Genomic DNA, 112144 nt, shown 5'->3' on the forward strand with positions numbered 1-112144 from the left:
ACTCAGCGATTCTGTTCAGCTAGCTGCCGCACGACATATTGCAAGAAAAAACGGGAAGGCACCTTAGGCAAGCGCACAAAACTTCAAAGGCCCGGCAATGAACTCCGTAAGAGTTCGAACTCTTTTACCGAGATGGCATTGGCTTCTGCGACTGGTGCGCTGGCCGCTAATGCAGTCAGCCAGACTACAGAATATTTCGTTGTGACCCAGGGACTGGTTAAGCAAGTAGAACACCTGACCAAGTTGGTACAGCAATTGGTAGTTGACCAAGCAAATAATACCAGGAGATTAGGTCGAGGTACGCTTACAATGCTCACCAAACTTGGTGTCACCAATGAGGAAGCTTGGAAAGCACTCAACACTCCATTCCCGATAGCAGGTGACCCTAAGCCTGTTCAGCATGCTCTGCCTGCTTCTAAACTAGAAGAGATTCAATTGCCCCCATTGGCGTCAATAGAAATACCTATGCCTATTGACCCACTCTCGGGCCAAGGCAATATTGATTCATAAAGTAGCTTTTGTGCGAAGCCTATTCAGTTGACTAGGAATTATTAAAGGTTAACCTCTCTCACCCCTCCAAAAAACGGTCGTATTCTGGAGGGTTTGGGGATGGCCCTTGCTAGTTTAGAAACGCAGATTTTTAAGACCCTTTTGGCGCACCCTTTATTGGAGGGTAAATTCTAACATGAGAGTAGCCATCTACGCCAGAGTGTCAACCCGTGACAAAGGTCAGGACCCGGAAAACCAACTGCACCAGCTCCGCGATTTCGCTGAACGGCATGGCACTATATATAAGGTGTTCACCGAAGAGATATCGGGCGGCAAGCCCGATCGCTCGGAGTTCAAGCAGCTTTTGCTTGAGGCCTACCAAATGAAATTTGACTTGGTCGTATTCTGGCGCTTAGACCGCTTCAGTCGGGAGGGAGCGCTTCCAACACTTAAGTACCTTAAGGAACTGCGCGATCATGGGGTCAACTACAAATCCTTTACTGAGCCTTATCTTGACAGTTTGGGTCCGTTTGGAGATGTGATTGTCTCGATGCTGGCTACTATTGCCGCTCAGGACTTGATTAAGATTTCGGAAAACACGAAGGCATCTTTAGCAAAGAAGAAGGCGGCAGGCGTCCAACTTGGTGCCCCAACGAAAAGTCCGGCGGTCATTGCGCTAGCGCAAGCATTGAAAGCTGAAGGAAAATCGAAAGGTGCTATTGCGCGCGCCCTTGGTATCTCGCCTAGCACAGTGGCCAAGTATGTCGCTTCAACCTTTTAAAGGTGTAAGGAACAATAGGATTCGAGATGTAGAGCGGAAGCGACAGGTCAAATGATCTGCCTAACTCGATTGCACCACCTAAACTCATACATTTTTACTGTTCAAGCCAATAGGGCAACTCTGCACCTATTGAGCAATGCAAGTAGCCAGAACTGTCAACGTCGGATGTGCCTAATCCGGAGGACATCCCTCCGACCCGGATGTATGATATCCCACACTGAATGGGATCTCCACTTGAATGAAGCGGGATTTCGAACTCTCCTCTCAACGGAACGTCGTTCGCGGCTTGTGGATATAGAAGGCGTGTATGGTTGGCGCGATATTGCTGGGCATAAGCAAATAGCTGGCGGAGGTCGTTGGGATTAGGCTGGCCAGGAGGGGGGCGCTTCCACTTTGCATCGAGCACGATTGGGGTGCGCGTTGGATGGGTAAGGAGGAGGTCAGGCTGCATCTGGCTTTGGTAGGAGCTGGCTTGCCAGAATGTGGCCAGTGGCGGCTTGGTGGCGGTCCAGTCAGGAGGCAAAAGACGCTGCAGGGTGCGTAATAGGTAGCTCTCCCATACCCGGTTCATGTTGAAGAACAAGGAAATGAGTTCGTCGGAGCCATGCAGTACATTGGGGCTGAGGCGTAGCAATAACAGGCGGGCAATACCTAGTGCGGAGCGATAGGGAGCAGTCTGGCGGCTGTTCCTAGTGCGTAGCCGGGCAAAGTGCGCAGCCGTAGGGCGTACTGGGGTAACATCGGGCCAGGATACCAGGGCACGGGTGGCGCGGCCACGCAGGGAGGCGGTGGTAGTGACGGAGGGTATTAGCAGAAGGGCCTGTTGCAGTAGACTGTGGGCAAGATGGTTGCGGTCGTAGGTCTGGTGACGGGTATAAAACCGCTCTTGGTGCACCACGTTGCGGGCGATGTGCTGGCCGAAAAGCAAGGTTCCGCGCAACGCTTTTACCTGCCCTTCGTGCTGCCGGTAGCGCTTGATGAGGCCCCGGCGTAGTAGTGCCTCCACTTCCGTTAAGAATAAATCCAGGTACAGGTCGAGCAGGGTGTTTTCCCGCTCCCGCAATAAGGCCGTATTGAATGAGTCGACGGGCAGTAAACCGGCTTCCGCCAGCAGATGGAGTAGCAGGCGGCGCCAACGGTCGAAGGGCTCATCGCGGGGGTTACTGGCACCGGGTACCGCATCGACTTTAGGCAGCACTTCGATGGTGAGGCTGCCGGCCTGCAACACTCCAACATAGTGCTTGAAGCGGACGGCACGATGACGAATGTCGTAATACCGTCGGCCGCTGCCGGTGTCGTGGTAGCGTAACAGCTTCTCCCAGTGTTCGATGAGAAATTCAGCTTGCTCCTCCCCTTCTCCCTGCGTATCGCCCACAGTGAGGGTGCTATGTTCGAGTACGCGCAGAATGTGAGCCATGGCACCTAGGCGTAAATGCTTTGGAAAGTGGCAGCAGTCCAAGCATCAGGCGAGATGAGCTTGTAGATAGGCCGTTCGCCCATGCCATGAGCGTCATAGCCAGGGAAAGTAGCCAGCTTGCGGCGTCCGGGGGAATTGGGTTTGATTACCTCAACGAATTTAGGACCGAGCACCAAACCTATTTTACCCCAGTCGGCGAAGAAGTATTCCTGTAGCAGCGGGATGATGCCATGCTCGAAGGAAGTTTGCAGGGATTCAAGCGACTGTGCATCGAGTAGTAGCGCGTGACCGAGGCAGTGGTCGTGGTCGAGCAACTGCTCCAACCGGCTATTGAGCACCTCCAGTATCTCGGCTACGTTGATGGCTTCAATACCGGTACCGAGAATTCCGTTAGTGCCCACCTGCTTGCGAATTACGTCAGCGTCGGGCCGCATTTCGGTGAAGCTAAAGCGGCGGCGGAGGGCAGTATCTAGGGCTTCGACGGACCGGTCAGCCGTATTCATTGTACCAAGGAGGTACACGTTATCCGGCACTACGAAAGAGGATTTGGAGTAAGGAAGCTGCACGCTAAGCATCTCGGGCTGGCCAGCTCGCTTGTCCTTTTCAAGCAACGTTATCAACTCTCCAAAGATGTTAGCGACGTTGCCCCGGTTGATTTCATCAATAATGAGGACGAAACGCGGCGCAAGCTTCAAGTCATCAGGTGTAAGGGATTTGTAATCGAATCCCTGAATATTTTCAGCGGCAATCTCTGGGTCGGCTACTGCCCGCAGGAGCATTTCAGAAATAGCGGGACCAGTGGGCGCCTGGTGGGGAGCGTTGGCTCTCATCTGCGCTTCCAGCTTGCGGAACTCCCGGAAAACAGCACGATATACACTCCGGTCGCGACCATACGTCACGCTATATACAGGCTCAGCATCGGAGGAAACAGACTGATAAGGATTATCGTCGTTGATTTTACGCAATCCCTTGCGCGTTACCTGGGGGAGGTTATCGGAAGTACTGGTGCGGTACTTGAAATACGTAGTTCCGTGGGCGCTGATATTTTGCAGGACCAGCTCTACTCCCTGCTGCGTTTTGACTACTACTTCTTCGCTACCAGCAAGCTGCTGCTGCCACTGCTTTTCCAGGCTATCAAAAACAGCGTCGAAATCCGGGGGCGCGGCTGCGGAAACGGGTGTAGCAGCAATCAGCCGCTGTCGCAGCTGCAAGTATAGAGCATAAGCACCACGCTCAGCTAACGTCTTGAATATGCCACGCTCAATTACATACTTCAGATTCCGGGTGTTTTCGTCCTCCTCATCCTCTTCGTTGATGACGGGTTTGATACCTTCGACAAAGTCTTCATAGCTGAAGGCTTGGTGAAAGGTGACGAACTCGAGTTGGCCAGTTGCGCAGTATTTGTCGAGCTCTTCCCGAATCTGCTCACGGCTGTAGTCGGCCGTAATCTGCTGATCGGTTTTGCCGGCGAGGATGCCCAGGGCGCGCACAGCGGTGTGGTAGGTTTTGCCCGTGCCGGGGGGACCGTAGAGTAGCTGATTTCGGGGGGTAGTCATTGAAGAATAATCGGGTTGAGAAAGAGGGGTTTGGTTCAGGGTTTTTGCTGCATCAGGCGTAATAAAGGAATCAGCACGGAGCTTTTCAGCAATGATGAATGCCTGTAGCAACTGCTGTAGAATGAGGGTTTTCAGCGCTGATTTCTGCTTAGCACTAGTACTAGCGCGAAGCTGAGCCAGGGGGAGCTTGGCCAAGGATTGCCAATCGCCGGAAAGGGAGGGATTGGCTAACAGAGGGCCGGGGAAAGCTTGCTTTAATGCTTGACGCAGATCGGCAGCTAATTGATTGGTGCGGTCAGGGCTACGAGGCTCATCGGCAGCGCGGGCGCGGCCAAACCAGCGGTTTTTACCGCCTTCATTGGTGCCCAACTTGAAGCTCAGGTACACAAATTCGTCATCCTGCGGCAGCCAGTAGAGCGGAAACCCCACAATGCGGGGTATTTTATCGGTACCCAGGGTCAGGTAGGTGTCCGGGAATTTCTGACTTTCCTGCGTAGCCCAAGTAGTAAGGTCAAACAGCAGCAGCTCGGTCTGATTGTCGTGCCACCAACGAAATCGAAGAGGCGATTCGGGGGCAGTGGTTTTGTTCCGGACGGTATAGTTTTCGTATTGAACTACTATTGGAGCTACATCAATCTGGTCGTCAGCTAACAGCGTTTTCAGCTGTTGCAACGTGGTAGCATCAATACGGCGCAACATGGCAGAGGCAGAAATTGGCGAAAGGAATTACTTGACGGTTCTAGGTATTGCTACCAAGCTTCAGCGCGGGTGCGGTGTAAGTGTTTGAGAAAGGGCTGCCCCTTATAATAATGTAGATTGTCAATGACCGTCAATACCATTTGGGCCCGGGCAGCATCAGGACCATGCTGTCGCTGGACGCTGAGGATGGTTTTCTCGGCTTGCGGAGACAGCCGGAAGGCGTAATAAAGCCTGGGGAAGTTATTCAGAAGTAGATACTGTTCGGCAGGCAAAGGCGGCGAAAGGTCGGGGGCCAGTTGCGGAGGAGCTTGTGGGAGCTCAAAAAGAGACTCATCACTTACACGGCGGAGGGATATAAAGCTGAGCATGCCGTCGAGCCATTCGTCGATGATGGGTTGGGGCAAAAAGTCGCTTTCGAAGTAGAAAAGCTCCTCGTTGCAGAGCTCCAAATATTGTTGCACTGTTTTGGTCTTGAGCGGAAGCTGGCCAAGCTTGGGACTTAGCTTCTGAAACCGAGTGGTGCAACTCGTAATAACGGCGTGATGAAAGCTATTGCGGGAGCCCTGCCAGGTCAGCAGCGCAAGCAAAAGCCCAACGGCACCCAGAATAGTAGCGATGTGCGCCAGAGACTCAAGCATTGGGGAAAAGGTCAGTGTAATATGAATGGGTAAAGTAAGGGCATTAGCTTAAGGCTTTCTCCAGCTTCTCCTTGCGGCGTTCCCAGTCGGGCAGGATTTTAGTGAGGAGGCGGTAGAAGCGGCGGGAATGGTTGGGCTCGATGAGGTGGCAGAGCTCATGCAGGATGACGTAAGCAATGGAGCTTTTGTCGGCTCGGATGAGGTCCGTATTGAGGGTGATGCGGCCGGCGGGGCTGCAGCTGCCCCAGCGCTTTTGAAGGTAGCGCTGGTGGAGAGTGGGCATAGGGAACTGGTACTCGCTGAGCAGCGGCAGGCACTGCTGCAGCACGGCCTGGAACTGCTCGGCGGCGTGCTGCTGGTACCACTGGCGTAGCAGCTGGGCAGTGTGGTCGGCTTCTTCCGGGCGGGGCGTGTTCACCACTAAGCGGCCGCGGATGAGCTTGACCTGGGACTTGGGGGCTTCTTCGAGGCGGAGGCGGTACTGGCGGCCAAGGTAGAGGTGGGTTTCGCCGCTGACGTAGCGTCGGGCCGGCGTGGAGGGGCGGAACTGCTGGAAGTAGGCCTGCTGGCGCAGAATCCAGGCAGCGCGGCGGGTGACGCGGGTCTGAATCTGGGCCAGGGGAATATCGGGCGGCGAGAGGACGTGCACGCGCTGGTCGGGGTGCACGGAGATGCTCAGGGTGCGGCGTGGGCGTACCTCTACCGTGAAGGCCAGTTCATGGCTGCCATAAGTGATGGAAGAAGCGGTAACACTCATGCGTACTGGCGGCGGGCGACAGCGAATACCTGGTCGAGGAGGCGGTCGATGGCTTCGAGGGACAGGCCGAGCTTTTCGCGTTCGTTCAGGTCGAAGAGGTAGTCGTCGAGGGCGAGGCGGGCAGCGTTGACGAGTGAGTCTTTGTTGGGCCAGTCGACGATGGGGCGGTCCTGGTCGAGCAGGTGGCTGCGGAGCAGGTCGTCGAGATGAAGGCCGGCGTGAATGGCTACTTGGCGTAGCGGGGCCGCCTCCAGGCCGGTGGTCGGGCGCAGGGCTTCTTCGGTTAGACCGTAGAAGGCCTGGGCAGCGGGGCGGCCCTGAAGGGCGGCGGGGGTATCGGGGGCGGTGCGGTGGCGCAGCACCTGTTGCTGCAGGTCGCTGGCCCGCTGCAGGTACTCAGCCTCAGAGATGCGTCGGGCGCGGTAGTCGGCAATGGTTTCCTCGATAAGCTCGGACAGGCGGCGGAAAAGGGTCGGGTCTTCGTCCATCTTTTCGGTGATGGTGCGGGCGGTCCGGTGCGCAATGGTATCGGCTTTGGCGGCGGGCGTGCCAGCTTCGGCCACTACTTCGGCAAAGTGCTGTTCATCGAAGATATTGACCAGCTGGGTGAGGCGAATAATTTCCTCGGTGCTGATGTGCGTGTCGATGAGCTTCTGCACCTGCGCTTCGTACTGTTTGTAATCAACGGTGTCGGCGTAGCGCTGCTTGGCTTGTTCGCGCAGCTTGAGGAAAAAAGCGCCATCGTGGCGGTACTGCTCGACTTTGGCCGGCGGGTTGCGCTGCGTGAATTCCAGAGTGGAGAGAGCCAGGCGCAGCAGGCGCGCATAGACGGAAACCTTCTCGTAGAAATCATGGCGGACGGCTGCATCAGCCAATAACTGTTGGTAAGCTTCGGCATCGTAGCGGTTGGGGACGGCGCGAAATAGGTCCCACAGTGCTGCGTGGCGCTGGGGCAGGTCATCAACCTGACCGCGCACATGGGCAAGCGTGTCGGCTAGGTCGGCTTCGTCGAAGCCGTCGAGACTGGAATAGGTGTTCAGGGCCGAATCGAGCTGCTGGAGGTTGCCGTAGTAGTCGATGATGTAGCCGAAGTCCTTGCCAGGGTGCACGCGGTTTACGCGGGCAATGGCTTGGAGCAAGGTGTGTTCGCGCAAACCGCGGGTGAGGTAGAGGACAGTGTTGCGGGGGGCATCGAAGCCAGTAAGCAGCTTATCGACGACGATGATTATTTCAGGCTTGTCCTGGTACTTGAAGGCATTGATGACATTTTTCTGGTATTGCTCGGGCGAGCCGTGCAGGTCCATCATGCGCTTCCAGAACCGCACAATCGGGTCGGTGGACTCGGTGGCGTAGGCATCATCGGTCCCCTCACGCTCGTCAGGGCCGGAGATGAGGACTTCGGATGATACCTGGCCCAGCATGTCGAGGGCTGCTTTGTAATTGAGAGCCGCTTTTTTGGAACCGGTGACGAGCTGGCCTTTGAGGCCGGTACCGGCCCAAGTGGCGCTAAAGTGCTGGCTGATGTCGAGAGCTATTTCCTGAATTTTCTGCTCAGCTTCGTTCAAGGGTTGGGCACGACTGACCTTGTGCTTAAGGTCAGCACGCTGGTAGTCGGTGAGGGGCTCGGTGACGACATCAAAAAATCGGTCGAGGGGACGGGCATTGACGGTTTGGGCGGCGTGGCGGCCTTCGTAGAGCAGCGGTACCACGGCTTTGTCTTCGACGGCCTGGCGGATGGTATAGTACGGGTCGATGAGGCCGCCGAAGCGGGCGGCGGTGCTTTTCTCACGCTTGAGCAGAGGCGTGCCGGTGAAGGCTAGGAAGCATGCTTTGGGTAGCACCTGACGCATGCGTGTGTGCAGGGAACCGTACTGAGAGCGGTGGCCTTCGTCGACAAGCACGAAGATGTTATCGTCGTCGAGGGGTACGTCGAGATGCTTGACAGCTTTGTCGAACTTGTTGATGAGCGTAGTGATGACTTCAGCACGCGGGTCGTGCAGGAGTTGGCGTAGATGCTTGCCCGAACGCGCGCGCTTGGGCAGCTTGCCGCATTTGATGAAAGTGCCTTCAATCTGTTCGTCGAGGTCGGTGCGGTCGGTTACTAGCAGGATGCGGGACCCGGGAAGACGTGAGTCGGTGGCAAGCAGCTGGGCCAGCATGACCATGGTGAGCGACTTGCCGGAGCCCTGGGTGTGCCAGAGCACGCCGCCGAGGCGGCGGCCGTCTGAGTCGCGCTGCTGCACCCGTTCTAGAGTAGCGCGCACGCCGAAGAACTGCTGGTAGCGGGCTATTTTCTTGAGGCCGTCCTCGTAAAGCACAAAATGGAAAGCCAGGTCGAGCAAGCGTTGTGGCTGGCATAGGCTCCAGAGGGCGCGGTCTTGGCCGGTGGGCAGTTGAGGAGCAGCCTGGAGTTGGCGGAAGTAGCCCTGGGCGTAGGTAAAGTCACCGCTGAAGAGGGCAGCTTCCTGCTCAGGGCGCAGGGGCTGGTTTTTGAGGGTCAGAAGCTGCTGCTCCCAAGCAGCTTGGGCCTCGGGGTTGGAGTGCTGCTCGCGCCAGACAGCCCAGAACTCGGTGGGGGTGGCGGTGGTGGCGTAGCGGGCCTGGTCACCGTCGGCCACGAGTAGCAACTGCGACCAGATGTAGAGCGGGCGAATGCCGTCTTCGGTTTGCTGGCGCAAGTGCTGGGAAATGGCCTGGTCGAGCAGGCCAGTAGCGGCACGCTTGCACTCGAGCACGGCCAGGGGGATGCCGTTGACGAAAAGCACCACGTCGGGGCGGTAGGTATCGGGTAGGCCGGAGCGCTGCACCGAAAACTCGCTGGTGACATGGAAGACATTGTTTGCGGGCTGCTGCCAATCGATGTAGCGCAGGGAGAAGCTTTTTCGGTCACCGTCGACCACCTGCTCGAAGCTCTTGCCAAGGGTGAGTAGGTCGTAGGCAGCGTGGGTGGCGGAGCCAAAGCCCAGGGGCCCGGGCAGGTCGCGTAGGGCCTGGATGGCGGCTGAAAGGTTATCGTCGGAAAAGGGCTGCTGCTGGCCGCGGTGGCGCACGGCGTTGAGGCGGGCAAGCTGGGCGCGCAGCACCGTTTCGAGGAGGACATTATCGGTCCGTCCGCCGCGGGCGACCAGGGCATGTGCGGGGGGGAGGTATGTATAGCCAAGCTTCTGCAGCCATAGCAGGGCGGGGAGCTGGGAGGCGTGGTCTTCGCGCAGGTTGGGGGTAGCGGAGGCTGGCATACTCTTGGATCCTATTAGTTATTCCTGCTTGCTAGCAGCTGCCAAGTCTTCCTGATGTTCTAACAAGCGAGCATGCAGATGCCCCATGTTGATGGTCAAGTCTTCTATAAGCACCTTTTCCGCTCCAATTCTGCTGCTGGTTAGTTGTACAGCTCTGAAACATCCATAAAGGGCTTTATACCATTGCAAGCACTCAAACCATTGCGGTAAGTTAATGATCACACTACCAGCGTGAGAGTAGTGCTCATGCTGGGAAAAGTGCTTGTATAACCAATAAAGATGAGACAAAGAGCTGAATTCCGGCAGTTTATTCAGATAAGTATACTGTGATTCAGTAGTAAGTGTGCTTGAAAAAGTCCTTCCTCCTTTTTTCAATAATTCTTCGTCACTACCATGTCGAAGAACTTCACTCTTCTTGAATTTTAAGGCAGGAGAGGTTTCTTCAATTAAGTAAGCTGCATCTGCATACAGCTTACTTAATGCTTGTTGCTTCGCATCTTCAGTCGTTGTGAGTTGGTCTGCATCTAGCAAGCCTTTCACGAACTTGATGTATGGAGTATCAAGCACATGTAATTCATTCTCGAAAGTGGGTTCGTGCTGTTCTAGACTCTTCAAGAATAAGAGTAGCAGAACATCTGTAACGCAAGAGCGAAATAGCAACGAGATAGGTACTTTCATTTCGCCATACTCTGGCCAATAACCGAGTTGGGCAAGAATGCCCATGAGACTAGCCTTTAACCGACGAAAGAGGTCCAAGTATGTTTTCTCGATTATTGGAATAGGCAGTTGTCGGCCAGCATGGGGTGCACCTATTGCATTGATGGCACCAATAAGTGATTCAATGTAACGTTTTAGAAAGTCGCGGTCTTTTTGGTCTCCGTAAATCATAGCTGTGAGAAATTAGGGTTTATCCCAGTAGCGGCGGAACATTTCTGCTTCGGCTTCCAGAAGGTGTTGGTAATCGTGGTTGGCAACGGCAGTCAAATATTAGAAGCGGCGAATATCAAATATGCCCAACTGCACTTCGGGCGTGCTCTTAGCCCAAAATTGCTGCTCAAGCAGATAATTGATAGCGCAAACTAGCTCCTTCGTAATGCATTCCTGACGGAAATGCAGCTTCAGGACGTGCACTTTTAGATGTTGGAAGGATGAGTAAAATAGGTTTAGCAGGTATTAGATGGAATCGCGCTGACTGGGCTCCCTTTGCATATTCTCTGAGTTCCACGATGGACCCAGTGCAACAAGCACACCATCGGCACCGAAAAATAGATCACGGCCAGTATCGCTTGTATCATTTAGAAGACCTTTTAATCTCCGGTTACGGGTGAAAGTTATATACCAGGCTGAATCGGCGGAATGGGGCGAATCGTCCAGGTAAAACTCCAAGGGTTTATTCAGCAAGCCGACGGTTACATCTACTTCAGGAAAAAAGCGTGTAGTAAACGTATAGCCCTCATATTCTTTCTCTTCCGTTCCAGGGGCTTCAAAGTCAATAAGCGTGCGGATGGGCTCGTAGTATTGGTGCAGAAATTCTAATGGCTCAATCACCGAGCTACGGGCATTGAGGTCTGCTTCTTCGGGGTCTTCCCACCGAGCAGCTAAAACACCTGCTTTGTTGGCGTAGGAAGCACTGGCTACCCGAGCTATAATCGGATGCATACCACCACCGGGGCTATGTATAAAAGGCGGCACGGCGGTTTGATCCTTTGCCTTTTTCATAAGGGCTTTGGTGGCCGCGCCGGTACGGCCTTTGGCCTCCATGATTACAAAACCCCGCTTACTATTCATACCTAGCAGGTCAGGCCGCGTTCCCTTTAATGGTGTTGCGTAACCATCGAAATGCTGCAACCATGGTATGTTTAGAAAATGGCTAGCCAGTAGCTTGGCCATTGTTAGGCCCATAAAATAAGATAAGGCCGTCTTCTCACTAGGGTCAAGGCTTTTGTAAACTTCGCTATGCTGAAACTGGGCAGGAGTCGATTTCGTCGCCACCGTCTCTATGAGATTGACCTTGACCATGTACATGCGCATCTTGCGCTCATATCGAGATAAGACACCATGTTTATTTAAGTAGGTAGCGTCTGCCTTACCTACTGTAATGGCTGCGTGCATGAGCTTACCCCAGGATACAGGTAGGGTGTTACGACCAACGAAGTTTCTGCCCGTATAGGGAGACTTAAAGTTTTTAGATAAATAGGTCAGATTAGGCATTTGCGGAGAGTAGTACTGAATTAGGGAAAGCTTCGTCGAAGCAGATTACGCCTTAGCGGCTGATACCAAATCGTTGGCGGTTGTTTTAAGGGCCGTAGCGGTGTCTACCACGTTTTTGGTGGCATCAGCTAGGTGCTTGGTGCTGAAAATCATCGGTGTGGATTCTTTACCGAGCGAGGGGGGAGTGTAGAGGCCTTGGATGGCGCTGACAAGCATGGCCGTCTTCTCTGCTTCAGAATCAATCATGTCAGAATAACCGGTTACCGTCATGGATACAGCCGCTTTGAAGGCGTACTCTTCTTGCAGGTTGCGTTCCTTGTTGTATTGCGCAATAGCAAAGAACAGCAGTGCGAAAGCGGGAGAAGTGCGTACCACGTTTAGTAGAGTAACAGACCAACTGAACCCACCGTCGCCGTGGCTGGGGAACTGTGTGAAGATGTGTAACACCCACCACAGAGCAAATACTGCCGCCGCAATCGCAACTACAGCCCAGATGCGTACTGGCCACACTAATTCTTTTTGGCGACGACTGAATGTACCTCCCAGAGCACTATCAGCTGCAAAACCCAGAAGCTCGTCTATGCGCTGCTGTCTGCTTAGAATAAGCGCTTCTTTCTCTGTAGCGTTTTGAAGGATTTCAGCGAAGCGTTCATCCTTTTCGCCTAACTCGTAGAGCTGGTCCTTAGCAGAGCCACGTATGCCCTCAAGCGATTTGACAATTGCATTGTACTCTTCATGGTCCTCTGCTAACTTCTCTTTCGAGTCAGCCATCAACAGCTTCTGTTGCTCCACAATACCAGAAATTGTAGCATTGGCGGTGCTGGCCTCGGTCTGGAAGTCACGAATTTCCTTGAGCAGCTCGCTGGACTGCTGCTGGTTGCTAGTGATGGTTTTGAACTCCTGCTGCTTCAAGGTGTGGTATTCGCTTAGCTCCTGCTGGCTTTGCTGCAGTGCTTCCTTGAGCACGTCTACTTCGGTGACTCGTCGCTCTACCTCAGCCTGTAGTAAAGCAATGGCATCCTGGTTTTTTTGTAACTGTAGCTCCTCTACTGAGTGGATGCGCAGCTTCGATTTTTCCCAGAAGCCGCCCTGCATCTGATAATGAACCAACCAAAGCAGCTGGGGGAGAACGTTATCAAACGTATAGTTGCCCGTTAGATAGCTGAGCATCTGCTGCAGTTGCTGGTTTATAGCGGCTTGCCCTAACTCCGGATCATTATAGGTGTGAAACATTAGCTGCCAACTGCCCCGGTCCAGTTCAGCCCGCAACTGCTTTATGGCACGGTTGAACATGGCAATGAACTCGAGCAACTTAAAGTCACTGATTACCACATTGCGGAGGTCCTTGCCACTGTAGGCTTTTTTGGCAAGCTCATTAAGATTAAGCGCTTCTAGCTGTGCAAGCGACTTTTCTACTGTGATTTTTTGCTGGGAGGTCATAGGGTATATTTAAAGCGTTTATAAAGAATTAGGCACCCGTAGCTGGCCTGTGAGCAGCTGCTGCATCAGGCCCTTTTTCTGCTGCTGCCACTGCCGGAGCTGGGCCTGGAGCAACTCTATTTCCTGGTCGCAGGCGTTGAGCACGGCGGCAATGCGTTGCTGCTCGGGAAGGGAAGGAAGGAGGATTTTCTTTTTCAATAGTTCCTCCGGACCAATGCGAACTGCTTTTCTACCACCGGCTGCAATGTCGGCGAAGCGAGCGTAGAATTCCTCTCGTGAGAAGTAGGCGAGCAGTAAGCTGGCGTCAACTTCTGGGCTTATGTCAAAGGTTGGTAAGTCGAGGGTACTTTCGTACCCATCAAGCTCTTCGGGAATCAGACCGAAAGCACCATTCAGGAAATCGAGTTTGCTGTAGATGAACTGCCCAGCTTTGCGCGCGTAGTATTTCGTGTTTACGCTACCTATCTGGCGCTCATTTTTCGCAAGTACTCCTTTCCCGTACAGCTTTACAGTCAGCTTTTTGGCAGCCTTACCATTCGAGCCGGGGATACGGCTCTCCGTAATGAGCGAGCTTATGCGCTGTTCATGCCACGGCTGCCCCTGAAACTCGGGAAACCGCAACTGTCCTGTCAGCAACTGCTGCATCAGGCCGCTTTTGTAGGTGCTTTTGGCTTTAACCAATGCAAGAATGACCTTTTCCTGAATTTTTAGACCATTGAGGATATTAATAATTGCTCGCTGTTCCGCCACTGGAGGCACGACTAGCAGTAACCGTTTGAGCGCATCTTTAGTCAGCTTGTAGCGTCCTGCACCTTGACGGGTAATATCGTTAGTAAGGTCGCGCGAATTGAAGAACCAATACACCCATTCTGTCTCGCAGCTTTCGGTGCCTTTGATAAGGTGAGCGTGGTTATTCACGTTGTATTGGCCATCGACCAGCAACGTCATCGGGTGCGTCTGAAACTTCAGAAAATGGTCGCCATCTTCTCCAATCAGCACATACTTCCCCTCCACTCTAAAATGGTCCAGGTAGTCCTGGGCCTTTGTAGGGCCATAGTATGGATATGGTCCCTGCATCCCTTTTCGGACAGTCTCACTTAGTGGAAAGCGTAGGTGATTGTGAATCTCCGCGACATCATCGAGCTTCCGAACGTCCCATTCTTCTGGTATCCAACCCAGCTTCGTCAGCTTATATCCCTGCTTCTCGACAGCCGCTGCAGTAGTCATTTCCATCGTCTCCATGCTTACGCCTCCACGTTAATGCCCAACTCGCGCAGGTAGGTGTGTACCTGGCCGCGCACGGCGGCCAGTTCGCCCTCCAGCCTAGTAATTTCCCGCTGGGTATCTACTAGGCTGATGACCGTTTCGGCCTCTTGGGTATCCACGTAGCGCGGGATGTTGAGGCTATAGTCGTTTTCGAGCAGTTGGGTCGGAGTTACGCGCTGGGCGTAGCGCTCCTCGGTTTCGTAGCGGCGGTAGGCGGTCACCACGCGGGCCATGTGGGCCTCGCCGAGGCGGTTCTGGTTTTTGCCGGCATCGAAGTCGCGGCTGGCGTCGATGAAGAGCACGTCGTCGGTGGTGCGGCCCCGGCGGAACAATAGGATGGCGGCTGGAATGCCGGTGCCGAAGAAGAGGTTGGCGGGCAGGCCGATGACGGCATCGAGCAGGTTTTCCTCGATGAGGCGTTGGCGAATCTTACCCTCGGTGCCACCCCGGAACAGTACGCCGTGGGGCACGATGACGCCGGCTTGGCCGTGGCCGTCGAGGGTGGTTTCAATCATGTGCAGGATGAAGGCGTAGTCGCCCTTACTCTTGGGCGGCAGGCCGCGGTAGAAGCGGCCGTGGCGGTCGAGGCCGGCTTCGTCGTGGCCCCACTTGTCGAGGGAGAAGGGCGGGTTGGCGGCCACCACGTCGTAGCGGCGCAGGTTTTCGCCGTCGAGCAAGCGGGGGTTACGCAGGGTGTCGCCCCACTCAATCTGGGCATCGTCGAGGCCGTGCAGGAACATATTCATTCGGCACAGGGCGTAGGTGGAGCCGTTGATTTCCTGGCCATAGAGGGCTACGTTGCGTGAGCCCACCTGACGGGCCATCTTGATGAGCAGGGAACCGGAGCCGCAGGTAGGGTCACAGATGCGGGCGCCGGGTTGGGGGTTGAGCAGGCGGGCCAGAAGCTCGGCTACCTCGCCGGGGGTATAGAACTCGCCGCCCTTCTTGCCGGCATCGGCGGCGAAGCGGGAAATGAGGTATTCGTAGGCGTTGCCGATGACATCTTCGCCGCCTACTACAGAGGGGCGCAGGTCCAGACGCGGATCGGCGAAGTCCTGGAGCAACAACTTGAGGCGGGTATTCCGCTCGCGGGTCTGCCCTAGATTGGGCTCGGAGTTGAAGTCGATATTACGGAACACATCGGTGAGCTTGCCGCGGTTGGCAGTTTCGAGGTCGTCGAGGGCGATGTTGATGAGCTCCCCAATGTTGTCGGCGTTGCGCTGCTGGTAGAGGTAGTCGAAGGCGCAGTGCTCGGGCACTTGGAAGCGTTCGAGCTGCATGGCGCGGGCGGCACGGGCCTCGTCGCCCTGGTACTTGGTGAGGTAGGCGGCATGGTGGTCTTTCCACACGTCGCTCAGGTACTTCACGAAGAGCAGCGTGAGGATGTAGTCCTTGTACTGAGTGGGGTCGACGGTGCCGCGCAGGGTGTCGCAGGCGCGCCAGAGGATGTTGTTGATTTCAGCCTGGGAGACGCGAGGCGTGGTGATGGGTTGTTCTGGGGTCATGTGCTGGAGGGGTAACCTCACCCCCGGCCCCCTCTCCGATGGGGAGGGAGAGCCGAGGCGCGCGGTTGGTTTTGGATGATGGTTATGATTTGCGATGAGCGTCGCCGGGAATTGCTGCCCAAGGGTAGGCTGGAACGGCCACGCAACGCTCCAATCGAATCTGATTGTTGAGAGGCTGGTTATAGTTTAGTGTTTGAATGACCTGCTGCATGTCGGCCAGCGCAGTATCCTGGGAGGTGTCCTTCTTCCAGAGAGAGGTATTGGGTAAATGGTAGTTCTGATTATTAGCAATCCAATAATCAAAATATCCCTTGTTTTTCATCGCCGACTTTACTTCAGTATGGCGAATGGTGATGTCGTAAGTAATTAGTGTGTTCATGGTTAGCAAGTGGATTAAGCGGTGAGGAATGAGCCGGTGGCATTTTGAATGGCGCCTTGGAAGACATGCTGGTAAAGTATTGCTTTCTGTTGCAGGAGGCGTTCTGTGAGGTGTTGTTCGCGGAGCCAGAGCTGGTGGAGGTCGCCAAGGCGCTGTTGTACTGGGATGGATGGCAGGTCTATGGGGGTCATCAACAGTGCTGCTTTGTTGAGTACAGGGACAGTGGTGCTGGCGTTGGTGATGCCTTGGAGGCGGCGCTGGGTGTGGGGGTGGTTTAGATAGGCAGTTAAATAGGCTGGCACAACCTTAGGACCTAGGCGTAGGATGAAAAAGCCAGAAGAAGCCGCGTAACCTACTAACTCCTCTGTCACTAGTGTGGCGGCGTAACGCCCCCCTTTTGCTGGCAGCAGCACGTCGCCAATCCGAAGTAAGGCGCGGTCGGTAGTAGAACTGCTGGGGACAAAGCGAGCTACTCCTTTAAGGAGTTGGCCTGAGCTATCAATGTCACTGGGCAGAAGAAACTTGTGAGAGCCTTCTTTTAGAGGCTTCTCATAGCTGCCTAGGCTGACTGTAATAAGATCTGCGAGTGGTATCACTTGTTTATTTTTCTGTAGTACACTACAAAGGTAAGGAAGTTCTCCTATAACCGGAATATATTTTCTGTATCTCGCTACAATCGATTTGTCTTGGGTGCAAAGCAGTGACTATTTGACACCCTTATGAATCAACCGGTGGCTACTATGGAACGGCTAATAAGGCTATCAGAGAGGTAGTAACAAGGATGTCAAAAGGCTATCCTTGATAAGCTAAAAGCTATCATCATTTGTATCGTCACGTATCGTCACGTATCGTCACGTATCGTCATTTATTGCCACAAAAAAACCTCTTCCCAGCGCTGGGAAGAGGTTTTTTGCTGTTGTTCTTTCGTCAGTGTTTCGTCAGTCTTTCGTCATTGTAGCACCATACAATTTATCCCTTGTCTAATGGTACTTGTTGCTCAGAAGTCTCTAGGCGCCCCTCTTTTTTGGGGTAGGAGTTAGAGGAGGCTTCTGACTGGCCACTTATCCAGCAAGACTGTACGCGACTACCAATGTTGCGTATGCGCTTGTTTCGGCGCAGCTTATTAATGAATTGGTCAATTTTCTTGGTTTTTGCCTCTTCTGATAGGTGTAGAGGTAGCTGGTCCCAAAGCAGTTCATTAATGTCGTCTCGAGATACGCCCTGGCAGGAGTCGACTAAGGTTACAATCATCCCTTCATAGTGCGCATTACCTAGGCCTTTATTCTTTAAGTAGGTTACATTTTGGCTGGTCTTGGCAGCAACACCGCTAGATATATAGAGGCTGTCTTTGCGACCTTCTACCAAACGACGTTTGCGGAGGTAGTCCACTTCATCGTTGGTTAGCGCCTTGTGTTTCTGGACCTTGTCAAGCAGCATTATCTCAGACAGCGTGAGGTCGGGGTGGCGAGCCAGTACACGGGCGTAAGCCAAATCCAGCACGCGGCCAATGATGGTCACTTTGACAAGATTGTTGACCAGTTCGTAGTCGGGGAGCGGAAAATACTTCTCCCGCTGCAAGCGAAACATGCGCTTGATGCCGCTGCCGATAGTGTCAATCATGTTCAGGTTGACCATGGCTTCGGCCAAGAAGGGATTTTGGCCGTCGGGCTCCGGGGCATCGCGCTGGATAACGTTTTCCACGGTGCCTGGCAGAAAAGGGCCGGCATTAAGAAACACCAGCTGGTCGGGCATTTCCACAATAGAGATACGCCCAGTGTTGCCTTGGTACTGCTGATGAGCAATGCAGTTATGCAAGGCCTCGCGCACGACGAAACGGTCGTACATCTCAGCCTCCTCCGGAAAAAGCGTTTCGTCTTTGATGTAGCGATAGCGCAGGTTACGTATCAACGTGTATACCTCATCGACGGCTGTCAGGAACGGGGGCATAAAGTGCCGGTAGTCCAACTCTTCACCGCGTTCGTTCTTCAGAATCCAAGTTATGCGGGGGGACAGGTTCAGGTAGTGAACGGCTTCCTCTCGGCCGAGTAGTAGCAAGGTGGCACGGGTAATCTGACCGTTGATGCAGACTTTAGCTTTATTGAGGAAAGTGGCGTCGTCCCATTCGTCTACTTCGGTTGCAAGCTTGGGGTGCTTAGTTTTGTAATTGACACGAGCGAGTTGCAGCGAAACGGGGTCGAGGTCGGCCAGAGTGGCATCGGTGCAAACAATGCGGCTCCAGTCTTCGGGCTGCTGCAGCGGCTCGCGAAGAATTGCCTCTTCACGCTCAGGGGTAAGGGGAATGAGGCTATCGCCTAGGCGCTGCCACTTACTGGCGTGGGCAAAAACGGGCCGACGGGGCCGGTGCTTAGGAATATGCAACACCCACACATGCTTACCCGTGTCGCTGGTGACGTACTCCTCTACTTGCAGGCCTTCGGTCGGAAGGTTAGTGCATTTGGTAGTTAAGCGCTGGGGCAAGTTTTCGGGCGTGTGGCCAGCGGGGTCCTGCAAGCCGGTGATGACGTGGCCTTGGTCGCGCAGGCCCATGATGAGGACACCCCCTTCCAAGTTGGCGAAAGCCGCAACGTAGGAAATGAGGTCTTCGCCGGCGTGGCCGCCAAAATTATGTTTCAGGCTAGCGTACTCTTTCCACTCGTGCCGTTCGTTTTCCCGAGGGTAGGTAGCCGTTAGATAGGCCTGTAACTCTGTTTCCGTCATAAAGCATTTTGCGGTGAGAGTAAAGTTAGCATACCTTCTTGATCAATGGCTTTTGCTTTGTCGATATGTCAAATTTCAGCAAATAATGCCATCGTTCGTAGCCTTATACAAAATCTTATAGCTGCCTAAAGCATCCCTAAATTAACCGAAAAGGCCTTCTGCACAATGCAAAAGGCCTTTGTTATGGCAATAGTCAAAACACCTCAATGTCCACACCGGGGGCAAAACCGGGGGCAATAAATAAAAAACCCCTTCTACGCGGTGTAGAAGGGGTTAAAGCGCTCCCTCCTGGGTGCGTAATAACCGCTTAAAAACGCAATAAAGGTGCTTTATTAAAATTTCGTCCCGGTTTTCGTCCCGGTTAACGACAGGAATTTCATGGCCAAATTCCTGAGGCTCCCTGCAGGGAGCCTCAATCTATTGTGAGGCTCCCTGGCTATTCCACCCTTCCCCGGATAATATCCACCACCTTCCACAGGCCGCGAATATCCTCCCCCGCTACAGTCAGCATCCCGGCCTTGGGGTTATCCGAGTGCAGCACCAACTGATGCTTGGTCAGCAGGTCATTGTCCTTGATGCGTTTTATCGTCAACTGGTTGCCAAACGCCGCCACATAGACCCCGCTCACGATATACTTGATGTCGGCCATCGGCACCGGCGTTACCGCCACCAGCATCCCGGCCCGTAGCTGCGGCTCCATCGAGTCGCCGTCAATCTCAAACACCACCGTACCGGCCTTGCGCAGTTCGGGGCTGGGGTTGTAAATCCGCATGGTCTGGTACTGGCCGTAGTCGCCTTCGGCCGCAATCAGTTCCACGAAGCCCGCCCGCACCGGTACCGGAATAAAAGGGCATTCGATGTGGTCAGCGTCCGCAAACTTGCCAAACACGACAACCTCGCCACCTCCCGTGCCGGAGTCGTCCATCGGGCCGCCGCCGAACCAAAGCCAGTTGCGGCTAACCTCCAGCTCCGAGACAATGGTTTCCAGCACCTCAGTGCTCGGCTGGTGCCGCCCGCCTTCCAGCTGTGCTACCGTAGGCCGTGAAATACCCAGCAGGTCAGCCATCTGCTGCTGCGTCAGCCCACGGGCCTGGCGAACAACCTTCAGCCGCTCCGCCATGCTCAGTTCCGGCAACGGACTAACTGAGCTTATTTTTTTGCGTTCCACTGTAGTCATTTTGCAACATTTGGTAACTATTACCTACATTTGGGCGTCATGTCTCCAACAAAGGTAACATATCAAAACTAAAATGCAACCAATTGAAACCACAGCTACGCCGGCCGACCTGCGTTTGTTGCTTCCCCACGGAGCAATTGCCGACATCGCCCGCAACCTGAAAATGTCCCACACGGCCGTTTCCAAGGCCCTGCAGAAGGCCCGGCCGGCACACCCCGCGGTGGCCGAGGCCATCCGCCTCATCAAGGAAGCCGGCAGCCAGGCCGTGCTGCACGACCTCAACCTGCTCAATCAATAGCCCACTCGCCTTACCGTCCCTTTCGTTATGATGCTCCTTATAAAAGCCGACCAGCATTACCCCCGCCGCCCGCTGCCCCCGGCGCCCTACCTGCTCGAAGAGCCCCGTGCGGCCACGGCCGCCCTGGAGGCCGCCATCCGGGCCTGCCCCAAAAACAAATTCACCGCCAAGTACCCCCGCCCGACCTATGCCCAGCGCTACGATTTGGGCGAGGCCCTGGATAGTCCCTACCTGACCTACCGCGAAGCTGTGTGGGTAGAGCTGTGGCGCTATGAGTTCGACGCCGACACCGCCACCCAGGTGCTCACGCAGCTGCAGCACATCATTGCCCACCGCAAGGCTTCCGGTGTAGCCCTAGTGTACCATCAGGGACGCTGCTTTTTCCCCGAGTTCCCCACGTCCCCGCAGCCATGACGGAGCTAACCACTACCACTCCCGACGGTCTGCATATCACCGTGCGGATGCCCGACAACCACGCCTGGGTGCGCGAGTCGCTGGAAAAGGCCTGCGCCGCCGAGGCCCGCCGCCAGCTGGCCGACACGCCCACCCCGGACCCTGCCTACGCCGTACCCCGCGCCGCCGACATCCTCGACCTGCACCCCGAAACGCTGCGCGACTACATGCGCCTGCCCGACCATCACCCGCGCCGCCTGCACTACATGCCCGGCGAGTCCAGCCGCGGCGACCGGATTCTCCTCTCGCAGATTCACGACTGGCAGCGCCGCAACCGCACTGATGCCACCCTGGCCACCGCGCCGGCCGCCCGCGTCCGGGGCCGCCGTCCCGCCGGCCAGTAGCCCCAGCCTCTTTCATTCCAACATCAACCGCCGACAGCCGCTGCCGGCACAATACCCCGTTCCCGCTCATGTCCCAGCTACTTCCCGTCGTCGGCCCCGACAGCCCCGAAACCCGCTCCATCATCACCATTCAGAAGGTCAAAGTCAAAGACCAGCACCTCACCTGCGAATTCATCGAGCAGCGCAGTGAGGAAGCGCCACCCCGTGCTTTTGCGCTTACCTGCACCGAGCAGGTACACCCCGACCTGACCCACGCGCTGAGCCGCCTGGTGCCGCACCTCTGCCTGCTGGCCGAGCAGCTGACCGAGACAACCGACTACTGGCCCGACGAGTCCGAAGAGCTGCCCACGCTATTCGAGCCATTCACCGTCACCGGCTTCTCGATGGGCCGCAACCAGGGCGGCGTTACCCTCATCGGTCAGCGCGAGCTGGCCGCCGGCCGCGTGCTCAACCTGACTACACCCTACCAATCGTTCGACGACGAGCAGGCCAGCTACCCCTACACCGGCCTGCTGGAAACCACGCTGGCCACGGCCCTGGTCGAAGTCGAAGCCGCCCTACGCGGCAAATGCACCGAGTACCGCCAGCTTGACTTATTCGAGCAGCCAGCTACCACTAACGTCCTCCTGGTGCCCACGCCACCGCGCGCATGAAACTTCCGGCTATCCAATTCTACCCCGGCGACTGGCACAAGGACCAAGGCGTCCAGGCCCTCGACCTCGCGCAGCGCGGGGCTTGGTTTGAGCTGCTGTTGATGATGCACGACAGCGACGAGCGCGGCGTACTCCTCGTCAACGGCCAGCCTATGCCGGATACTGTCATTGCCCGCCGCCTCGGTTTGGATAACCAAACGGCCAACCAAATTCTAACCACCCTGCTGGCCTACGGCGTGGCCAGCCGCCGCGACACCGACGGCGCACTGTTCTGCCGCCGCATGGTGAAGGACGAAAACCTGCGTCAGGTACGCACCGCCGCCGGCAAAAAGGGCGGAAACCCGCTTTTGCTTAACCAAGCTGCCAACCAAACCCCAACCACCGGGGATAAGCAAATTCCAACCCCTTCATTTTCATCTTCAGTTACAGCTTCAATAAAAGAGAGGGAGACGGCTGACGCCGCCCCGCCCGCTCCCAATGTTGAAAATTCAGGTGAGCAAGCAGAGAGCAAACCTGCTGACAGCCGCAGGAAGGCCACCGTCGTCCCAACCCTGGCCGAAGTGCAGGCCTACGCCGCCGGGCAGCACCCCGCCAGCGCCGATGCCCAAACCGAGGCCGCGGCCTTCCACGACCACTACGAAAGCAATGGCTGGCGCGTGAGCGGTAAAACCCCCATGGTCGACTGGCGCGCCTCGTTTCGCGGCTGGATGCGTCGCCGCCCCCAATTCCAGACCGCCGGCCCCCACGGCAACGGCCAGGCCGCGCCACCGGCCCGCGCCCGCACCGCCCCCAAATCCACTGACCCCACCCGCTGGAGCTAACCCACCATGAGCCCAACCAAACCCACCCGCTTCACCGACCCGGCCCGCCGCGCCGCCGTTTCGGCCCCGACCGGCGGACACCTGCCACCCCAAGCCCTGGACCTCGAGGCCGCCGTACTCGGTGCTGCCCTGCTCGAAGCCCACGCCCAGCGCACCCTGCTGGCTTTGCTGCCCACCAAGGAAGTGTTTTACTCGTCGGCCCACCAGCAGGTATATCTGGCCATCCGCGACCTAGTGCAGCAAGGCGACCACGCCGACCTGCTCACCGTCGTAGCCCAGCTGCGCCACCGCGGCACCCTGGAGCGCACCGGCGGCCCCGCCTTCGTCGCCGGCCTCACCAGCAAAATCAACTCGGCCGCTCATTTCGAAACTCATTGCCGCATCCTGCAGGAGCAGCACGCCCGCCGTGTCGTCATCCGCGCCGGCACCGAGCTGGCCGCCCACGGCTACGATGATACCCGCGACCCGCTGACCCTGCTGGCCGATGCCCAGGCCCATCTAACCGGTCTACACCGTACCCTCGAAACCCGCCCCGGCCAAACGGCCGCCGCCGCTTTCGACGCCACTTTTGACCGCCTCGCCCAGGCCGTGCAGCAGCAGGGCCTGACCGGTATTCCCACCGGCCTCATCCAACTCGACGGCCTTACCGGCGGCTGGCAGCCCGGCGACCTAGTTATCTTGGCTGCCCGGCCAGCAATGGGCAAAACCGCCGCCCTGCTGCATTTCGCCCGCACCGCCTCCCTCGACCACGGCCACAACACTGCCGTTTTTAGTCTCGAAATGCCCACGCTCCAGCTCATGCAGCGCATGGTGGCCAGCGAGGTACCCGGCTACAGCAACTCCGACCTGCGCCGCGGCAACCTCCCCGGCGGCTTGGAGCAAGTAGCCCACATTCGCCAGCAGGCCCAGCGCCTTCAAACCCATGGCCACCAGCTGCACATTGACGACACGCCCGGCTTGAGCATCCAGCAGCTGCGCGCCAAGTGCGCCCGCCTCCACGCCCAGCACCCGCTAAGTCTGGTTCTTGTCGACTACATCCAACTCATGCGCGGCGACACCAAAGGCAACCGGGAGCAGGAGGTAGGCAGTATCAGCCGCAGCCTGAAAGAGCTGGCCAAGGAGCTAAATGCCCCCGTCATTGCCCTCTCCCAGTTAAGCCGCGACGTAGAGAAGCGCGGCGGCGAGAAACGCCCGCTACTCTCAGACCTGCGCGAGTCCGGCAGCCTCGAGCAGGACGCCGATTGCATCATCTTCCTCTGGCGTGGCGAATACTACAAAATCGCCGAATACGAGGACGGCACCACCACCGCCGACACTATTCTATTCGACATTGCCAAGCACCGCAATGGGGCCACTGATGAAGTAATTGCAGCTTGTTCAATGCGCCGAGGTGTTTTTTCAGACCTAGTAACCACCAGCCCGAAGGGGTAATGTATTTGAGAGGTATGCCGTACTACAGCTAACAGCTAGTGTGTTTGCTCAATGGACTGATTCTTCTCGAGCTCATACTTACACAGTCCTTAGCCTAACTGCTCAGTCAAGGGTTCTAAAATTCATGGGTACTTGGCTGAAAAAATAGGTTTACGACCCGTTAAAGTTCTTTCTTTGTAGTGTATATACACGCCAACCCTGTAAGCCTTTGTGTGCTTTTCAGGGTCCGTACTGCCATAGTTGCAGCACCTTGCAAGCTCCACATAAGCGCTGGTATTGGCCTGCTCATTACATTCTCCCTGAACAAGTTATAAGACAAAAATGATAGGCGTTGACCTCTTCTCCGGCGCCGGCGGCATGAGTGTCGGAGCTAGGCAGGCAGGCATTCGAGTGCATGCAGCAGTCGAGAATGACCCCCATGCTGCTCACACCTACCGCGCCAACCATCCTGATGTGCTACTGTTTGCTGATGATATTCGGCACCTCGTGCATCTGGATGTGCCACGCAATGAACCGCTGGTCATCTTCGGCGGACCGCCCTGCCAAGGCTTCTCAACCTCCAATCAGCGCACTCGCTCGGCCGAGAATACTAATAACTGGCTTTACGCTGAGTTTCTACGAGTCGTGCAGATGTTCACGCCGCTTCCCGAATGGATTGTATTCGAGAATGTGAAGGGCTTCACTGAAACTGCCGATGGCCTTTTTCTACAGACCGTCCTCGACCAGTTACGGGGATTGGGCTATACAGTCACCAGCCAGGTGCTCAACGCTGCCCACTTTGGCGTACCCCAACGGCGCAACCGTTTTTTCGCCATTGCTTCCCTGCATGGCCATGAGGTGCATGTACCACAGCTTTGCACCCCACCTGTTACCGTTGATGAGGCTTTCGCAGACCTGCCGCCCTTGGAAATCGGCGCTAATTCTGACCGTTTACCTTACCGCAGTACGGAGCCGTCAGCATATGCCCGTGCCCTGCGTGGTGACCTTCAGGAGTGCGTCGGCCACTTAGTATCACGTAATGCTGCCGGCGTAGTTAAACGTTACGCCCATATTCCGCAGGGTGGAAATTGGGAGAATATACCTGCCGAGCTGATGGACAACTACAAAGACCATTCGCGTTGCCACACCGGCATCTACCATCGTTTGCACGCAGAGCGGCCCTCTATAGTCATCGGGAACTACCGCAAGAACATGCTTATCCACCCCACACAGCACCGCGGGCTGTCTGTGCGTGAGGCTGCCCGGCTCCAGAGCTTCCCCGACAATTTCGAATTCAAAGGCAGCATTGGCTTTCAGCAGCAACAGGTGGGCAATGCTGTGCCCCCTTTACTGGCGCGGGCAGTGTTTGATGCTATTCTAAATTGTAATCAATAAGCGTCTATGCCCCGTGTACCTAAAACATTAGTTGCTCGATTCAAGAAAGCAGCGGAGCAAGCTGAGTTATTCCCCTCGTTCACAACGAATAATTACTACCACGCCTACAGCACATTTGAATCATGGCTAGTAAGGAATGTGCACCCGCACGTCAACCAGAGGGCCATGATGATTGATGGGGGGTACTTGACAGACCACGGTCCAGAGCACATTAAAAGAGTTATTCAACGAGCGTCAGACCTGTTAGGCGCTGGTGATAAGATAGCACTGACCCCTTACGAAATTTTTCTATTGCTATCGGCTATTCAGGTCCACGACGCTGGCCACATCGAAGCTGGCCGAATTAATCATGAACAGAATGCTCAGCCTTTGCTTACACATCTGCCTGTAGACAGAGCAGAACAAAGCTATATTTTACAAATAGCTAGGGCGCATGGCGGGAAATTAGCAGATGGCGATAAAGACACCATTGAGAGGGGCCTGCCTATAAAGGATGACTTTGACGGTATAGAGTTTCATCCGCGTTTTCTTGCCGCGTTGCTTCGTTTCGCTGATGAATTGGCAGATGACCGTAGTCGAGGTGCTCGATACCTATTCGACCAAGGGAGAATTCCTGTTTCGAGCGAAGTATACCATGCTTATGCTTTGGCCCTTTACTCTGTAGCTGTCAACTCAGTCGACCACGAGGTAAAGCTAAGTTTTGAGGTGGAGGCTAACCAAGTTGACAAATTATATGGCAAAGGCATAGGTGTAGACGCACAAGGGAGCCCTATAATCGAAGAAGTTTATCTCCTCGATGAAATATTTAAGCGCACCTTTAAAATGTATCAGGAGTGTGTGTACTGCATGCGCTTTTTCCCGTCCCATTTACAGATTAAGAAGATAACAGTAAAAATTAGTGTAGTTGATGATGGTGACCGTTCGCCTGTGCACGAAACAATAGGCTATCAATTAACTGAGCGTGGTTACCCAAGGTTTGCAGATAATTCTGTAGCAGATATGTGTGGGGTTGATATAACATTTGAAGGTCGAGTCATTGATGGAGCGACTCTCAAGGAGCGCTTGGATGGTCTTAAAAATTCCACAACACCAGCAGTATGAATATTACATCCGACCCCTTTGCAGTCCAGACCCCAGAGGATATTTCAGCTGCAGATACTGTTGAGCTGTTCGTAGATGTATTCGCTGACTTTAAGCGCGTTCCAAAGCCGGGCCACACTTTTCTGAATGGTCCACGCGGCTCAGGAAAGAGCATGATGTTTCGTTTCATGCTTCCTGATTGTCAGGAGCTTAAACAAGAAAAACCCCTGCGCGAACATGAGTATTTTTCCATCTATGTACCCATTAAGCAAACCAGCCTTAATATAGTTGACCTTGAGCGCGTACAGCGGCACGCCAACCTGCTGCTTAACGAGCACCTACTTGTAACCTACATTGCCACCAGAGCTTTCAACAGCATAGCGCAGGTTGTTACCTCGGGTGAATACGATAGTCCTGAAGTACGCCAAGAGGCCAGGGACTTCTACAAGCTATTCACACGGAAAGCGCAGGAAAGCGGCTATAATAAAAAGATAGAGCCGCTGCCGGTTGAGATTTCGACGGCTGCCATCTTTGAGGAGATTGAAACCCTCTGTTTTTCGCTCAAAAATGATGTTGACCAGTATGTGAGAAGCATCTCATTTAGCGAGGAGCCCATACGCTACAATGACTCTATCTGCGTCTACCTGGATTTCCTTTTTCCTCTGCTGGACCGGCTGAGACAGCTTTCCTTTATGCCTGGAGGCCCCGTCTTCCTGCTAATTGATGATGCTGATAATCTGAGCGACATTCAGACAGTCATATTAAACACTTGGGTGTCATATCGCACCAGCGCACGGGTTAGTCTCAAAATTTCTACGCAGCTGAACTATTCAACTTTCCGCACTTCGAGTGGGATTACTATAGATTCACCACACGACTTTAACGAGGTGAACATTGCTACTCTGTACACCTCGCAGAAGGACCATTACAAGGACCGCATGTGTGCGATTGTGGAGAAGCGCCTTAGAAACGCTGGTTTTCCTGTTTCAGCCTACGATTTCTTCCCTGATGATAAGACTCAGACTAATAAAATTGACGCCATTTACGATAAAATAAAATCCGGGGAAATTGTCACCCCTGATGGCTACCGCGCCACGGACAAAGGTTATCGGTACGCCTCTTCAGAATATTTGAAAACCTTGGGCGGGGCCAGTAAGTCGCGGATGACTTTTCTCTATGCGGGCTTCCGGGATATGGTTGACATCTCTTCCGGCATTATCCGTCATTTTCTGGAGCTGGCCTCTCGCATGTACAGTGCAGAAAAAGCTAATATTGAAAAAGTAGCCAAGTTGAAGGGGCAAGAGCCCCGTCAGGTATTGAGCATCGACCCTGCTACCCAGAGTAAGGTAATTAGAAACTATTCGGAAGAATACCTTCACGAGGACTTGGACAAGCTCGTAAATGATGACTCGTCTGATGCTGGTAATGCCGTCAAGTTGCGCAATTTGATTAACTCAATGGGCGGCATGTTCGAAGTAATTCTCTTCTCTGATGCTTCTACCCGACGAATTATTTCAATTGCTCTGACTAATACTCCTGAGCCGGACATTCTGGAAGTACTCAAGCTAGGGGTCCGTTACGGCTACCTTCAGGAGAGCACTGTTGGCAACCGCGAAGGCACTGGACGCACTAGGCGCTATACACTGAGCCGTCGTCTTGCCCCTTCTTTCAACCTAATTGCTGAAAGTTTCGCAGGCGACAAGTTCATCACCAATACTGACTTGAGGGCGGCCATGAAAGACCACAAGAGCTTTGTGACTAAATTTAAGACGAAGGGCTGGCTAGGCGAAGCCACCACACGTAAGGCAAGTGGTCAACACTCACTCTTCGACGGCGAAGGCAATGAATAACGTAGACAAGGTCCAGCTCTCCGACCTGGCCTCACTTTATCCAGACAACATCGACCTGTTTATTTGCTGCGCAAGCTTCGAGACTCGTTGCTTGTCGATTGCAAAGGCATTAACGCCTGGCAGAATCAGTAAATCCCTGATTTGCTTTAGCGAGGACCCCGCTGGCCTTGGCCCCAAATTCAAAGCAAACAAGTCGATACTGCTGCAGCGGTTTGCTGCATCTGCTACCGAAGCTCCATTACGGCATAACGACCCCATTGCTACTGCTAACACTCTTGTTAGCAGGCTTAGTGTTCTGGCTAAGGAAGAAGTGCGCATATGCGTAGTGGATATAACCACCTTCACCCACGAAGCATTGCTAATTCTGCTTCGGGTGCTCACAATAGTATTCCACAAATCAAGCTGCAATATCACATTTGTCTATGCAGCAGCGCAGGAATATTCTGTCGGTGACCCCCAGTCTAAAAAATGGCTTACGCGAGGAGTAGGTACTGTGCGCTCCGTGCTAGGCTATGGTGGGGAAATGAACCCTGCGAAGGGCATTCATTTAGTAATTCTGATGGGATTTGAGCAGGAGCGGGCGAGAAAGCTTGTCGAGCTTTTTGAACCAGCCAAAGTTTCACTAGGTATTGGCAGAAAAGCTACATCCGTTAATGAGAGTCATTATAGGATTAATATGTTCAGCTTTAAAAACTTGGCTATTAGAAAGGAGGAAGTCGATAAATTTAACTTTTCCTGCACGAGTCCTGACCAGACGCGCAAGGATTTGCGGCGCCATATAAGCAAATACACTGACTATAATACTGTCATTGTAACACTCAATACTAAGCTGTCTACAATTGGAGCAGGCTTATACTGCGTAGAGTCGCCACAAACCCAAATTTGCTACGTACCGGCTAACCTTTACAATGTAAAAGGTTACTCATCACCTGATGATTCCTGCTACGTCTACACCCTAGAAAATTTTTGGAATCTGTAGATGGATTCGAAGCATTAGGTAATAGCATGTTTGATGCTTTCAAAAGGAGCGAGCCTATTTTTTGTTTTCACGTACTCTCTGCCGAACAGCAGTCGAAATTTCGTCCGCTTTCTTCATGAGGTCATAGATTTTAGACTTTATAGCGCTTAACTCCGTGACTTCGCGGCTACAGTGTTCATCGATGATTTCCCTCGTATTAACCACGCCTTGGCTGATATAGCGCGCAATCATTATCAGTTTTTGTTGCTTGGTCGCCTGGTCTAAGTTACAGGACTGAATATATGCAGTCCATGTTTTACTGCCTTTGCTGGAGTTGCAGGCTTTACAACACGGGACCAGATTACCAATTTGATGCCCGATACCTGAGAATTCTCCTTTGCTAACTGTCGAGGATACATGGTCCCAGGTTTCAGCTGGTTTATCGCAGTATACGCACGTAAGGTCACCGCTCGGGTCCTGACCAAGTATTTTGAGGGCTTCCTCGATAGATTGTTCGTTGTACTCATCAGCAGCTGATAGCGCAGCTGCAAAAGCATGGTTGATAGTAGTCCACCTTTTCTGGTAGATAGAGTAGTCTTTTAAGTGGCTCTTGATAGACTGCTTTTTCATTGCTTTTTCATTGCTTTTTTACATGCGTTAGGCAGAGTTGCCCATTACGTGAGCCGCAATAGCAATATCAACATTGCACAACCAGCACTGCCCCACACAATATCGCATCCTCATCCTCCGCATCAAACGCTACCCCCGACACGGCGGCCACCGCAGCCATAGCCGCCGGGTTTGCCTCCTCCTCACTATCGAACACCGAGTAGGCTACGTATTCCGGCCCGCTGGCCAGTACATCCACCAGCCCCGGCGCGCAGCCTAGTAGCGCCGGCACCTGGTCAGGCACCCGCGCAAATCCGGTTGCCGGGTCCGGCATACAAAGGCCCTCAAAGGATACCAGTTGCGGCGGCTGGTGGGGCAGGTAAAGCATGGCGTTCATCTTAACAGGTTTATTGCTCGTTTGCAAAGGTCATTGTTTGACGGGCTACTGCTGCCATCAAATCTGCTGCCCCGCACATTTTTTAGTACGCTCCAGGCGCTAAAACGACCCGCTGTTCACTGCGCAGCCAGCCCCAGCCAGCTACAAATACTAGTTACTAACTATATTGGTTAAACATCTACTAACTTTGTTAGTATTATTGCCGTTGCATACGCCCGTTCACTCCTACCGATAGTCTTATGTCCACCGTCGAAATTCTGCAGGTCATTCAGGAGCCCCTGTGGCTCATCCAGTGCGAAACGCCCGTTCCGGCCGGCTTCCCCGGCCTCGCCGACGGGGCGCCTCTCAGCAAAATCGACCTGAATAACCTGTTGGTGCCCCGTCCCGACTGCACCTATCTGGCACGCGTCCAGGGTACCAGCATGGACGGAGCCCCCTCGCACATTGCCGACGGAGCCCTGATGGCCGTTGACTGCTCCCTCACCCCTGAGCCAGGCGACATCGTGGTGGCAGCTGTTGATGGAGAGTTTACCGTCAAGCGGCTTGAAAAGCGCGCCAACGATTACTGGCTCATCCCCGACAACCCCACCCATAGCCCCATCGACACCAGCCGGCTGGGCGACCGGTTCGAGGTTTGGGGCGTCGTTACCTACGTCTTCAACAAGATGCAGCGGGGCCGGCACCGCTAGCCTATCCATGCTGGCTCATGTGCGTCTGACAAAGCGCGCGTGTTAGTGCATATGCTGAGCAAGTGGTTTGAAACTGATGAAACCTGTCGTTTATTGCTCCCTACTCCATCATAAGCTACTTCCAGATGAAAACCGTTGCTACCCTCGAACACCTCACTGCAAACTTGAAAAAGCTGGAGCATTACATCCAAGCGGGTTCTACTGATGAGCAACAGGAAGCCCGGCGGTTTATCGAACAGGGCACGTGCTTTCTGGCTTACCACGACGGGGGGCAGATGCGCTTTGCTCCAAGCCGGTTTATTGGCTACCAGAACAATACATTCGACAAGCACAGCAGCAATGCGGAGCGCGACGGCCGGGTAACCAACCCCGCAATATCCAGACTGCTTAAAACGTCACTGCCGCTGCCTGATGGGGAATTGGAGGAGCAATACCAGCAGTATTGTCACAGCTTGGGTATTACCCCTCGCCCTAAAGGCAGCTTTGGAGTGAGCCGTAAATACTGGAAGCTGTAATCAGGTCCATGCTTAGCGTCAGCCGCTCCTATATCTTCCATGACAGGTAGGACGACGCAACGCGAGGTAAGCGGCCGGCCTGCACTAGGCGCAAAGTTCAGAACCGCTCATCCAGGTGCAGGGTCCCATCGATGTAGTACTGTGTAAGGTGACCGGCCAGCCGCAACGAGTGCGCAAATTCTGCCCGCTCGTGCGCATCCTGCGCTGAGACAGCCACAACGCTGAATGACTCCTCCAGATAGGGTAGAGGTCGTAGCTCCTTCGGCAGATGCGGCCCGTCTTCACCAGTGATGCGCACCTGATATACCTGGTAGCCTTGTGGCAGCTGTTCCATCTGATAGACAGAGTCTGCTCCGCAGCTCCGGCACTTCACCTGCAGGCTGATGCCTGATTCGCCTTTTGCTATAACACGGCCCGATGAGTGCGGCGTGGCCTGCTGCTCACTAGTGCAGTGTAATGACAGAAATCCTTTCGGTGTATGACCGACGCCGGTAGAGAGAATACGGGTATGCGCCATGGTCAGTTAGGTAAAAGAAGGAGGGCTGAGAGTCGGCATCTGATGTAAAGTTCGCAACTTCGGCCCGTTCAATACAGCCATTAATTTCATATATGAATAATCTGACTGCGTGCCTGAATGCCGTAGCCTCAACCGTAAGCCGGGTGGACCAAGAAAACCGCTTGGTAAACCAATATACCGCTCGCGACTTCACCCCGTTCCGCTTTCTGTCCGGTTGGGGTGAAGTGCCATCTACCCACATGCTGGCTTTTTTTCTCGACCCCAACGAGGACCATGGCCAAGGCACCCTATTCCAGGAATTGTTCATTAAACGGCTGCAGCTACAGCCTGCTGTTGGTGCCCGACTCCCCAAAACCCGCTGGAAAGTAGAAGCCGAGCGTCGCCATGCCGAATACGGCCAACTGGATATGCTGCTGACAGCGGCTGACCATTCCTTTGGCATCTGCTTGGAGAACAAGCCCCGCAACCAGACTATCGACCAGCCCCAGCAGTTGGCTTCCTACCGAAAGCTCCTGCAGCACCGGCACAACGAAAGCTACCTGCTTGTTTATCTCAGCCGCGAAGAAAGGGCCCCGAATTCCGATAGCCTGCATCCTGATGACCGTAAAGCACTCACCAGTTCGGGGCATTACATCAACATCACATACCGCAGCTTTATTCTGGACCTTCTCCATGACTGGCATCAAGCCGTTCACCCCGAAAGCCTGCGCATCTTCCTGCGCCAGTTTCGCCAGCACATCGAGCAGTGGCTACAATTTGAAAGCACAAAGCCAGCACAACTTATGCAGGAACAAGAAGTAGCCGCCACACTGGCAACATCTGCCGCCAACGTGCGGACAGCATTCGAAATTCATGCTTCCATCGGCGCATTGCGTCAACAGCTTCTTAGCCGTCTCACCCAGGGCTTGGTCGCTGCAGTGCCCGGCACTGTGGGCGCAGAACACTGGAAGTATAAGGGGTTCTTCGGAGCGGAAACTTATCGGGGATTTCTTATTCGACGTCCATCGCCTACTGGCATCTTCGATGACCTGCCTTGGGGGCGTTATGCTATTGTACTCGAGTTTCTTGATGGGAAGCTGATGTACGGCGTGAGATTTGACCGGATTGACTGGCATCAGGGTGATACAGGGGCCTCTGCTCCTTGGCCAAATGAGATTTCTGCGGCTATGAGTCCGGGCCCAATTCCCGTACCATTCAACAGCAATGAGTGGTGGCCATGGAAGGTTTATGCCAGTCAGGAAAACGGCAACGACCTCTATCCCGCCATAGCTGATACTGACAGCGACTTGTGGAAAAAGCTCAAGCCCGAAGTAATCCGTTTGGCCGAAGCACTTGATACTTGGTGTGCCATTCCAGCCAACAATTAGCTATAACCAAAACGAGCGGACCATCTGGTCCGCTCGCTTCATTTCCACTCTACACCTCAAAATGCGGCCGGTCCTTGAACCCCGGCCAGTCGCCGCCCCAACGCACCCGCGCATCGGCCGCTTTCATCAGCCGCGCAAACTTGCTCAGCAGTAGCCCCGACCACGACACCTCCCCATCAGGCAGGATAAACGCCACATCCAGCGCCGGCGTGGGCAGCTTATTATGCTTCGATTCACCCCCGCGCTTATAGGTCACAATCGGCCCGGGCTTGCTGCGTCCCTGCTTATAGAGCTCCTCCTGCCGCTCCGGCGACCGGTAGCACTCCGTAATAATCGGCCGCCCCGCCAGCCGAAGCACCGGGTCACCCAACCACCGGGCTAAAGCCTGAGCATACGCCGCCCCCAGGCTCGGCACCGCCTGCGCCAACCGCGCAGTCTGGACACGTTGCTGAACCCCGCTCAGCTGCGGCAATGACCGCTTCCCCGTCCGCTCCGCGAAACGGCCAGCCGGTACCTTACTCAGCGTCGACACGGCCGGAAGCAGGCGCGACGGGCGCCTTTTCCGCCGACCCCGGGGCCGGAATCTTAACCACTACCTCCGACTTTTGTAGCGCCTTACGCACCGTTGCCCAGATGGTGACGATGGCCACCAGTGCCTGAATGACGAGGTGCCCGTACTGCTCAATCTTGTCGGGGTCGGGCGGCACCAGCTCATTGCCGGCCACTTGTCCGAGGAGGGAAGTGGCAAGGATGTGTGCGAGGTGCCCGGCTTTGGTGCTGCTAAACATGGCGTTTGTTTATGTTACTGTGTTATAATTTGTAACAAACATACGTAGTAAAAAGCAACAAGATTCACAACAGAGTCGTTAGTTGTTTTGTATTATTTTGGGCAGCCCCTTCGGGCCGGGCTGTCCGCCACTCCGCTTCGCTTCGGCCCTGCGGGCAGCCTTCCGATGGTCGGCTTGGCTACCATCCCTGCTGCTCCTGACGCTCCGCCAACAGCACGGCAAGCCGTTGCCAATTCGCAAGGTCACCGCCTCCCGCTGGTCGGCACCTCCCATGCGAGGCCCCGGCAGCCTCCCCACACGACCCTGACGCTCCGCCAGCCCGCCGCCTGCCGTGCCACCAGCCCTACGGGACAGGCCGCCCGTCATGCCCCTCTTGCCAGCCGCCCCGGTCCCGGCCGCCGTTCGGCCTCGTCGCTACCTTGCTCCGCAGAGTTTTGGGCTCCGTACCTCCGCCCAAAACCCCGCTACGCCGCGTCCGCTCCTCTGCTGCACGTCGCCCCGGCCCTCTCCCCACCGCACCGACACAACAGCAACCATCGACTCTACAGCTGCAGCCCTGACGCCAGCCCACCGCACCGCTGCCAGGCCGCGCAAGGCCAGAAAAAAGCCCCGCGCCGCCTGTCAGCTCCTCCTGATTTCGTTGCAGGCCGCAGGCTGAAAAGCCCGCCGCCTGCGGGTAAAGCTTGCGTTCAGGCCACGCAGGCAGAAGCAAGGCCCGCTTCGCGGAGAGTCTTATTGGGGAGTGCCCCAAGCCCCCGCCATCATGCCCAGGCTGACGCCCGGTCATCTGCCTCGGGTTCCGCAGCCTGAAAAAGGCCGCTACACCCTCATAAGGCCGGCTCCGCCGAGCGTCCATTGGTGGCTGACCGCCCCCAAACCCCGGCAATAAGGCATTTAGGTGTCGTTCAGTCGGCCACGTTCCGGCTAGGCTCGGCAGTCCTTGCTAAAATTGCACTTTTCCGACCTGTTTTCTGGTTAAAAATATTCTAACAAGCCCTGTTATTTGGTTGCATTATGTTTGATTAACAAACATTTTGTTTGTATCTTTGGGTAGCAAGTCGGGAAAGGCCCGGCTGCCCGCCCTACCCGGAGGCCTACGGCGCGGGGCATCCCACGGCTAACATCTACAGCCATGCAACCCAACCAACTTCTGCAGCTCGCCGCTGCCGCCTGGAAAGGCCCCGCCCTCTGCTCGTTCTCGGGCATCTACGTTTCGCAGTCTGCCGCCACCTATGGCAAGGGCAGCACCTCCTGGCACGTCATGCTCAGTCTGGCCCAGCGCCCGGAGTGCCAGCCCGCCGGTGGGTTTGCCGGCTCCTCCCCATGCCCGTTTGAGGCCTTGCGCCTGGCTTTTCGCGCCCTGCGCGCCGCCTACCCCGGCTATGCCTTTGGGGCCGTGTGGGAGGTCATGAAAGCCGAGGATGATTTTGCCGGCGTCCCCGCTCATGCCTAGCGTCGCCATTGCCCCAGCCGCGCCCGTCGTGGGCGCGGCTGCCGGCAAGCTGGCTGCCCTGCACGCCAACCTTGCCCGGCTGGAGGCCATGTTTCCGCCCCGGCCCCAGCCCGCTCCCCAGCCCACGCCGGCCCCCATCGACCCGGCCACCGTTGCCGCCCGCCTAGCTCTGGCCCGCACTCAGTCAGCGCTGTTTGATGCCCGTGCTGCCAGGTATGCGCTGCGCGACGAATACCGCCCCCAGCCGGGCCGCTTCACTCAGCTTCGCGCTGCCATCATGCGCTACCGTGAGGCCCGCACTGCTTACGCCGCCGCTGCCGCCGCTTTCCACGCCAGCCCGGCCGGCGCTGCCTTGCAGGCTGCCCGCGCCCGCTACCCGCTTTTCTAGCCATCAGGCCCGCGTCGGCATCGGTGCGGGCCACTAAGCCCCTTTTTCATGGACTACGAACCAACCGAGGCCGAGCTAAACGGCCTCAGCGGCGATGCGATAGCCGCTGATGAAGCCCAGGCCGCTTATTACGAGCAGCAGGAGGAGTGGGAGCGCCAGGCATGGTACCACCACGAGCAGGAGCAGCAAGGGTGGGAAGATGGCGAGTACGAGCAGATGATGTTCGAGGTCGAAGGCTATTAATCCAATCCATTCACCAAGGGCCGCCCGCCGGGGGCGGCCCCTTAAAGTGCCCCGTCATGCCAAAAACCGCTACCACCTACCAGCCCCATTTGCTCGACCCGCACAGCGCCCAGCCGCAGCCGGTGAGCCCCGCCAACGGCCGCAGCTTCAAGCTGGCCGAGTTGTACCAGCTGCTCGATTGCCGTCTGGTCGATGTCGTCCGCCTCACGCCCGAGCTGATTCTCATCATCGACGACGAGGGCAAGTTCCGCAACCCGGCTTACCTCAATCTGGTGGCCACCTACCTCTGGTATCACCACCAGCCCGCAGCGCGAGGCCATGATTCCATCGTGGGCCGCGCCATTCTCTGCCACGACAAGCAATTCAAATAAGCAAACGGCGACGGGGCCGGCCGCCAACAGGCCCCACCTTTTTTCATTCCCAACCCCAACCATTTCCCATCATGTCCACCAAAGTAAAAGCCCAGCGCACAGCCACTACCGAAGCCGGTGCCGCATCCACCACAGCGGCCCCCGCATTCACGCTCAGCGGCCCCATTACGGCCATGCCTGCCTACCTCACCGAGAAGGCCGACGAGGCCACCGGCGAAGTTCTGCAGGTTTCCCGCTTCCGCTATCTGCCCGGCCACCCGCGCCAGATTCGCTTTGATGCCAAAGCCGGTCAGTTCAACATTGGCGGCACCACGCCGCTCGGTAACTCGCTCCGCTTTATTCCGCTGGCCTGGCGCATCTTCCAGGACGACATATTGAACATGGGCCGCAAGTTGTGGGCCGAGCTGTTTTTTGCCGACGACAAGGGCGCAGTTTGCGCCGTGCTCTTCCACGGCTACAGCGTCGAAAACCTGTACCGCCTGATTGAGCCCCTGTTTTACGACGACCTGACCCTGGCCGACGTGGCCGTAAAGGTGACGGCCGAGAAGAAGCAGACCACCAAGGAAGGCAAAACGGCCACCTACTACATAGCGCAGTTCAGCTACGAGGCCGCCGACCCGGCCGAGGTAGCTGCCCGCCGTGACTTCGCCCGCGACTTTCCCATCTGGCGCGCCGAAACCTACACCGGCGCGGCCGATATGCGCATCCAGCACGGTTATACCGTGCCCGCTGAGGAAGAGCACCACGAGCCGGAGCCTGCCGCCGCCGAGCCCGGCGCACTGCCCGAGGCTGCCTAGCATCACGGCCCTCACGGTACCCGCCGTGGGGGCTATCCGGCTACCTGCTTACTCCTTAAATCTTCAGTTCATGGATACCACTACCGAACAGCCCCAGCTACTCATCGAGCAGCAGCCCCACGATGAAGCTGAGGCCGCTTCACTGGCGCAGCTCGCCGAGTTACTAGCTGCCACCGACCCGCTACCCGACCTACGCGACCTGGCCCCGGCCGTGCGCCAGCTTTTCCCCGCGCCCGCTTACTTGGTCGGCTGTGGTAGCGCCCACATCTGGCTGCATCGTGTAGGCGACCCAGCCCGCCTGGCTCTCATTCGCTAACTCCCATTTTCCCCACTGCCATGTTTCACGACCTCACCTCATACCCCGGCCTGACCCAGGAGCAGCACCGCGCCCTGCCTCACGTCTCCAATACCGACCTCTCCGAATTGAAGGCCCGGATATTAGGCCAGCTGCGCCGGCCCAACCCGCAGGCCCTGGCTTTCGGCTCCCATTTCCACAGCGCCACCTTGGAGCCCGCCACCTACGCCCGCACCCAGGAGAAATGCCCCTGGCAGCAGTTGGAGCAGCTGGCCCGTCAGGTACGCCGCCACCGCTACTGCCGCGACGTGCTGTACCGCGGCACCGCCGAACTGACCCACACGGCCACTCACACCGCAACCGGCGTGCAGGTCAAGATTCGCCCTGACCTGGTAGTGGTAAGCCCCGCCGGCCGCCGCACCACGCTCATCGACTTCAAAACCACCAGCTGCCCCGACCTCCCGCACTTCCTGGCCAGCGCCGAGCAGTACGACTACGACCGCCAAGCTGCCCTATACCTCGACGCGCTGAATGCCACCCGCTTCCTGATTATCGGCGTGCAGAAGAAGGCCCCGCACGCCGTATGGCTCTTCGACGCCACCGCTACGCCCGGCTTCATCGAGCAGGGCCGCAAGAAGTACACGGCGCTGCTGCGGCACCAAGCAGCCCAAATGTGTAGCTAGAAACTGCACCTTCTGAGCCCTTTGGTCGTTTTAATAATATGTCAGATGTACACTCCCCAGCTACCCGCAGCTACAACATGTCGCAGATTAAGGGCAAGAACACCAAGCCTGAAATGCTTGTCCGTCAGTACCTACACGCTCATGGTCTGCGCTATCGTCTCCACACCAAAGACCTACCCGGCAAGCCCGACCTTGTACTGCCAAAGTACCAAACGGTTGTTTTCGTGCACGGCTGCTTTTGGCATAAGCATCCTGGCTGTCCGAAAGCAGCAGCTCCTAAAACCCGCACTGAGTGGTGGCAAGAGAAAATCGGCCGTAACGTCATCAATGATGAGCGTCAGCAATCTGACTTAACTGTTAAAGGCTGGAAAGTGCTTACCGTTTGGGAATGCGAGCTGAAGCCGGCTCTCCGCGAGAGCACTCTCCGACAACTATTTGAAGAAATCACCAGGGCAAATTCTGCATAAGCAATAAGTTGTAATAATCCTAGATTTAACTCTCAGGTCTTAGCCGATTGATACTTATTCGCTTTCTTTGGAGTGCTTAGCACATAAGTTCAGTATTTTCGCAAGTTTGCCGTTACCGGCCTTGTGTAGGAAACTGCCCTGAACACAGCAATAGAATTTCTACCTAACACATGCCTCCTACTTTACAAGCTGTCGACTTTTTCTGTGGCGCTGGCGGTATGACAAACGGCTTATTACAAGCTGGTATAGATGTAGTTGCAGGGGTTGACAATCACCTTCCCTGTTCTCAAACTTACCAACATAAAACCAATAACGTCAGGCCGAACGGCACACCTTCGCAGTTCCTGCATAAGGACATCAACTCACTTACAGCAGATAAGCTGCTCGAACTTACCCAGCTCAAACGCCGCGACGACAACCTGGTACTTGTCGGGTGCAGCCCTTGCCAGTTTTGGTCTAAGGTTAATACAGACAAGAATAAATCAGCTCAGGGTAAACGCCTTCTAGACCATTTTAGAGACTTAGTGCTGGATATTTTGCCGGCCTACGTCGTAGTCGAGAATGTGCCAGGCTTATCGACCCGTGCCGAAGATTCCGGCCTCGATGAGTTTCGGAATAGCTTACGCACAGCAGCATTACCCTATCGGATTTCCGAGGGAGTTGTTTCGGTAGCTTTTCACGGTGTGCCGCAGAAACGCAGACGCTACACCTTGATTGCAACACGTCTCCCTGGCGAAGTTTCTCTTCCGGAGGCAACCGTGGCAACAGGTGCTTGGCCTGAAGATATGGCTGTGAAAAACTTTCTAGGTTGCAGCAATGGGTTCGCACCTATCCCCGCAGGGCACAAAGACCCGACAGGCTTCCACCATAGTAGTGCCATACTACATCCGCAGAATCTAGAGCGCATTAAACTCACGGAAAAGAACGGAGGGAAACGCTCCGCTTGGCGCAACAACGCTGAGTTGATGATTCCCGCCTACGTGGGGAAAGACGAAGATTTTCCGGACGTATACGGCCGAATGTCATGGGATGAACCGGCCCCGACAATTACTACCAAATTCAACTCCCTCTCCAACGGTCGCTTCGGTCATCCGGAGGAAGACCGAGCTATATCCTTGCGGGAAGGAGCTACCCTGCAGACTTTTCCCAAGGACTATTCATTTGTGGGAGGCCAGTTAGAAATAGCTCGCCAGATTGGTAATGCTGTACCACCGGAGCTAGCCCGGCGTATCGGTCACCAGTTGCTCACGCACTGGACCGCTAATCAGCACTAAAAATGGCTCGTTTCAAAACCCGCGCCCGCGCAGTCGATATGCTCGGTCGGCAGCAGATAGCTGGCATTCCGTCGGCGATAAGTGAGCTGTTCAAAAATGCGCATGACGCGTACGCCGACCATGTGGAGATAGACTTCTACAGGCAGAATAAGCTCTTTGTATTGCGCGACGACGGCTTAGGTATGACGCGCACCGACTTTGAATCTCGTTGGCTGACTATTGGCACAGAAAGCAAACTGAATGCTAAAACGGGCCTTAAAATGCCCCCAAGTGCCCCAGGAAAACCTAAAAGGCCCATTCTGGGAGAAAAAGGCATTGGTCGACTAGCCGTTGCATCTATTGGTCCGCAGGTTCTTATTCTAACCCGGGCTGAGCGAGCCGATGGCCTGCACGACTTGGTTGCTTGCTACATCCACTGGAGCATCTTTGAACAGCCTGGGCTTGACTTGGAGGATATAGAAATCCCAGTAAGAACGTTCCCTGCTGGCTCCCTTCCAACGAAGCAGGATGTGGATAGTATGACGGAAGCATTTGGTCACAACCTAATCGGCTTAGAGAAGGAGGTGCGTGGGCAATTTGAGGCTGACTTCCGAAAGATGAGTATCGACCCTAGTGCAGTTGATGGGTATGTTAAAAATCTTAGTCTGGCAGGCAAGGGACACGGCACGCACTTCATCATCAGTCCGACCTATGATGTATTGTTCGCTGATATCGACAATAGGTCTGAATACGAGGCTTCAAACCTAGAAAAAGTTTTACTAGGCTTCACCAATGAGATGACACCGGGGCACCCCACGCCGGTGATTAAAACTGCTTTCCGAGACCATCAAGGCGCTGGTCGCATAGAAGACTGGGCTACCCGCAACCGGTTTTTTACTCCCGAAGAGTTTGAGATTGCTGACCATAGTTTTCAAGGTACTATTGACGAGTATGGCCAGTTCCGGGGCAAGGTAAGAGTCTATGACCATGAGCCTGTTGCCTATACTCTACCCTGGAATCAAGGGCAGGGTAAGCCCACCGAATGCGGCCCTTTCAAGATAGATATAGCTTATATTCAAGGCCGACATAAAGAGTCTCTATTAGCCACTAGCAAGTCTAGTGCTGAGTTTGGCGAAATAACAAAAAAGCTGAACCGGTTCGGAGGCCTTTATATCTACAAAGATGGTATTCGCGTCCAGCCTTACGGCCAAATTGATTTTGACTGGTTAGGCATCGAACAGCGGCGTACACTTAGTGCTTCCTTCTATTTCTTCTCTTACCGGCGAATGTTCGGGGTCGTAGATATAAACCAGCAACATAATGCTGCCCTACTTGAGAAAGCTGGCCGTGAAGGGTACCGCGAGAACGTCGCCTACAAGCAATTCAAGGATATCCTGAAAAATCTGATAATTCAGCTTGCTATAGACTTTTTTCGAGATGGGGGCATATACGAGCCACAATTTGTTGCCAGAAAGCAGGCATTGGTACGCTTGGAAGAGGTTCGCCGTAAACGCGAAAAAGGAGTTACCGCCAAAAAGAAGAAGTTAGACCAAGAATTGGAGGTGTTTTTCCGCGCCTATGAATCAGGAGCACCAACTGAGCAAGCCCAGGAATTTGCCGAGGGGTTGAGACAACGTTTGGTCGAAACTAAATCTTTCAAGGATACTAAAATGGCAGCGCAGATGGTGCTGGATATTGAGGAATCGGCCCGTCGTAATCTGCGCAATTTGGAAGAATCGTATTATGTAGCTAAACCGAAAGGTATAGGTTTGAGTCGAGCATTGGAGCAGAAATACGATGACTACTCAGTCATGTATCAAGAATTACAGTCCACTGTTTTTAACAAGGTCCGGCAAACTGTTGAGGAAGAGATAACCACTGCGGCCAACGAAGCCCGCTTAGAGTTAGACCGCCGCGTCCGGATAGAACGTGCCCTGAAGCAGCTCGCTGACCAAGCCCAAAAAACAACCCGCGTAGAACGAGCCGAAACCAATGAAGCTGTTGGCAAAGTCCAGGAAGAAATACGTCTGGCTGTGCAAGCAAGTATCACTGCGGTAAACGAAGAGGTACGGGAAGTTTTGGCTGACTTTGCAGCAGCCGACTTTAGCGAAATGGAGGAGGCTGATATTGTCACCGTACGCGACGACCTCGAACGACGTCTGATTGACGTTAAAGAGAGCAAGCAAGAACTGCTACGTGGAATTCGAGCACAGCTGGAGGAAATCGACGTGGAGAATCCAGGTGCTCGCCTTGATGAAATGGAGGCAGTGGAGCGCCGTATGCTTGCACTAGAAGAACGTGCCGAGTTAGACTTACAGTTGACTCAAATGGGAATGGCTATTGAAGTTATCAACCATGAGTTTGATTCTAGCATTCGAAGCATTCGTGACCAACTTCGGCTGCTTCGTAATTGGGCTGATGTTAACAAAGGTCTTGATAAAGTATATCAAGGCCTACGTACCAGCTTTGACCATTTGGATGGTTATCTAACTTTATTTACGCCACTTCATCGGCGTTTGTATCGTGAGGAGGTGACGATTAGAGGCACGGAAATAGTCGAATACTTAACGGGACTCTTCGAACAGCGCTTAGACCGGCATGCCATCGTGCTAAAGCATACTAAAGCTTTTGCAAATCTCAAGCTGACCGGCTATCCGTCAGTCTATTACCCTGTATTTGTCAACTTAATAGACAATGCCATCTATTGGCTAAAGGACCATCGAGTTGAGCAGCGAGTGATAGAACTGCATGCAAGTGGCAAGACCATGTTTGTATCAAATAATGGTCCCGCAATCTTGGAGAGTCGCCGCGAATCAATTTTTGAAAGTGGTGTTTCTTTCAAACCGGCTGGTCGTGGCCTTGGCTTGGCAATTTCAGCTCAAGTTCTGGCTAATGCCAACTACAGCTTGACTTTAGCTGAAGAGCCACGTCCTGAAATGACAGTTACCTTTTGCCTAGTTCCGACTAAATAAATCAGCTTCCATTCCTTTTATATGCCCGCAATTCTACCTACGCCAGCTCCTATTTTCAAACAACGCTCCAGGGCAGCCGCGAGGCGTTTCCTACAAACAGCTATGCTGTTTGATGATAATGCTACGTTCGAAGAGTTGAAAATATCTATCAAGGCTGAAGATGTTAATACTCCCAACCTAACGGGACCAGAGGAAATAGAAACTCCGTCCGAAGAAGGTACTGCTGGTACAGCGCAGAAGGAAAAAGAAAAAGAAACAGAACGTAAAATGGGCGAAAATCTCTATGCAAAAGCCATCAATGATGCTTTTGCTGAAGAGGGTATAGTCTGCGGAGTAATTAAGCCTAAAAAAGACGATATAACTGCGTTAAACGCAATTAAAAAAGCAGCCAGACGAGCTGATATAGTAGTCGTTGACTGGTTTATTAACGATGATAAAGGTGAGACAGCGCTAAACGTGATAGAAGGTATCCTAAGCGAAGACAAAGCAGAGGATGGAGAAGCTCACCAGGGACGCCTGCGCCTACTTGCAATCTATACCTCTGAACCAGATTTAGCCACTATTTCTCTTAAAGTCAAAACCAAGTTTGGATTTAAGAATACCGCAAATAATACCAAGGGCAGGTATACGCTGGCATTAAATGAAAATGTCCGGCTTTGTATATACCAGAAAGACAGAGGCAGCAAAAAGAACATTGGACCAAATAAAGAAAGAGTAGTAAGCGACAGTAATTTGCCTGGGAAACTTATCGAAGATTTCTCAGACATGACTAGTGGGTTGCTATTTAATTTGGTTCTCAATGCACTAGGGGCATTACGTGAGAATACTCACCGGCTAATTCAGAAGTTCAACAAGTCGGTTGATGCTCCGTATTTTTCCCATAGAGTATTATCGGACCCCATGGAGGACACATTAGGCCATCCATTATCCCTTTTCACGGCGGAGATTGAAGACATACTTCTTGACCAGGAAGTAAACCGTTACATTAATGAACAAGCCGTCGCCGAGTGGCTTGAGTATTTGAGCTCTGCTGATGCTTTAAAATTTCCTACTGACACCTCTACTAAAGTTTTAGACGCGCTAAAGGGCTTGAATCAAACAGGAATTGTTGGATATGTCAAAAAGAATAACCCTAGCGGGATTGACCAACTATTGGGGTGGCTAAAAAGTTCGGACCAGAAAGGGGAAGTAACTAAACTCACATCTGCGTTTACTAAAAACGTAGCAGAAGCAAATTCAAAAGACAGGGAATTTGCTGCACTCACAACCTTCCGCTCTCACTATCGCCTACCACCTCCACAGTTGAAGTTAGGGTCTGTAGTTTGTGTAAAAGAAAGAGGTAAACAGAAGTATCTGATATGTGTGCAGCCCGTTTGTGATTCCGTACGTCTTAAGAAACCAGATACCTTATACCCATTTCCATTTATTGAGATGGTAGAGGTTACCGGTGCGTCGGATGGGTTTGACCTTACGCTTAAACATAATAAAAAACAAAAGCAGTTTGTTATCCAGAAAAAGCCGTCAAAAATGCGGCTTTTAGAATTCAAGGCAGATGCTGTCCAACAGGCCGTTGTTGCCACGCAAGACCAAACTACTACAAACTGGTTCTTTCAAACTGCTACTCCAAAGAAGCTGGAGTGGATTGGAGAGCTAAGATTTCCACACGCTCAGCGCGTAGCAGCTAACCTTGCTACAGAGCTTTCTCGTGTCGGGTTAACTGAATCTGAATGGACAAGAAGAGCAGCAAAGAAAATCAAATAAAATCTTCATAAGATGGCTAATGTCACTCATCTGGAACAGGAGGAATACATACCTAATCCAGACAAAACCAAGCCCGTTACCGGCTACTTCAATTTCGATACAGGGAAGTTTCGACTCTTTAGCCGAGCTTCAGGAGCTTCTCCCGCTACGGGCAAAAAACAGGTTCTAGAGTTTGACAAAGAACAGGCCCGTGAGCTCTATCAAAAGTTGGGAGAATTTTTAACTCAATAGTTGAGAATGAACTAAAAAGCAGGATGCCCAAAACTCTTGGGTATCCTGCTTTTTAGTTTACGCAGAGCCATTTTGTCCGGTGCCAAGCTAACAACTCCGGGTCGGGCAAAAAACGCTTCCGCGCTGGCAGTCTCAGCATTTGCCCGTGAAAGCGCCCAAGCAATGCATCTGCCGCCGCAGCGTCAGAGCGACTTCCTGCCCGCACAGAAGGCACTACCTCTATCACATAGTCGTCGGGCCGAACAGTGAACAGACCTAATTCAAATGCGCGGTCATGTAGGGCATTTAGTGCAAGCCCGTTGCGCGGGTTCATTCGATTGGCTTCATCTTCGCTCCATGGCTTGATATGCCCTGCCACCAGTAGCGCTGGCTGATGCAGCCCCGTAATGCAACAAGTATTGTCGTAGGCAGCCATAATGGTTTTGCGGAAAAACTGCTGATTGACCCGCACCTTTACCAACTGCTCTTTAACTCTACCAGCCGGCACAGGCGGGAGTGGTTCATAATTAGCAGCCACCTCTTCTAGTGTAATATTCTGCTTGTATGCGAGCAGTTGTTCACTCTCGTACGCTCTGTCCGACCAGTCGGCATAAAACTCATTCCAGACCTGCTGGTCAAGTTCACTGGCATTGCTCATTCCGGCCCGGTTCAGACTAGGGTCGAGGCTAGCAAAGTTTATCAGCTTCAGCGCTACCGAATCAGGAGTACGATTGATAAGGCCGGCCAAAGCAATTATTTCCGGATTTCGGCTATGCATTCGGCCAAAAGGCAGTTTGCAATACAAGTTGATTGCCAGCAACAACTCGTCGCGAGTCCAAAGGCGTTGGCCAGGTTTCATTCAGAGCGGTATAAGGGCAGGCATGAGGAAGTAAGCGCAAAGTAGCACTCTTAAGCCTACCTGCCTCGCCAATAGCTACGCCTCTGGCGGCTCTGACACCCCCAGCGCAGCATCCAACTCTTCCGAAGTGGGCAAACTGCGGCGCAGCTCGGCGGGCAGGGTAGTGGTAAGCTGCCATTCGGCCACCCCGATGGGCTGGCTCAGCCCGCGCAGCGCGTACTCGGCCACCACCCGGTTTTGGCTCTTGCATAGCACCAACCCGATGGTAGGCTGGTCGGTCGGGTGGCGCAGCAGGTCGTCGGCCGCTGCCAGGTAGAAATTCATCTTGCCGCTGTCCTCGGGCTTGAACTCGCCCATCTTCAGGTCGATGATGACAAAGCACCGCAGTCGTAGGTGATAGAATACCAGGTCCAGGTAGTAGTCCTGCCCGCCGACCTCCAGACGGTATTGGCTGCCCACCAGCGCAAAGCCCTTGCCCAGTTCCAGCAGGAACGAGCGCACATGCTCGAGTAGCCCGCGCTCCAAATCCCGCTCCTTCGCCTCAGCGCCCAGGGAGAGAAAATCAAACGTGTACGGGTCCTTCAGAATCTGCTGCGCCAGCTCCGACTGTGGCGCGGGCAGCGTGCGACTAAAGTTGCTCACCGCCCGTCCCTGTCGGTGGTAGAGGCCGCTTTCCACCTGCACGGCCAGCACGTTGCGGCTCCAGCCGTTTTCACTGGTCTGCTGCACGTACCACGCCCGCTCGGCCGGGTCTTTCACCTTGTCCAGTAGCAGGCAGTTGTGGAACCACGGAATTTGTGCAGCAGCCTGCTGCACAATTGCCAGCTCCGGCCAGGCTACGGCAAAAGCCCTCATATACTTGAGGTTGCGGGGCGAGAAGCCCGACGCTTCCGGAAACTCCTGGCGCAGGTCCTGCGCCAGCTGCTCAACCACCTTAGCACCCCAGCCTTGCTGCTGCTGTCGTTGCAGAATCTGGTAGCCAATGCGCCAGTACAGCTGCACCAGCTCCGAATTCACCGCCAGCGCCGCCCGTACCTGCGTTTCGCGGATGTGGCCCTTCAACTCAGCCAGGAACTGCGGATAGTCAGACGGTAGCGGGAGAGTAGGCATAGGGCGAAGATAGAAAGCGGCTAAGGGAAGCAAAAGCGCACCCCGAAATTACCCCTGCTTGTCACGCCACGCTGCAAAAGATTCTGCAGACGGTGTCTGCGGAATCACCTTCCATGCTGGCAGCACGCATTTGCTCGCTTACCTGCTCATGCAAAAGGCCGGCCCCCCACAAGGAGGAGCCGGCCTTACCGGTTATTGATACCCAGGAAAGCTGCTAATCCAGCGTTTCTGTTTCCCGCGCAGCTACCAGCACGGTATCCTTTTCCGGAGCAACAGCCATAGAAACCGGTGTCGGCGCGATAATCGGCGTACCCGCCACTAATTCACCAAACAGCGGGTTGGCCGGCAGCTCCTGGCCGCCGTTACCGTCCGGTATCTGGTTGTAAATGACGGCCTCCTCACCCGGTGTACTCTGCGCCAGATGGTCTTCCAGCACCTCCTGCCCGCTGTTGGCGTGCAGCGCCTGCGTGAGCAGGGTATAGGTGCTCACGTCGACGTTGTAGAGTTGGTTTAGCGCGTTCATCTGCATGGCCGCATCCTCGGCCGCGCCGATGGCGTCCGACAGCAGCTTGGTGTAGCGCCGGGCCTTCTGGTCGGCTTTGGCCCGCAAGCGGATGGCGCGCTTCATGCGACGCTTGAATTGGGTCTGATAGGCAGTAAGTGCCATGATGTGAAAAGGTAAAAGATGAAAGGGAAAGAAAAACGGCCAGCCATATTCGGCCGGCCGCTTCGTGCCGCTCACGGCTTGGCTTAAGCCACGTACTCAATGGCCAGCGGGTTCGTGCTGTTGTTGTTCAGGGCGTAGAACTTACCGTTAATCTGCTGGTAGAAGTTGATGCCTACCACGCCCACCACTAGGTTAGCAGCCGTTGGAGCCGCCGGGAAGCTGGCCACTACTGACTGATTCACCAGAGCCGCGCTGTTGATGGGCAGAATGCCCAGCGGAGCGGCCACCACGGCGTTGGTGAAGGTCAGCGTCTCCATGTCCAGGTCCGAAGCGGCAAAAATCACCTCGAAGTGCGTAGCGCCCTGCGGAGCCGCAATATCCGAGGCCGGGTTCAGCGCCGGAATGCTCATGGTTACATCAGCACCCGCACCCGTCACCTCGTAAGGGAAGTACATGGTCTGGCCGATACCAGCCCCCGCGTTGAAGTTGAAGCCCAGCAGCGGAGCCGAGTTGCCCGAGTCGAACACGCGCTGGCCCCGGTCGTTCGTATCGTCGAGGCCGATGACTTCGCGCATCACTTTCGTGAGGCGGGCCGCCAGCTGACTGTCGCTGGCCGAGGCAATGGCCACGCGCAGCGAGTCGCGGAGCAGCTTGCTGTACTTGGCGGCCAGACCAAATTCGGCCGCGTTTTCGCGGGTTCGCGCCCGGCTCGGGGCGTTGGCGAAGGCCGCCTTGTCGCTGGCCGGCTTTTGGGAGATGTTCCCGTTTTTGCTGAACACCAAGCCCCCTACGGTGCCCTGGATGCCAATAATGCCCGTTTGACGTGCCATAGTAGTAAGTTGTTAGAAGTTGAAAATCTGTTTGTGTCGTGGCTGCTTGCGCTTATGCGACGTTGCTACCAGGTGCAGCCCACCCCGTAGCGTCGCTTGTTTTTGTAGTTGAGTTTGCGCCACTGGCGCGGCATGAGCACACCCACGGCCCCGCATTTCCAGAGCCCGCGCCGTCCGGCCACTGCCGCTGCCTGCTGCGCGGCGCGGCCCGCTACCCGACGCTTCGGGTCGAAGGCCCACGCCCAGCCCCGCACCACCAGCAGCGAGTCCAGCGCCAGAGCAGGCGTGCCGGCTACTGGCAGCCGCACCGTGGCTAGGGTCCGCCCATAGAGGTCCACGCCGCGCCGCGAAATCAGCACTTGCCGCTTCGGCCGCAGCAGCTGCGCCACCGAGTCGCCTGCCTGCTGTCCGTAGGGCTGGTCTGGCTCCGGCGCATCCACGCCCATTAGCCGCACCCGGTATGTCACGCCACCGGCCAGCACGTCGTAAGTATCGGCGTCCACCACCCGCACCATGCGCCCCACTTCCTGCGTCGGCGCAGTCCCCCCTGGCTGGTCGGCAGACAGGCTATTTACGGCTGCTTCCCCCAACCCGAAACCAGCGGCAACCATTAGCAACCACCCGCTGATATACAGTGCTTTATCTTTCATGGCACGAACCTACAACCGGCTTTTTACCGTTGTATATTCGTCTGTCCAACCAGCCCCAATCCGCCCCCAGATGCCCCAGGTTTGCCTCTACCCCAAAGACGTTGCCCGGCTTACCGGTACCGGCTACGACGCCGGCAAGCGCCTCCTGCAGCGCATCCGTACCAAGCTGCGCAAACCCGCCCGGGCCTACGTTTCCATAGCCGAATTCTGCGCGTACACGAGCCTGCCGGAGGCCGAAGTAGCCGCCGCACTTAACGGAACGTCGGCGCCAGCCAACCGAGGCTGAAGGCAGGACGGAGGCAGTCTGCAGGCACCTTGCGCCCGCGTCGTACATTCGCCGGAGGCTTGTCGGGTTTATGAACGATTCACGGCTCAGTCAACCGCTGACCAGCAGGCTAAGCTCAAACCAAACAGACCCGGTAATACTTCAGCTACACCCTGTGTGCAATGGCCTCTACTCCGGAATTTGTCGAATTTGTCGTTGAGCAGATGAACAACTCCGGCCACGTTACCGCCAGGAAGATGTTTGGGGAGTATACCCTGTACTGGGACGGTAAGCCCTTTGCCCTTGTTTGTGACAACAAGCTGTACATCAAGCCTACTGTAGCGGGACGAGCTTTTTTATCAGAAGTGACCGAGGCCGCGCCTTACCCAGGCGCAAAGCCTTGCTTCCTGATTGAAGAGCAGTTGGAGGACCAGGAGTGGCTGACAAATCTGGCCCGCCTGACGGTGGAAGAATTGCCGGAGCCCAACCCCAAAACTAAAAAGCAGCGCGGCGGCTAGTAGCTACGCAAACAATACCGTCTACCGCGCCGGCTCCCCGTCGTACCACTCGCCCAGAATCTTCTCCCAGGCCTTCAACACGTCCGGGGCCAGCAACCGGGCTTTGTCCTTGGCGTAACGGTCCGTCACATCTTCCTCGGCGTGCCCGAGCACGAGCCTGGCCAGCCCCTTGTTTCCGTTGCTGACCTGTTTAAGCAGCGTGCCGGCGGTGTGTCGCGCCGTATGGGTGCCAATCACCTGATAAACCGGCCGCCAGTTGTGTACCACCTTGCCGCCCGTAATCAGCCGGTCGTCCCATTCCCGCGTGAGCCCGGCGGCTTGCGCCACCTCCTTAATCATGTCGCCGCGGTGTTGCCAGGTACGCGCCGGGAAATGCCACTTCCAATGCTCACCAATCCTGACCGCAATGGGCGGCAGCGGAACGGCCGCATCATTGCCCGTTTTTCCCTGCGCATGGAGCAGCGCCGGCACTTGGCTGCCATCTTCCAGCGTGAGCGTGATACGCTCGCGCACGTCGAATTTTTCCAGGTCCTCGTAGCGCCGCCCGCTGAATAGCTGGAACAGCCACCGGTCCCGCTCTTCGGCCAAGACCTCGGAAGTCGGCCGCCACCGAATCAGCTTGCGCACTTCCTCAATTTCCAGGTCCAGCTGCGGCGCGTTCTTGGCCGAGTATTGCAGCCAAGCCATATCATGGGGCAGCCCCAGCTGTTCCAGGCACTTGCGCAGGCCGCCAAAATGCACCTTGATGGTCGCGTCGGACTTCTGCAGGTCCAGCAGGTGCTGCTGGTACTCCTTGGCCACTTTCTGCGTCACCTGGTCCGGCCGCAGGTCGGGCTGCCAGCTTTCCATCATCGTAGCCAGCTGGTCGTACTTGCGGAGCGAGTCCTTGGCCAGGTTGCGGTTTTCGGCCTTCCACTCTTCCAGTACCTGCCGGAAGGTGCGGCTTGCCACTGCCGGCGCTGCTACCGGCACCGGTGCAGGCATAACCGCCGCAGGGTACAGCGCCGCCACGAGCGCCGCTTTGCTCACCTGCGCGTAAGGGGCCGCATCAAAAAGCCGGTTGAATGTGTCGATAACATTCTTCTCCAGGGCTCCCAGCCGGGCGTTGATGTTCGTAACCGTATCCGGGTGCGTGGGAATGCCGGCTTCCTCCTCCTTCGGTGTCAGGCGTCGCCCGCCCAGCGCGCGCTGGCCTTTGGCATCCCACATCACTTCCATCTCCTCGCCCTTGCCCGGTCGCGCCAGTAAAACCCGCTCCCCGGTGTCTGTCTGAAGCTCCTGACCGTGCCAGCGGGTCGTTAGCCGCACAGGGCACCGCCCCAGTTTATCGGCTTCTGCGACCCGTGGATAGAACCGAACACTGATTTTTCGCTTGAACAGCTTGGGCGTCTCCATATTGCTTCGTCCCGGTTTTCGTCCTGCTTTCCGTCCCGGTTTATATCCAAAGATAACCGAAGACGGCCGGAGTACCAAATCAAAAACCGCCCGCAGTGGCTGGAAACGAAGAATGCCCGCCGGTTAGGGCGGGCATTCATAGGTATTGGCGCTCCCTCCTGGGCTCGAACCAGGGACCCTCTGATTAACAGTCAGATGCTCTAACCGGCTGAGCTAAGGAAGCGGTTATGGCGACGTTTATGTGTCGTTGCGGGTGCAATATTAGAGCAAAACCAAACCCTGTGCAAGCAATAGCCTAAAAAAATATTGCGACAATAGCCTAGTTCGTGATTGTCAGGATGCTACCGGAGAGAGCCGTGCTGTACTGACGCAGCGGGCGGGCCGCTGGGCCGGACTGGGGCTGACCTTGCAGATCGAACTGGGAGCCGCAGCAGGCATCTTTCAGAAACAGCCGGGAAGGGTCAATGCTCACGCGGGCGCAGGTGTCGGTGGCCCGGTAGGGGCAGTTGCGCTCGAAGGCGAGGTAGGTGCTGGCGTTCTGCCGGACCACAATCAGGCCGCGCACGCCGCCTTTGGCGTACGCGGCCCCATTGTTCGTGCGGAGCGCCACGTATTCCTGATTGGTCAGGTTGATGGGCGTGCTGAAAGCGGCCAGCGGAATCTGCGGGTCGTTTTCGGTGGAGGTGGAGCCGCAGGCGGCCAAGACCAGCTGGGAGCCAAACAGGGCCACCGCCGCCACAGCCCGCAGAGTAGACGAAAGCTTCATGGGAACAGGCATAGCACGTTGAAAGCGAAACAGCGAAGTCATACGGAAACCCTGTAACCAATGCCCGGCAGATTAAGCTCCCTCGAACTGCCGCAAAAACCGCTGGTCATTCTCCGTGAACAAGCGCAGATCCTTAATCTGGTATTTCAGCATCGTGATGCGCTCGATGCCCATGCCCCAGGCGTAGCCGGAAAAAACCTCCGGGTCGATGCCGGATTGCGTCAGCACATTGGGGTCTACCATGCCGCAGCCCCCGATTTCGACCCAGCCCGTGTGCTTGCAGATGTTGCAGCCCGTGCCCTTGCAGATTAAGCAGGTGATGTCGATTTCGGCGCTGGGCTCGGTGAAGGGGAAAAACGACGGGCGGAAGCGGATCTGAATATCGGCCCCGAACATTTCCTGCACGAAGTAATAAACGGTCTGCTTCAGGTCGGCGAAGCTCACGCCTTCATCAATGAAAATGCCCTCGATCTGATGAAACATCATGTGGGCGCGGGCCGAGATGGCCTCGTTGCGGTAAACGCGGCCGGGCATAATGCTACGGATCGGCGGCTTCTGTGACTCCATCACGCGCACCTGCACGGTGCTGGTGTGGGTGCGGAGCAGAAAGTCGTGGGTGGGGTTGGCGGCATCGCGGGCCACGAAGAACGTGTCCTGCATGTCGCGGGCGGGGTGGTTTTCGGGGAAGTTGAGGGCGGTGAAGTTGTGCCAGTCATCCTCTATTTCGGGGCCTTCGGCTACGTTGAAGCCGATGCGGGAAAAAATGCGCACCATTTCCTCGCGCACCAGGCTCAGCGGGTGGCGCGTGCCCAGGACATTGGGCACCGTAGGCAGCGTGTAGTCGAACGTGGGGTCGGCGGGAGTGTTCTGAGTGGCTTCCTCCAGCTCCTGCCGGCGCTGCTCAAAACGCTCCAGCGCGGCTTGCTTCAGCTGATTCAGCTCCTGGCCCACAGCGCGCCGCTGCTCGGGGGCTACGGTCTTGAGCTGGTCGAAAAGGTCGGCGAGCTGGCCCTTGCGGCCGGTGAAGGCCAGGCGAAACTGCTCCAGCTGCTCGGGCGTGGTGAGGTCGTACGCTGCTATCTCGGCGCGGAGGCGATTAATTTGATCCTGCATAGTACTGCAAAGGTACGCTTCCGTCCGAAACCCAGGGAGAGGTGAAAAAAGCCGATTGGAGCGGGTTTAAAGTGTTTTTGAAGATTGGTACGATTGCTGCAAAAGCCCGCTCATACAACGGCTAGCCAGAATCGGGCACGGGGCGCCACCTGCTCAGATCAGCACCGGCGGCCTGCGAATGGCCCGCGCTTCCTTTCATCCATCTCCAGCCTTCCTGCTCTATGAAACGCTTTTTGCTTCCCGCTTTTCTGATTGCCGCCCTGCTCAGCGCCCCGGCTACTTCCCAGGCTTCTTCCTCCGACGGCCCCGGCCGCAAGAAGGCCCGCACCGCCAAGGCGTTGAAAAAACAAACTCCAGCGGCACCCAAATCGACTTCGGCGGCCAATTGGGGCTCAGCCACCGATGATGATGCCCTCTGGGCCACGCCCGCGCCGGAAGCTGTAAGCGCTCCGGTAGCCGCCGAGCCGGCCCTCAACGACGACCCCGCCATGCGCTCTTCGGGCGTGATGATTGCCCCCGGCATGAACACGGCCCCCTACCGCGGCGTGAGCACCGACTACAACGGCCGCCCACTCAAGAAAGCCGCTAAAAAAGCTACCGTTGCCGCTGTTCCGGTTGAGGCTGAATTGGCGGCTGACGACCCGATGATGCGCTCGTCGGGCGTGATGATTGCGCCTGGTATGAATACCGCGCCTTACCGGGGCGTGAGCACCGATTATCATGGCCGGCCTTTGAAAAAGAAAGCCAGCAAGGCTTCTACGCTGGCCGTGCAAGAGGCCCAGGCCCCCGCGGCTATGGTAGCGACGGCCGAGGTGCCGGAGTGGTAGGCATCCGCCGGGCGCGGTACTTCGTATGCTTGGGCAGGGTGTTGTTTCACAGGTTGTAAAGCGCTTTGTATATGTGGTGCCGCTACCGTTTTCTGCTGCTTTTGCTGGCTGCCAGCTTTCTGGCTGAAGGTGTTGCCCTGGCCCAGTCGCGCACGTCGAAGCGCAAGCCCAACCGGGCCCGCTCGGGCGCTTATGCCCGCTACGACCGCTCCGGGCGGCGGCTGGAAGAAGATTCGCGGCTGGCTCCGGGGATGCGCATCAACATGCCCAGCCCGCCCACAACCGACTACATGGGCCGCCCCCTAAAAAAGAAAGTAGCCAAGCCCGCCACTACTAACTCCACGCTCGCCGCGGGCAGAGCGGCCCCCGCAGCTGCGCCAAAGCCAGCGGCCACGCCGGCCCGGCGCAGAAAATAAATCGGCACAGTCTCAGCTACAACCACCATCGGCGCAGCCAGCGCCGATATTTTTTGTCGTTCGGGCACAAACTGCCCTAGATTTGTGTATCCAAGTTCTCAACCCGAATTTTCCCCTTCACTTTCGCGCATTCACTATGCTACGTTCTGCCTTTTCGAGCCTGTTGTTGGTTACTGTGTTGAGCGCTCCGGGTGCTTTTGCCCAGCAGACCAGCAAAAAAACGGCTAAGCCCGCCGCCAACACCCAGCCCGCCCCCATGGAAGCTGCCGCTGCTCCGGCACCAGCCAACGATGGCTTCGGAGCCCCCGCCGGCCGCGTGGCCGATGCTCCCGCGCCGCAGTCGGAAGGATTTTCGATTGCTCCTGGCTTCACGGCCGCGCCTTCGCGCCGCGTAAACACCGACTATCGGGGCCGGGCCCTTACGCCGTATGTGCGCCGCAACGTGCGCGAAGCCGTGCCGGTAGCGGCCCCTATGCCGGCTCCGGAGCCGGTAATAGCCGAGCCCACCCCGGTGGCTGAGCCAGTAGCGGCCTCCGCGTCGGCCACCAAAAAATCGTCGGGAGCGGCGGCCACCACGACTACCAAAAAAGCCACCACTACGCCCAAGAAGGCACCTGCCAAGAAAGCACCCGCCAATGACGGCTGGGGCTCGGGTGGCAGCGGTTGGTAAGCCGACTTGCTGCCGCCAACGCAACCAAAAAGGCCCGAACGATAGTCGTTCGGGCCTTTTTGCTGGTACAGCGCTGGGCTGAAAATCAGCCTTTGTCCTCGGCTTCTACCTCGGCCAACTGCTCGACGGGAGCGGGCACGGCGGCGCGGTAGTAGAGCGTGCTGCAGTTGTCGGGGCGGAGCACTTCGCGGGCAGCGGCCAGGATAGCGGCCGGAGTCACGGCCTGCACTTTGGCGCTTTCCTCATTCACCAGGTTGGCATCGCCCAGCAGCTTGTTGAAGGCCAGGTTCATGGCGCGGTTCAGCAGCTCAATCTCGCTGAACACGATGCTGACTTCAGCCTGGTTTTTTACTTTTTCCAGCTCCGTCGGCGCTACTTCGGCGGCGGTTAGCTCGGCTAGCACTTCCGCAATGGCCGCATCGGCTTCTTCCATCGTCACATCGGCGTTCAGGCGGGCACTCACCACCAGCAGGCCGGGCTCGAAAGCGCCCGTGCAGGAAGCCGAAATGGAGTTGAGCAACGGCCGCTCCTTCACCAGACGCTGATAGAGGCGCGACGATTTGCCCCGGCCCAGAATGTCGCTGAGCAGGTCGGCGGCGTAGTAGGCCTCGTCGGCGCGGCCGGGCATGTGATATACTTTGTAGAGGGCATTCACGGGCACGTCGGCCGTCACGTCGAGGTGGCGCGGGGCGGTCTGGCGGGGCTCGGCGGCAAGGCGGCGCTCGTAGCGCTGGCCGCCGGGAATGGGGCCAAACCACTTTTCGGCCAGGCGCTGCACTTCAGCCTTGGTCACGTCGCCGGCCACTACTAATATGGCGTTGGCGGGGGAGTAGTGCTTGTCGAAGAAGGCCCGCACGTCGTCCATCACGGCATTTTCGATGTGGCTGATTTCTTTTCCGATGGTGGGCCACTGGTACGGATGCTGCTGGTAGGCCAGCGGGCGCAGCTTCAGCCACACGTCGCCGTAGGGCTGGTTGAGGTAGTTCTGCTTGAACTCTTCCACCACCACTTTGCGCTGCACTTCCAGGCCGTTTTCGGAGAAAGCCAGCCCCAGCATCCTATCCGATTCGAGCCAGAAGCCGGTTTCCAGGTTGTTGGCGGGCAGCGTGAGGTAGTAGTTGGTGATGTCGGCGGAGGTGAAGGCATTGTTTTCGCCGCCCACATACTGCAAGGGCTCATCGTAGTTCGGAATGTTCACCGAGCCCGAAAACATAAGGTGCTCAAACAGGTGCGCGAAGCCCGTGTGGTCCGGGTCTTCATCGCGCGAGCCCACGTTGTAGAGCACATTGACCACCGCAATGGGGGTGGTGTGGTCTTCGTGCACGATGCAGCGCAGGCCGTTGGCGAGGGTGAATTCTTCGAAATGGATCATAGGGCAAGGGTAATAGGCGAACAGAGCGGCTGAACCGGCCGTGAAGATATAACCGGCCGCGCGAAGCAGAGGTTTTGGGGTAGGTATCTTCGGCAGGTTTTCCTGTCAGCAGCCCCTTCCCCCGTGCCAAGCCAGGCGAAAGCAGGAATTTCGCCACCAGATTTTCCATCCAACCCAAACCCGTACTTTTGGCCCCGCTACCACCCACCCACTCCCCCGTATGAACTTCGACCGCAAGGATTACTCCAACGACGTACTGCTCCATCTCTACCAGGGCCTGCTCAAACCGCGCCTGATTGAGGAAAAAATGCTGATTCTGCTGCGGCAGGGCAAGGTGAGCAAGTGGTTTTCGGGCATCGGGCAGGAGGCCATTTCGGTGGGCAGCACGCTGGCCCTGCGGCCGGACGAGTACATTTTGCCTCTGCACCGCAACCTGGGCGTGTTTACGGGGCGCGATATTCCGCTCGACCGCCTTTTTGCGCAGTGGCAGGGCAAAACCACTGGCTTCACCAAGGGCCGCGACCGGAGCTTCCACTTCGGCACCAACGAGCACCACATCGTGGGCATGATTTCGCACCTGGGCCCCCAGCTGGCCGTGGCCGACGGCATTGCGCTGGCCGATGTGCTGGATAAAAAACAAGCCATTACGGTGACCTACAGCGGCGACGGCGGCGCTTCGGAAGGCGACTTCCACGAGGCGCTGAACGTGGCGGCTGTGTGGCAGCTGCCGGTCATCTTCATCATCGAAAACAACGGCTACGGCCTGAGCACGCCCAGTCAGGAGCAGTTCCGCTTCAAATACTTCATCGACAAAGGCCCCGCCTACGGCATGGAAGCCGTGCAGGTAGACGGCAACAACGTGCTGGAGGTGTATGACACGGTGCGCCGCCTGGCCGAGGATATGCGCCTGAACCCGCGCCCCGTGCTGCTCGAAGCCCTCACTTTCCGAATGCGCGGCCACGAGGAAGCCAGTGGCACCAAGTACGTGCCCCAGGAGCTGTTTGAGGAGTGGGCCGCCAAAGACCCGGTGGAGAACTACGAAAAGTGGCTGCTCAGCGAAGGCATTCTGGATGAGGAAGCCCGCATGCGCTTCCGCGAAACCATCAAGCGCGAAATTGAGGAGGGCCTGAAAGTGGCCGACGCCGTGCCCATGCCCACCGCCAGCCTGGAAGAAGAGGTGCGCGACATGTACCGCCCATTTGAGGCTCCGGCACAAGACCCGCCCGCCGACGGCCCCAGCACTGAAAAGCGCTATGTGGATGCCATTTCGGACGGGCTGCGCCAGAGCATGGAGCGCTACCCTGAGCTGGTGCTCATGGGCCAGGATATTGCCGACTACGGCGGCGTATTCAAGATAACCGAAGGCTTTGTGGCGCAGTTTGGCAAGGAGCGCGTGCGCAATACGCCGCTCTGCGAGTCGGCCATTGTGGGGGCGGCGCTGGGGCTGAGCATCAAGGGCAAAAAGGCCATGATGGAGATGCAGTTCGCCGATTTCGTGACCTGCGGCTTCAACCAGATTGTAAATAATCTGGCCAAGAGCCACTACCGCTGGGGCCAGAACGCCGACGTGGTGGTGCGGATGCCCACGGGAGCCGGGTCGGCGGCCGGGCCGTTTCACTCCCAGAGCAACGAGGCCTGGTTTACGCACACGCCGGGCCTGAAAGTGGTGTATCCCAGCAACCCGCACGATGCGAAAGGCCTGCTCAACGCGGCCTTCGAAGACCCGAACCCGGTGATTTATTTCGAGCACAAAATGCTCTACCGCAGCATCAGCGGGCCGGTGCCGGATGCCTACTATACCACGCCCATCGGCAAGGCCGCGCTGGCGCGGGAGGGCACCGATATGAGCATCATCACCTACGGCATGGGCGTGCACTGGGCCACCCAGCTGGCCGACGAGCTAAACCTCTCGTGCGATATTCTGGACCTGCGCACTTTGCTGCCCTGGGACGAAGAAGCCGTGCGCGCCACGGTGCGCAAAACCGGCCGCGTGATTCTGCTGCACGAAGACACGCTCACCGGCGGCATCGGCGGCGAAATAGCGGCCTGGATTGCCGAGCACTGCTTCGAGCACCTCGATGGCCCCGTGCAGCGCGTGGCCTCCCTGGATACGGCCATTCCCTTCTCCCCGTCGCTGGAAAAGCAGTTTTTGCCGGTGCAGCGCCTGCGCGAGCGGGTCGAAAAGCTGATGGCCTACTGAGTCGGGCCCAGCGCTTAGCATCCGGTGGGGCGTGAAGAGCCTACTACCGCTTCGTTGCCAAAGTGAGTATCTTGCGGCTTGCTGGTAAGCTGGCCGGCTGACCATTTTTGCTTTATGACCTTCTTTGCTTTTCGTAGTGTGCGTGGGGTGCTGGCGGGGCTGCTGCTGGGCGGCGTGCTGGCAGGCGCGTGCCGCCCCTACCGCATTCCTAACCCCACCGGCCCGCCCCAGCCCAAAGTGGTGAAAGCAAAGAAGCCCGACGCAGAATCGGCCGATGGGCGCAGCGCCCCCATCACCACCGAGGCCAAGCCCATCCGGAACAGCTACGACAAGCACGGGCTAATGAAAAAGCCCAAATATGAGCGGCGGCGGCTGAAGCATAAAGTCGGGCAGCGGCGCTTTCTGGGCATCCCGCTGCCTTTCTAACCGCATGAGCACTAATTGTTTGGTTGCTGCGTATACTGGGCAGTAGTCATGGCCGCCTCCGGCAGAGCCTGCGGGCGCTACGGCTTTTTCTTACCGTTAAATTCATCTGCTATGCGCATACTTCTCCTGTCGGCCGGGCTGTTTTTTATGGTTGGGGCCAGCACGGCTTCAGCCCAAACGGAGTATTCCAACCGGGCCATTCAGCGCTCCGAAAACCGCCGCGCCCTGCGCGATGCCCGCAAGTACAAGGCCGAGTACAAAGACTCGCACCTGGATGTGTCGAAGGAGGAGCTGCGGCAGGGCGGGAGCCCGGCCGTTTCGCAACCCAATGACGGCCGCGATAGTTACAAGTTCGATCATACCGGCGCGGCCTACGTGCGAGAACCAATCCACCTCAGTTTGCGTCCTGCTGGTAAGAGAAAGAAACCTGCGAACGAATAACTCCGACCCTTCCCTTTATGAGTACTCCCTGGCAACCCCTCACCCAAGCCGAGCAGCTCACCGACATCGTGCAGGAATCGCACGAGCAGCCGGTGCTCATCTTTAAGCACAGCACCACCTGCTCCATCAGCGCGGCGGCCAAAAGCAAGCTGGAGCGCCAGTGGCCCGAAGCCAACCTGAGCGACGTAAAAATCTACTACCTCGACCTGCTGCGCTTCCGCCCCATCTCGGCCGAAATAGCCCAGAAGTTCGGCGTGCAGCACGAGTCGCCCCAGCTATTGCTCATCCAGAACGGCGAGTGCCGCTACAATGCCTCCCACATGGGCATCCGCCTGAGCGACGTGAAAGTGAAATTGTGAGATGGTGAAATAGTGAGTTTGATGTTCTGGCTGCGCTAACTGCGCCGCTTGTGCGCAATGCGCAAACCGAACATCAAACTCACTATTTCACCATCTCACAATTTCACTACTGATAGAGAAACTCCACTTGCTGCCGGATTTCGGGGTGCAGACTCAGGGCGACGGGGCAGGTGCGGGCGGCGTTTTCCAGCAGCGTGCGGTCTTTGGACGCGAGGCTGGCCGGCATTTGAAAGGTGATGTCGACCTGGGCGATGCGACGCGGCTCGGCGGCCATGTGCTTCGTCACTGAGAAGCGAACACCGCTCAGGTCCAGCGCGTGGCGGGCGGCCACGATGCCCATGATGGTCATCATGCAGGAACCCAGCGCGGCACTGACCAGATCGGTCGGCGAAAAGGCCTCGCCCCGGCCATGGTTGTCCACGGGCGCGTCGGTGAGAATAAGGGTTCCGGAGGCGGTATGCGTGGCTTCGGTACGCAGCTCGCCGGAATAAAGGCCTGTGGCAGTGTTGTTCATAATCGGGAAAATGGCAGAAAAGTATCTGCGAATTTACGTACTTTAGATGGGGCCGCTTTCCGCTCCGATCCTCATCCGATTCTCATCTTTCACCAAGTATGTCCTCCGTGCGTAACTTATTTACCTTCGGCTGTTTTGTGCTCGGTACGCTGGGAGCCGGTTGCGGTGCCCGCGCCCAAAGCGTCAGTAATTCCGACGAGCCTTCGTACCGCAAAGAATTCTCCTACGGGATAAACTTCAATACCCGCGGCGGGCTGATTGGGGGCGCATCGGTGCGCTCGGCCCATGTGCTGGACGAAAAATGGTCGCGCTACTGGAGTATTGAGGGCGTGGAAGTGAAGCACCCGAAAGAGCAGCGGCAGGCCTCGGAAGCGGGCGGCATTTATACCGGGGCCAAAGCCAACTATCTGTTTGTGCTGCGGCCCTCCGTAGGCCTGGAGCGCATCGTTTTCCGTAAGGCGCCGGAATCGGGGGTGCAGGTGAGTGCCATGCTCGGGGCCGGCCCTTCCATCGGCCTGCTCATGCCGTATTATATCTACTACGACTACACGGCCCGCGACGGCAGCGGCCGGCCCTTGCCGCCGCAGGATATCCGGGCCGAGCAGTTTGACCCCAAGAAGCACACCAACGAGAAGTTGATTGTTGACCGGGCCCCGCTGTTTTCCGGCATCAATGAAACCAAGCCCAAAATAGGAGCGCACCTGCGCGGGGCGCTCAGCTTCGAGTATGGCCGCTACCGAGATGCCGTTGCCGGCGTCGAAACGGGCTTTTTGCTGGAGCTGTATCCCAAGGAATTGCTCATCTTGAAAGCCCCCCAGGCCCCGGCCGGTCCGCCCGTTACCAGCGAGAAGCAGCTGAACAACAAGTTTTTCCCGTCGGTGTACCTCACCATTTACTTGGGCCACCGCAGCTAAGCTAGGCTGTCGAATTGCTTCAGCCCCAGCCCAAACCGGGCGGTCAGCGCTTCCTGCGGGAAGGCTGGCCGCCCGGTTTGGACGTTTAGGGAACAAATTGCGGCCCACCCGGTCTTAGTACCTACTACTGACTACTCAGTACCGGCTCCCAATCCCTACCTTTGCAGCATGGACGATCTGTTGCTGACCCTGCCCATCATTCAACCCCAAGCCGCGGCTCCGGCGGCTCCGGCCAAGCCCCGCAAGCCCGACTGGCTGCGCGTGAAGCTGCCCGTGGGCCCCGAATACGCCAAGGTACGCCGCCTGGTAGATGAGCACAAACTGCACACCATCTGCGAGAGCGGCAACTGCCCCAACATGGGCGAGTGCTGGGGCGCGGGCACGGCCACGTTCATGATTCTGGGCAACATCTGCACGCGCTCTTGCTCGTTCTGCGCCGTAGCCACCGGCCGCCCCACCGAATACGACACCGACGAGCCCCGCCGCGTGGCCGAGGCCATTCAGCTAATGAGCGTGAAGCACGCCGTCATCACCTCTGTGAACCGCGACGAGCTGAAGGACCGCGGCGCCAGCATCTGGCACGAAACGGTGGTGCTCATCAAGCAGCTCAGCCCTACCACTACCATCGAAACCCTGATTCCGGACGTTAAAGCCAACTGGGCCGCGCTGGATGTGATGATTTCGGGTGGGCAGGAAGTGGTGTCGCATAACATTGAAACCGTAGGCAGCCTCTACCGCCTGGTGCGCCCGCAGGCCAAATACGACCGCAGCCTGGAGCAGATCCGGCGGACTAAGGAAGCCGGCAAGCGGACCAAGTCGGGCATCATGCTGGGCCTGGGCGAAACCAAGGATGAGATGTATCAGGCCATGGACGACCTGGTAGCCAACGGCCTCGACATTCTGACGCTGGGCCAGTACCTGCAGCCCACCAAGCGCCACTTGGAAGTGGCCGAGTTCATCCATCCGGACCTGTTTGCGCACTACCGCGAAGAAGGCCTGCGCCGGGGCCTGAAATACGTGGAAAGCGGCCCGCTGGTGCGCAGCTCCTACCACGCCGAGCGCCACGTAAACGTACCCATCTAGCCGCACGGTATCATAAAAAAAGCCCCTGACTAACTAATAGTCAGGGGCTTTTGCTTGTAAGTCGGAAGCCGATGCCGCTAGCGGCGCGCCTGGGTATCTACGGGTGGGTAGGCCCCCAGCACGCTGCCCACGATGCGGTAGACTTCCTGCTCGGAAATGGTCTGGTTATCAACCTGGGCCTGGCCCATGCCGCGCCAGGCCAGCTCCTTGCGCCGGGCATCCACCAGATCAATGATGACAGTGCCGGCTTTGTACTCGGATATCGGGTTCATGCCCATGCCGCGGCCGTAGCCATACCCGTAGTAGGGGTAGCCGTAGGGCGAATAGGCCCCGTTCACGCGCTGCTTATCTTCTACTTTGGCACTGTAGGCCACAAACACATCGGGGTCCTTCTCGACCTGGGTGAGGCCTTTGCGAGTCATTTCGGTTTCCACGGCCGTGCGCAGGCGCTTGTCCAGAAACGATTCGTAGCCCCTGGCCGGTCCGCCTTCCGTGTCCGCCATCTGCTGCGGATACCAGGCCCAGGTTTTGTACGTGCGGAAATTAACCGAATGATCGAAGTCGGAGGTAACGCCGACGCGGGAGGCGGTACAACCCGTGATGCCCAGCCAGAGCGAGAGAGCCACGACTCCCAGGGCCGCCGGCCGGACTAAAGATTGGGGAATGAGTTTCATATTGAAGTAAGACAAGCAAAGATGAATTGAAAGGGAAAGAAACGTAAAATCTTGCCAAAAGTGGCTAAAATCCCATTTTTTTGGTTCGCAGGTATAACGCTGCGCCCCCAGGCAATGTTCCCAGCCAGACAGGCGACACGGCTGCTTGGGGAGAAAAAAAATCGGCTAAAATTCCTTCAAGCCTTGAAATAACGCTATCTTCCCCACCCAAACTCGACTTATGAACATACGCCTACTCTACGCACTGATGCTGGTGCTGCTGTCTTCGTGCAGCGCCGCCAAGGATGAAACCGCCGGCAAGCGCGGCAACCAGGGCCCGGTTTCCTTCACCACCGTGGTCGACTGTCCGCTCTACGACGGGATGAGCAAAAGCTCAGCGCAGCTCACTTCTATTACCTCAGGCATGGAAGTACAGGTGATGGATACCGTGGATGCCTACTTCGTGAAAGCCCGCGTGACCAAAGACGGCAAAACCCTGAACGGATTCATGTACCGCACCTGCTTCCCACAGAAATGATTTTTTAATGTGGGTCTAATGTGCTGATGTGGGAAATGTGCTGAAGTAGTAACAAATAGCCCTAGTGGCACAAGGAATCCATAAAAAAGGCTCGTGCAACCTGCACGAGCCTTTTTTGCTTTTGAGTACTGACACGATATAAGAATCAGCACATTAGATCCACATTAATAAGACGGGCCCTTGTCGGTGGGTACTAGCTGCTCCTCGGCGTCTACGTACTGCTCGATGGGCGTGCAGGCGCAGATGAGGTTCCGGTCGCCGTAGGCCGAGTCGATGCGGGAGACGGTGGGCCAGAACTTGAACATGCGGGCGTACTCGGTGGGGTACACGGCCTGCTCGCGGGAGTAGGGGCGGGTCCACTCATGCACCAGCACGGTGGCGGCGGTGTGCGGGGCGTGCTTGAGCACGTTGTCCTTGGCATCGGCGCGGCCGGCTTCCACCTCGGCCACTTCCATTCGGATGGCAATCATGGCCTCGATGAAGCGGTCCAGCTCTTCTTTGCTTTCCGACTCGGTAGGCTCCACCATCAGCGTGCCGGCTACGGGGAAGCTCACGGTGGGGGCGTGGAAGCCGTAATCCATCAAGCGCTTGGCAATGTCCTCGACCTCGATGCCGGCCTTCTTGAACTGGCGGCAGTCCAGAATCATTTCGTGGGCGCAGCGGCCGTTGGAGCCGGTATACAGCACCGGGTAGTGCTCCTCCAGCTTCGCCTTGATGTAGTTGGCATTCAGAATAGCAATGCGCGTGGCCTGCGTCAGTCCTTCGCCGCCCATCATGTTGATGTAGGCGTAGCTGATAGGCAGAATGCTGGCCGAACCCCACGGTGCCGACGTTACGGCCCCGAAGGTGCGCCCATCGGCATCCACCAGCACGTGGCCGGGCAGGTAGGGGGCCAGGTCGGCCACCACGCCGATGGGGCCTACGCCGGGGCCGCCGCCGCCGTGCGGGATGCAGAAGGTTTTGTGCAGGTTCAGGTGGCACACGTCGGCGCCGATGGTGGCGGGGGAGGTGAGGCCCACCTGGGCATTCATGTTGGCCCCGTCCATGTACACCCGGCCGCCGTGGTTGTGGATGGTCTGGCAAATGTCGATGATGGTTTCCTCGTACACGCCGTGCGTGCTCGGGTAGGTTACCATCAGGCAGCTGAGCGTATCGGCGTACTGGGCGGCTTTGGCTTTGAGGTCTACTACATCAATGTTGCCATCTTCAGTGCTTTTCACCACTACCACCGTCATGCCGGCCATTACGGCCGAGGCGGGGTTGGTGCCGTGGGCCGAGGCCGGAATCAGAGCCACGTTGCGGTGCTGGTCGCCGCGGGCATCGTGGTAGCCCTTGATGGCCAGCAGACCGGCGTACTCACCCTGAGCCCCGGAATTGGGCTGCAGGCTCACGGCCGCGAAGCCCGTTACCTCGCACAGCCACTGTTCCAGGTCCTTGAAAATCTCGGCGTAGCCCTGGGCCTGCTCGCGCGGGGCGAAGGGATGTAACCCCCCGATTTCGGGCCAGGTCACCGGAATCATCTCGGCGGTGGCATTGAGCTTCATGGTGCAGGACCCCAGCGAAATCATGGAATGCGCCAGGCTCAGATCCTTGTTTTCGAGCTGCTTCATGTAGCGCAGCATCTCGTGCTCGGAGTGGTGGGTGTTGAAGATGGGGTGGGTCAGGTAGTCGCTGGTGCGAATCAGGTTTTCCGTCCAAGTGGCTTCCACTTCGGCGGGCAGTGCCAGTGCGTCCTGCACTTCCTTGCCCAGCACCTTGGCAAAAACGTCCACGATGGCGGCCACATCCTCAATTTCGGTGTTCTGGTGCAGCGAAATGCCCACCCGCACGGTGTCGAAGTAGCGGAAGTTGATGCCGGCGGCTTCGGCTTCCTTACGCAGGGCCTGCTGCAGCTCGGCGCTTTCCAGGCGCAGGTTCAGGGTGTCGAAGTAGAACTCGTTGGTCTGCTCCACGCCCAGGCCGTGCAGAGCCATTTCGAGCGTGCGGGCCAGGGCATGAATGTTGGTGGCAAACTGGCGGATGCGCTGCGGGCCGTGGTACACGGCATACATGCCGGCCAGCACGCTCAGCAGCACCTGCGCGGTGCAGATATTACTCGTAGCTTTTTCGCGGCGGATGTGCTGCTCGCGGGTTTGCAGGGCCATGCGGTAGGCCTTGTTGCCGGCCGCGTCGATGCTTTGGCCGATAATGCGGCCGGGAATCACGCGCTTGAACTGGTCTTTGGTGGCCAGGAAGCCGGCGTGGGGGCCGCCATAGCCCATCGGCACGCCAAAGCGCTGGGAGTTGCCCACGCAGGCGTCGGCGCCCATTTCGCCGGGGGGCGTGAGCAGGGTGAGGGCCAGCAGGTCGGTAGCCACGGTCACGAACTGGCCCTGCTCGTGGGCTTTCGAGATGAAGTCGGAGTAGTCGAACACCTGGCCGTCGGCGGCGGGATACTGCAGGATGGCCCCGAACAGGCTTTCGTCGGTGAGGTCGGCGGTGCGGTGGTCACCGATTACCAGCTCGATGCCGAGCGGAGTGGCGCGGGTGCGCAGCACGTCGATGGTCTGGGGCAGCACCAGCTCCGATACAAAGTATTTAGTAGCACTTTTCTTCTTGCTCAGGCTATGAAACATGTGCAAGGTTTCGGCGGCGGCGGTGCCTTCGTCGAGCAGGCTGGCGTTGGCAATTTCGAGGCCTGTGAGGTCGATTACCATCGTCTGGTAATTGATGAGGGCTTCGAGGCGGCCCTGGGCAATTTCGGCCTGGTAGGGCGTGTAGGCCGTGTACCAGCCCGGATTTTCGAGGATATTACGCTGAATGACGGCCGGCAGCTGGGTATCGTGGTAGCCTAGGCCGATATAGTTTTTGAACAGCTTATTCTGGCCGGCAATCTTCTTGAACTTCGCCAAAAAAGCCCGCTCCGTGAGGGCCGCGGGCAGGTTTAGCGGCTTTTTCAGCCGAATGGCCGCGGGCACGGTCTGGTCGATGAGCTGGTCAATCGACTCGACACCGATGGTGCGCAGCATTTCGGCCACGGCCATGTCGTCGGGGCCGTTGTGCCGGTCCACGAATACGTCGGCGGGCTTGGGTTTAAGCAACATAAAGGAGAGCTAGAGGTGGCGGGAATACGCGGCCGCCGGGGCAGCCGCACCTGTAACAAAGGTAAGCCGAAAAGGCTTCATCCTTAAGCCTGTGAGCAGGCAAATGTTTGGGCAGAACCCCGCGCCAGATTCGCTGCCCAAAATATTTCCCCAGATTTGGGGCCTCATTCTCATCCCTCCGAATTCCCACCCTCATGCGTCCTATTACTCTCGGTATCATTCGCGAAGGCAAAACCCCGCCCGACAAGCGCGTGCCGCTCACGCCCAAAAAGTGCGTGGAGGCCCAGACTACGTTTCCCAACGTGACGGTAGTAGTGCAGGAAAGCCCTATCCGCAGCTACTCCGACCAGGAATACCGCGACCTGGGCATTGCCGTGCAGGCCGATATGACCGCCTGCGACATCCTAATGGGCGTGAAGGAAGTGCCCGTCAGCCAGCTCATTCCGAACAAAACGTACCTGTTTTTCTCGCACACCGTCAAAAAGCAGCCCGCCAACCGCGAGCTGCTGCGGGCCGTGCTGCAGAAGAATATCACGCTCATCGACTACGAGATGCTGACCAATGCCGAGGGTGAGCGAATCGTGGCTTTTGGGCGCTACGCGGGCATTGTGGGAGCGTATAATGGCCTGCTGGCCTATGGCCGGAAGCACAACCTGTACCAACTGAAGCCCGCCTACCAGTGCGTGGATATGGACGATATGCAGGAAGAATTCTTCAAGGTGCGAGCCCTGCCGCCCATCAAGATTGCCGTCACGGGCTCGGGCCGGGTGGCGCAGGGCGCACTGGAGGTCCTCGACCGGATGGGTATCCGCAAGGTGAGCGTCTACGACTTTCTCTACCTCGATTTCACGGAGCCCGTGTATGCCCAGCTGCGCAGCTCCGACTACAACGCCCGCCAGGATGGCCGGGTGTGGGATACGCCGGATTTTCACCGCCACCCCGAGCTGTATACGTCCACGTTTGGCAAGTATCTGCCCGTCACCGATCTGCTGATTGCCTGCGCCTACTGGCACCCCGCCGCGCCACTCCTGTTCACCGAGGCCGATACGCGCCAGCCCGGTTTCCGCATCAATACCATTGCCGACGTGACCTGCGACGTGAACGGCTCCATCCCGACCACCAAGCGCAGCAGTACCATCCAAGACCCGCTTTTCGACTACAACCCGCAGACCGGCGAGCTGGAGCCGGCCTGCTCGCGCCCCGCCAACATCACCATCATGGCCGTGGATAATCTGCCCTGCGAGCTGCCCCGCAACGCCAGCCGTGACTTCGGCCGCCAGCTCCTCGATAACGTGTTTCCGCACCTGCTGCGCGACGATGCCGACGAGGTAGTGGAGCGGGCCACCATCACGCGCAACGGCCAGCTCACCGAGCGCTACCAGTACCTGAGCGACTACGTGGCTTGAGGGGTTAGTTGTTAGTTGTCAGTTGTTAGTTTTTGGTCGTCAGTTCATCCGATGACGACCAAAAACTAACAACTGAATCACACGCCATGCAGCACCGGATACCGGGCCTGCACGAGCATATACAGGCCATACGCCACCAAGCCCACCGCCACAATGCCCAGCACAGCCGGGCCCATAGCATTGAGCAAATCAAAGGCTCCTTCGGTGTCGTCGATCTGGCGGGCGTTGCTGAAGCGGGCGGCCTGCACGAAGAAATAGCCGATAATAGCCAGTACGATGCCCTGGGCCGTGTAGCCGACCTGCCCGGTGCGGAAAACCACCTGCTGCTGCTGCGTACTCAGGCTGCTGGCATTTACGTGCTTGGCAAAGTCGCCAGAGTAGGCGTGCCAGATCTGGTAGAGCCCCGCTCCGATAATGCCCAGGCCAATAGCTGCCACCAGCCATTGCCCGAAGGGCTGCGCCAGCAGCGTAGCCACCGCCGACTGTTTGGCATCGCCACCGCTGCCGCTGCTCACGGCGCTGTTTTGCCACGCCGCTTTGCCGGCATAAAAAGCCAGGGCCACATACACCAGCCCGCTGCCGGCGTAGCCCAGGCGCCGGGCCAATCCTTTGGCCCCGGAGCCTTTATTTTCGGTGTCGCGCAAGGCCTGCGTGAAGCGCCAGACGATGTAACCAACCAGGCCAAAGGCCACCAGCCCGAGCAGAAACCTGCCCATGGGCAGCCCCTGAATGGTTTGCATAGCTTGCTGCTTATCGGCTGTCTGGCCGCCTTGCATCCCCGTGGCGGCCAGAAAGGCCAGCACGCCCATGGTCAGATAAACGGTGCCCTTGGCGGCGAAGCCAAAGCGGGCGAGCAGCCGCAACCCCCGCGACGGCGCGGCGTGGGGCAAAACGGAGGAGAGGGAAGCCATACGTATCTACTTTAAAAAAGCGAAGAGTAGTACGATACGGCAGCCGGCCGGAATAGGTGCGGCAGAAAGACCGGCCCAGGCCCGCTACACCGGCCAGGCCAGCGAAAAGTCGTGGCGGCCGAAGATGCCGCCGGGGCGGTAAATTTCGGCGCCGCGGTCCAGCAAGAGCTTATTTTCCGGAATATTCAGCGTGCAAATGGGCTTTCCCTGCGCGGGCTTGCTTTGCAGCAGCCGGTCCAGGTTGCCGCCGGGAGCCATGTAGGGGATAAAGAAATGGTCGGCCAGCTCGGCAATCAACAGGTTGCGGATATCGGCGGTATCCTGGGAGGTGGTCGTCACATCGGGCTCAAACGGCGTGACGAACAGCAGGCGGCCGGCCTTGATTTCGGGGCCGTACTCGGAGCGCACGTTGGGCTGAATGCCGCGGGCCAGCACGTACACAATTGGCTGCTCGGGCCCTTGCAGCAGGTAGCGGAAGATGCTCTGCTCCATTAGTGAGTGAAACCCCGACACCACGCAATGCCCATTAGCCCGCTGATCCAGCGCCCAAAGGTTAGTATCGTGCTCAATGCGTGCGGGGTACTCGCGCGAGCAGAAAAAAGCGGTTTTGGGCAGCTTCAGCAGCGCTTTATCGCCTAGCAATCGTAATTCTTCGGGGGCAATGACCATACAATAAGCTCCAGGGAGTGGAGGTGCTCAGAATAAGCCGGAGCCGGCTGCCTTTAGCAAAAGCCCCGCATCCGGCTCCCTGAGGAAGCGGTGCGGGGCTATGCCAGTGCGGGCAGTAGCGCCTAAAAATTGCGGTGAAACCAGTCTTTGATTTCATCCACCGTCTGACCGGTTTTGTGCTGCAGTCTGCCGAACCACTCGTCCTGCTTGCCTTCGGCGTAGTCCAGGTCGTCGTCGGTGAGGTGGCCCCACTGCTGCTTGGCTTTGCCTTTCAGTTCGTTCCAGTTGCCGCGGGCTCGTAGCTCCGTCTGGTCGTCGATGTTATTGTTGTTAGCGTCCATGAGTGAGTGGGTTTTGGTGTGGGAATGGTATCTGGTGTTCGATACGCAAGCCCGCCAGTAGAGTTAAGCGCAGGTCCTAATTATCTAGTTGATTATCATTTAAATATAATTAGAAATAATAGTATTTCCTATTGCTACTGCTAATGGGCACCAAAAACCGATATAACTATGATGGCAACAATAGCCACTGAAGTGCCCACGCCAGCCCCAAATCCGGCGGCGGCTTTGCCCAGCTTCTGGCGCTGCGCCTGCCGCTGGTAGCCGCGCACGTAGTCCTGGTTCCGGAGCAGCTTATCATCGGATACCATCAGGTTGTGTACCGGCGGCCGCGAAGCCGCAATGGCGGCCCCGGTAGCCACGCCACCCAGCCAGCCCACGGAGGTAGTGACCACCGTAGCTCCGAAAGTGCCCCAAAAGGCTCCCGGCGACTTAAAATACTGGCGGGCATCCAGTTCGCCCTGCCGGCGGGCCTGCTCGGGCGTGAGGGCCGGGGCCGCCGCGGCGTAGGTGGCGGTGTATATCATTTCCTTCGTGCCGTTGGCATACCGGATCATAAATACATCGGTCACGGGCAGATAGAGCGTGTCGGCGGGCGCGGCGGGCAGCGCGTAGGATATTTTCTCGGGCTGAATGGTGAGCACCTTCGCCGGAATCTCTTCCCCGTTGGTGCGCAGAATGGTGTCCTGGGCTTGGGCGGTAGCAGCAAGCCCGCAGAAAAGCAGCAACAAGTAGAGACAACGCATTGTACTCAGAAAATCAGGCAGTGAAACGATGATGGCAACCGGCTAGTAGCGCCGCGAGTTGAAGCCGAAAAGCAGGCTGAAGCGCAGGCCGCCATTGCCCGGCACCACCGCCAGATTCACCGGAAAGTTGATGCCGTGTGAGCGGTAAGTAGTGCCCACGGCCAGCGCGATGCTGGCGCTGAGCGGGGTCAGATTCGGCCCCACGCCGAACTCGAAGCCCTTGGGGCCGCGAATGCCCACCAGCGCATTCAGGCTGGGCACAAACTTGTTCTGCTCCAGCCCGCCAATGAGCGGCACCACTTCAAACAGGCCCGAGGTGCCATTGGGCAGGCGGAAAATCCGCGTTTCAAACTGCCAGCCAAACTGCGTCAGGAAGGGCTTGATATTGTATTCACTCGCTTTTTCCGCCACGCCGGCCGTCAGCACCGTGAAACCGATGCGTGGGCCGCCCAAGTGCACTTCATTATAGACCGGTTCTTCATCGCCGGGCACCACGGGGCCGGGCGGTAGGGCGGGCGCGGTGGCCGGTAAGCCCGGGGCGGGTGCCACGCCCATTACTTCCTTGGTGCCATTGGCGTAGCGAATCATAAACACGTCTGACCGGCGCACGCTGATCAGAGGGCCATCGGGGTTGTCCGTACGCTTGTAGCGCACCTCGGTGGGCGTTATTTCCAGCACTTTCACCGGCACCTCGTCCCCATTTTGTTTGGTGAGCAAGTCCTGCGCCTGGGCGGTCAGGGCCAACAGGCTGAAAAAAACGAAGAGTAGCAAGCGGTGCATGGCGAAAGAATAAGGGAGTGAGGATTTACAACCGAAAGATACACTTGCCCCGCGCCCCGCGCTCAACTAACTTCCGCCTTGTCTGGACTCGCTATTCAGGTTAATTGTGCTTGTAATTAACTGTATGATAATATTTTATTGCGTTTGTCTTCGACTTCGCAGCATCTGACGGGCCGTCAAAGCAAAGGCCCCGCTCTGGCTGAGAGCGGGGCCTTGAAGGAAGTGAGCAGGCCACCTGGGCCGGCTGCTTACTTGGTTTCTTCAACCAGCTTGTCGGCGGGCTTTTCAACTACCACAGCCGTGTCGCCCTTCTCGGGAGCCATATCGGCTTTCACTTCGTCGGCGGCAGCGTTGGTGGCGGCGGCGGCGTTGTCGGCGGCCTCGCCGGTGGCGTTAGCAGCATCCGTGGCAGCGCTTTCAGCGGTAGCTTCGGCGTTGTCCTGGGTTTTCTCCGAGCAAGAAGTGGTAGCGAACGTACCGAAAGCGGCCAGCAGGAGCAGAGATTTCAAAGAGGTCTTCATGGCTAAAGGCTAAGGTGTTAAATGGTTTTTGGTTTCGTTCATACCAGGCGGCACAGGAAAGTAACCCGGCCGCGCCGAAAAAGTGGCGAAGAACTTGCAGGCCGGCGCGTGCGTAGCCTGCCTACGTTCCTGCTTATTCCGCCCAATGCTTTTTTACTTTCGCTTCCCGCTCGCTTTTGCCCTGCTGTCCCTGAGCACTGGCCTGAGTAGCTTCGCCCAAAGTCGCTCAAACAACGACGGTTTCCAGCGCCGCGACGGCATCATGTACCGTATCCGCAACGGCGAAAAGCGCCCGATGGCCCACGACGTGCACCTGCCCAACGGCCGCACCATCACCCGCGACGGCTTCGTGGTGGAGGCCAGCGGGCAGCGCACCGAGCTACCCGAAGGCAAAGGCTGCACGCTGCTTGGCACGCCCACCAGCGTAGTCGTCGCGCCCGGCGGCCAGCTGGCGCTGGCCTCGCCGGCGGTGGCCCGCCCCAGTGCCGCCACGCCCGCAGTGATGCGCTACGAGGCCGGCGTACTGGAGCAGTTGTTCAGCCGGCGGGGGCGGGGCCACAAGGGTTGGGGCTACTACAAAAAGCACGGCAAAGGCAAACACAAAAAAGACGATTGATGCGGCCTTGCTGGCGGCCTTATGTAAGCGTCATTAATACAGGATCTTATGCATGTTATTCTGTCGGCTCACCGCTTTTGTCGATATAAAATGTGCGGCCTTCCTGCACCACGCGGGCGCGGCCGTCGGCGAAGTCGCCGGCATCGGTGTAGCGGCCGAAGGGTTTGGTATCGGGGTTGGGCTCGTCGAGGTAGTCTTGGCTGATGAATGTGTAGGTGCCCTGCAGCTTCACTCGCGCCAGCCCGTCATGGAAAGAATAAGCTTCCTGAAACAGTACGGGCGGCTTGGTTTCGGCCTCCGGCCCCACAATGTAGAACCAGCCCCGGCGGTCGAGCACGGCGGCGCGGCCTTCGGAAAAGTCCAGAGCGTTATAGTAGTAATGGCTGAATTCCTCGCCTTTCTCGTCCACGAACGTGTATAGGTCGCCGATGCGGGCGCGGGCAAAGCCGTCGGCACATGGGTTCAGAGCATCGTAGGCGGGAGCCAGCGTTTCCTCGCCTTTATCATTAATAAAGCCGAACGCGCCCTGCTTCTCCACTACGGCGCGGCCCTCCCGGAATTCGGCTACGGACGTATAGCGGGCCGGCACCAGCGTATCGCCATCGGCTTCCAAGAAGCCCCACCTGCCGTTCTGCTCAAACGCTTTGGGCGGCCCCGCCGTGGCCGCTCTAAAGGCCCAGATGGCCACTATCAGCCCCATCAACCCCCCGGCTACTATGCCCAAACGCGGCAGGCGCCGCCGCCATTTGCGCAGCAGGCGGGCGTAGGGCTGAGTGGCTTTGGCCGGCGCGGAAGCTGCCGGCGCGGCCGAGTGCCGGGCGGCGGCCGGAGCCGAAACAGGAGAAAATGCTGCTGCCGCAGTTGGTTCGGCTCCTAAGCCCGCCGCCACGGCTGGGTTAGCAGCCGGTTTCGGCGGAGCCGGGGCTGCAGGCTCTGCTGCAGCACTAGCGGCGGTGGCGGCCTGCATCTGCAGCATCAATTGGCTAAGCTGCTCGATCTTGGCATCCAGCTCCCGGTTACGAGCCTCCGATTCGGCGCGGGAAGCTTGCATGGCGGCCTCCAGAATGTCTTTTTCCCGGCTCTCGGCCGCAATGCGGGCCTGCAAGGCGGCGGCCTCGGGCGCTACAGCGGGTGCCGCCGCCAGCTTTTCGCGCAACTGGACGAGGCTCCGTTCCCGCTCGGCCTCGCGGGCTTCCAGCGCCCGGAGCTGAGTGGCCACTTCGGCCTGCATGGTAGTGCGCAGCTGCTCCAGCTCCTGCTTTTCCTGCTGGCGGGCGGCCACTTCCTCGTAGCCATAGGGCGCCGTGTCGAGGTCATCAATGTCGTGGGCTCCTAGCCAGTGCCACAGCTGGGTAGCTTTCTGCTGCAAAAAGCCGCCACCTGCCGCCGGTGCCGGGCCCGCTGCGGCAGCAGCTGGCTCCAGCTCCGACTCCGGTTCAGGCTTTGGCTCCGGTATCAGCAGTGTCTCCGGCACGGATGCGACTTTGCCTGCAGTCAACTCCTGGGCCAGCTGCGCAATATCGGCTTCGGTCAGGTCGATTTCGGGCGTGGCCAGCTGGGCGAGGCGGCGGGTGAATCGGGTGGGGTCGGCGAGAAGGTGGAAGCTGCTGGCGGCGGGCACGGCGGCCATGCGCTCCTCTACTTCACGCCCAAATACCACCGGCTCACCAAAAAGCAGTAGGCCCGTGATGAAATTCAGATTGGCTTGCCCGGCTTCCAGATACTGCCGCAGGAAATGCGCCAGGGCCTCTTTTTGCTGGCTGAACTGCTGAAAAGGATTGTCGGCACCGGCGGCCCCGGTGAGCGGGGCACTATCGAGCTGCCAGGCGGCGTGGGCAAAGTCGCGGATGGCGAGGTGGCCGCCACGGGGCTCCAGCAGCAGCAGCGTGAGGCTGTGCGGGCGTATCACCACGGCATCTAGGCGGCCGCCATCGGGCAGCATTAGATTGCCTAGCAGCAGCGTGGCCGGGGCCTGCGGCTCGGCGGCCAGGGCCGCCCGCACGGCCTCAAACTGGACGTGGCGGGCCGCATCGGAGAAAGGAGCGGGTAAAAAAGCGTGAAGCATAAGCGAAGAAAGCGGACCACAATTTTCCGGCCAGGCGGGCCGGGGCGGTTTGTACGGACGGCATCCGCCGTTGGGCTAACTTTTCCGACCGCAAGGCAGTATAGCAGGTAGTTTCTTTCGCTTTTTTGGCTCATTACCATGGATTCGACTACGCCTACGCCGCAAACTCCCGTTGTGCCCACCATCCCGCTGGATGTCACCGATCAGCAGAACTCGGCCCTGCTTGACGACACGCTCAAGCTGCTCAAAGACGGGATGCCGGAAAAAGCCGATGTCCGCGGCCTGACCGAAATTGACCGTTGGGCCGAAGTGCTCCGCTCGTCGGAGCGGCCGGGGCTGGCCAAAATCATTCAGGAGCTGAATACGCTGAACGACCAGCTCAGCCACCCCGACACCGCCGCCCACGACATTGCCGAAACCCTGGCCACGCTGGGGGCCGAAACCGGCAAGGTGGCCGAGGAAACCAGCGACAACTACGGCGCGCCTCTTACCCAACTCAGCAAGCTGCTCATTAAGATGGGCAATGCGCTTTCCCGCTAATAGGCAAAGCTTTACCAGCTACGCAAAAGCCCCAACCAGCAACTGGTTGGGGCTTTTGCGTAGCTGGCAGGGCCGGCGGCAGCTGCTATCGGCAGAAAACCCGGCCCACAGGAAGCGGAGGCACACGCGGGAGGCGTACTTTTGCGCCGTCATTTTTCCGCCGCTTTTCGTGGTTCTTTATGCCTGCTTCCCCCGCGCCTGACCTGACGCTGTACTATCCTTTTGAGGAAAAACAGTTCGCCGACCACTGTTTTTTGTGCGGCACGCCCACCACGCCGGCCCAGGCCGTGCTGGTGTTTGATGAGTGGCTGCTGCAGCGCTATCAGCTGGCCGGGCAGCGCATTCAGCTGCTCGACCAGAGCGTGCAGGAATACCAGAATCTGCGGGTGCCGTGCTGCCCCGGCTGCCGCACGCGCTACGTGCAGCCGCTGGAAGCCACGGTGGCCGCAGCTACTGCTGCCGGCCCGGCCGGCCTGCGGGCTTTGGACGAAAAAACGCTGTTTCTGTGGCTGGGCAAGATGTTTTATGGCATCCTGGTGCTGGAGCTGCTCAACGAGTTGAATCCGCTCATCAAACCCCAGTATCCGCTTTCTGAGAACGGGCAGATGCTGCGGCGGCTTCAGGCGTTCTTCCAGACGTTTCAGGCGCTGCGGGTGCCCATCGTGTTTGAGGACTTCGTGCCGGCCTCCATCTTCCTACTCGAAACCGACCCTGGACAGGACCCGATTTCGTTTGAGTACGACGACGATCTGACCACCATGACGTTCAGCATCAAGCTAAATGGCATGATCATCATTGCCTGCTTCATCGACAATGGGCTGCTGCGCCAGGCCATGCGCCGCGTGTATCAGGATGCCCAGCGGCCGCTACACCCCGTGCAGTTGGCCGAGTTCAAAGCCCGTGTGTATTACGGGGCGCACCTGCTGAACGTGATACCCGATTACTATCCGCGTCCCATACAGCCCCACGACGACCATATCATATACGATACGCTCATCGACGACATTACGCGGGAGATTTTCAATCCGTGGGAAAATTCCGGCTACGGGCAGTCGTTGCAGGAAATGTGGAAGCGGTGGCAGATTCCGTACACCGAAATCATGCGCGACCCCGCGCGGCCGTTGAGCTACTTATACGATGCGCAGGGCACGCCGCGCACGCTGGAAAGCTTTCCGGTGGCCAGCAAGGCTGGCGAACCATCAGACCAATAGGAAGTTAGCCAGCTCGCCAAACTGGCCCGGCCTTTTCCACTTTTACTATTTTCACGCCTTTCCACATCTCATCGAGATGCTCCCATTTGGCGGCCAGAATATCCATGCAGTGCCGGTGGCGGCGGTTCATGGTGTCGTGAATGATGTAGGTGCCGTCGAGCTTCTTGGAGATGCCCGTGACGCGCACTGAGTCGCCGAAGCTGAACGTGCCGCCCCAGGGCTTGAGCAAGTCGCGCGACAGGGCCATCCAGCGGTTTTTGCTGGAGTGTTGCGGGGTAATAAAGGAGTTATCGGCCGTGATAAACGGCTCAGAGTCAGTCTGCCGAGGGTCAGGCTCGTAGATGGTGGCCGTGACGGTATACGTGGGCAGATGACGGGGCACTCGCTTGGGAACAATGAGCGAAGGAGTAACCAACGATACCGTGCGCGGGCTCAGGTGCGCTACGGTGGAGGGGAGGGCAGCGGCGCTGAAAATGGGCCGTGGAGGAAAGAGGAAGGTCAGCAGGAATAAAGCAAGGGACATGACGTTTGGGTTGATGAACTCTTCTTTTGTCCGAAGAGGATGGACGGCCGGCCGACCCGGCTTGTGGGAGGCGAATTACCTGATCCGGAAGGAAAGGGTTATTCTGATCAGGTAAAGACAAAGCAGCTGCGCTACCAGACTGCGGGAGGTACATAAGGGAAATCTAATATAGAGTATTATTATAATTTGTTGTATTTATAAAATATTGGCATTCGAATAGAACCCCAAAAGTAGCGGAATTTTTTTAGCCTTCCGCTAACCACTTTAGCCGCCTATTAGGCAACGCGTTGGCAGCATTACAGTTCTGCAATGCAGAAAATCCTGAAAAGGCTGTTTCCAGGCCGTCCACGCACAAGCAGTTCATCAATGCATAGACGGGGCGGAACCCAACATGGCTGAATGCAGCGAGCTACAACGCTGAAATGATCCGGCCTTGTAGCTCACGGTCAATGATATTGCCCTCAATCGATATATGTGTATGCTCGCGCTATACAGTGTGGTATTGGTTGAAGTAAAAAAGTTATTCATTCAAAAACGCCTAATCAACTTAAGCCTTTCCTGCCCGTAGGAAAGGCTTTGCGCTTAATTTTGAATAGCTTGGCTGACGCAACTTCCGCGTACTGAAATCAGTTGCCTAATCAATGCGCTGAATAAGAGGCGTATTTGCATACGCGAATGTAAGTTTTTGCCTTGCACGCCAGCCGTATACATTTACGGCTGACTCATCCTGCTCCGATTATATGGACGCTTACTCCTATATCGCCAACGCCCACGGCGACTACATTGAACAGCTGTACCAAGCGTACAAGCAAAACCCGGAATCAGTCGATTTCGGCTGGCGCAAGTTCTTCGAAGGCTTTGACTTTTCGCAACAGTATCCGGCTGATGATCAGCTGGCTACTGGAGCAGGGGCGGCTCAGCCTATCGTGCGGCCTGCTGTAACTGGCAGCCCTGCTACGCTGGACGGCATTCGGGAGCAGCAGCCGGCCTACGGGGTGCTAAATACCGATGCTTCTACCAACGATGGCGGCTCCATTATGCCCCTCGACGGCCTTTCGACCGACAAAGAAACGGCCGTTAGCAACCTGATTCATGCGTTTCGGAGCCGCGGCCACCTGCGGGCGAAAACCAACCCGGTGCGGGAGCGCAAAGACCGCAAAGCCCGCCTCGACCTTACCGATTTCGGCCTGAGCGAGGCCGACCTCGATACGTCGTTCCGGAACGGCTCACTGTTGGGCCTGGACGCTACGGCCAAGCTGCGCGACATTGTAGCGGCGCTGGAGAAAGTGTACACCCGCAGCATTGGCTTCGAATATATGTACATCCGCGACCCGCAGGTGCTCGACTGGTTTCGCGAAAAAGTGGAGAAGGATTCGCTGAGCTTCAACCCCGGGGTGGAGTACAAAAAGCGTATTCTGAAGAAGCTGAACGAGGCAGTGGTATTTGAGAACTTCCTGCATACCAAGTTTTTGGGGCAGAAGCGCTTCTCGCTGGAAGGCGGCGAAACCACCATTCCAGCCCTTGATGCCATTATCAATAAGTCGTCGGAGCTGGGGGTGAAGGAAGTGATGATTGGGATGGCCCACCGCGGCCGCCTGAACGTGCTGGCCAACATCATGGGCAAGACGTACGAGCAGATCTTCTCGGAATTCGAGGGCACGGCCGTACCTGACCTGACGATGGGCGACGGCGACGTGAAGTACCATATGGGCTACTCGTCGGAGGTAGAAACCGAGGGCGGGCAGAAGGTGAACCTGAAGCTGGCGCCCAACCCCTCGCACCTGGAAGCGGTGAACCCCGTGGTACAGGGCTTCGTGCGGGCCAAGATTGAGCACCAATACGCCGACGACTACCACCAGATTCTGCCCATCCTGATTCATGGCGACGCGGCGCTGGCCGGCCAGGGCATCGGCTACGAGCTGACGCAGATGTCGTTGCTGGAAGGTTACAAGACCGGCGGCACCATTCACTTCGTGATTAACAACCAGGTCGGCTTCACCACCGACTTTGAGGATGCCCGCTCTAGTATCTACAGCACAGATCTGGCCAAAATCATTGACGCGCCAGTGTTGCACGTGAATGGCGACGATCCGGAAGCAGTGGTGTTTGCCGTGCGTCTCGCTACCGAGTACCGCCAGCAATTTCATGCCGATATCTTCATTGATATGGTGTGCTACCGTCGCCACGGTCACAACGAGTCGGACGAGCCGAAATTCACCCAGCCCACGCTCTACAACCTCATTTCGAAGCACCAGAACCCGCGCGAGGTGTACAACGCCATGCTGGTAGAGCGCGGCGACGTGGACGCGGCCCTAGCCGCTCAGATGGACAAAGAGTTCCGCGACACGCTGCAGGCCCGCCTGGATATGGTGAAGCAGAAGCCCTTGCCCTATAACTACCAAGCTCTCGAAAACGAATGGCGCAGCCTGCGCCGCTCCAAGCCCGAGGACTTTGAATCGTCGCCGGAAACTGGCATCAGCGAAGAGGTGGTGCAGCAGGTGGGCAAGGCCCTGACTACGCTGCCCGAAGGCTTCCGGCCCCTGAAGCAGATTGAGAAGCTGATGGAGGAGCGCCGGAAGATGTTCTTCGAGAGCCGGGTGCTGAACTGGGCCGCCGGCGAGCTGCTGGCCTACGGCTCGCTGCTGGCCGAGAAGCACATCGTGCGCGTGAGTGGGCAGGATGTGCAGCGCGGCACCTTCTCCCACCGCCACGCCGTGCTCCACGATGCCGAAACCTCGGCTCCTTACAACTCGCTCAACAACATCGGCGAGAGCCAGGAGAAGCTGAGCATCTTCAACTCGCTGCTGAGTGAGTACGCGGTGCTGGGCTTTGAATTCGGCTACGCCATGGCCAACCCGACGGCTCTGGTGGTGTGGGAGGCTCAGTTCGGCGACTTCGCCAACGGTGCCCAGACTATGATTGACCAGTTCATTGTGAGCAGCGAAAGCAAGTGGCAGCGCATGAACGGCGTAGTGATGCTCTTGCCCCACGGCTACGAGGGCCAGGGCCCCGAGCACTCCAATGCCCGCCCCGAGCGGTTTTTGCAGCTGGCGGCCGAAAATAACATAATTGTGGCCAACATGACCACGCCGGCCAACTTCTTCCATGCCCTGCGCCGGCAGCTGACGTGGAGCTTCCGCAAGCCGCTGGTGGTGATGTCGCCGAAATCGATGCTGCGCCACCCGCTGTGCGTGTCGCCGGTGGAGGAGTTTACCTCGGGCAACTTCCGCGAGGTGCTCGGCGACACGTTTGCCGAGGCCAAGAAAGTGAAGCGCGTACTGCTGTGCTCGGGCAAAGTATACTTCGACCTGCTGGAAGAGCAGCGTGCTTCCAACCGCACCGATGTGGCTATCGTGCGGCTGGAGCAGCTGCATCCGTTTCCTAAGAAGCAGCTTGCCATCGAACTGGCTAAGTACCCCAAAGCCAAACAGTATTGGGTGCAGGAAGAGCCGGAGAATATGGGATACTGGAACTACCTGCTCCGCTTTATGCGCCGCGAGCTGGAAGACGTGGTGGCCCGCAAGCCCTCGGCCTCGCCGGCTACGGGCTACAACAAGGTGCACGTGAAGGAGCAGAAGGACCTAGTGGCCCGCGCTTTCGGCATTTCTACCGCCGAGGTAGATGCGGAGAACATCAAAGCCACGGTAGAGGTAGCCAAAAAGCAGGACTAACGCTTATGATAACCGAAGAGCAGATTCAGGCCATTGTCCGCCGTATCGTGGAAGGCTATCAGCCCGACCGGATTATTCTGTTCGGCTCATACGCCTACGGCACGCCTACGGAGGATAGCGACCTGGATTTGTTGGTGGTGAAGCGCGATGCCGAACCTTCGGCCATGGCCCGGTCGGTGGCTGTACGCCGGGTATTGCGTGGTGCCGGAGCCGCGGCTATGGATATCCTTATCCGGACGCCGGAAGAGTTGCTGCTCAAATTGCCTCTTGCTTACACAGTTGAAGCGGAAGCCATACAAAAAGGACGTCTGTTGTATGCTGCTTAACCCATCCAAACAACACCATATCCGCACGTTATTCCAAGTAGCGGAGCGCGACTTGGAAAGCACCGAGGTACTGCTCCGGCATAGCCCGCACCTATATGAAGTCGTCGGGTTCCATTGCCAGCAGGCAGTAGAGAAGTTACTAAAAGCCGCGTTAGTGGGCGCGCACGTGGCATTCCCATGCACGCACGACCTGGTGCGTTTAGCCGAACTGCTGCCGGTATCTTTGCAGTTGCCTGACGACCTCATTGACGAGGCGGCGGGACTGAATATTTTTGCGGTACAGCACCGCCACGAGCTGGAAGAAGCGTCAGGGCTGAATGCGGCTGCCTTGGTTACTTCCAGCAATTGATTTGCGGCCGTGTTTCGGCCGATTATTACCGCATATTTGGCTTAGCTTGTTCTGCCCTTTAGCATTTTCCCATGCCCATCGAAATCAAAATCCCCGCCGTCGGCGAGTCCATCACCGAAGTGACCATTGCCAAGTGGCTCAAGAAAGACGGCGAGGCCGTGAAGCGCGACGAAGTCATTGCCGAGTTGGAATCGGACAAGGCGACGTTTGAGCTGCCCGCCGAAACCGACGGCATCCTGAAAATCCGGGTGGCCGAGGGCGAAACCATCGGCATCGGTGCCATCATTGCCGATATCAACGGCGACGGCGCGGCCTCGGCTGCTCCGGCTGCTTCGGCCCCGGCTGCCACTGCCGCCCCAGCCCAGCTGGCCGCCGACCCCATAACCAAGGGTGAGCAAAACCCCACCGCCAGCGACCAGGCCGGCTACGGCGGGCAGCCTGCTGGCGGCGCGGCTTCCGGCACACCCCCAACTGCTGCCGCTCCGGCTGCCAGCAACAGCGGCGGCGCGACGGTAGAGATGAAAATTCCGACCGTGGGCGAGTCCATCACGGAAGTGACCGTGGCCAAATGGCTGAAGCCCGACGGTGCCCAAGTGCAGCGCGACGAAATCATTGCCGAGTTGGAATCGGATAAGGCCACGTTTGAATTGCCCGCCGAAGGCTCCGGCACGCTGCGCCATGGCGCGAAGGAAGGCGAAACTATTGCCATCGGCTCCGTAGTGGCCCGCATTGAAGGCGGCAGCGGTGCTCCGGCACCAGCAGCCCCAACTGCTTCGGCTGCGGCCGCCGCGCCGGCTCCCGCTTCCGCCAACGTGCCTCTAACCACGGGCAATACTTCCTACGCTACCGGCACGCCTTCGCCGGCCGCCGGTAAGATTCTCGGTGAGAAAGGCATTGCCGCTGCCGACGTGCAGGGCTCGGGCCGCGACGGCCGCATCACGAAGGAAGACGCGCAGAACGCCCAGGCTCGTCCGGCTGCTCCGGCCCCGGCGGCTGCTCCGGCACCTGCCGCTGCTGCTCAGCCCGCCGCGGCTGCGTCACCGGTTACCGGCAACCGTACAGTGCGCCGCGAGCGGATGAGCAACCTGCGCAAAACCGTTGCCCGCCGCTTGGTTTCGGTGAAGAATGAGACGGCCATGCTCACCACCTTCAACGAGGTGAACATGCAGCCCATCATGGATATGCGCACCAAGTTCAAGGACAAGTTCAAGGAGAAAAACGGGGTGAACCTGGGCTTTATGTCCTTCTTCACCAAGGCCGTATGCGTGGCTTTGCAGGAGTGGCCATCGGTAAATGCCCAGATTGACGGCACCGATATCGTGTTCAACAACTTCTGTGACATCAGCATCGCCGTATCGGCCCCGAAAGGGCTGGTGGTGCCGGTAATTCGCAATGCGGAAGCACTGTCGTTTGATGGCATTGAGAAGGAAGTGGTGCGGCTGGCTATGCTGGCCCGCGACAACAAGCTGACCATCGAGCAGATGACCGGCGGCACGTTCACCATCACCAACGGCGGCATTTTCGGCTCGATGATGAGCACCCCGATCATCAACGCCCCGCAGTCGGCTATTCTGGGAATGCACAACATCGTGCAGCGCCCGATTGCCGAAAACGGGCAGGTCGTGATTCGGCCCATGATGTATCTGGCCCTCAGCTACGACCACCGCATCATCGACGGCCGCGAGTCGGTGTCGTTCCTGGTGCGGGTGAAAGAGCTGCTCGAAGATCCGACTCGTCTGCTGCTGGGCGTTTAGAGCCACCAACCACGGATTGGGACGGATTTGTCGGATTTCACGGATTTTGTAAACGACTTCGTTTTCGCTTCGTGGTTTCAATCAACAAAAAAGGCTTGCCAACTGGCAAGCCTTTTTTGTTCCTGTTTAATCGTCCACGAAATCCGTGAAATCCGACAAATCCGTGGTTTTAGTCGACTGGCAGTTCCCGCGTACGGGTGGTTTGCAGGCGCGTGACCAGCTGGCGGGCCAGCTGTTTGGCTTCCTCAGCTTTCGAGCCGGCGAAGCACTCTTCTACCGTAGATGAGAACAGGCTCAGCCAATGCGCGATGTGGGGGCCGCTGGTGGGCATGGCCAGCTGCGCGGGCACTGGCTCACCGTCTTCGGCCTGCTTGCCGAGCAGCGTATTGCTCCAGTAGCGGTATTGCGAAGTGAGGTAGTGGGGCCAGTGAATGCGGGCTGCGGCGCCGTAGCGCGGGCCGAGCAGGGTGTCATTCGTGGCCTTGTGGCATAGCGTATCGACCAGGGTCTTGATGTCGCCTTCCGTCCGGATGTCAGCTAGAGTAGCAGAGTTGATCATTGGTAAAAGCTGAAAAGAGTGGGATTTCGATACGCAGCGAATTTACGCGGGTTTCGCTTCTTTCGCTAATGTACGAATTAAATTATATGATTATAAATACAATAAATAGGAATTGAGTTCAACGGTGTCCCACTAAGCTCACAAACCCGCTTCCCAGCCCGCCTACTCAGGTTGACACGGAGCAGAACATCAAACTCACCATTTCACTATCTCACTATCTCACCACCTCACCGCCTCCCCAGCACCACCAGCACCACGGCTACCACAATCAGGGCCGCGCCGATTAGGGTAGGGGTGCTAAGCTGCTCGCCGGCCACGGCCCAGCCCAGCAGCACCGCCACCACGGGGTTCACAAACGAGTTGGTGCCTGCCAGTGCCGGCTCCACGGCCCGCAGCAGCCAGATATAGGCCGAAAATGCTACAATGGAGCCCAGCGTGACCAGATAGCCATACGCCAGCCACGACTGCGCCGTCACGCTGGCTAGCGCGAAGCCGTGAGCTTCGCCGCGCACCAGGCCTGCCAGCAGCATCAGCGCGCCGCCGCACATCATCTGCATCCCGCCCGATACGAACGGCGACGACGCGGGCTGGTGCTTTTTGGCGTAGAGCGAGCCGATGGCCCACAGCAAGGCCGCCGTGAGCACCAGACTAATGCCCAGCGTTTCGTGGCCGGGCAGCGCCACGTGGCTCACGCCGGGCGTGCGGGCCACCAGGTACACGCCCACCATGCCGATGAGCAGGCCGATGGCCACGGGCAGGGTGGGGCGGCCCGACACGCCGCTCAACCAGCCCAGCACGGCCAGAAACAGCGGCACCACGGCCACCAGCAGCGCGGCCAGTCCGGAGGAAATATATTGTTCGCCAAGCGTCACGCCGCCGTTGCCGAAGGTGAGCAGGCAAATGCCGATGAGCAGCGCCTGACCCCAGCCGCGCCAGGTGGGGGCCGGCGCCCCGCGCAGCCGCATGAAGCTGTAGAGCAGCAAACCCGCCAGCAGGTAGCGCGAGCCGGCCATAAGCAGCGGCGGAATGCTGTCGATGGCGTAGCGGATGCCCAGATAGGTGGAGCCCCAGACGAGGTAGACGATGGCGAAAGCGCCAATAATGGCCGCCCGACTGGGCGCGGAGGAAGAGGAAGGCATACAGGTTCGGACCAAGGAGAGCCCAAACCTACGGCAAACGGCCGCGGCCGGCTGCCTGCGCCCCGCGCAACGGCGCGGCCGGGCCGGCGTCTGTAGTTACCTTTGGCTCTCTCCCTACCCCCGTTTTTTATGCGTCGCCTTTCGTTTTTTGCCATTCTGGCCCTGCTGAGTCTGCCCTGGCAGGCCAGCGCTCAGCTGATGCAGCCCAAAAGCCAGTTCACCCGCGCCGACTCGCTGCGCGGCAGCCTTTCGCCGCTGCGCACCTGCTACGATATCCGCTATTATCATCTGGATGTGAAGCTCGATATTGAGCAGCGGGCCCTGAGCGGCTCCAACCTGTTCCGCTTCACCGCCACCCAGGATTTCAGCAAGCTCCAGTTCGATCTGTTTGCCAACCTCGCGGTTGAAAAAGTGGTGTACAAGGGCAAGAATCTGGCCTTCACCCGCGAGGCTAATGCTGTGTTCATCACCTTTCCGCAGCCTATCAAGGCGGGCAGTACGGATGAATTCACGGTGTTCTACTCCGGCAAGCCGACCGTGGCCGAGCGAGCACCCTGGGACGGCGGCTTGGTGTTCACCCAGGATTCCAACGGCAAGCCGTGGGTGGCTACGGCCTGCCAGGGCGTGGGAGCCAGCATCTGGTGGCCCACCAAAGACCACCAAGCCGACGAGGTGGATAGTATGCTGATTAGCGTGACGGTGCCCAAGGGTTTGAAAGACGTGTCGAATGGGCGGCTGCGCAAAGTCACGCCGCTCAAGGACGGCACTACGCGCTTCGACTGGGCCGTGCGCAACCCCATCAACAACTACGACGTGGCCCTGAACGTGGGCGACTACACCCGCTTCGGCGACACTTACGACGGCGAAAAAGGCAAGCTCACGCTGGACTACTGGGTGCTGACGGAGAACCTAGCGAAGGCCAAAACGCATTTCGGGACCCATGTCAAGCCCATGCTCAAGTCGCTGGAGCACTGGTTTGGGCCGTACCCGTTCTATGAGGATGGCTACAAGCTGGTGGATGCGCCCCACTTGGGCATGGAGCACCAGAGCGCCGTAGCCTACGGCAACAAGTACCAGAATGGCTACCTCGGCCACGACCGCTCGGCCACGGGCTGGGGGCTGAAATGGGACTTTATCATCGTGCACGAAAGCGGCCACGAGTGGTTCGGCAACAACATCACCAGCCAGGATATTGCCGATATGTGGATTCACGAGAGCTTCACCACCTACTCGGAGGCGCTGTTCGTGGAAAGCCAGTTTGGCAAGCTCGCCGGCCAGGAATACCTGCACGGGCAGCGCCGCAACATCCAGAACGACGGCCCCATCATCGGACCCTACGGCGTGAACAAAGAAGGCTCCGGGGATATGTACGATAAGGGCAGCAATATGCTCAACATGGTGCGCACCCTCGTCAACGACGACGAGAAGTGGCGGCAGATGCTGCGCGGGCTGGGCAAAACCTTCTACCACCAGACCGTCACCACCGACCAGATTATCGGCTACCTCAACCAGCAGAGCGGCAAAAACTTCACGCCTGTCTTCGACCAGTACCTGCGCCACCGCAGCCTGCCGGTGCTGGAGCTGCGCCAGGACAAAGGCCAGCTGCTGGGCCGCTGGGTAGCCGAAGCCGACAACTTCACCATCCCCATCCGGATGCGCGTGCGCGGCTCGGAGTATAAATTCGTGCCCCTGACGACGAAGTTTCAGCCCATCGAGCTAGTGGGGGCCACGAAGGATAATATTGACATCGACACATTCAACTACTACATCGGCGTGCTGGTGGATTGATTGCATAGTACCTGTCATCCTGAGCTTGCGAAGGACCTCATGGGATAAGAACAATAATCGTAACAACGACTCGCGCTGGCGTGATAAGGTCCTTCGCAAGCTCAGGATGACAGGCGGCAATCAATCCACCAACCAATCACCACCACCTCACCACCACCAAAACACCCCGCATGAGCATCATCATCAGTAGCCTGAAACAGCTGGAGCAGTACGAGGGCCAGGAGCTGGGCCTTTCGCCCTATCACACCATCACGCAGGAGCAGATTAACCGCTTCGCCGACGCGACCCTCGACCACCAGTGGATTCACCTCGATGCGGAGCGGGCCAAAGCGGAGTCGCCCTTTGGCGGCACCATCGCGCACGGCTACCTCACCGTAGCGGTGCTGCCGTACCTGTGGCGGCAAATTGCGCAGATTGAGAACCTGAAGATGCAGGTGAACTACGAAATCGAGAGCCTACGCTTTAATCAGGCGGTGCTGGTGGATAGCGAGGTGCGGCTGCGGGCGCGGCTGCTATCGGTGAAGGACCTGCGCGGCATCGCCAAAGCCCGCATCGAGGTGACGCTAGAAATCAAAGACGCAAAGAAGCCGGCGTATACCGGGGTCATTACGTTTCTGTACCATTTTTTGTAAGGGGGAAGGCAGAGCCAGGAGCTAGGAGTTAGAAGCTAGAAAGCCAGGATTTAAGAGCTAGAAAGCTAGTTCCCCTCCTTTTTTCAAGGAGGGGTTAGGGGTGGTTCAATCGTTGAACGGTTTTTTAGAGCTAATTAATTGTTCAACGACTTTCTAGCTCTAGCAACCACCCCGCCCTTCGGGCACCCCTCCTTGAAAAAAGGAGGGGAGTTAGTTGCTAGCCCTGGCTTTCTAGCTCCTGCCTCCCAACTCCTAGCTCCTAACCCCTACCTTTGCCCCACGCTGATTTCCACCGAATTCACCTCCTTATGAATCAATACGACGTTACCGTCATCGGCTCGGGGCCGGGCGGTTATGTGGCGGCCATCCGCTGCGCCCAGCTCGGCCTTAAAACCGCCCTCATCGAGAAGTACAACACCCTCGGCGGCACTTGCCTCAACGTGGGCTGCATCCCCAGCAAGGCCCTGCTCGACAGCACCGAGCACTTCCACAACGCCCACACCACGTTTAAGGAGCACGGCATCGAGCTGAGTGATTTGCAGGTGAACATGAACCAGATGATAGACCGCAAGAACGGCGTGGTGAAAGCCAACACCGACGGCATCATCTACCTGATGAAAAAGAACAAAATCGACGTGCTGCACGGCGTCGGCTCGTTCGTAGATAAGAACCACATCAGCATTCAGCCCACCGCCGGCGGCGAGGCCCAGCAGATCGAAACCAAGAACGTCATCATCGCCACCGGCTCCAAGCCCACGGTGCTGCCGTTCATCGCCCAGGACAAGGAGCGCATCATCACCAGCACCGAGGCGCTCAACATCCGCGAAGTGCCCAAGCATATGATTGTGATTGGGGGCGGCGTGATTGGCCTCGAAATGGCCTCCGTGTATGCCCGCCTCGGCGCGAAAGTGTCGGTGGTGGAGTTTATGGACTCGCTCATCCCCACCATGGACCGCGGCCTGGGCAAGGAGCTCAAGCGCATCCTGGGCAAAATCGGCATCGAGTTTTTCCTGAGCCACAAAGTGACCGGCGCCACTCGCGCCGGCGACACCGTGACCGTGACGGCCCAGAACCCCAAGGGCGAGGAAGTGAAATTCGAGGGCGACTACTGCCTGGTGGCCGTGGGCCGCGTGCCCTACACCGCGGGCCTCAACCTGGAAGCCGCCGGCGTGCAGATGGAAGAGCGCGGCCGTATCAAGGTCGATGAGCACCTGCAAACCAACGTGCCCGGCATCTACGCCATCGGCGACGTGGTGCGCGGCGCCATGCTGGCCCATAAGGCCGAGGAAGAAGGCGTGTTCGTGGCCGAAACCATCGTGGGCCAGAAGCCGCACATCAACTACCTGCTCATCCCCGGCGTGGTGTACACCTGGCCCGAAGTGGCGGGAGTAGGCTACACCGAAGAGCAGCTCAAGGAGCAGGGCCGCGCCTACAAAACCGGCAACTTCCCCTTCCGCGCCTCCGGCCGCGCCCGCGCCTCCATGGACCTCGACGGCTTCGTGAAAGTGCTGGCCGACAAGGAAACCGACGAAATCCTGGGCGTACACATGATCGGCCCCCGCATCGCCGATCTGATTGCCGAAGCTGTGACGGCCATGGAGTTCCGCGCCTCCGCCGAAGACGTAGCCCGCATGAGCCATGCCCACCCCACGTATGCCGAAGCCATGAAGGAAGCATGCCTGGCCGCTACGGAGAATAGGGCGCTGCATATGTAGAACGTCATTCCGAGCATGTGGCGCATCAAGCCAGGGACCGAGGAATCTCTCTTGCTGACGTTGCCGAAGTAACCGTCATGCTGAGCTTGTCGAAGCATCTTTCCCGCTTCGTTGCCTGAAACCCAAAGCCACTGAAACTCCCCGGAGCTTCAGTGGCTTTTTTGTAGCTTCAAGCCATGACCAAGCAAGACTATATTCTCCATTGGAAAGAAACATCTGAGCAGGAGTGGTCATCGGCGCAGGGGCTTTTTACAATGGGCAACTACCTCAACAGCCTGTTCCACGCGCACCTACTTATTGAGAAGCTGAGTAAGGCGCATTGGGTGAAGGATAACGCGGACAACTTTCCGCCGCGCACGCACAACATCATCAGACTATGGCAGCAAACTGCGCTACAGCCCACATCCGACCAGGAACAGGTAGCCCTTGAATTGAACACTTTTCAAATGGAGGGTCGTTATCCGGATTACCAACGCATTGCCTACCAACGGGCGACGCGGCCTTTCACGCAAGCATTGTTGACCGACACTTCTAATTTGCGCTCATGGTTACTCAGCAGTCTGCCATAGAAGAAGCCCGCCAGTTTGCCGCCGAGTTACTGCAGCTAGCCATTCCGCTGCGAAAAGTCATCCTTTTCGGTTCCTTCGCCCGCAACGAGCAGCATGAATGGTCAGACATTGATTTGGCCCTAGTGGCCGATACGTTCACTGGTTTTGGCCCTGAAGACATTCGGCCATTTGTACGCGCCCTGGTAAAACACTGCGCTATCGAGCCCCACACCTTCTCGCCCGAGCAGTTCACCGACTGGAACCCCTTTGTGCAGGAAATAAAGCGCACCGGCATCGTCATCGGCGAGTGGGAGCCCACCGCCCCCGCCGAGAACCGGCCGGTTCATTTGTGATTCTGCGTAAGGCGGCAGAAACGAAAAGCGGCTGGAGCTACTAGAGCTTCAGCCGCTTTTGCGTTATAATTTAGTTTGCTATTACATCAAAGAATGCTTTTACATCATCGAAATGCAAGTTATTCGATAGCTCCCTTACCCCTTTAAGCAAGGATGACAAAGCTTCGCCACCGTCTTGTATATGTTTTAATTGTTCTCCTGAATTGCTTAGCGCTTGAGTAATACTCTTTAACTTTCTTGCCCATCCTTTTGCTTTCATGTCGCCACTATTCTGAGTGGCTTTAGCATCGTCAGCGAATTGAATTATCTTTTTTAAATTTTCACTTAAACTTTTGTTTGAACTCCCTAATTCTTCTAGTAAATAGTTTGCATCGCCTTTTATATTGTTCCCTATATTATTTATTATTTGTATGTCTATATTAATGTTATTATCAATCCTTGCGTTTACGTTAGGGCTATTATTGTTTAGTATATTTACAACGACTGACATTTTTTCATCCTGTTCTTCCTCGTTGGTTCGTTCTTTGAATTTGCCAATTGTTTCTTCCTTTGTTTCGAACAGGCTAGCTAAGTAACCTACATTAAAATCTCTTCCAAGTTTCGGGTGGAAGTAAATTCTTTTATTAGCACGAATATAGCTTATTAAGTCCTCATAGTTAACTATGCTATTTGTTTGTTCATCAAGTAACAATAGTTCGTTATAGCTCATATTGGCATAGCTTGATGTTATATCATAAAACTCACGTCTAATATGTTCCCATAAACCAAGTTTAGATTCGCCTTTTATTCTAATATATATGCGTTTTGCCTCTTTGTCAGCATGAATCATAGCAATAGATGTGCTTTTTGTGTCTTTTATCACTATGCCTGAATACCAATAGTTGTTCTCGTAGGTATCTGAAAGTCTTTTTGCTGTAAACCTATGCATAAGTGCAATTGGCATATAATCTTTGAATTGGAGTATGTATACACGAACATCAGTGCCTTTGAATTCACTATATTCCAGTTGGGGGGCTTTGCCAAATGCTGAAGGAAGTAGTAAATTCTTATCGTCTGGAGTGTAGCATAAATCAAATTTTTTCATCATTCCAAGTATGTAGCCATAGTGACTATTGTCATAGACATAATCGTTGGCGTCAACTGGTTGTAATAATTCTTTGAAATCTTCCGTTTTGATGTGGCCATACAAGGTAGAGGTCTTTTTAGAAGTGACTATCTTGTATACGCCCTGTGTAATCCAAGCAGGGCTTAGTACATGGAGTAAGCTTAAGTATGTGTCACCAAACCAAGTAATAGCGCCGATTGTTGTGAAATATTTCAGCAGTAGTTTTTGCGTTTTGTCATCATTTACGTTGTTTCTATCGCAAATACTGCTGTAAATTTCATAATTTAAATAATGCTGTTCGCCAGATGTTTGCTCCTCAATTAGTTTCTTTATATTGAACCAGTTATTAGGGAATTGTTCATCTACTGTTCTGAGCTTTGTGATATTGTTTTCTAAATGTTTTTTGAAATCCGATAGACCGAATTCAGTTTTGCAACTGACGTTGTAGAATCCTACAATATTATTGTACTTTTCTTTTAAGAATTTTCTATCGGCTATTTCATTAGCATTGTCGTCTTGTTTATTAAATACAACCAAAACAGGCGCACTTCCGCCAAGGCTTTCAATCTGCTGTAACCAATATTCAGGCTCCTCCTCCTTTCTATTGTCAAGTACAAGTATATACAGACATCCTTCCGTGAAAAAAAACTTGTGAACAGCATGTTGTATTTCTTGGCCACCAAAATCCCAAATGTGGAATGTTAGTTTTCTTCCGTCCTCGTGAGGCAGTAACCAATGGTCGATTTTTATTCCATTAGTTTGAGGCTTGCTTTAGTCAAAGCTGTTGTGAAGTATTCTATCTATCAAGCTAGATTTGCCTGCGCTCCCGTCTCCTACTACAATTATACGTCCTTCAGACAAAGGCGCATGGCCAAACTTTTCTGCTGTGTTATAATAATTTCGTGTTGCGTCTTTGCCTAGTTCAATAACTGACATGGGAGGAAATCTTAATGGATTATTGAAGAGCTGTAAACCAGCTCTTCTTCTTATATACGTAGTTGTTCCTTCTAGCCAGTCATATTTTTGTGCTACATCTTTAGATATTTCTTTAATTAGATTGTTGTTTAAATCTAAATCTCTTATTTTGTTAATTTTAGCTAAAATGCTTATATCTTCTATTGAATTTCCGTCTAACATCGCCATTTTAAGTTTTGTAAAATTTCTAAAATATTCTAATGTAGTAATATTATTATCGCTTGCGCCTATCTCTTGTATATGTGGAAATGAGCTAAGGAAGCTGGGAGCATTGCTGTTTGTATTTTGAAAATATAGTTGCTCTAGTTTTATTAAATTTTGCAAAGGAGTTATGTCCTCGATTGGGTTGTCCCATATAGCTAATCTTGTAATATTATTTAACTGTATTAAAGGTGATATGTCTTGAATTAAATTTCCGCCTAGATATAGATACTCTAATTTGATAAGTTTTTGCAAAGGCTCTATATTTTTTACTTTATTTCTTGTTAAAGAAAGATGGACTAAATCAATCAATTTTTCTAGAGGAGTTGTATCGATAATATCTCCTTCAGGAAAAGATATGGAGACTATTTGGCCTTTTTCATTGAGTAAATACCCAGCTCCATGCATATATCTTTCAGCGTCCTCCCTTTTATGCTCTGTAAGCTCTATTTGGTAAGATTTTTCTAGTTGCTGAATAATTTCTGGTTTTTGCGGAACGGAGTTGGTTTTTTGATTCATAGTGACGACGGTATGTAAATGCTAAATGAGTTGTTTCGTTTGCTAATATAGTGGCAAGAAACTTAAATCCGAGCATCATTCGTCGTAGATGCCATTTCTCCTCACGAAAAAGCTGCCCGCTGCATCAGCAATGAGCGGCTTTGCATTACCAAGTCAAATTATCTACCCTGGCAGATTAGCACGCCGAGCGGCAATGCCGTCTTTGACGGCGAGGAGTACCTCCACTTGATTGGTACTATGCTCCCCTCTACGTCGGCCAGGAAGTGGGTGACATTAGTGGCCCATATGGCGCGCTTCAGCCATTTCCTGCGATGGATCTTGGACAGTGTCGTGCACCCGCCAACCTGTTAGCCATCCTCTGCGATAGTCACGTAATTGAAAAAAATAAATTAAATACGTGACTTTGCCAGTGAGAGCAACTACCTTATTAGTACTGCTGCCGCTTATTGGCAGCGCGGCTACTGGTATGCATCGTACTCCCACCTCCTTTTCCGAAACCACCGCGGCGGCGGTGCGCACGCACTTTGCCCTGACCCAGGCGGAGCTAGGGCGCTGGCTGGGCGTCAGCTTAGACCAGGTGCGAACAGTGGAGGCGGGGCGGCGCAACTTTTCCCCCAAAGCCGCCGCCCGCCTGGCCCGCCTCGCTGAGCTGCTGCCTCCACTCGGCCCGGCGCTGCCCGCGCCCGACACCCTGCCGCCCCCACCGCCCCGGGTAGCGCAGGCGGCCAAAGAAACCCGCGAAGCCGAGCTGCTTCGGCGGCGGGTGCGGCGTTGCGAGCACCTGGCCTACCAGCTGGGCTTTCAGCTCGAAACGCTGGCCTTGCAGGATGCGGCCCTGCTGCGCCGACGGCAGGGGCTGGCGGCGCTGCGCCAAGGGCTGGCCACCCCGCCCGCCGGGCCCGCCCCCGGCTACGATGCGGTGGGGGAGGAGGCCTGGCTCGCCCGCATAGAGGCCGACACGGCCGCGCTGCCCTCGCGCCCCGGCCCGCTGGCTCGTGCCCACCTGGCGTTGCGCCGGCAGCTGCTGCTGGAGGAGGCCGCCGCCCTGCGGCACCTGTTAGGCCCGGCTCCGGAGCTATAACCAATCTGCATAAGTTAGTACCGATGGTTATTTCCCCGGCCTGGGTGAACCGGTAATGTTGTGCAGCGGCCGGATAGTCCGGCCGTACTATCACCTTTTTACCCCTTTTATATATGGCCATTGATGTAACCCTGCTGCTCACCCGCGCCCAGTGCGACGAGGTGACCAAAGAGCTGGACAAGCGCCTGCGCCGGCTCGACAACAAGGAGCAGAACTACGATTATCAGGACGAGGTGGGCGGCGAGTTTGCCACCGATCTGAACCAGGAGCTGACGGGCCTGAACCTGCGCATCGCCAACTTCGACTCGTATCTGGCTACCCTGACCGCGGGCACCCCCGAGCACGACCGCACCACCGACGACCGCCGCAAAGCCGATGACCGGCGCGGCGACATTCAGGCCCAGCAGCGCAAGCGCGGCGGACCCAAGGTGGTGCTGGGGCAGAGCGCCCTCAAGGAAACCCAGAGCCGCAGCGCTTCGCTGGAAGAAGACAAGGCCGCCGTAGTGGCCCACCGCGCCACCCTGTCGGCGTAGCGCCGCGCTTGCCAAGGAAGCCGAAACAGAAAGCGGCCGAGGCTCCTGCCGGGGCTTCAGCCGCTTTTTTTAGGTGCCGGTGCGTCATGCGTCTGCGCGGCGCGCCAACCCGCAGGCGTTTCGACGCCCACCAGGCAGCGCCCTACCCTGCCCCCCAGAGCTACCCGCGGCCGACCGCAACGGGCATAATTATGTGATTGACTTTATCGTCCGTTTGCCTGATCTTATTCAGTAGGTAAACGTGCTTAAGCCAACGCCTATGGAAACGCCCGCTTTTCTGTGCCGTCCGCAGCCCCTTACCACCCGCGCCATTCCTGGAGGGCTGTATACTTTTCTGGCCCGCGGCAGCCAGACGCAGCAGCGTTTCGCGCTGGCCGTCATCAGGATACAGGCCGGGGCCGAGCCACCCGCGCACTGCCACGTGCGCGAAGACGAAACCTTCTACCTTCAGCGCGGCAGGGTCCGGTTTCGCGTCGGCGACAACACCCTGGAGGCCCGGCCCGGCGACTGCGTCTATCTGCCGAAAGGTGTGCCGCACGCCTTCGAGGTAACCACCCCCGACGCCGAGATGCTCATCTGGATCAGCCCGGCCGGCTTCGACGAGTGGCTGTGGACCAACAGCGCGCCGGCCCCCGATGGCCAGGCGCTGCCGCTGCCCCAGGGCCCGCCGCCCCCGGAGGTCATCGCCGAGTTCGTGCGCACCCTCGCCGACTACGGCGTGGAGCTATTGCCGCCCGGCGCGCCTCTCGGCCGCCAGCCCACGCCGGCAACCGAACTGCTGCCGCACCAGGCCGGGCGCGGCTAGCTCTTGCGCCGCCGCTGGCGTGCGGGCCAGCCGGGAGGTGCCGCTTTTGTGCGTAGCTTCGGCGCAGTGGTACTTCTCCCTACCATTTGCGCCCGATGACGACCTTCTTCCGCCGGCTGGTCTGGCTGCTGCTGGCCCTGCTGCCCGCCGCGGTGCGGGCCCAAGCCCCGCTCACCCCCGCCCAGTACCAGCAGGATTTCGACTACTTCTGGACCACCATCCACGACAACTACGCCTACTTCGACCAGAAGCAGACCGACTGGGCGCGGGTGCGGGAGCTGTATGCGGCGCAGCTGCCCGCCGTCGGCAGCCGGGCGCAGTTCGTGCGCCTGCTCGAAAACGCCCTCAACGAGCTGTACGACAACCACGCCAGCCTCTCCACCAACCTGCCCGACTCGCGCCGCCTGCTGCCCTCGGGCACCGATGTGTGGGCGCAGTACCGGCAGGGCAAAGCCACGGTGGTGGCGGTGCGGGCCGGTTTCGGGGCCGAGCGGGTGGGCGTGCGCCCCGGCATGGAAATCGTGGCCGTGAACGATGTGCCCATTGCGCAGGCCGTGGCCCCGCTGCTGGGCCGCAGCCTGAAGACCGTGGATGAGGCCGCCCGCGAAGTAGCCCTGAACCAAGCCCTGGCCGGCACCCACAACACGCCGCGCAAGCTTACGCTTCGGGCGCAGGGCCGCTTGCTGCCCGCCCTCTACCCCGATGCGCCGGGGATGCAGCTGGAAAACATCCGCTACCCGCACCTGCTGGAAAGCCGCCGCCTGGGCACCATTGGCTACATCCGCATCAACAACAGCCTGGGCAACAACGCCCTCATTGCCGCCTTCGACAGCACCCTGGATGCGCTGGCCGGCACCACCGGCCTCGTGCTGGACCTGCGCGAAACCCCCGGCGGCGGCAACTCCACCGTGGCCCGCGCCATCATGGGCCGCTTCATCACGCAGGAGCAGCCCTACCAGCGCCACGAGTTTGTGGCCGAGGAGCGGCGGACCGGTATCCGGCGTAGCACCCTGGAGCTGGTGTCGGGGCGGGCACGGCCCTACACCCGGCCGCTGGTGGTGCTGGTCGGCCGCTGGACGAGCAGCATGGGCGAGGGCATCACCATCGGGCTGGATGCCATGCGGCGCGCCGCCATCATGGGCACCGAAATGGCCCGCCTCCACGGGGCCATCACCTCCTTCCGCCTGCCCAATTCCGACTTCGGCTTCCACATTCCTACCGAGCGCCTCTACCGCCCCGACGGCCTGCCCCGCGAAGACTTTGTACCCGCCGAGCTGATTTCCACTACCGGTCCCGGCGCTACCGATGCCCCGCTGGAAAAAGCCCTGCAACACCTGCGCAGCGCGGCCAAGCCCTAAACGTGCGTAGTGAATGGCGAACAAGCTGCTGCTAATGCCCTGAAACCAGCGCCGCTTTTTTGCGGCCCGCTGCCTATCTTTTCCGCATGGCCCGCCCCGATACCTACGCCGACACGCACCCCGCCACCCGCGCCGAGTGGCGGCAGTGGCTGGCCGCGCACCACGCCCACAGCCCCGGCGTGTGGTTCACCTACTTCAAAAAGGAAACCGGCCGCCCCCGCGTGGGCTACGACGAGGCCGTGGAAGAAGCCCTCTGCTTCGGCTGGATCGACTCGCTGCCGCGCAAGCTGGATGCCGAACGGACGCAGCTGCTTTTCACCCCGCGCAAGCCCAAAAGCGGCTGGAGCAAAGTAAACAAGGAGCGGCTGGTGCGCCTCGAAGCAGCCGGGCTGTTGGAGCCCGCTGGCCGGGCCGCCATCGAGCGGGCCAGGCAGAACGGCTCCTGGGAAAGCCTCGATGCCGCCGAAGCCGGCCAGGTGCCCGCCGACCTAGCCCAGGCCCTGGCCGCCGATGCCACCGCGGCCGGGCACTTCGCCGCCTTCAGCCTCTCAGCCCGCAAAATGATTTTGACCTGGGTGCTGGCCGCCAAGCGCCCCGAAACCCGTGCCCGCCGCGTAGCCGAAACCGTGCGCCTGGCCGCCCGGAACAAGCGGGCCAACTTCGATAAGGAATAGCGGAGGGAGAGTGGCCCTGGAAGCAGCCGAGCCGAGCGACTGCGCGGAAAATCGCCAGAACGATGTAGAGACGCATAGTTGCGTCTCGTCGTTGAACGACAAACCGGCGAACGGCGCGACGACGAGACGCAATTATGCGTCTCTACATCGTTCTGGTGATTTTCCAAGCAAACTGACGATGATCGAATAGCTCATTTGGGTCCGTGCCGCAAGTCTGGAGACTTGCCCCGTGTCGCGGCTGGAAGTCGCATTCCGCTACGCTCCATTTCAGACTTCCGCCAGTACTTTGCTAATGCAAAAGCGGCTGCCGCTTCTCCAGGAAGCAACAGCCGCTTTTGCGTTGGACAACGAGCGGAAAAACGCGCTATACTGCCATTTTCACACCGGTGGCGCTGGCACCTTTGGGGCCCATTTCTACTTCGAAGGTCACTTTGTCGTTTTCCTTGATGGGGCCGCTGAGCGAGTTGGCGTGTACGAAGATGCTTTCGCCGGTTTCCGAATCCTTGATGAAGCCGTAGCCTTTCGAGTCGTTGAAGAACGTGACGGTGCCCTTGCGGATCAGGTCGGCGGGGTCCATGTCTTCCTGCTTGGGCACGCCCAGCTGGATGTCCTCGGCGTTGATTTCCTTACGTTTGGTGGGGTCCGGCGGGGTGGTGGAGATGTTGCCGTTCTCATCCACGTAAGCCAGCATCTCTTCCAGATTCTGACCCTTTTTGGCGTTGGCCTGGCGCTCTTCCTTGCGCTCTTCCTTCTCCTTTTTGTTTTTCTGACGCTTTTTCTCGTTTTCCTTCTTGCCGAAAGATGCTTGTGACCTGGCCATGATGCTCGGATGTAAGTAGTTGTTCGATCCGTTGGGCTCTGTGGGAAGAACCACAGGCGCAACGGAGAACCGGTGAATAATTTAAGACAGATACGCAGGGCCGAAAGTTCAGGCTGAACCCCATGTCGCCCATCGGCCCGCGAAGCGCCGGCGGGGCCAAAACCTAGCCGGGGCCGAATATACCAAAGCTTCGGCAGTAGCAGGTTATGCGGGCAGCGAAAAATGTGCTACTTCCCGCACTTCGCTCGCCGCCAGCGCGCCCAGCTCCACGGCTCCCACGCGCACGCGCAGCAGCCGCAGCGTGGGGAAGCCCACGGCCGCCGTCATCTTCCGTATCTGGCGGTTTTTGCCCTCCGTAAGTGTAATCGACACCCAGCTGGTGGGTCCGTGGCGGTCGTCGCGGATTTTGCGGGTGCGGGCCGGGAAGTCGGGGGCCGCTTCCAGGCGGAAGGCGCGGCAGGGCAGGGTCTGGTACTTCACGTCGCGGATGCCGATTTCCACGCCCTGCCGCAGCTGGGCCACGGCCTCGTCGGTTATCAGCCCATCTACCTGGGCGTAGTACTCCTTTTCCACTTTTTTGCTGCGCACCTCGTGGCTCATGCGGCCGTCGGTGGTGAGCAGCAGCAAGCCCTCGCTGTGCTCGTCGAGGCGGCCGATAGCCATAGTGCCGGCCGGAAAATCGTGCAGCGCGCCCAGCACCTTCTTCTTTTTCAGGTCGGCCACAAACTGGCTGAGGTAGCCGAAGGGCTTGTGCACCACGAAGTGCCGGTGCGGTACGGCGGGCTCATCGGCCGCGGTTTCCAACAGCTCTGCCACCTATGCTTTCTTCAGAAACTGGGTTTTGAGCACCATCGTGGTGCCGCCGGCCCGGCCCTCAATCTCCTCGGCGCTGTTGGTGAGGCGAATATTTTTGACCAGCGTGCCGCGCTTCAGCGTTTGCGACGAGCCTTTCACTTTCAGGTCTTTGATAAGCGTGACCGAGTCGCCTTCGGCGAGCAGGGTGCCGTTGCTGTCTTTTACGTCCATGAATTTCGGGAGCGGGAATAGGGGAGGGCCGGCCCGCGGGCGGCGGCCCCGATGCCCAAATATCGGCAATTCGGGGGTAGCGCCCGCCGCTGCCGGTCCCGGCCTACTTACGAAAATAGGCCAGCACGTCGGCTTTGTAGGAGTTGCCGATGGGGATATACGTGTTGTCGTTGAGCACCAGCGTGTCGGGCTGCAGCAGCTTCACGTGGGCCGCCGCCACAATGAACGAGCGGTGTACGCGCAGAAACGCGGGGCCCAGTGCCGCCATCATCTCCTTCATGGTTTGGTGCAGCAGGTAGGTGGTGGTGGCCGTGGTCACCTTCACGTAATCCTTGTTGCCCTCCACATATACAATGGCGCGGTGGCTGACTTTGAGCAGGCCCTGGCGCTCTTTCACCAGCAGAAATTTCTCCCCCAGCGCGTCGGCGGGCGGCACGGGCTGCGCGGCCGGCAGCCGGCCAATGGCCTTCACAAACCGCTCGTAGGAAAACGGCTTGAGCAGGTAGTCCAGCACGTTCAGCTCGTAGCCCTCGTAGGCGTATTCGCGGTAGGCGGTGGTAAGGATGGTTTTGGGCGGATCGGGCAGGTTTTTCAGGAAGTGCAGCCCCGTTATCAGCGGCATTTCAATATCCAGAAACAGCAGATCGACGGGGTGGCGGGCCAGGTGCTCGAAGGCCTCCATGGCGTTGCGGCAGGTGCCCGAAAGCGTCAGCCCCGGCGTCTGGCCGATGAACTGCGTGAGCACCTGATGCGCCAGCGGCTCATCATCCACGATAAGGCACCGGACAGGAGCAGGCGTATTGGTCATAAGGGGTAAAGCGGGTTGCAGTAGGCGGGAGGGGTTGGTATTCGTCTGTCATCTTGAGCCGCCTGTCATCCTGAGCTTGCGAAGGAGCTTATGGGATGAGAACAAGTCGTTGCTACGTCTGTCGTTCTCATCCCATAAGCTCCTTCGCAAGCTCAGGATGACACGGAATGTAGATGAACCCTACACATGCAGCGTGAGTTGGGCCCGAAAGCGGCCGTTTACGGTCGTCAGCAGCAGCTCGTGCGCGTCGGGGTAGTACATGTTCAGCCGCTGCCGGATATTGACCAGCCCGATGCCGCCGCTGCGTTTGGGCGCGGCGGCCGGGGCTTCGGGCAGCATATCGTTTTCGATGGTAAACTGCAGCCGGTGGGCCGCCGAGATGAGCGTGGCTTCCACCTGACCCTGGTCGGAATGGTGGTGGCGGCCGTGCTTGAAGCTGTTCTCGACCAGCGGCAGCAGCAGCAGCGGCGGCACCCGCAGCTGGTCGTAGGTGCCGGTGGTGCTGAAGCGCACGCGGGCCGTGGGGTATTTGAGCTGCTCCATCTCGAAGTAGTTTTCCAGAAAAACTACCTCCTCGGGCAGGGCAATGTACTCCTTGCCGCTGTCATAAAGCACGTAGCGCATCAGCTCGGAGAGCAGCAGGATGAAGCGCGGCGTATCGGGCGAGCCGGTCAGGCTCAGACCGTAGATGCTGTTGAGGGTATTGAACAGAAAATGCGGCTGCAGCTGGCTCTTGAGCTGTTCCAGCTGCAGGGCAAGGTTGGCTTTTTCGAGGTGGCGGCGGCGGGTTTCATGGTCGAAGGCCAGGCGCACGAAGGCCACGCAGCTGAAGCTGACTAGGTCCACCACGGGCAGCTCCAGGTTCCACCAGGCGGGCAGCGCCGCCAAGGCCGCCCAGGGGCCGCCCAGTTGCGCCAGGTGCTCAAACAGCTGGCGGCTGAGGTGAAAGCCGAAGCGGGAGCCCTGCCAGAAATAGAGCAGCGTGAAGCTGAGCAGCATAAAGTAGCGCCGCTGCCGCAGTAACAGCGGCAGCAGCCAGCGGTAGTAGGGCAGCACATACAGCGTGGCCAGCCCCGCAAAAGCTATCAGGTGCGGATAGGGAAAATCGGAGGTGCCCGGCGGCCGGCCCGGCACCTTCTCGATGTACCAGGCATATTTATACAGGCCCACATACATGCCCCACATCAGCAGCTCGAACGCCAGCGGAAAGCGGCTGGGCCGGTCGGAGTCTTGTTGTTGCATACGCGCAAGTTGGTGGTTTTTCGGCCGGCTGCGGCGGGTTTAGCCCCGCGCTTTCGACCAATGGCGCTTTTTTATCGACTAAAAAAACACCGCTGCGGATTGGTCGATTCCGGCCGGGCTGTGGTCGAGTAATGCGGCGGGGAGCCATCGGAATGTAGTTGTTTTGTAGCGTCCCAGTTGCACCGCGGCTGGCATTCTTCACGCAAACCCCTGGTTCCTATCCTCCTTTCCGATTAAAAGTTGGTTTATCGATAAGCATACTGGTATTGGCGACGGCTGCTCCTAAGGCAGCCGTCGCTTTTTTTATGCCCCGGCGCATCTACCGCCCGCTTCCGGCCGGCTCCGCCCCCAGCTGGCCAAACGCCCGCAGCTCCGCGTCGATGCGCTGGTCCCAGCGCTGCTGGGCCGCGCGGTCGGTGCCGTGGCTGGTTTCGGCGTCATACTGCTCCTGCAGCCGGTTCATCTCCTGAAACGAGGTGAAGTAGGCCAGCTGAATGGTAGCGTTGAACTCCTCCACGGTGAGGTTGGCGGGCCGGATTTTTTGCTTGAAGCGCTCGGCCACCAGCTTGGTCAGGTCGAAGTGGCGCTGCTCGTGGTTCAGGGTGTAGGCCTCGTCGCCCCCGGCCGCCATCCAGGACGAGCCGCGCACCACAAACACCTTCGTGAGTACTTCCAGCTGCACAAATCCCGCCCGAATGACGGGGCGGGCACTGAACGAGAAGCTCGGAAACACTACCGCCGCGTAGCGCCCCGCCCGCGGACTGGCCCGAAAATCGGCCCGCGCCAGCGGCCGGCCGGGGGCATAGAACAGCGTGTCCGGGTCGGTGTTCAGGGTGTAGTCCTGAAACGTGACGCGCACGCCCTGGGCCAGCCGGGGGTTGGTGGCGGCTTCCATCAGTAGCCATCGGTTGAGGTGCAGCAGGGCCAGGCCCAGCGCCTGGCGCAGGGTGGGCTCCACCACGGCCAGCTGCCCGGCGGGCCGCCGGTAGCGGGCCGTGCCGTGGTATTCGGTCAGCCGCACGGGCTGGCCGTCGTCGCGCTGCCCCTCGAAGGCCATACCCACCACCACCCGGCCCGCCACCTGCCCGGCTGCGCCCGGCGCGGCCTGCTCGGTCACCAGGCACTCGGTCAGCCGAATCGTGACGGGGCGCAGGGCGGTGTTGCGGGGCACGCTCTGTCGCACAAATTCCCGGATGGCCGCCAGCCCGCCCCCGGCCAGATCGACGGGCTGCGGCGGCAGCGCCGGACCGGGGCGCGGCGGCGGGGGCAGCAGATAGGCCACGGCCCGGCGGTCGGCTCGCGCATCGGCTACGGCGGCCACGTAGAACTGCTGCGGAGCCAGCGCCAGCGGCGCGGCGCGCAGCACCAGCGGCGGGAGCGGGCCGGCCGGGGGCTGCGCGGCCGTGCCCAGCAGCAGGAGCAGCACCAGAAAAAGCCAGCGGGCAGCCGGCCTTGGCAGCCGACCTTGGGTAGCCTTGACGAGGCGCTGCGGGGCCGGCTCAAAACCAGAATATAGCATACGAATAGCGGGATGAAAACGGGCCCTTGCGCGGTCAGGCGGTTGGTTAGTCGGTTGGGCAGGTGGTTTGGGGCTAACACGCGCCGCCAAAAAATCGTGTAGTGCCCCGAACAGGTTTGGGCAAAATATTGTCCTTCAGAAGAAATAGCCGGTATCGTTAGCCGGGATAAGGAAGTGCCGTCCGCTGTTATCTTTAGCGGCAGCAGTAGCGTATTCTCACAGCATGTATCGGACAAGCCTTCTTCTTTTGCTTCTGCTGGCCCCCTGGCTCGGCCGCGCCCAGCGCCTGGATTCCGCATTGGTGCCGCTGATGCCCAAGGTAGATCTGGCCAATGTGGAGGTGGCCCCCGCGGCCAACACCAAAGGCTGGCTGCTGCTCGACAAAGACATGCAGCTGGAGCTGGACGGGGCCATTCACAACCTCTACAACTTCAAGTTCGACAAAGCCGAGCGGCAGTTTCGCTCCCTGCGCCGCCGCTACCCCGAGCACCCGCTGCCCTACCTGCTGATGGGCCTGAGCCAGTGGTGGAAGATAATGCCCACCAACCTGCGCGAGAAAAAATACGACAAAGCTTTCTTCGCCTACATGGACACCACCGTGCGCAAGGCCGAAGTGCTCTACAAGCAGGATAATGAAAACTACGAAGCCGCCTTTTTCCTGTCGGCCGCCTATGGCTTCGATGCCCACCTGAACGCCGAGCGCCGCAACTGGAGCAAGGCCACCTTCAGCAGCCGCCGCGCCCTCGACTACCTGCAGAAAAGCAAGCAGGCCAATGGCCTGAGCCCGGAGTTCCTGTTCGGCCAGGCGCTCATCAACTACTACCAGGTCTGGATTGCGGAAAACTATCCGCTGCTGCGGCCAGTGATGCTGTTCTTCCCTAAAGGCAACAAGCAGCTGGGCCTCACGCAGCTCAAAAACGTGGCCGACAACGGCTTTTACACCGCCCCGGAAGCCAAGTTTTTCCTGATGAAGATTCTCTTCGAGGAAGAAAAAAACCTGCCCGCCGCGCTGCCCACCGCCCGCTATCTGGCCAACAACTACCCCGACAACGCCTTTTTTCAGCGCTTCTACGCCATGGTCGTCTACCATGAAAACGACCAGGTGGAGTGCGAGCGGGTCAGCCGCGAGATATTGGCCAAAATAAATCAGGGGATGCCAGGGTATGAGGCCATTAGTGGCCGCTACGCCACGTATTTTCTGGGCACCATCATGCAGCAGCGCAAGCAGTACGCCGAGGCCAAGGACTACTTCCAGCGCTGCGTGGTATTTGCCGAAAGCACCGGCGAAACCAGTAGCGGCTTCTGCGTGTCGGCCACGCTCAACCTGGCTCGTCTCGCCGACGATGCCCACGACCAGAAGGCCGCCCTACGCCACTACACCGAGGTAGAAGACAAAGCCGAGCGCGACACGCCGGCTTACCGCGAAGCCCGCGACTACCTCAAAACCCACAAAAAGCAGTCGTAGCAGGGCCGCTCACAGCCCCGGCTTCTGCAGCCGCGCGGGGCCGTGCTTTTTGGCTTTGTATCCTTTGTTAGCCAGGCTTAGCGCCAGCTGCGCATAGCCGTTGAAGCCGTAGGGCTTGCTCGAATCGAACACCGGGGCCAGGTCGTTGGAGCCGATGGTGACGCCGCCCATGCGCAGCATCACGCCGTAGGCAAACGTCTGATAGCCATTGATTAGCGAGATGGGCGCGGCCAGCTCCAGCCAGTTGCTTTCGAAGCGCGGCGTGAGGGCCACGAACGAAAACGTGCGCATGCCCACCGCGTAGCGGCCCCGCAGGCCCTGGCTCACCGAAAGGTTGGCGTAGAGGTGGCGGCGCAGGCAGTAGTCCACGTCCAGGTTCAGGGCCGTGGGCAGGCCGGCCCGAAAACGGTTTTCCCGCTTGTGGGTCTGGGTGCGCAGAATGCGGTTCAGCCGGGTATCGAAGTTGTCGAAATCGATGCCTTCCAGGTCGGCTTCGCTCACGCTGGTATTGGTGGCCCGGATGTCGTTGTAGGCCGCCGCGTCTTTGTCGTAGCGCAGGCCGCCCAGGTCGGTGATGGAGGCCGAGAGGCGGTAGCGGTACTTGTTGCGCGAATTATCGAGCCGCTCCACGCCTTTTTTGTCGATGTAGCGGTACTGGCCCAGGTTGGGGCGATTTTCATACACCACCCCGATATCGGCTCCCCAGCCCGCGCCCGGCGCGCCGCTGGCCGTGAGCAGGTCCACGGCATTTTCCACCGTCACGTCGTCGAAGGCGCGGGGGTTGGAGTAGCCGAAGGCCGCTTCGAGGCGGTTGAGGCGGAAAGTGGAGTCGCCGGTGGCCGTGGTGCGCGTCACCACCTCGTAGTCGGCTTTGCTGCTCTGCAGATAGGCCGAGCCAAACCCGATGAGCCGCTTGACCGTGAGGCCCGCCTTGAGAAAATGCTCACTGTTATCGAGCACCACCTGCCCGTACGTAAGGTTCCACTCGGCGAAGAGGTTCATGTTCAGGTTGAAGGTGTTATCGGTGGAGCGGCCGCGCTCCTTGAACCCGTCCACGGCGTTGCGAAGCAGGTTTTCTGACACGCCGTTGCCCTGCATAGCCGAGCGCACGCGGGTGCCAAACGCTAGGCCGCGCTTCGGACCCACGCGCACCATCAGGCCCGGTCCGCGCACGTTCAGTCCCGCGCTGATCAGCTTGGCCTTGTCGCTCTCGCGGCGGGTCAGAAACTCCTTGCTCAGGTCCAGGTCCTCATCCGACTTCTGCGGGCTCCAGGCCCCGGTGTAGCGGTAGGCCGTATTGGTGGCGTGGGCATCCACGGCCAGCAGGTGCAGTTGCACCACGTAGCGGTTGTCGGCCACGTGGGCCGGGTTCCAACTCAGGCCCGTTAGGCCCGAATAGTTGCTGCGCGTGCTATTGAAAAGCTGTTGCGCCGTCGCGTTGCCGGCCGCCATTGACAGGCTGAATACAAGTACAGATTTGAGCATGGGTGTGGGGTGTGAAGGGCAGGATATAGCTGGCGCAGAGCCGTGGCGGCGGCCTGGGCCAATCAACAAAATCGGGGAAAGCGCAATGGCAGCACAAGGCCAGCGGAGCCAGCCAGACATAGTTCAGATTGTGAATATACCTTCTATTTATTTAATTATAAAATATATTAATTAAATTACATGATTTGCTTTTCCCTGCATCCTTGCCGAACTTGAAAAATTCCCCGGCTTCATCTTTCAGCCCGCCCCCAATGCCGTCCACCATTTCTGCTACTTCCGCTACCGCCGCTACCGCCGCCGCGCCGGATACCGCTGCCCTGCACGCCACCTTCGACCGACTGCGGGCACGAAGCGCCGCCCTGCGCCAGGAAGGCTGGGAGCCCCGCGCGGCCCGCCTGCGCAAGCTGGGCGAGTGGCTGACCAACAATCAAAAACGCATCCAGCAGGCACTCTACGCCGATTTTCGCAAGCCCGCGCAGGAAGTGGATCTGTCGGAAATCTACACTTCCCAGATCGAGCTGAAGCATACGCTGCAGCACCTGAAAAAGTGGATGAGCCGCCGCCGCGTGGGCACGCCGCTGCCGCTGCTGGGGGCCCACGGCTGGATGCAGCCCGAGCCTAAGGGCGTGGTACTCATCATTGCGCCCTGGAACTATCCGTTCTACCTGGCCATCGATCCGCTGATTTCGGCTTTGGCGGCCGGCAACTGCTGCCTCATCAAGCCCTCGGAAATGACGCCAGCCACCAGCCGCCTGCTGCGCGAACTGGTGGAAGAAACCTTCGAGCCTACTGAAGTAGTGGTATGCGAAGGCGACAAAGACCTGAGTACGGCCCTGCTGCGCCTGCCCTTCGACCATATTTTCTTCACGGGCAGCCCGCAGGTGGGCAAAGTTGTGATGCGGGCCGCCGCCGAGCACCTCACCTCCGTCACGCTGGAGCTGGGCGGCAAGTCGCCGGTGGTGGTGGATGAAACCGCCAACCTGCGCGACGCGGCCGAGAAAATCGTGTGGGGCAAGTTTCTGAATGCCGGCCAGACCTGCGTAGCCCCCGACTACCTGCTGGTGCAGGAGCAGGTGCGCGACGAGCTGGTGCAGGAAATCCGGCAGGCCACGCGCCGCCTCCACGACCCGAACGGCACCGGCGTGCAGCACTCCGACTCGTTTGCCCGCATCGTGAATAGCCACCATTTTGAGCGCCTGAGCCAGTTGCTGGAAGAAGGGCAGCGCCGCGGCGGCACCCTCGAAATGGGCGGCATCGTTGATGCGGCGGAGTGCTTCATTGAGCCCACACTCATCAGCGGCGTGCCTGTTGATGCGGGCTTGTGGCGGGAGGAGATTTTCGGCCCCATTCTGCCCCTGCGCACCTACCGCACCCTGCCCGAGGCCGTCGATTTTGTGAATGAGCGACCCCGCCCGCTGGCGCTCTACCTGTTTTCACGCAGTGCCGAAAATCGCCGCTACCTCCTCCAGAATGCCCCTTCCGGCGGCGCGGCCATCAACGATACTGTTGTGCATCTGATGCACCCCGAACTGCCCTTCGGCGGGCTGGGCAACAGCGGTATGGGCCGCTGCCACGGCCGCTACGGCTTCGATGCCTTCTCCAACCTGAAAGGCGTGCTGCAACAGCGCGTCGGCCAGACGTCGGTGAAGCTGCTGTATCCGCCTTATACCAGCAAAGTGAAGCGGATGATTGAGCTGGTGATGCGGTGGTTCTGAGAAGATAAAACACCCTCAAAGTAGCCGCAGCGCGGCGGCAGGTTTGTAGTAACCAAATAGATAGGAGCAAAAAGCCGCGTAGCGGTGACAGAACCGCCCGAACGAGTCTGTCACCGCTACGCGGCTTGCTTCTTTCACCCATTCTAATTCTACAAACCTGCCGCCGCGCTGCGGCTACTTTGCAACGCGGGGTAGATTTTCAGGAAAAAAGCCATGCTGACCGACTGATCCAGAGACTTTCAACAACGCTGCATGCCGAGCAACTGCGGAAAATTGCCGATATTTTCGGAGGCAAAGCCCTTGCCCCAAACCCGCCGCCCATGACACCCACTGAAGCCCACCGCACCACCCTCCGCGCCCTCGCCGATACCTTCATTCCCGGCTTCGAAGGCAAAGCTGACCACGCCGAATTTTGGCGGCGCAAGGGCTCCGAGGGCGTGGATGTGGACCTCGTTTTTGCGGTAATTGCGGAGCAGCCCCAGACCGCGCAGCAGGAATTTCGGAAGCTGCTGGGGCTGCTGAACAGCCCTATGCTGGGCATTACGTGGCTGGGGCCGCTCAAACCGTTTCACCGGCTCACGGCCGAGCAGCGTCAGCAGCTGCTGCGCAGCTGGGCCCAGAGCAACCTGCCGCAGCTGCGCAAAGGCTTCCATGCTCTGCGCAAGCTGCTGGTGTTCTTGTACTACGGCAGCTCCGGTGCCAATCAGCCCAACGGGGCCTGGGAGGCCATTGGCTACGCCGGCCCCCTGCCCGATGAGGTGGTGGATACGCCCCGGCCCATCCGGACCCTGCAGCCCACCGCCGACGTGACTTACGACTGCGACGTGCTGGTAATCGGGAGCGGGGCGGGCGGCGGCGTGATAGCCGGCGAGCTGGCCGCCGCGGGTCAACGTGTGCTGGTGCTCGAAAAGGGCCCTTACTGCCATGGCTGCGACTTTACGCAGCGCGAAGTGGAGATGCTGGGCAAGCTCTACGATGCTAAAGGCACCCTCAGCACCCAGGATGGCGGCATCGGGCTGCTGGCCGGCAGCTGCCTGGGCGGTGGCACCACTGTGAACTGGGCCGGGGCCTTCCGCACCCCCGACTATGTGCTCCAGGAATGGGCCCGTGAGCATCAGGTGCCGCATTTCGCGTCGCTAGAATTCAAGAAAAGCCTCGACGCCGTGAGCCGCGCCCTGAGCGTGAACATCGACTACACCCGCCACAACGGCCAGAACCAGGCCCTGTGGGACGGCTCGCGCAAATTGGGTCAGGAAGTGAAGCTGATTCCGCGCAACGAAAAAGGCCTCTCCGATGCCGACCCACACTTCAAGGGGCTGGGATACAGCACCCTCGGCGACCGGTACGGCATCAAGCAGGGCACGCTGAACACGTATTTGTTGCAGGCTTTTGAGCACGGAGCCCGCATCTTGGCCGATACGCGGGTGGAGCGCGTGACTATCCAGGAGGGCCATGCCACCGGGGCGGAGGCCGTGCACACCACCGCCGACGGCCACGCGGTGCGCGTGACGGTGCAGGCCCGGCGCGTGGTGGTGGCGGGCGGCGCGGTGCAGTCGCCGGCGCTGCTGCTGCGCAGCGGGCTGCGGCACCCGCACTTGGGGCAGCATCTGCACCTGCACCCCACGGTGGTGGTTTCGGCCCGGTATCCGGAGCGCATGGATCCCTGGCATGGCCCCAGCATGTCGGTGGTGAACGACTGCTTCACGATGTTGAATGGCACCAACTTCGGCGCGAAGCTCGAAACGCCGCCAGCGCACATCGGCCTGATGGCGATGGTGTTGCCGTGGCAGAGTGGCGAGCAGCACAAGCAGATGATGCTAAATTCTGCTTACCTGGGCAGCTTCATCGTGCTGACCCGCGACCGGGACGGCGGCCGCGTGAGCATCGACAAAAACGGCGCGCCACTTATCGACTACACCCTCAGCGACTTCGACCGCGCCAACATGCTGCAGGGCGTGCGGGCCGCCGCCGAGATTCATGCCGCGGCGGGCGCTACCGAAATCTATCTGCCCCACGGCACGCTGCCCACGCTGCAGGTGAGAGATGGCCGCATTCAAAACCCCGAAGTGCTGGACCAGCTGCCGCATTTGAGCTGGAAAGCCAACCAATTCGGCCTCTACAGCGCCCACCAGATGAGCACTTGCCGCATGGGCGGCGACGCGGCCACGCACCCGGTGAGCCCCAGCGGCGAAACGTACGAGGTCAAAAACCTGTTTGTGGCCGATGCGTCGGCGTTTCCGGCGTGCAGCGGCGTCAATCCGATGCTCACCATCATGGCGCTGGCGCACTATACGGCCCAGGGAATGAAGGCCAACCCGCCGGCCGCGGTGCAGGCTGGGGGGCGGGCCGTGGAAATGGCCTCGTAGGGCCCGCTGGCCGGGGTTTGTGGGCTTCCGGCGGTCAAGCATAGCCGCGCGGGGGCGTTTTCGCGTACTCAGGGCGCACTCTCACTCTTCGCTGCTATGCTTGCTGCCCGTTCCCTGCTTCTGCTGGCCGTTTTCGGCACGTTCACCTTTGGCTGCGCCCGGCGCAACAAAGTCAATATTCCAGAAGCCAAATCGGTGGCCGTAGCGCCGGCAACCCCGGCTCCCGTGCCCAAAGCCGCCGCCCGCGACCTAGCCGACGTGATGACCGACGAGCTGGGCCTCAGCACCGACCAACAAACCAAGGTGCGAGCTATCTTAAAAAGTACCGTCGAGCAGGTAAACGACGCCCGCCAGCGCCTGGGCACCGATAAAACGGCCCTGAATACCGAGCTGCGCCGCATCAACACCTCCGCTGAAAGTGACCTGCGCACGGTGCTCTCGGCCACGCAGTACAAAGAGTATCAGGCCAAGAAGCGCACCATGCAGACCCAGATGCAGGCCAAGCGGGCCGTGAAATAGGCGTTGGCGCTGGCCCGTTGGGACGATTTCATTGGTAGCCCGCCCAGGTGGCAAAACAGCCGCATAGCGGCGGCAGGTTTGTAGAATCAGAACGGGTAAAAGAAATCAAGCCGCGTAGCGGTGACAGAGCTGTGCGAGCGGTTCTGTCACCGCTACGCGGCTTTTTAATTGCTTGAGGCCAAATTCTCTTTGGGCATTGATATTACAAACCTGCCGCCGCGCTGCGGCTGTTTTGTAACGGGCTCACACACTGGTTGTCGGCTTTATTCTCAGCGCCCCGGCGGGCGTAGCGGATGAGCCCGAGAAACGTCAGGCAACTATCCTGATGAAACGTGCATCTGTCGTGCTGCTGCCGGATAGGTAGGAAATAGGAGAGTAGAAAATATCTGCCTTTTCGCTTGACTTTTCAAAGGGTAAACTTCTACTTTGTATTGCCTGCTACTTGGTGATGCATTTAAGCTCAGCGCTGCTGCTGCCGACTATGATTCAGTTGCAAAACATCCGCAAAAGCTACGAAGTGGGAGCCAACCGGCTGGAGGTGCTCAAGGGCATTGATCTGCACATCCGGCAGGGCGAGCTGGTAAGCATTATGGGCTCGTCGGGGTCGGGGAAAAGCACGCTGCTCAACATTGTGGGCATTCTCGACGACTTCGACCAGGGCGACTACACGCTGGCCGGCACCCGCATCGACCGGAACCTGTCGCAGACGCGGGCGGCGCAGTACCGCAATCAGTTCTTGGGGTTCGTGTTTCAGTCGTTCAACCTGCTGAGCTTCAAGAGTGCGCTCGAAAACGTGGCCCTGCCGCTGTACTATCAGAAAGTAGGGCGGCGCGAGCGGAACCGGCTGGCGCTGGAATACCTGGACCGCGTGGGCCTGGCCGACCGCGCCGAGCACCTGCCCAGTGAGCTTTCGGGCGGGCAGAAGCAGCGCGTGGCCATTGCCCGCGCCCTTATCAGCCAGCCCAAGCTGATTCTGGCCGACGAGCCAACCGGGGCCCTCGACACGCAAACCACCCAGGAGGTGATGGACATCTTCAAACAGGTGCACCGCGAAGGCATGACGGTGGTCATCGTGACCCACGAAAACGACATTGCCGCCCAAACCCAGCGCATGATTCGGGTGCGCGACGGACTGATTGTGAATCAGTGACTTAATGATGTAGTGCGTTGTATTTCACCAACTTTTTTGCGCCATGAAAAACCGCTTTTTCCTCTTGATGGCCGCCCTAATACTGCTCGGCGGCAGTGCCCGGGCCCAAGTGCCGGCTGCCGAAACCCAGGCCCTGGCCAAGCAGCTGGCCCAACTGATGCGCAACCCGCACAAGCCGAAGCAGGATGTCTATTTGAAGCTGAGTGGCTGCCACGCCGAGCAGATAATCCGCGACCGGGACGCGGATGTGCAGACGAGCAAGCCGCTGGCCGTGAGCTACAACAGCGGCAATTCGGGCTGGGCCATGAAGATGGACAACGGGGTGTTTGAAATGAAGCTGGCCTTCGACTGGGCCGACGTAACTTCCCTGACCTACACGCCCGAAACGGACGACGACGGCCAGAAACACTACCAGATCAAGATCAAAAAAGGCAAAAAGGGCAGCAACATGAGCTTCGACCTGCCGCTCTACACCACCTCGGAAGCCACCGTGAAAGACGTAGTGCGCCGCCTGGAAAAGCTGCGCCAAAGCTGTGGCAATTAGAGCCGTTTTTGGGGTTGGGGTGCCTGGCGCGGCTGCCAGACCTCACCCCCGACCCCGGTTCGCTTTAGGCGCGAAGCCTTGGGGAGAGGGGAGCCGGAT

At 57.7% G+C, this 112144-nt stretch carries 113 protein-coding genes and 1 tRNA gene (1 of these 114 running past the window's edge); 64 read left to right on the forward strand and 50 right to left on the reverse strand.

Annotation, left to right across the window (positions count from 1 at the left end):
- Both BUB62_RS19070 and BUB62_RS13120 read left to right on the forward strand, forming a co-directional pair.
- Window positions 1-510: the 3' portion of an eL24 family ribosomal protein gene (locus BUB62_RS19070; RefSeq protein ID WP_143164159.1), read on the forward strand. It extends 75 nt beyond the left edge of the window; the window shows 510 of its 585 coding nt (coding positions 76-585); the start codon falls outside the window, past its left edge; its stop codon occupies window positions 508-510.
- A 175-nt stretch (window positions 511-685) separates the two neighbouring features.
- Window positions 686-1270 (forward strand): recombinase family protein, encoded by a 585-nt coding sequence (locus tag BUB62_RS13120; RefSeq protein WP_073110741.1) that lies wholly within the window; start codon window positions 686-688, stop codon window positions 1268-1270.
- Window positions 1271-1364: 94 nt separating this feature from the next.
- Here the strand turns inward: BUB62_RS13120 and BUB62_RS13125 are convergent, their stop codons facing one another.
- The 11 genes from BUB62_RS13125 to BUB62_RS13175 all read right to left on the reverse strand — a co-directional run bounded on the left by BUB62_RS13125 (window position 1365) and on the right by BUB62_RS13175 (window position 16374).
- Window positions 1365-2687 (reverse strand): McrC family protein, encoded by a 1323-nt coding sequence (locus BUB62_RS13125; protein WP_073110743.1) that lies wholly within the window; start codon window positions 2685-2687, stop codon window positions 1365-1367.
- Between the two features lie 5 nt (window positions 2688-2692).
- On the reverse strand, window positions 2693-4942 hold the full coding sequence (locus tag BUB62_RS13130) for an McrB family protein (RefSeq protein WP_073110745.1): 2250 nt from the start codon (window positions 4940-4942) through the stop codon (window positions 2693-2695).
- Between the two features lie 50 nt (window positions 4943-4992).
- Complete coding sequence (locus tag BUB62_RS13135; protein ID WP_073110747.1) at window positions 4993-5580, reverse strand: hypothetical protein; 588 nt, start codon at window positions 5578-5580, stop codon at window positions 4993-4995.
- Between the two features lie 43 nt (window positions 5581-5623).
- Window positions 5624-6337 carry a M48 family metallopeptidase gene (locus BUB62_RS13140; protein ID WP_073110749.1) on the reverse strand — a complete coding sequence of 238 codons (714 nt, stop codon included), beginning with the start codon at window positions 6335-6337 and terminating at the stop codon, window positions 5624-5626.
- Window positions 6334-9573: a type I restriction endonuclease subunit R gene (locus tag BUB62_RS13145; protein ID WP_073110751.1), complete on the reverse strand. Its 3240-nt coding sequence runs from the start codon at window positions 9571-9573 to the stop codon at window positions 6334-6336. The genes BUB62_RS13140 and BUB62_RS13145 overlap by 4 nt, the downstream gene beginning before the upstream one ends.
- Before the next feature lie 18 nt (window positions 9574-9591).
- Window positions 9592-10461: a hypothetical protein gene (locus tag BUB62_RS13150; protein WP_073110753.1), complete on the reverse strand. Its 870-nt coding sequence runs from the start codon at window positions 10459-10461 to the stop codon at window positions 9592-9594.
- 285 nt (window positions 10462-10746) lie between these two features.
- Complete coding sequence (locus BUB62_RS13155; protein WP_143164160.1) at window positions 10747-11784, reverse strand: hypothetical protein; 1038 nt, start codon at window positions 11782-11784, stop codon at window positions 10747-10749.
- A 45-nt stretch (window positions 11785-11829) separates the two neighbouring features.
- Window positions 11830-13224, reverse strand: a complete 1395-nt coding sequence (locus BUB62_RS13160) for a hypothetical protein (RefSeq protein ID WP_073110757.1) — start codon at window positions 13222-13224, stop codon at window positions 11830-11832.
- Window positions 13225-13242: 18 nt separating this feature from the next.
- Window positions 13243-14466: a restriction endonuclease subunit S gene (locus tag BUB62_RS13165; protein WP_073110759.1), complete on the reverse strand. Its 1224-nt coding sequence runs from the start codon at window positions 14464-14466 to the stop codon at window positions 13243-13245.
- A 2-nt stretch (window positions 14467-14468) separates the two neighbouring features.
- The gene (locus tag BUB62_RS13170) at window positions 14469-15995 is read right to left on the reverse strand and encodes a type I restriction-modification system subunit M (RefSeq protein WP_073110761.1); all 1527 of its coding nucleotides are present in this window, start codon (window positions 15993-15995) and stop codon (window positions 14469-14471) included.
- Between the two features lie 82 nt (window positions 15996-16077).
- Complete coding sequence (locus tag BUB62_RS13175) at window positions 16078-16374, reverse strand: hypothetical protein (RefSeq protein WP_073110763.1); 297 nt, start codon at window positions 16372-16374, stop codon at window positions 16078-16080.
- 56 nt (window positions 16375-16430) lie between these two features.
- Here BUB62_RS13175 and BUB62_RS13180 point away from each other — a divergent pair, with 56 nt between their 5' ends.
- A complete protein-coding gene (locus tag BUB62_RS13180; protein ID WP_073110765.1) occupies window positions 16431-16652 on the forward strand; it encodes a hypothetical protein in 222 nt (73 codons plus the stop codon).
- A gap of 691 nt (window positions 16653-17343) precedes the next feature.
- Here BUB62_RS13180 and BUB62_RS13185 read toward each other — a convergent pair.
- Together BUB62_RS13185 and BUB62_RS13190 are read right to left on the reverse strand one after the other, a co-directional pair.
- Window positions 17344-19092 carry an RNA-binding domain-containing protein gene (locus BUB62_RS13185; RefSeq protein ID WP_073110767.1) on the reverse strand — a complete coding sequence of 583 codons (1749 nt, stop codon included), beginning with the start codon at window positions 19090-19092 and terminating at the stop codon, window positions 17344-17346.
- 436 nt (window positions 19093-19528) lie between these two features.
- Entirely contained in the window at window positions 19529-20269 is a 741-nt protein-coding gene (locus tag BUB62_RS13190; RefSeq protein ID WP_084539060.1) for a LexA family transcriptional regulator, read from the reverse strand.
- A 73-nt stretch (window positions 20270-20342) separates the two neighbouring features.
- Between BUB62_RS13190 and BUB62_RS13195 the strand changes: the two genes are divergently transcribed.
- From BUB62_RS13195 to BUB62_RS13240, 10 genes are all read left to right on the forward strand, one after another.
- Window positions 20343-20567, forward strand: coding sequence for a hypothetical protein (locus tag BUB62_RS13195; RefSeq protein WP_073110771.1), 225 nt, complete (start codon window positions 20343-20345; stop codon window positions 20565-20567).
- Window positions 20568-20594: 27 nt separating this feature from the next.
- A complete protein-coding gene (locus BUB62_RS13200; protein WP_073110772.1) occupies window positions 20595-20981 on the forward strand; it encodes a hypothetical protein in 387 nt (128 codons plus the stop codon).
- On the forward strand, window positions 20978-21364 hold the full coding sequence (locus BUB62_RS13205) for a hypothetical protein (RefSeq protein ID WP_070735610.1): 387 nt from the start codon (window positions 20978-20980) through the stop codon (window positions 21362-21364). Before BUB62_RS13200 ends, BUB62_RS13205 begins: the two co-directional genes overlap by 4 nt.
- Before the next feature lie 68 nt (window positions 21365-21432).
- Complete coding sequence (locus BUB62_RS13210; RefSeq protein WP_073110774.1) at window positions 21433-22017, forward strand: hypothetical protein; 585 nt, start codon at window positions 21433-21435, stop codon at window positions 22015-22017.
- Entirely contained in the window at window positions 22014-22838 is an 825-nt protein-coding gene (locus BUB62_RS13215; RefSeq protein ID WP_073110775.1) for a hypothetical protein, read from the forward strand. Before BUB62_RS13210 ends, BUB62_RS13215 begins: the two co-directional genes overlap by 4 nt.
- Window positions 22839-22844: 6 nt before the next feature.
- Window positions 22845-24269, forward strand: coding sequence for a replicative DNA helicase (gene dnaB / locus BUB62_RS13220; protein WP_073110777.1), 1425 nt, complete (start codon window positions 22845-22847; stop codon window positions 24267-24269).
- 321 nt (window positions 24270-24590) lie between these two features.
- Window positions 24591-25643: a DNA cytosine methyltransferase gene (locus BUB62_RS13225; RefSeq protein ID WP_073110779.1), complete on the forward strand. Its 1053-nt coding sequence runs from the start codon at window positions 24591-24593 to the stop codon at window positions 25641-25643.
- Between the two features lie 6 nt (window positions 25644-25649).
- Entirely contained in the window at window positions 25650-26744 is a 1095-nt protein-coding gene (locus BUB62_RS13230) for an HD domain-containing protein (protein ID WP_073110781.1), read from the forward strand.
- Window positions 26741-28573: an ORC-CDC6 family AAA ATPase gene (locus BUB62_RS13235; protein WP_143164161.1), complete on the forward strand. Its 1833-nt coding sequence runs from the start codon at window positions 26741-26743 to the stop codon at window positions 28571-28573. Before BUB62_RS13230 ends, BUB62_RS13235 begins: the two co-directional genes overlap by 4 nt.
- On the forward strand, window positions 28566-29552 hold the full coding sequence (locus BUB62_RS13240) for a hypothetical protein (protein WP_073110785.1): 987 nt from the start codon (window positions 28566-28568) through the stop codon (window positions 29550-29552). Before BUB62_RS13235 ends, BUB62_RS13240 begins: the two co-directional genes overlap by 8 nt.
- A 54-nt stretch (window positions 29553-29606) precedes the next feature.
- Here the strand turns inward: BUB62_RS13240 and BUB62_RS13245 are convergent, their stop codons facing one another.
- Both BUB62_RS13245 and BUB62_RS13250 read right to left on the reverse strand, forming a co-directional pair.
- Entirely contained in the window at window positions 29607-30161 is a 555-nt protein-coding gene (locus BUB62_RS13245) for an HNH endonuclease (protein ID WP_073110787.1), read from the reverse strand.
- 67 nt (window positions 30162-30228) lie between these two features.
- Complete coding sequence (locus BUB62_RS13250; RefSeq protein WP_073110789.1) at window positions 30229-30537, reverse strand: hypothetical protein; 309 nt, start codon at window positions 30535-30537, stop codon at window positions 30229-30231.
- 239 nt (window positions 30538-30776) lie between these two features.
- Between BUB62_RS13250 and BUB62_RS13255 the strand changes: the two genes are divergently transcribed.
- Together BUB62_RS13255 and BUB62_RS13260 are read left to right on the forward strand one after the other, a co-directional pair.
- The gene (locus BUB62_RS13255) at window positions 30777-31226 is read left to right on the forward strand and encodes a LexA family protein (protein WP_073110790.1); all 450 of its coding nucleotides are present in this window, start codon (window positions 30777-30779) and stop codon (window positions 31224-31226) included.
- Between the two features lie 125 nt (window positions 31227-31351).
- Window positions 31352-31741 (forward strand): hypothetical protein, encoded by a 390-nt coding sequence (locus BUB62_RS13260; protein WP_073110793.1) that lies wholly within the window; start codon window positions 31352-31354, stop codon window positions 31739-31741.
- 97 nt (window positions 31742-31838) lie between these two features.
- Here the strand turns inward: BUB62_RS13260 and BUB62_RS19075 are convergent, their stop codons facing one another.
- Entirely contained in the window at window positions 31839-32258 is a 420-nt protein-coding gene (locus BUB62_RS19075; protein WP_143164162.1) for a hypothetical protein, read from the reverse strand.
- Window positions 32259-32350: 92 nt separating this feature from the next.
- Between BUB62_RS19075 and BUB62_RS13270 the strand changes: the two genes are divergently transcribed.
- Window positions 32351-33625, forward strand: a complete 1275-nt coding sequence (locus tag BUB62_RS13270; protein ID WP_073110797.1) for a PD-(D/E)XK nuclease family protein — start codon at window positions 32351-32353, stop codon at window positions 33623-33625.
- A 49-nt stretch (window positions 33626-33674) separates the two neighbouring features.
- Here the strand turns inward: BUB62_RS13270 and BUB62_RS19600 are convergent, their stop codons facing one another.
- Window positions 33675-33881, reverse strand: coding sequence for a M15 family metallopeptidase (locus BUB62_RS19600; protein WP_234988694.1), 207 nt, complete (start codon window positions 33879-33881; stop codon window positions 33675-33677).
- A gap of 259 nt (window positions 33882-34140) precedes the next feature.
- Window positions 34141-34350 carry a hypothetical protein gene (locus BUB62_RS13280; protein ID WP_143164163.1) on the reverse strand — a complete coding sequence of 70 codons (210 nt, stop codon included), beginning with the start codon at window positions 34348-34350 and terminating at the stop codon, window positions 34141-34143.
- 1195 nt (window positions 34351-35545) lie between these two features.
- On the opposite strand from BUB62_RS13280, the gene BUB62_RS13285 reads away from it, so the two are divergent.
- From BUB62_RS13285 to BUB62_RS13340, 12 genes are all read left to right on the forward strand, one after another.
- Complete coding sequence (locus tag BUB62_RS13285; protein ID WP_073110801.1) at window positions 35546-35866, forward strand: hypothetical protein; 321 nt, start codon at window positions 35546-35548, stop codon at window positions 35864-35866.
- Entirely contained in the window at window positions 35859-36254 is a 396-nt protein-coding gene (locus BUB62_RS13290) for a hypothetical protein (RefSeq protein WP_073110803.1), read from the forward strand. The genes BUB62_RS13285 and BUB62_RS13290 overlap by 8 nt, the downstream gene beginning before the upstream one ends.
- Before the next feature lie 48 nt (window positions 36255-36302).
- Window positions 36303-36497, forward strand: coding sequence for a hypothetical protein (locus BUB62_RS13295; protein WP_073110805.1), 195 nt, complete (start codon window positions 36303-36305; stop codon window positions 36495-36497).
- Between the two features lie 56 nt (window positions 36498-36553).
- Entirely contained in the window at window positions 36554-36868 is a 315-nt protein-coding gene (locus BUB62_RS13300; protein WP_073110807.1) for a DUF3846 domain-containing protein, read from the forward strand.
- A 71-nt stretch (window positions 36869-36939) separates the two neighbouring features.
- Window positions 36940-37665, forward strand: coding sequence for a hypothetical protein (locus BUB62_RS13305; protein ID WP_073110809.1), 726 nt, complete (start codon window positions 36940-36942; stop codon window positions 37663-37665).
- 70 nt (window positions 37666-37735) lie between these two features.
- Window positions 37736-37981 (forward strand): hypothetical protein, encoded by a 246-nt coding sequence (locus BUB62_RS13310; RefSeq protein ID WP_073110811.1) that lies wholly within the window; start codon window positions 37736-37738, stop codon window positions 37979-37981.
- A 20-nt stretch (window positions 37982-38001) separates the two neighbouring features.
- Window positions 38002-38643, forward strand: a complete 642-nt coding sequence (locus BUB62_RS13315; RefSeq protein WP_073110813.1) for a PD-(D/E)XK nuclease-like domain-containing protein — start codon at window positions 38002-38004, stop codon at window positions 38641-38643.
- Between the two features lie 38 nt (window positions 38644-38681).
- Window positions 38682-39110: a very short patch repair endonuclease gene (locus tag BUB62_RS13320; protein WP_073110815.1), complete on the forward strand. Its 429-nt coding sequence runs from the start codon at window positions 38682-38684 to the stop codon at window positions 39108-39110.
- Between the two features lie 170 nt (window positions 39111-39280).
- Entirely contained in the window at window positions 39281-40384 is a 1104-nt protein-coding gene (locus BUB62_RS13325) for a DNA cytosine methyltransferase (protein ID WP_073110817.1), read from the forward strand.
- A 2-nt stretch (window positions 40385-40386) separates the two neighbouring features.
- Complete coding sequence (locus tag BUB62_RS13330) at window positions 40387-43335, forward strand: ATP-binding protein (RefSeq protein ID WP_073110818.1); 2949 nt, start codon at window positions 40387-40389, stop codon at window positions 43333-43335.
- Between the two features lie 21 nt (window positions 43336-43356).
- Complete coding sequence (locus BUB62_RS13335) at window positions 43357-45096, forward strand: response regulator receiver domain (RefSeq protein WP_143164164.1); 1740 nt, start codon at window positions 43357-43359, stop codon at window positions 45094-45096.
- Between the two features lie 12 nt (window positions 45097-45108).
- Window positions 45109-45327 (forward strand): hypothetical protein, encoded by a 219-nt coding sequence (locus tag BUB62_RS13340; RefSeq protein WP_073110822.1) that lies wholly within the window; start codon window positions 45109-45111, stop codon window positions 45325-45327.
- Window positions 45328-45379: 52 nt separating this feature from the next.
- Here BUB62_RS13340 and BUB62_RS13345 read toward each other — a convergent pair whose 3' ends face one another.
- The 5 genes from BUB62_RS13345 to BUB62_RS13365 form a co-directional block, all read right to left on the reverse strand.
- The gene (locus tag BUB62_RS13345) at window positions 45380-46165 is read right to left on the reverse strand and encodes an HNH endonuclease (protein ID WP_073110823.1); all 786 of its coding nucleotides are present in this window, start codon (window positions 46163-46165) and stop codon (window positions 45380-45382) included.
- 75 nt (window positions 46166-46240) lie between these two features.
- Entirely contained in the window at window positions 46241-47275 is a 1035-nt protein-coding gene (locus tag BUB62_RS13350; protein ID WP_073110825.1) for a PDDEXK nuclease domain-containing protein, read from the reverse strand.
- Window positions 47276-47489: 214 nt separating this feature from the next.
- The gene (locus BUB62_RS13355) at window positions 47490-47942 is read right to left on the reverse strand and encodes a hypothetical protein (protein WP_073110827.1); all 453 of its coding nucleotides are present in this window, start codon (window positions 47940-47942) and stop codon (window positions 47490-47492) included.
- 83 nt (window positions 47943-48025) lie between these two features.
- On the reverse strand, window positions 48026-48772 hold the full coding sequence (locus BUB62_RS13360; RefSeq protein ID WP_073110829.1) for a hypothetical protein: 747 nt from the start codon (window positions 48770-48772) through the stop codon (window positions 48026-48028).
- A gap of 65 nt (window positions 48773-48837) precedes the next feature.
- On the reverse strand, window positions 48838-49422 hold the full coding sequence (locus BUB62_RS13365) for a thermonuclease family protein (RefSeq protein ID WP_234988700.1): 585 nt from the start codon (window positions 49420-49422) through the stop codon (window positions 48838-48840).
- A 70-nt stretch (window positions 49423-49492) separates the two neighbouring features.
- Here BUB62_RS13365 and BUB62_RS13370 point away from each other — a divergent pair, with 70 nt between their 5' ends.
- Both BUB62_RS13370 and BUB62_RS13375 read left to right on the forward strand, forming a co-directional pair.
- On the forward strand, window positions 49493-49708 hold the full coding sequence (locus BUB62_RS13370) for a hypothetical protein (RefSeq protein ID WP_084539063.1): 216 nt from the start codon (window positions 49493-49495) through the stop codon (window positions 49706-49708).
- Window positions 49709-49869: 161 nt separating this feature from the next.
- Window positions 49870-50205 carry a TfoX/Sxy family protein gene (locus tag BUB62_RS13375; RefSeq protein ID WP_073110833.1) on the forward strand — a complete coding sequence of 112 codons (336 nt, stop codon included), beginning with the start codon at window positions 49870-49872 and terminating at the stop codon, window positions 50203-50205.
- Between the two features lie 21 nt (window positions 50206-50226).
- Here BUB62_RS13375 and BUB62_RS13380 read toward each other — a convergent pair whose 3' ends face one another.
- The 4 genes from BUB62_RS13380 to pheS all read right to left on the reverse strand — a co-directional run bounded on the left by BUB62_RS13380 (window position 50227) and on the right by pheS (window position 53479).
- Window positions 50227-51513, reverse strand: coding sequence for a site-specific integrase (locus tag BUB62_RS13380; RefSeq protein WP_143164165.1), 1287 nt, complete (start codon window positions 51511-51513; stop codon window positions 50227-50229).
- A 233-nt stretch (window positions 51514-51746) separates the two neighbouring features.
- A tRNA-Asn gene (locus BUB62_RS13385) sits at window positions 51747-51823 on the reverse strand.
- A 96-nt stretch (window positions 51824-51919) separates the two neighbouring features.
- Window positions 51920-52378 carry a Rieske (2Fe-2S) protein gene (locus BUB62_RS13390; RefSeq protein ID WP_143164166.1) on the reverse strand — a complete coding sequence of 153 codons (459 nt, stop codon included), beginning with the start codon at window positions 52376-52378 and terminating at the stop codon, window positions 51920-51922.
- Between the two features lie 60 nt (window positions 52379-52438).
- Window positions 52439-53479, reverse strand: a complete 1041-nt coding sequence (pheS, locus tag BUB62_RS13395; RefSeq protein WP_073110842.1) for a phenylalanine--tRNA ligase subunit alpha — start codon at window positions 53477-53479, stop codon at window positions 52439-52441.
- Window positions 53480-53700: 221 nt separating this feature from the next.
- Here pheS and BUB62_RS13400 point away from each other — a divergent pair, with 221 nt between their 5' ends.
- From BUB62_RS13400 to BUB62_RS13410, 3 genes are all read left to right on the forward strand, one after another.
- On the forward strand, window positions 53701-54306 hold the full coding sequence (locus BUB62_RS13400) for a hypothetical protein (protein WP_073110844.1): 606 nt from the start codon (window positions 53701-53703) through the stop codon (window positions 54304-54306).
- Window positions 54307-54377: 71 nt separating this feature from the next.
- Entirely contained in the window at window positions 54378-54722 is a 345-nt protein-coding gene (locus tag BUB62_RS13405; protein ID WP_073110846.1) for a hypothetical protein, read from the forward strand.
- Between the two features lie 136 nt (window positions 54723-54858).
- On the forward strand, window positions 54859-55392 hold the full coding sequence (locus BUB62_RS13410; RefSeq protein ID WP_143164167.1) for a hypothetical protein: 534 nt from the start codon (window positions 54859-54861) through the stop codon (window positions 55390-55392).
- An 85-nt stretch (window positions 55393-55477) separates the two neighbouring features.
- Here the strand turns inward: BUB62_RS13410 and BUB62_RS13415 are convergent, their stop codons facing one another.
- Window positions 55478-56764: a M16 family metallopeptidase gene (locus tag BUB62_RS13415; protein ID WP_073110854.1), complete on the reverse strand. Its 1287-nt coding sequence runs from the start codon at window positions 56762-56764 to the stop codon at window positions 55478-55480.
- Between the two features lie 220 nt (window positions 56765-56984).
- Between BUB62_RS13415 and BUB62_RS13420 the strand changes: the two genes are divergently transcribed.
- The 4 genes from BUB62_RS13420 to ytxJ all read left to right on the forward strand — a co-directional run bounded on the left by BUB62_RS13420 (window position 56985) and on the right by ytxJ (window position 60190).
- Window positions 56985-58964: an alpha-ketoacid dehydrogenase subunit alpha/beta gene (locus tag BUB62_RS13420; protein WP_073110856.1), complete on the forward strand. Its 1980-nt coding sequence runs from the start codon at window positions 56985-56987 to the stop codon at window positions 58962-58964.
- A 114-nt stretch (window positions 58965-59078) separates the two neighbouring features.
- A complete protein-coding gene (locus BUB62_RS13425) occupies window positions 59079-59390 on the forward strand; it encodes a hypothetical protein (RefSeq protein ID WP_073110857.1) in 312 nt (103 codons plus the stop codon).
- Window positions 59391-59501: 111 nt separating this feature from the next.
- The gene (locus tag BUB62_RS13430) at window positions 59502-59831 is read left to right on the forward strand and encodes a hypothetical protein (RefSeq protein WP_073110859.1); all 330 of its coding nucleotides are present in this window, start codon (window positions 59502-59504) and stop codon (window positions 59829-59831) included.
- A gap of 17 nt (window positions 59832-59848) precedes the next feature.
- Window positions 59849-60190 carry a bacillithiol system redox-active protein YtxJ gene (gene ytxJ / locus BUB62_RS13435; protein WP_073110861.1) on the forward strand — a complete coding sequence of 114 codons (342 nt, stop codon included), beginning with the start codon at window positions 59849-59851 and terminating at the stop codon, window positions 60188-60190.
- A gap of 106 nt (window positions 60191-60296) precedes the next feature.
- Here ytxJ and BUB62_RS13440 read toward each other — a convergent pair whose 3' ends face one another.
- Window positions 60297-60704, reverse strand: coding sequence for an OsmC family protein (locus BUB62_RS13440; protein ID WP_073110863.1), 408 nt, complete (start codon window positions 60702-60704; stop codon window positions 60297-60299).
- A gap of 98 nt (window positions 60705-60802) precedes the next feature.
- On the opposite strand from BUB62_RS13440, the gene BUB62_RS13445 reads away from it, so the two are divergent.
- Both BUB62_RS13445 and lipA read left to right on the forward strand, forming a co-directional pair.
- Window positions 60803-61618 (forward strand): hypothetical protein, encoded by an 816-nt coding sequence (locus tag BUB62_RS13445; protein ID WP_073110865.1) that lies wholly within the window; start codon window positions 60803-60805, stop codon window positions 61616-61618.
- Between the two features lie 180 nt (window positions 61619-61798).
- On the forward strand, window positions 61799-62701 hold the full coding sequence (gene lipA, locus BUB62_RS13450; protein ID WP_073110989.1) for a lipoyl synthase: 903 nt from the start codon (window positions 61799-61801) through the stop codon (window positions 62699-62701).
- Window positions 62702-62778: 77 nt separating this feature from the next.
- On the opposite strand, the gene BUB62_RS13455 is transcribed toward lipA, so the two are convergent.
- Entirely contained in the window at window positions 62779-63375 is a 597-nt protein-coding gene (locus tag BUB62_RS13455; protein ID WP_073110867.1) for a DUF4136 domain-containing protein, read from the reverse strand.
- A gap of 220 nt (window positions 63376-63595) precedes the next feature.
- On the opposite strand from BUB62_RS13455, the gene BUB62_RS13460 reads away from it, so the two are divergent.
- Window positions 63596-63892: a hypothetical protein gene (locus BUB62_RS13460; protein WP_073110869.1), complete on the forward strand. Its 297-nt coding sequence runs from the start codon at window positions 63596-63598 to the stop codon at window positions 63890-63892.
- Window positions 63893-64056: 164 nt separating this feature from the next.
- On the opposite strand, the gene gcvP is transcribed toward BUB62_RS13460, so the two are convergent.
- Window positions 64057-66975, reverse strand: coding sequence for an aminomethyl-transferring glycine dehydrogenase (gene gcvP, locus BUB62_RS13465; protein WP_073110871.1), 2919 nt, complete (start codon window positions 66973-66975; stop codon window positions 64057-64059).
- A gap of 194 nt (window positions 66976-67169) precedes the next feature.
- Between gcvP and BUB62_RS13470 the strand changes: the two genes are divergently transcribed.
- Window positions 67170-68381: an NAD(P)-dependent oxidoreductase gene (locus BUB62_RS13470; protein ID WP_073110873.1), complete on the forward strand. Its 1212-nt coding sequence runs from the start codon at window positions 67170-67172 to the stop codon at window positions 68379-68381.
- Window positions 68382-68458: 77 nt separating this feature from the next.
- Here the strand turns inward: BUB62_RS13470 and BUB62_RS13475 are convergent, their stop codons facing one another.
- From BUB62_RS13475 to BUB62_RS13500, 6 genes are all read right to left on the reverse strand, one after another.
- On the reverse strand, window positions 68459-69292 hold the full coding sequence (locus BUB62_RS13475) for a DUF1206 domain-containing protein (RefSeq protein WP_073110875.1): 834 nt from the start codon (window positions 69290-69292) through the stop codon (window positions 68459-68461).
- A gap of 84 nt (window positions 69293-69376) precedes the next feature.
- A complete protein-coding gene (locus BUB62_RS13480; protein ID WP_143164168.1) occupies window positions 69377-69961 on the reverse strand; it encodes a DNA-binding protein in 585 nt (194 codons plus the stop codon).
- Window positions 69962-70083: 122 nt separating this feature from the next.
- On the reverse strand, window positions 70084-70302 hold the full coding sequence (locus tag BUB62_RS13485; protein WP_073110878.1) for a CsbD family protein: 219 nt from the start codon (window positions 70300-70302) through the stop codon (window positions 70084-70086).
- Window positions 70303-70442: 140 nt separating this feature from the next.
- Window positions 70443-71045: a hypothetical protein gene (locus BUB62_RS13490; protein WP_143164169.1), complete on the reverse strand. Its 603-nt coding sequence runs from the start codon at window positions 71043-71045 to the stop codon at window positions 70443-70445.
- A gap of 42 nt (window positions 71046-71087) precedes the next feature.
- Window positions 71088-71825 carry a hypothetical protein gene (locus tag BUB62_RS13495; RefSeq protein ID WP_073110882.1) on the reverse strand — a complete coding sequence of 246 codons (738 nt, stop codon included), beginning with the start codon at window positions 71823-71825 and terminating at the stop codon, window positions 71088-71090.
- Window positions 71826-72073: 248 nt separating this feature from the next.
- Window positions 72074-72346 carry a hypothetical protein gene (locus tag BUB62_RS13500; RefSeq protein ID WP_073110884.1) on the reverse strand — a complete coding sequence of 91 codons (273 nt, stop codon included), beginning with the start codon at window positions 72344-72346 and terminating at the stop codon, window positions 72074-72076.
- A 145-nt stretch (window positions 72347-72491) separates the two neighbouring features.
- Between BUB62_RS13500 and BUB62_RS13505 the strand changes: the two genes are divergently transcribed.
- On the forward strand, window positions 72492-72962 hold the full coding sequence (locus tag BUB62_RS13505) for a DUF6799 domain-containing protein (protein ID WP_073110886.1): 471 nt from the start codon (window positions 72492-72494) through the stop codon (window positions 72960-72962).
- Between the two features lie 55 nt (window positions 72963-73017).
- On the opposite strand, the gene BUB62_RS13510 is transcribed toward BUB62_RS13505, so the two are convergent.
- Window positions 73018-75027 carry a WG repeat-containing protein gene (locus BUB62_RS13510; protein WP_073110887.1) on the reverse strand — a complete coding sequence of 670 codons (2010 nt, stop codon included), beginning with the start codon at window positions 75025-75027 and terminating at the stop codon, window positions 73018-73020.
- Window positions 75028-75165: 138 nt separating this feature from the next.
- On the opposite strand from BUB62_RS13510, the gene BUB62_RS13515 reads away from it, so the two are divergent.
- Window positions 75166-75567, forward strand: coding sequence for a hypothetical protein (locus BUB62_RS13515; protein WP_073110889.1), 402 nt, complete (start codon window positions 75166-75168; stop codon window positions 75565-75567).
- A gap of 179 nt (window positions 75568-75746) precedes the next feature.
- Complete coding sequence (locus tag BUB62_RS13520; RefSeq protein WP_073110891.1) at window positions 75747-76778, forward strand: hypothetical protein; 1032 nt, start codon at window positions 75747-75749, stop codon at window positions 76776-76778.
- A gap of 4 nt (window positions 76779-76782) precedes the next feature.
- Here the strand turns inward: BUB62_RS13520 and BUB62_RS13525 are convergent, their stop codons facing one another.
- Complete coding sequence (locus tag BUB62_RS13525; protein ID WP_084539064.1) at window positions 76783-77301, reverse strand: RlpA-like double-psi beta-barrel domain-containing protein; 519 nt, start codon at window positions 77299-77301, stop codon at window positions 76783-76785.
- A gap of 740 nt (window positions 77302-78041) precedes the next feature.
- On the opposite strand from BUB62_RS13525, the gene BUB62_RS13530 reads away from it, so the two are divergent.
- The 4 genes from BUB62_RS13530 (at window position 78042) to odhB (ending at window position 83401) form a co-directional block, all read left to right on the forward strand.
- The gene (locus tag BUB62_RS13530; RefSeq protein ID WP_073110893.1) at window positions 78042-80972 is read left to right on the forward strand and encodes a 2-oxoglutarate dehydrogenase E1 component; all 2931 of its coding nucleotides are present in this window, start codon (window positions 78042-78044) and stop codon (window positions 80970-80972) included.
- Between the two features lie 5 nt (window positions 80973-80977).
- Window positions 80978-81298, forward strand: a complete 321-nt coding sequence (locus tag BUB62_RS13535; protein WP_073110895.1) for a nucleotidyltransferase domain-containing protein — start codon at window positions 80978-80980, stop codon at window positions 81296-81298.
- A complete protein-coding gene (locus BUB62_RS13540) occupies window positions 81288-81647 on the forward strand; it encodes a HEPN domain-containing protein (protein ID WP_073110897.1) in 360 nt (119 codons plus the stop codon). The genes BUB62_RS13535 and BUB62_RS13540 overlap by 11 nt, the downstream gene beginning before the upstream one ends.
- Before the next feature lie 71 nt (window positions 81648-81718).
- On the forward strand, window positions 81719-83401 hold the full coding sequence (gene odhB / locus BUB62_RS13545) for a 2-oxoglutarate dehydrogenase complex dihydrolipoyllysine-residue succinyltransferase (RefSeq protein ID WP_073110899.1): 1683 nt from the start codon (window positions 81719-81721) through the stop codon (window positions 83399-83401).
- Window positions 83402-83570: 169 nt separating this feature from the next.
- Here the strand turns inward: odhB and BUB62_RS13550 are convergent, their stop codons facing one another.
- Complete coding sequence (locus tag BUB62_RS13550) at window positions 83571-83960, reverse strand: group III truncated hemoglobin (RefSeq protein ID WP_073110900.1); 390 nt, start codon at window positions 83958-83960, stop codon at window positions 83571-83573.
- Window positions 83961-84187: 227 nt separating this feature from the next.
- On the reverse strand, window positions 84188-85099 hold the full coding sequence (locus BUB62_RS13555; protein WP_073110902.1) for an EamA family transporter: 912 nt from the start codon (window positions 85097-85099) through the stop codon (window positions 84188-84190).
- Window positions 85100-85228: 129 nt separating this feature from the next.
- On the opposite strand from BUB62_RS13555, the gene BUB62_RS13560 reads away from it, so the two are divergent.
- From BUB62_RS13560 to BUB62_RS13580, 5 genes are all read left to right on the forward strand, one after another.
- Window positions 85229-86887, forward strand: a complete 1659-nt coding sequence (locus tag BUB62_RS13560) for a M1 family metallopeptidase (protein ID WP_073110904.1) — start codon at window positions 85229-85231, stop codon at window positions 86885-86887.
- Window positions 86888-87057: 170 nt separating this feature from the next.
- A complete protein-coding gene (locus BUB62_RS13565) occupies window positions 87058-87519 on the forward strand; it encodes a MaoC family dehydratase (RefSeq protein ID WP_073110906.1) in 462 nt (153 codons plus the stop codon).
- 308 nt (window positions 87520-87827) lie between these two features.
- Window positions 87828-89234 (forward strand): dihydrolipoyl dehydrogenase, encoded by a 1407-nt coding sequence (gene lpdA / locus BUB62_RS13570; RefSeq protein ID WP_073110908.1) that lies wholly within the window; start codon window positions 87828-87830, stop codon window positions 89232-89234.
- A 176-nt stretch (window positions 89235-89410) separates the two neighbouring features.
- Window positions 89411-89803: a HEPN domain-containing protein gene (locus tag BUB62_RS13575; protein WP_073110910.1), complete on the forward strand. Its 393-nt coding sequence runs from the start codon at window positions 89411-89413 to the stop codon at window positions 89801-89803.
- The gene (locus BUB62_RS13580) at window positions 89779-90135 is read left to right on the forward strand and encodes a nucleotidyltransferase domain-containing protein (protein ID WP_073110912.1); all 357 of its coding nucleotides are present in this window, start codon (window positions 89779-89781) and stop codon (window positions 90133-90135) included. Before BUB62_RS13575 ends, BUB62_RS13580 begins: the two co-directional genes overlap by 25 nt.
- Before the next feature lie 70 nt (window positions 90136-90205).
- Here the strand turns inward: BUB62_RS13580 and BUB62_RS13585 are convergent, their stop codons facing one another.
- Entirely contained in the window at window positions 90206-91990 is a 1785-nt protein-coding gene (locus tag BUB62_RS13585) for a COR domain-containing protein (protein ID WP_262490512.1), read from the reverse strand.
- A gap of 21 nt (window positions 91991-92011) precedes the next feature.
- Window positions 92012-92935, reverse strand: a complete 924-nt coding sequence (locus tag BUB62_RS13590; RefSeq protein WP_073110916.1) for a leucine-rich repeat domain-containing protein — start codon at window positions 92933-92935, stop codon at window positions 92012-92014.
- Window positions 92936-93401: 466 nt separating this feature from the next.
- Here BUB62_RS13590 and BUB62_RS13595 point away from each other — a divergent pair, with 466 nt between their 5' ends.
- The 5 genes from BUB62_RS13595 to BUB62_RS13615 all read left to right on the forward strand — a co-directional run bounded on the left by BUB62_RS13595 (window position 93402) and on the right by BUB62_RS13615 (window position 97386).
- Window positions 93402-94016: a helix-turn-helix domain-containing protein gene (locus BUB62_RS13595; protein WP_073110917.1), complete on the forward strand. Its 615-nt coding sequence runs from the start codon at window positions 93402-93404 to the stop codon at window positions 94014-94016.
- 113 nt (window positions 94017-94129) lie between these two features.
- The gene (locus BUB62_RS13600; protein ID WP_073110919.1) at window positions 94130-94549 is read left to right on the forward strand and encodes a hypothetical protein; all 420 of its coding nucleotides are present in this window, start codon (window positions 94130-94132) and stop codon (window positions 94547-94549) included.
- 259 nt (window positions 94550-94808) lie between these two features.
- A complete protein-coding gene (locus tag BUB62_RS13605) occupies window positions 94809-95354 on the forward strand; it encodes a cupin domain-containing protein (RefSeq protein ID WP_073110921.1) in 546 nt (181 codons plus the stop codon).
- Window positions 95355-95449: 95 nt separating this feature from the next.
- The gene (locus BUB62_RS13610; RefSeq protein ID WP_073110923.1) at window positions 95450-96712 is read left to right on the forward strand and encodes a S41 family peptidase; all 1263 of its coding nucleotides are present in this window, start codon (window positions 95450-95452) and stop codon (window positions 96710-96712) included.
- Between the two features lie 86 nt (window positions 96713-96798).
- The gene (locus BUB62_RS13615; protein ID WP_073110925.1) at window positions 96799-97386 is read left to right on the forward strand and encodes a YdeI/OmpD-associated family protein; all 588 of its coding nucleotides are present in this window, start codon (window positions 96799-96801) and stop codon (window positions 97384-97386) included.
- A 364-nt stretch (window positions 97387-97750) separates the two neighbouring features.
- On the opposite strand, the gene BUB62_RS13620 is transcribed toward BUB62_RS13615, so the two are convergent.
- The 6 genes from BUB62_RS13620 to BUB62_RS13645 all read right to left on the reverse strand — a co-directional run bounded on the left by BUB62_RS13620 (window position 97751) and on the right by BUB62_RS13645 (window position 102801).
- Window positions 97751-98206: a cold-shock protein gene (locus BUB62_RS13620; RefSeq protein WP_073110927.1), complete on the reverse strand. Its 456-nt coding sequence runs from the start codon at window positions 98204-98206 to the stop codon at window positions 97751-97753.
- A gap of 204 nt (window positions 98207-98410) precedes the next feature.
- The gene (locus BUB62_RS13625; RefSeq protein WP_234988709.1) at window positions 98411-99022 is read right to left on the reverse strand and encodes a pseudouridine synthase; all 612 of its coding nucleotides are present in this window, start codon (window positions 99020-99022) and stop codon (window positions 98411-98413) included.
- On the reverse strand, window positions 99023-99232 hold the full coding sequence (locus BUB62_RS13630) for a zinc ribbon domain-containing protein YjdM (protein ID WP_073110929.1): 210 nt from the start codon (window positions 99230-99232) through the stop codon (window positions 99023-99025).
- Between the two features lie 103 nt (window positions 99233-99335).
- Entirely contained in the window at window positions 99336-100040 is a 705-nt protein-coding gene (locus BUB62_RS13635) for a LytR/AlgR family response regulator transcription factor (protein ID WP_073110930.1), read from the reverse strand.
- Between the two features lie 180 nt (window positions 100041-100220).
- Complete coding sequence (locus BUB62_RS13640) at window positions 100221-101282, reverse strand: sensor histidine kinase (protein ID WP_073110932.1); 1062 nt, start codon at window positions 101280-101282, stop codon at window positions 100221-100223.
- Between the two features lie 319 nt (window positions 101283-101601).
- Complete coding sequence (locus BUB62_RS13645) at window positions 101602-102801, reverse strand: hypothetical protein (protein WP_143164171.1); 1200 nt, start codon at window positions 102799-102801, stop codon at window positions 101602-101604.
- Between the two features lie 247 nt (window positions 102802-103048).
- Here BUB62_RS13645 and BUB62_RS13650 point away from each other — a divergent pair, with 247 nt between their 5' ends.
- Window positions 103049-104266: a tetratricopeptide repeat protein gene (locus BUB62_RS13650; protein WP_234988710.1), complete on the forward strand. Its 1218-nt coding sequence runs from the start codon at window positions 103049-103051 to the stop codon at window positions 104264-104266.
- Between the two features lie 9 nt (window positions 104267-104275).
- On the opposite strand, the gene BUB62_RS13655 is transcribed toward BUB62_RS13650, so the two are convergent.
- Window positions 104276-105751 (reverse strand): DUF5723 family protein, encoded by a 1476-nt coding sequence (locus tag BUB62_RS13655; RefSeq protein WP_143164172.1) that lies wholly within the window; start codon window positions 105749-105751, stop codon window positions 104276-104278.
- A 251-nt stretch (window positions 105752-106002) separates the two neighbouring features.
- Between BUB62_RS13655 and BUB62_RS13660 the strand changes: the two genes are divergently transcribed.
- The 5 genes from BUB62_RS13660 to BUB62_RS13680 all read left to right on the forward strand — a co-directional run bounded on the left by BUB62_RS13660 (window position 106003) and on the right by BUB62_RS13680 (window position 112045).
- A complete protein-coding gene (locus BUB62_RS13660; RefSeq protein ID WP_073110938.1) occupies window positions 106003-107466 on the forward strand; it encodes an aldehyde dehydrogenase family protein in 1464 nt (487 codons plus the stop codon).
- A gap of 320 nt (window positions 107467-107786) precedes the next feature.
- Window positions 107787-109832, forward strand: a complete 2046-nt coding sequence (locus BUB62_RS13665) for an FAD-dependent oxidoreductase (RefSeq protein WP_073110939.1) — start codon at window positions 107787-107789, stop codon at window positions 109830-109832.
- A gap of 96 nt (window positions 109833-109928) precedes the next feature.
- Window positions 109929-110351: a hypothetical protein gene (locus tag BUB62_RS13670; protein WP_073110941.1), complete on the forward strand. Its 423-nt coding sequence runs from the start codon at window positions 109929-109931 to the stop codon at window positions 110349-110351.
- Window positions 110352-110832: 481 nt separating this feature from the next.
- Window positions 110833-111501, forward strand: a complete 669-nt coding sequence (locus tag BUB62_RS13675; RefSeq protein WP_073110997.1) for an ABC transporter ATP-binding protein — start codon at window positions 110833-110835, stop codon at window positions 111499-111501.
- Between the two features lie 43 nt (window positions 111502-111544).
- Complete coding sequence (locus BUB62_RS13680; RefSeq protein WP_073110943.1) at window positions 111545-112045, forward strand: hypothetical protein; 501 nt, start codon at window positions 111545-111547, stop codon at window positions 112043-112045.
- Window positions 112046-112144 lie beyond the last annotated feature (99 nt).

It is taken from the genome of Hymenobacter daecheongensis DSM 21074, assembly GCF_900141805.1.
Classification (GTDB): domain Bacteria; phylum Bacteroidota; class Bacteroidia; order Cytophagales; family Hymenobacteraceae; genus Hymenobacter; species Hymenobacter daecheongensis.

Excerpts from the sequence above, each read along its gene's own strand:
- BUB62_RS13610 (WP_073110923.1), top strand. The coding sequence starts at position 95,450 with ATGACGACCTTCTTCCGCCGGCTGGTCTGGCTGCTGCTGGCCCTGCTG.
- BUB62_RS13165 (WP_073110759.1), bottom strand. The coding sequence starts at position 14,466 with ATGGAGACGATGGAAATGACTACTGCAGCGGCTGTCGAGAAGCAGGGA.
- BUB62_RS13500 (WP_073110884.1), bottom strand. The coding sequence starts at position 72,346 with ATGAAGACCTCTTTGAAATCTCTGCTCCTGCTGGCCGCTTTCGGTACG.
- BUB62_RS13630 (WP_073110929.1), bottom strand. The coding sequence starts at position 99,232 with ATGGACGTAAAAGACAGCAACGGCACCCTGCTCGCCGAAGGCGACTCG.
- BUB62_RS13315 (WP_073110813.1), top strand. The coding sequence starts at position 38,002 with ATGTTTCACGACCTCACCTCATACCCCGGCCTGACCCAGGAGCAGCAC.
- BUB62_RS13150 (WP_073110753.1), bottom strand. The coding sequence starts at position 10,461 with ATGATTTACGGAGACCAAAAAGACCGCGACTTTCTAAAACGTTACATT.
- BUB62_RS13515 (WP_073110889.1), top strand. The coding sequence starts at position 75,166 with ATGGATTCGACTACGCCTACGCCGCAAACTCCCGTTGTGCCCACCATC.
- BUB62_RS13470 (WP_073110873.1), top strand. The coding sequence starts at position 67,170 with ATGCGTCCTATTACTCTCGGTATCATTCGCGAAGGCAAAACCCCGCCC.
- BUB62_RS13240 (WP_073110785.1), top strand. The coding sequence starts at position 28,566 with ATGAATAACGTAGACAAGGTCCAGCTCTCCGACCTGGCCTCACTTTAT.
- BUB62_RS13565 (WP_073110906.1), top strand. The coding sequence starts at position 87,058 with ATGAGCATCATCATCAGTAGCCTGAAACAGCTGGAGCAGTACGAGGGC.
- BUB62_RS13160 (WP_073110757.1), bottom strand. The coding sequence starts at position 13,224 with ATGACCTCCCAGCAAAAAATCACAGTAGAAAAGTCGCTTGCACAGCTA.
- BUB62_RS19075 (WP_143164162.1), bottom strand. The coding sequence starts at position 32,258 with ATGGCGCATACCCGTATTCTCTCTACCGGCGTCGGTCATACACCGAAA.
- BUB62_RS13215 (WP_073110775.1), top strand. The coding sequence starts at position 22,014 with ATGAAACTTCCGGCTATCCAATTCTACCCCGGCGACTGGCACAAGGAC.
- BUB62_RS13510 (WP_073110887.1), bottom strand. The coding sequence starts at position 75,027 with ATGCTTCACGCTTTTTTACCCGCTCCTTTCTCCGATGCGGCCCGCCAC.
- BUB62_RS13290 (WP_073110803.1), top strand. The coding sequence starts at position 35,859 with ATGCCTAGCGTCGCCATTGCCCCAGCCGCGCCCGTCGTGGGCGCGGCT.
- BUB62_RS13635 (WP_073110930.1), bottom strand. The coding sequence starts at position 100,040 with ATGACCAATACGCCTGCTCCTGTCCGGTGCCTTATCGTGGATGATGAG.
- BUB62_RS13255 (WP_073110790.1), top strand. The coding sequence starts at position 30,777 with ATGTCCACCGTCGAAATTCTGCAGGTCATTCAGGAGCCCCTGTGGCTC.
- BUB62_RS13420 (WP_073110856.1), top strand. The coding sequence starts at position 56,985 with ATGAACTTCGACCGCAAGGATTACTCCAACGACGTACTGCTCCATCTC.
- BUB62_RS13120 (WP_073110741.1), top strand. The coding sequence starts at position 686 with ATGAGAGTAGCCATCTACGCCAGAGTGTCAACCCGTGACAAAGGTCAG.
- pheS (WP_073110842.1), bottom strand. The coding sequence starts at position 53,479 with ATGCAGGATCAAATTAATCGCCTCCGCGCCGAGATAGCAGCGTACGAC.
- BUB62_RS13415 (WP_073110854.1), bottom strand. The coding sequence starts at position 56,764 with ATGATCCATTTCGAAGAATTCACCCTCGCCAACGGCCTGCGCTGCATC.
- BUB62_RS13130 (WP_073110745.1), bottom strand. The coding sequence starts at position 4,942 with ATGTTGCGCCGTATTGATGCTACCACGTTGCAACAGCTGAAAACGCTG.
- BUB62_RS13425 (WP_073110857.1), top strand. The coding sequence starts at position 59,079 with ATGACCTTCTTTGCTTTTCGTAGTGTGCGTGGGGTGCTGGCGGGGCTG.
- BUB62_RS13530 (WP_073110893.1), top strand. The coding sequence starts at position 78,042 with ATGGACGCTTACTCCTATATCGCCAACGCCCACGGCGACTACATTGAA.
- BUB62_RS13460 (WP_073110869.1), top strand. The coding sequence starts at position 63,596 with ATGAACATACGCCTACTCTACGCACTGATGCTGGTGCTGCTGTCTTCG.
- BUB62_RS13620 (WP_073110927.1), bottom strand. The coding sequence starts at position 98,206 with ATGGCCAGGTCACAAGCATCTTTCGGCAAGAAGGAAAACGAGAAAAAG.
- BUB62_RS13575 (WP_073110910.1), top strand. The coding sequence starts at position 89,411 with ATGACCAAGCAAGACTATATTCTCCATTGGAAAGAAACATCTGAGCAG.
- BUB62_RS13440 (WP_073110863.1), bottom strand. The coding sequence starts at position 60,704 with ATGAACAACACTGCCACAGGCCTTTATTCCGGCGAGCTGCGTACCGAA.
- BUB62_RS13245 (WP_073110787.1), bottom strand. The coding sequence starts at position 30,161 with ATGAAAAAGCAGTCTATCAAGAGCCACTTAAAAGACTACTCTATCTAC.
- BUB62_RS13645 (WP_143164171.1), bottom strand. The coding sequence starts at position 102,801 with ATGCTATATTCTGGTTTTGAGCCGGCCCCGCAGCGCCTCGTCAAGGCT.
- BUB62_RS13665 (WP_073110939.1), top strand. The coding sequence starts at position 107,787 with ATGACACCCACTGAAGCCCACCGCACCACCCTCCGCGCCCTCGCCGAT.
- BUB62_RS13605 (WP_073110921.1), top strand. The coding sequence starts at position 94,809 with ATGGAAACGCCCGCTTTTCTGTGCCGTCCGCAGCCCCTTACCACCCGC.
- BUB62_RS13535 (WP_073110895.1), top strand. The coding sequence starts at position 80,978 with ATGATAACCGAAGAGCAGATTCAGGCCATTGTCCGCCGTATCGTGGAA.
- BUB62_RS13410 (WP_143164167.1), top strand. The coding sequence starts at position 54,859 with ATGCTACGTTCTGCCTTTTCGAGCCTGTTGTTGGTTACTGTGTTGAGC.
- gcvP (WP_073110871.1), bottom strand. The coding sequence starts at position 66,975 with ATGTTGCTTAAACCCAAGCCCGCCGACGTATTCGTGGACCGGCACAAC.
- BUB62_RS13305 (WP_073110809.1), top strand. The coding sequence starts at position 36,940 with ATGTCCACCAAAGTAAAAGCCCAGCGCACAGCCACTACCGAAGCCGGT.
- BUB62_RS13655 (WP_143164172.1), bottom strand. The coding sequence starts at position 105,751 with ATGCTCAAATCTGTACTTGTATTCAGCCTGTCAATGGCGGCCGGCAAC.
- BUB62_RS13230 (WP_073110781.1), top strand. The coding sequence starts at position 25,650 with ATGCCCCGTGTACCTAAAACATTAGTTGCTCGATTCAAGAAAGCAGCG.
- BUB62_RS13455 (WP_073110867.1), bottom strand. The coding sequence starts at position 63,375 with ATGAAACTCATTCCCCAATCTTTAGTCCGGCCGGCGGCCCTGGGAGTC.
- BUB62_RS13670 (WP_073110941.1), top strand. The coding sequence starts at position 109,929 with ATGCTTGCTGCCCGTTCCCTGCTTCTGCTGGCCGTTTTCGGCACGTTC.
- BUB62_RS13360 (WP_073110829.1), bottom strand. The coding sequence starts at position 48,772 with ATGGCACGTCAAACGGGCATTATTGGCATCCAGGGCACCGTAGGGGGC.
- BUB62_RS13550 (WP_073110900.1), bottom strand. The coding sequence starts at position 83,960 with ATGATCAACTCTGCTACTCTAGCTGACATCCGGACGGAAGGCGACATC.
- BUB62_RS13200 (WP_073110772.1), top strand. The coding sequence starts at position 20,595 with ATGATGCTCCTTATAAAAGCCGACCAGCATTACCCCCGCCGCCCGCTG.
- BUB62_RS13540 (WP_073110897.1), top strand. The coding sequence starts at position 81,288 with ATGCTGCTTAACCCATCCAAACAACACCATATCCGCACGTTATTCCAA.
- BUB62_RS13600 (WP_073110919.1), top strand. The coding sequence starts at position 94,130 with ATGGCCATTGATGTAACCCTGCTGCTCACCCGCGCCCAGTGCGACGAG.
- dnaB (WP_073110777.1), top strand. The coding sequence starts at position 22,845 with ATGAGCCCAACCAAACCCACCCGCTTCACCGACCCGGCCCGCCGCGCC.
- BUB62_RS13270 (WP_073110797.1), top strand. The coding sequence starts at position 32,351 with ATGAATAATCTGACTGCGTGCCTGAATGCCGTAGCCTCAACCGTAAGC.
- BUB62_RS13140 (WP_073110749.1), bottom strand. The coding sequence starts at position 6,337 with ATGAGTGTTACCGCTTCTTCCATCACTTATGGCAGCCATGAACTGGCC.
- lpdA (WP_073110908.1), top strand. The coding sequence starts at position 87,828 with ATGAATCAATACGACGTTACCGTCATCGGCTCGGGGCCGGGCGGTTAT.
- BUB62_RS13660 (WP_073110938.1), top strand. The coding sequence starts at position 106,003 with ATGCCGTCCACCATTTCTGCTACTTCCGCTACCGCCGCTACCGCCGCC.
- BUB62_RS13300 (WP_073110807.1), top strand. The coding sequence starts at position 36,554 with ATGCCAAAAACCGCTACCACCTACCAGCCCCATTTGCTCGACCCGCAC.
- BUB62_RS13225 (WP_073110779.1), top strand. The coding sequence starts at position 24,591 with ATGATAGGCGTTGACCTCTTCTCCGGCGCCGGCGGCATGAGTGTCGGA.
- BUB62_RS13445 (WP_073110865.1), top strand. The coding sequence starts at position 60,803 with ATGTCCTCCGTGCGTAACTTATTTACCTTCGGCTGTTTTGTGCTCGGT.
- BUB62_RS13260 (WP_073110793.1), top strand. The coding sequence starts at position 31,352 with ATGAAAACCGTTGCTACCCTCGAACACCTCACTGCAAACTTGAAAAAG.
- BUB62_RS13190 (WP_084539060.1), bottom strand. The coding sequence starts at position 20,269 with ATGACTACAGTGGAACGCAAAAAAATAAGCTCAGTTAGTCCGTTGCCG.
- BUB62_RS13195 (WP_073110771.1), top strand. The coding sequence starts at position 20,343 with ATGCAACCAATTGAAACCACAGCTACGCCGGCCGACCTGCGTTTGTTG.
- BUB62_RS13490 (WP_143164169.1), bottom strand. The coding sequence starts at position 71,045 with ATGCGTTGTCTCTACTTGTTGCTGCTTTTCTGCGGGCTTGCTGCTACC.
- BUB62_RS13640 (WP_073110932.1), bottom strand. The coding sequence starts at position 101,282 with ATGCAACAACAAGACTCCGACCGGCCCAGCCGCTTTCCGCTGGCGTTC.
- BUB62_RS13675 (WP_073110997.1), top strand. The coding sequence starts at position 110,833 with ATGATTCAGTTGCAAAACATCCGCAAAAGCTACGAAGTGGGAGCCAAC.
- BUB62_RS13475 (WP_073110875.1), bottom strand. The coding sequence starts at position 69,292 with ATGGCTTCCCTCTCCTCCGTTTTGCCCCACGCCGCGCCGTCGCGGGGG.
- BUB62_RS13210 (WP_073110774.1), top strand. The coding sequence starts at position 21,433 with ATGTCCCAGCTACTTCCCGTCGTCGGCCCCGACAGCCCCGAAACCCGC.
- BUB62_RS13555 (WP_073110902.1), bottom strand. The coding sequence starts at position 85,099 with ATGCCTTCCTCTTCCTCCGCGCCCAGTCGGGCGGCCATTATTGGCGCT.
- BUB62_RS13590 (WP_073110916.1), bottom strand. The coding sequence starts at position 92,935 with ATGAATCAAAAAACCAACTCCGTTCCGCAAAAACCAGAAATTATTCAG.
- BUB62_RS13320 (WP_073110815.1), top strand. The coding sequence starts at position 38,682 with ATGTCAGATGTACACTCCCCAGCTACCCGCAGCTACAACATGTCGCAG.
- BUB62_RS13250 (WP_073110789.1), bottom strand. The coding sequence starts at position 30,537 with ATGAACGCCATGCTTTACCTGCCCCACCAGCCGCCGCAACTGGTATCC.
- BUB62_RS13350 (WP_073110825.1), bottom strand. The coding sequence starts at position 47,275 with ATGCCTACTCTCCCGCTACCGTCTGACTATCCGCAGTTCCTGGCTGAG.
- BUB62_RS13310 (WP_073110811.1), top strand. The coding sequence starts at position 37,736 with ATGGATACCACTACCGAACAGCCCCAGCTACTCATCGAGCAGCAGCCC.
- BUB62_RS13285 (WP_073110801.1), top strand. The coding sequence starts at position 35,546 with ATGCAACCCAACCAACTTCTGCAGCTCGCCGCTGCCGCCTGGAAAGGC.
- BUB62_RS13135 (WP_073110747.1), bottom strand. The coding sequence starts at position 5,580 with ATGCTTGAGTCTCTGGCGCACATCGCTACTATTCTGGGTGCCGTTGGG.
- BUB62_RS13155 (WP_143164160.1), bottom strand. The coding sequence starts at position 11,784 with ATGCCTAATCTGACCTATTTATCTAAAAACTTTAAGTCTCCCTATACG.
- BUB62_RS13375 (WP_073110833.1), top strand. The coding sequence starts at position 49,870 with ATGGCCTCTACTCCGGAATTTGTCGAATTTGTCGTTGAGCAGATGAAC.
- BUB62_RS13430 (WP_073110859.1), top strand. The coding sequence starts at position 59,502 with ATGCGCATACTTCTCCTGTCGGCCGGGCTGTTTTTTATGGTTGGGGCC.
- BUB62_RS13330 (WP_073110818.1), top strand. The coding sequence starts at position 40,387 with ATGGCTCGTTTCAAAACCCGCGCCCGCGCAGTCGATATGCTCGGTCGG.
- BUB62_RS13525 (WP_084539064.1), bottom strand. The coding sequence starts at position 77,301 with ATGTCCCTTGCTTTATTCCTGCTGACCTTCCTCTTTCCTCCACGGCCC.
- BUB62_RS13340 (WP_073110822.1), top strand. The coding sequence starts at position 45,109 with ATGGCTAATGTCACTCATCTGGAACAGGAGGAATACATACCTAATCCA.
- BUB62_RS13170 (WP_073110761.1), bottom strand. The coding sequence starts at position 15,995 with ATGACCCCAGAACAACCCATCACCACGCCTCGCGTCTCCCAGGCTGAA.
- BUB62_RS13235 (WP_143164161.1), top strand. The coding sequence starts at position 26,741 with ATGAATATTACATCCGACCCCTTTGCAGTCCAGACCCCAGAGGATATT.
- BUB62_RS13295 (WP_073110805.1), top strand. The coding sequence starts at position 36,303 with ATGGACTACGAACCAACCGAGGCCGAGCTAAACGGCCTCAGCGGCGAT.
- BUB62_RS13175 (WP_073110763.1), bottom strand. The coding sequence starts at position 16,374 with ATGAACACACTAATTACTTACGACATCACCATTCGCCATACTGAAGTA.
- BUB62_RS13405 (WP_073110846.1), top strand. The coding sequence starts at position 54,378 with ATGTGGTGCCGCTACCGTTTTCTGCTGCTTTTGCTGGCTGCCAGCTTT.
- BUB62_RS13680 (WP_073110943.1), top strand. The coding sequence starts at position 111,545 with ATGAAAAACCGCTTTTTCCTCTTGATGGCCGCCCTAATACTGCTCGGC.
- BUB62_RS13325 (WP_073110817.1), top strand. The coding sequence starts at position 39,281 with ATGCCTCCTACTTTACAAGCTGTCGACTTTTTCTGTGGCGCTGGCGGT.
- BUB62_RS13185 (WP_073110767.1), bottom strand. The coding sequence starts at position 19,092 with ATGACGGAAACAGAGTTACAGGCCTATCTAACGGCTACCTACCCTCGG.
- BUB62_RS13335 (WP_143164164.1), top strand. The coding sequence starts at position 43,357 with ATGCCCGCAATTCTACCTACGCCAGCTCCTATTTTCAAACAACGCTCC.
- BUB62_RS13365 (WP_234988700.1), bottom strand. The coding sequence starts at position 49,422 with ATGAAAGATAAAGCACTGTATATCAGCGGGTGGTTGCTAATGGTTGCC.
- BUB62_RS13370 (WP_084539063.1), top strand. The coding sequence starts at position 49,493 with ATGCCCCAGGTTTGCCTCTACCCCAAAGACGTTGCCCGGCTTACCGGT.
- BUB62_RS13205 (WP_070735610.1), top strand. The coding sequence starts at position 20,978 with ATGACGGAGCTAACCACTACCACTCCCGACGGTCTGCATATCACCGTG.
- BUB62_RS13495 (WP_073110882.1), bottom strand. The coding sequence starts at position 71,825 with ATGCACCGCTTGCTACTCTTCGTTTTTTTCAGCCTGTTGGCCCTGACC.
- BUB62_RS13400 (WP_073110844.1), top strand. The coding sequence starts at position 53,701 with ATGAAACGCTTTTTGCTTCCCGCTTTTCTGATTGCCGCCCTGCTCAGC.
- BUB62_RS13480 (WP_143164168.1), bottom strand. The coding sequence starts at position 69,961 with ATGGTCATTGCCCCCGAAGAATTACGATTGCTAGGCGATAAAGCGCTG.
- BUB62_RS13145 (WP_073110751.1), bottom strand. The coding sequence starts at position 9,573 with ATGCCAGCCTCCGCTACCCCCAACCTGCGCGAAGACCACGCCTCCCAG.
- ytxJ (WP_073110861.1), top strand. The coding sequence starts at position 59,849 with ATGAGTACTCCCTGGCAACCCCTCACCCAAGCCGAGCAGCTCACCGAC.
- BUB62_RS13345 (WP_073110823.1), bottom strand. The coding sequence starts at position 46,165 with ATGAAACCTGGCCAACGCCTTTGGACTCGCGACGAGTTGTTGCTGGCA.
- BUB62_RS13580 (WP_073110912.1), top strand. The coding sequence starts at position 89,779 with ATGGTTACTCAGCAGTCTGCCATAGAAGAAGCCCGCCAGTTTGCCGCC.
- BUB62_RS13125 (WP_073110743.1), bottom strand. The coding sequence starts at position 2,687 with ATGGCTCACATTCTGCGCGTACTCGAACATAGCACCCTCACTGTGGGC.
- BUB62_RS13595 (WP_073110917.1), top strand. The coding sequence starts at position 93,402 with ATGCATCGTACTCCCACCTCCTTTTCCGAAACCACCGCGGCGGCGGTG.
- BUB62_RS13560 (WP_073110904.1), top strand. The coding sequence starts at position 85,229 with ATGCGTCGCCTTTCGTTTTTTGCCATTCTGGCCCTGCTGAGTCTGCCC.
- BUB62_RS13520 (WP_073110891.1), top strand. The coding sequence starts at position 75,747 with ATGCCTGCTTCCCCCGCGCCTGACCTGACGCTGTACTATCCTTTTGAG.
- BUB62_RS13390 (WP_143164166.1), bottom strand. The coding sequence starts at position 52,378 with ATGCCTGTTCCCATGAAGCTTTCGTCTACTCTGCGGGCTGTGGCGGCG.
- BUB62_RS13485 (WP_073110878.1), bottom strand. The coding sequence starts at position 70,302 with ATGGACGCTAACAACAATAACATCGACGACCAGACGGAGCTACGAGCC.
- BUB62_RS13615 (WP_073110925.1), top strand. The coding sequence starts at position 96,799 with ATGGCCCGCCCCGATACCTACGCCGACACGCACCCCGCCACCCGCGCC.
- BUB62_RS13355 (WP_073110827.1), bottom strand. The coding sequence starts at position 47,942 with ATGGCACTTACTGCCTATCAGACCCAATTCAAGCGTCGCATGAAGCGC.
- odhB (WP_073110899.1), top strand. The coding sequence starts at position 81,719 with ATGCCCATCGAAATCAAAATCCCCGCCGTCGGCGAGTCCATCACCGAA.
- BUB62_RS13505 (WP_073110886.1), top strand. The coding sequence starts at position 72,492 with ATGCTTTTTTACTTTCGCTTCCCGCTCGCTTTTGCCCTGCTGTCCCTG.